At 70.4% G+C, this 115343-nt stretch carries 88 protein-coding genes, 2 pseudogenes and 1 riboswitch (2 of these 91 cut by a window edge); of the genes and pseudogenes, 60 read left to right on the top strand and 30 right to left on the bottom strand.

Annotated elements, in window-relative coordinates; all coding sequences use genetic code 11:
* A protein-coding gene (locus tag OG819_RS08860; RefSeq protein WP_168529730.1) for a GuaB3 family IMP dehydrogenase-related protein crosses the window boundary here: on the top strand, nucleotides 1-853 show its 3' portion. The gene continues 272 nt to the left of window position 1, outside the view; 853 of the gene's 1125 nt are visible here — the last part of the coding sequence; its start codon lies off the left edge, out of view; the stop codon is at nucleotides 851-853.
* Nucleotides 854-889: 36 nt separating this feature from the next.
* Here the strand turns inward: OG819_RS08860 and OG819_RS08855 are convergent.
* Nucleotides 890-2136 (bottom strand): annotated as a pseudogene (locus OG819_RS08855) (IS701 family transposase).
* A gap of 338 nt (nucleotides 2137-2474) precedes the next feature.
* Between OG819_RS08855 and OG819_RS08850 the strand changes: the two are divergent.
* Nucleotides 2475-2948, top strand: a complete 474-nt coding sequence (locus OG819_RS08850; RefSeq protein ID WP_266627647.1) for a hypothetical protein — start codon at nucleotides 2475-2477, stop codon at nucleotides 2946-2948.
* 102 nt (nucleotides 2949-3050) lie between these two features.
* Here OG819_RS08850 and OG819_RS08845 read toward each other — a convergent pair whose 3' ends face one another.
* Nucleotides 3051-4259, bottom strand: coding sequence for a nucleotide sugar dehydrogenase (locus OG819_RS08845; protein ID WP_266627649.1), 1209 nt, complete (start codon nucleotides 4257-4259; stop codon nucleotides 3051-3053).
* 261 nt (nucleotides 4260-4520) lie between these two features.
* On the opposite strand from OG819_RS08845, the gene OG819_RS08840 reads away from it, so the two are divergent.
* Complete coding sequence (locus OG819_RS08840; RefSeq protein WP_266648844.1) at nucleotides 4521-6227, top strand: glycerol-3-phosphate dehydrogenase/oxidase; 1707 nt, start codon at nucleotides 4521-4523, stop codon at nucleotides 6225-6227.
* Between the two features lie 138 nt (nucleotides 6228-6365).
* On the opposite strand, the gene OG819_RS08835 is transcribed toward OG819_RS08840, so the two are convergent.
* Nucleotides 6366-7529, bottom strand: coding sequence for a serine hydrolase domain-containing protein (locus tag OG819_RS08835; RefSeq protein ID WP_266648842.1), 1164 nt, complete (start codon nucleotides 7527-7529; stop codon nucleotides 6366-6368).
* 178 nt (nucleotides 7530-7707) lie between these two features.
* Between OG819_RS08835 and OG819_RS08830 the strand changes: the two genes are divergently transcribed.
* From OG819_RS08830 to OG819_RS08810, 5 genes are all read left to right on the top strand, one after another.
* A complete protein-coding gene (locus tag OG819_RS08830; RefSeq protein ID WP_266652638.1) occupies nucleotides 7708-10017 on the top strand; it encodes a protein kinase in 2310 nt (769 codons plus the stop codon).
* A 225-nt stretch (nucleotides 10018-10242) separates the two neighbouring features.
* Entirely contained in the window at nucleotides 10243-13101 is a 2859-nt protein-coding gene (locus OG819_RS08825; protein WP_266648841.1) for a protein kinase, read from the top strand.
* A gap of 253 nt (nucleotides 13102-13354) precedes the next feature.
* The gene (locus OG819_RS08820; RefSeq protein WP_266648840.1) at nucleotides 13355-15103 is read left to right on the top strand and encodes a serine/threonine-protein kinase; all 1749 of its coding nucleotides are present in this window, start codon (nucleotides 13355-13357) and stop codon (nucleotides 15101-15103) included.
* A gap of 119 nt (nucleotides 15104-15222) precedes the next feature.
* Nucleotides 15223-16902, top strand: a complete 1680-nt coding sequence (locus tag OG819_RS08815; protein WP_266648838.1) for a serine/threonine protein kinase — start codon at nucleotides 15223-15225, stop codon at nucleotides 16900-16902.
* Between the two features lie 102 nt (nucleotides 16903-17004).
* The gene (locus tag OG819_RS08810; RefSeq protein ID WP_266648837.1) at nucleotides 17005-18612 is read left to right on the top strand and encodes a serine/threonine-protein kinase; all 1608 of its coding nucleotides are present in this window, start codon (nucleotides 17005-17007) and stop codon (nucleotides 18610-18612) included.
* A 15-nt stretch (nucleotides 18613-18627) separates the two neighbouring features.
* Here OG819_RS08810 and OG819_RS08805 read toward each other — a convergent pair whose 3' ends face one another.
* The gene (locus tag OG819_RS08805) at nucleotides 18628-19464 is read right to left on the bottom strand and encodes a hypothetical protein (protein ID WP_266648835.1); all 837 of its coding nucleotides are present in this window, start codon (nucleotides 19462-19464) and stop codon (nucleotides 18628-18630) included.
* 145 nt (nucleotides 19465-19609) lie between these two features.
* Entirely contained in the window at nucleotides 19610-19834 is a 225-nt protein-coding gene (locus tag OG819_RS08800; RefSeq protein ID WP_266648833.1) for a hypothetical protein, read from the bottom strand.
* Between the two features lie 135 nt (nucleotides 19835-19969).
* Between OG819_RS08800 and OG819_RS08795 the strand changes: the two genes are divergently transcribed.
* Nucleotides 19970-21367 (top strand): IS1380 family transposase, encoded by a 1398-nt coding sequence (locus tag OG819_RS08795; protein ID WP_266624488.1) that lies wholly within the window; start codon nucleotides 19970-19972, stop codon nucleotides 21365-21367.
* 122 nt (nucleotides 21368-21489) lie between these two features.
* On the opposite strand, the gene OG819_RS08790 is transcribed toward OG819_RS08795, so the two are convergent.
* Together OG819_RS08790 and OG819_RS08785 are read right to left on the bottom strand one after the other, a co-directional pair.
* Nucleotides 21490-23301: a glycosyltransferase family 2 protein gene (locus tag OG819_RS08790; RefSeq protein ID WP_266648831.1), complete on the bottom strand. Its 1812-nt coding sequence runs from the start codon at nucleotides 23299-23301 to the stop codon at nucleotides 21490-21492.
* A gap of 147 nt (nucleotides 23302-23448) precedes the next feature.
* On the bottom strand, nucleotides 23449-25446 hold the full coding sequence (locus OG819_RS08785) for a glycosyltransferase family 2 protein (RefSeq protein WP_266648829.1): 1998 nt from the start codon (nucleotides 25444-25446) through the stop codon (nucleotides 23449-23451).
* 196 nt (nucleotides 25447-25642) lie between these two features.
* Between OG819_RS08785 and OG819_RS08780 the strand changes: the two genes are divergently transcribed.
* The 4 genes from OG819_RS08780 (at nucleotide 25643) to OG819_RS08770 (ending at nucleotide 27553) form a co-directional block, all read left to right on the top strand.
* Complete coding sequence (locus OG819_RS08780) at nucleotides 25643-25870, top strand: hypothetical protein (RefSeq protein WP_266648827.1); 228 nt, start codon at nucleotides 25643-25645, stop codon at nucleotides 25868-25870.
* Nucleotides 25864-26151, top strand: coding sequence for a hypothetical protein (locus tag OG819_RS59080; protein ID WP_353963242.1), 288 nt, complete (start codon nucleotides 25864-25866; stop codon nucleotides 26149-26151). Before OG819_RS08780 ends, OG819_RS59080 begins: the two co-directional genes overlap by 7 nt.
* A gap of 279 nt (nucleotides 26152-26430) precedes the next feature.
* A complete protein-coding gene (locus OG819_RS08775) occupies nucleotides 26431-26964 on the top strand; it encodes an Imm21 family immunity protein (protein ID WP_266648826.1) in 534 nt (177 codons plus the stop codon).
* A 259-nt stretch (nucleotides 26965-27223) separates the two neighbouring features.
* Nucleotides 27224-27553: a hypothetical protein gene (locus tag OG819_RS08770; RefSeq protein ID WP_266648825.1), complete on the top strand. Its 330-nt coding sequence runs from the start codon at nucleotides 27224-27226 to the stop codon at nucleotides 27551-27553.
* 177 nt (nucleotides 27554-27730) lie between these two features.
* Here the strand turns inward: OG819_RS08770 and OG819_RS08765 are convergent, their stop codons facing one another.
* Both OG819_RS08765 and OG819_RS08760 read right to left on the bottom strand, forming a co-directional pair.
* Nucleotides 27731-27904 carry a DUF397 domain-containing protein gene (locus OG819_RS08765; protein WP_266648823.1) on the bottom strand — a complete coding sequence of 58 codons (174 nt, stop codon included), beginning with the start codon at nucleotides 27902-27904 and terminating at the stop codon, nucleotides 27731-27733.
* Nucleotides 27905-27917: 13 nt separating this feature from the next.
* Nucleotides 27918-28769 carry a helix-turn-helix transcriptional regulator gene (locus tag OG819_RS08760; protein WP_266648821.1) on the bottom strand — a complete coding sequence of 284 codons (852 nt, stop codon included), beginning with the start codon at nucleotides 28767-28769 and terminating at the stop codon, nucleotides 27918-27920.
* Between the two features lie 224 nt (nucleotides 28770-28993).
* Here OG819_RS08760 and OG819_RS08755 point away from each other — a divergent pair, with 224 nt between their 5' ends.
* From OG819_RS08755 to OG819_RS08740, 4 genes are all read left to right on the top strand, one after another.
* The gene (locus OG819_RS08755) at nucleotides 28994-29473 is read left to right on the top strand and encodes an ATP-binding protein (protein ID WP_266648819.1); all 480 of its coding nucleotides are present in this window, start codon (nucleotides 28994-28996) and stop codon (nucleotides 29471-29473) included.
* A gap of 91 nt (nucleotides 29474-29564) precedes the next feature.
* Nucleotides 29565-30161 (top strand): Uma2 family endonuclease, encoded by a 597-nt coding sequence (locus OG819_RS08750; protein WP_266652636.1) that lies wholly within the window; start codon nucleotides 29565-29567, stop codon nucleotides 30159-30161.
* Between the two features lie 154 nt (nucleotides 30162-30315).
* Nucleotides 30316-31953, top strand: a complete 1638-nt coding sequence (locus OG819_RS08745; protein WP_266648817.1) for a succinic semialdehyde dehydrogenase — start codon at nucleotides 30316-30318, stop codon at nucleotides 31951-31953.
* A 64-nt stretch (nucleotides 31954-32017) separates the two neighbouring features.
* A complete protein-coding gene (locus OG819_RS08740; RefSeq protein ID WP_266648816.1) occupies nucleotides 32018-33823 on the top strand; it encodes a GMC family oxidoreductase in 1806 nt (601 codons plus the stop codon).
* 131 nt (nucleotides 33824-33954) lie between these two features.
* On the opposite strand, the gene OG819_RS08735 is transcribed toward OG819_RS08740, so the two are convergent.
* Complete coding sequence (locus OG819_RS08735; protein ID WP_266648814.1) at nucleotides 33955-34632, bottom strand: LAETG motif-containing sortase-dependent surface protein; 678 nt, start codon at nucleotides 34630-34632, stop codon at nucleotides 33955-33957.
* Nucleotides 34633-34636: 4 nt separating this feature from the next.
* Here OG819_RS08735 and OG819_RS08730 point away from each other — a divergent pair, with 4 nt between their 5' ends.
* The 3 genes from OG819_RS08730 to OG819_RS08725 all read left to right on the top strand — a co-directional run bounded on the left by OG819_RS08730 (nucleotide 34637) and on the right by OG819_RS08725 (nucleotide 39921).
* Nucleotides 34637-35083, top strand: a complete 447-nt coding sequence (locus OG819_RS08730; protein ID WP_266648812.1) for a hypothetical protein — start codon at nucleotides 34637-34639, stop codon at nucleotides 35081-35083.
* Between the two features lie 286 nt (nucleotides 35084-35369).
* On the top strand, nucleotides 35370-36461 hold the full coding sequence (locus OG819_RS58550) for a hypothetical protein (protein ID WP_323139335.1): 1092 nt from the start codon (nucleotides 35370-35372) through the stop codon (nucleotides 36459-36461).
* Nucleotides 36462-36465: 4 nt separating this feature from the next.
* The gene (locus OG819_RS08725; RefSeq protein WP_323139334.1) at nucleotides 36466-39921 is read left to right on the top strand and encodes a LamG-like jellyroll fold domain-containing protein; all 3456 of its coding nucleotides are present in this window, start codon (nucleotides 36466-36468) and stop codon (nucleotides 39919-39921) included.
* A gap of 119 nt (nucleotides 39922-40040) precedes the next feature.
* Here the strand turns inward: OG819_RS08725 and OG819_RS08720 are convergent, their stop codons facing one another.
* Nucleotides 40041-41501 (bottom strand): IS1380 family transposase, encoded by a 1461-nt coding sequence (locus OG819_RS08720; protein ID WP_266648810.1) that lies wholly within the window; start codon nucleotides 41499-41501, stop codon nucleotides 40041-40043.
* A 110-nt stretch (nucleotides 41502-41611) separates the two neighbouring features.
* Between OG819_RS08720 and OG819_RS08715 the strand changes: the two genes are divergently transcribed.
* The 4 genes from OG819_RS08715 to OG819_RS59075 all read left to right on the top strand — a co-directional run bounded on the left by OG819_RS08715 (nucleotide 41612) and on the right by OG819_RS59075 (nucleotide 49519).
* A complete protein-coding gene (locus OG819_RS08715) occupies nucleotides 41612-47671 on the top strand; it encodes a LamG-like jellyroll fold domain-containing protein (RefSeq protein ID WP_323139333.1) in 6060 nt (2019 codons plus the stop codon).
* Between the two features lie 63 nt (nucleotides 47672-47734).
* Nucleotides 47735-48355 carry an SMI1/KNR4 family protein gene (locus OG819_RS08710; RefSeq protein WP_266648808.1) on the top strand — a complete coding sequence of 207 codons (621 nt, stop codon included), beginning with the start codon at nucleotides 47735-47737 and terminating at the stop codon, nucleotides 48353-48355.
* Nucleotides 48356-48440: 85 nt separating this feature from the next.
* Nucleotides 48441-49121, top strand: coding sequence for a hypothetical protein (locus OG819_RS08705; protein WP_266648806.1), 681 nt, complete (start codon nucleotides 48441-48443; stop codon nucleotides 49119-49121).
* Nucleotides 49122-49207: 86 nt separating this feature from the next.
* A complete protein-coding gene (locus OG819_RS59075) occupies nucleotides 49208-49519 on the top strand; it encodes an NAD-binding protein (protein ID WP_353963253.1) in 312 nt (103 codons plus the stop codon).
* Here the strand turns inward: OG819_RS59075 and OG819_RS08700 are convergent.
* Entirely contained in the window at nucleotides 49509-49733 is a 225-nt protein-coding gene (locus OG819_RS08700) for a DUF397 domain-containing protein (protein ID WP_266648804.1), read from the bottom strand. The genes OG819_RS59075 and OG819_RS08700 overlap by 11 nt on opposite strands.
* Nucleotides 49675-50541 (bottom strand): helix-turn-helix transcriptional regulator, encoded by an 867-nt coding sequence (locus OG819_RS08695; RefSeq protein ID WP_266648802.1) that lies wholly within the window; start codon nucleotides 50539-50541, stop codon nucleotides 49675-49677. Before OG819_RS08695 ends, OG819_RS08700 begins: the two co-directional genes overlap by 59 nt.
* A gap of 103 nt (nucleotides 50542-50644) precedes the next feature.
* Between OG819_RS08695 and OG819_RS08690 the strand changes: the two genes are divergently transcribed.
* Together OG819_RS08690 and OG819_RS08685 are read left to right on the top strand one after the other, a co-directional pair.
* Nucleotides 50645-51160 carry an ATP-binding protein gene (locus tag OG819_RS08690; protein WP_266648800.1) on the top strand — a complete coding sequence of 172 codons (516 nt, stop codon included), beginning with the start codon at nucleotides 50645-50647 and terminating at the stop codon, nucleotides 51158-51160.
* Between the two features lie 185 nt (nucleotides 51161-51345).
* The gene (locus tag OG819_RS08685; RefSeq protein WP_266648798.1) at nucleotides 51346-52545 is read left to right on the top strand and encodes a hypothetical protein; all 1200 of its coding nucleotides are present in this window, start codon (nucleotides 51346-51348) and stop codon (nucleotides 52543-52545) included.
* 493 nt (nucleotides 52546-53038) lie between these two features.
* Here the strand turns inward: OG819_RS08685 and OG819_RS08680 are convergent, their stop codons facing one another.
* Nucleotides 53039-53356 (bottom strand): chorismate mutase, encoded by a 318-nt coding sequence (locus OG819_RS08680; protein WP_225900882.1) that lies wholly within the window; start codon nucleotides 53354-53356, stop codon nucleotides 53039-53041.
* A gap of 460 nt (nucleotides 53357-53816) precedes the next feature.
* Between OG819_RS08680 and guaA the strand changes: the two genes are divergently transcribed.
* On the top strand, nucleotides 53817-55397 hold the full coding sequence (gene guaA / locus OG819_RS08675; RefSeq protein WP_266437015.1) for a glutamine-hydrolyzing GMP synthase: 1581 nt from the start codon (nucleotides 53817-53819) through the stop codon (nucleotides 55395-55397).
* Between the two features lie 9 nt (nucleotides 55398-55406).
* On the opposite strand, the gene OG819_RS08670 is transcribed toward guaA, so the two are convergent.
* Complete coding sequence (locus tag OG819_RS08670; protein ID WP_266648795.1) at nucleotides 55407-55913, bottom strand: pyridoxamine 5'-phosphate oxidase family protein; 507 nt, start codon at nucleotides 55911-55913, stop codon at nucleotides 55407-55409.
* Nucleotides 55914-56124: 211 nt separating this feature from the next.
* On the opposite strand from OG819_RS08670, the gene OG819_RS08665 reads away from it, so the two are divergent.
* Complete coding sequence (locus OG819_RS08665) at nucleotides 56125-56919, top strand: class II aldolase/adducin family protein (RefSeq protein WP_266627688.1); 795 nt, start codon at nucleotides 56125-56127, stop codon at nucleotides 56917-56919.
* Nucleotides 56920-56948: 29 nt separating this feature from the next.
* Here the strand turns inward: OG819_RS08665 and OG819_RS08660 are convergent, their stop codons facing one another.
* Entirely contained in the window at nucleotides 56949-57857 is a 909-nt protein-coding gene (locus OG819_RS08660) for a DUF4429 domain-containing protein (RefSeq protein WP_266648793.1), read from the bottom strand.
* A gap of 162 nt (nucleotides 57858-58019) precedes the next feature.
* On the opposite strand from OG819_RS08660, the gene OG819_RS08655 reads away from it, so the two are divergent.
* Together OG819_RS08655 and OG819_RS08650 are read left to right on the top strand one after the other, a co-directional pair.
* A complete protein-coding gene (locus OG819_RS08655) occupies nucleotides 58020-59324 on the top strand; it encodes a hypothetical protein (RefSeq protein WP_266648792.1) in 1305 nt (434 codons plus the stop codon).
* 453 nt (nucleotides 59325-59777) lie between these two features.
* Nucleotides 59778-60314: a DoxX family protein gene (locus OG819_RS08650; protein ID WP_266627694.1), complete on the top strand. Its 537-nt coding sequence runs from the start codon at nucleotides 59778-59780 to the stop codon at nucleotides 60312-60314.
* 109 nt (nucleotides 60315-60423) lie between these two features.
* On the opposite strand, the gene OG819_RS08645 is transcribed toward OG819_RS08650, so the two are convergent.
* Together OG819_RS08645 and OG819_RS08640 are read right to left on the bottom strand one after the other, a co-directional pair.
* Nucleotides 60424-60648 carry a hypothetical protein gene (locus tag OG819_RS08645; RefSeq protein ID WP_266436998.1) on the bottom strand — a complete coding sequence of 75 codons (225 nt, stop codon included), beginning with the start codon at nucleotides 60646-60648 and terminating at the stop codon, nucleotides 60424-60426.
* The gene (locus tag OG819_RS08640) at nucleotides 60635-62101 is read right to left on the bottom strand and encodes a PspC domain-containing protein (protein WP_266648791.1); all 1467 of its coding nucleotides are present in this window, start codon (nucleotides 62099-62101) and stop codon (nucleotides 60635-60637) included. Before OG819_RS08640 ends, OG819_RS08645 begins: the two co-directional genes overlap by 14 nt.
* A 142-nt stretch (nucleotides 62102-62243) precedes the next feature.
* On the opposite strand from OG819_RS08640, the gene OG819_RS08635 reads away from it, so the two are divergent.
* Nucleotides 62244-63569: an ATP-binding protein gene (locus OG819_RS08635; RefSeq protein WP_266648789.1), complete on the top strand. Its 1326-nt coding sequence runs from the start codon at nucleotides 62244-62246 to the stop codon at nucleotides 63567-63569.
* Complete coding sequence (locus tag OG819_RS08630; RefSeq protein WP_266627700.1) at nucleotides 63566-64372, top strand: response regulator transcription factor; 807 nt, start codon at nucleotides 63566-63568, stop codon at nucleotides 64370-64372. Before OG819_RS08635 ends, OG819_RS08630 begins: the two co-directional genes overlap by 4 nt.
* Nucleotides 64373-64450: 78 nt before the next feature.
* Here the strand turns inward: OG819_RS08630 and OG819_RS08625 are convergent, their stop codons facing one another.
* Nucleotides 64451-65209 (bottom strand): hypothetical protein, encoded by a 759-nt coding sequence (locus OG819_RS08625; RefSeq protein ID WP_266648788.1) that lies wholly within the window; start codon nucleotides 65207-65209, stop codon nucleotides 64451-64453.
* Nucleotides 65210-65231: 22 nt separating this feature from the next.
* Nucleotides 65232-66323: a C40 family peptidase gene (locus tag OG819_RS08620; RefSeq protein ID WP_266648786.1), complete on the bottom strand. Its 1092-nt coding sequence runs from the start codon at nucleotides 66321-66323 to the stop codon at nucleotides 65232-65234.
* A gap of 412 nt (nucleotides 66324-66735) precedes the next feature.
* Here OG819_RS08620 and OG819_RS08615 point away from each other — a divergent pair, with 412 nt between their 5' ends.
* Complete coding sequence (locus tag OG819_RS08615; RefSeq protein WP_266436984.1) at nucleotides 66736-67089, top strand: hypothetical protein; 354 nt, start codon at nucleotides 66736-66738, stop codon at nucleotides 67087-67089.
* Here OG819_RS08615 and OG819_RS08610 read toward each other — a convergent pair.
* Complete coding sequence (locus OG819_RS08610) at nucleotides 67067-68050, bottom strand: tellurite resistance/C4-dicarboxylate transporter family protein (RefSeq protein WP_266627730.1); 984 nt, start codon at nucleotides 68048-68050, stop codon at nucleotides 67067-67069. The two genes, OG819_RS08615 and OG819_RS08610, sit on opposite strands and share 23 nt — an antisense overlap.
* Nucleotides 68051-68233: 183 nt before the next feature.
* Nucleotides 68234-69421, bottom strand: coding sequence for a C40 family peptidase (locus OG819_RS08605; protein ID WP_266648784.1), 1188 nt, complete (start codon nucleotides 69419-69421; stop codon nucleotides 68234-68236).
* A 7-nt stretch (nucleotides 69422-69428) separates the two neighbouring features.
* Nucleotides 69429-69601, bottom strand: a riboswitch (cyclic di-AMP (ydaO/yuaA leader).
* Between the two features lie 271 nt (nucleotides 69602-69872).
* On the opposite strand from OG819_RS08605, the gene pcrA reads away from it, so the two are divergent.
* Nucleotides 69873-72398, top strand: a complete 2526-nt coding sequence (gene pcrA / locus OG819_RS08600) for a DNA helicase PcrA (protein ID WP_266648781.1) — start codon at nucleotides 69873-69875, stop codon at nucleotides 72396-72398.
* A gap of 95 nt (nucleotides 72399-72493) precedes the next feature.
* Here the strand turns inward: pcrA and OG819_RS08595 are convergent, their stop codons facing one another.
* Entirely contained in the window at nucleotides 72494-74035 is a 1542-nt protein-coding gene (locus tag OG819_RS08595) for a M23 family metallopeptidase (RefSeq protein WP_266627735.1), read from the bottom strand.
* A 198-nt stretch (nucleotides 74036-74233) separates the two neighbouring features.
* Complete coding sequence (locus OG819_RS08590; protein ID WP_266648779.1) at nucleotides 74234-75106, bottom strand: alpha/beta fold hydrolase; 873 nt, start codon at nucleotides 75104-75106, stop codon at nucleotides 74234-74236.
* Nucleotides 75107-75561: 455 nt separating this feature from the next.
* On the opposite strand from OG819_RS08590, the gene OG819_RS08585 reads away from it, so the two are divergent.
* Nucleotides 75562-75978, top strand: a complete 417-nt coding sequence (locus tag OG819_RS08585; protein ID WP_266436968.1) for a cobalamin B12-binding domain-containing protein — start codon at nucleotides 75562-75564, stop codon at nucleotides 75976-75978.
* Nucleotides 75979-76079: 101 nt separating this feature from the next.
* Here the strand turns inward: OG819_RS08585 and OG819_RS08580 are convergent, their stop codons facing one another.
* Both OG819_RS08580 and OG819_RS08575 read right to left on the bottom strand, forming a co-directional pair.
* On the bottom strand, nucleotides 76080-77711 hold the full coding sequence (locus tag OG819_RS08580) for a DUF5691 domain-containing protein (protein ID WP_266648777.1): 1632 nt from the start codon (nucleotides 77709-77711) through the stop codon (nucleotides 76080-76082).
* Nucleotides 77712-77838: 127 nt separating this feature from the next.
* On the bottom strand, nucleotides 77839-79194 hold the full coding sequence (locus OG819_RS08575; protein ID WP_266627741.1) for an SWIM zinc finger family protein: 1356 nt from the start codon (nucleotides 79192-79194) through the stop codon (nucleotides 77839-77841).
* A 133-nt stretch (nucleotides 79195-79327) separates the two neighbouring features.
* On the opposite strand from OG819_RS08575, the gene OG819_RS08570 reads away from it, so the two are divergent.
* From OG819_RS08570 to sucD, 5 genes are all read left to right on the top strand, one after another.
* Entirely contained in the window at nucleotides 79328-80494 is a 1167-nt protein-coding gene (locus tag OG819_RS08570; RefSeq protein ID WP_266648775.1) for an AAA family ATPase, read from the top strand.
* Complete coding sequence (locus OG819_RS08565; protein ID WP_266648773.1) at nucleotides 80491-82833, top strand: DUF5682 family protein; 2343 nt, start codon at nucleotides 80491-80493, stop codon at nucleotides 82831-82833. The genes OG819_RS08570 and OG819_RS08565 overlap by 4 nt, the downstream gene beginning before the upstream one ends.
* The gene (locus OG819_RS08560) at nucleotides 82830-84065 is read left to right on the top strand and encodes a VWA domain-containing protein (RefSeq protein ID WP_266648771.1); all 1236 of its coding nucleotides are present in this window, start codon (nucleotides 82830-82832) and stop codon (nucleotides 84063-84065) included. Before OG819_RS08565 ends, OG819_RS08560 begins: the two co-directional genes overlap by 4 nt.
* A 713-nt stretch (nucleotides 84066-84778) precedes the next feature.
* A complete protein-coding gene (gene sucC / locus OG819_RS08555) occupies nucleotides 84779-85957 on the top strand; it encodes an ADP-forming succinate--CoA ligase subunit beta (protein WP_266627748.1) in 1179 nt (392 codons plus the stop codon).
* A gap of 21 nt (nucleotides 85958-85978) precedes the next feature.
* On the top strand, nucleotides 85979-86863 hold the full coding sequence (sucD, locus tag OG819_RS08550; RefSeq protein ID WP_060901445.1) for a succinate--CoA ligase subunit alpha: 885 nt from the start codon (nucleotides 85979-85981) through the stop codon (nucleotides 86861-86863).
* Between the two features lie 64 nt (nucleotides 86864-86927).
* Here sucD and OG819_RS08545 read toward each other — a convergent pair whose 3' ends face one another.
* A complete protein-coding gene (locus tag OG819_RS08545) occupies nucleotides 86928-88133 on the bottom strand; it encodes a helix-turn-helix domain-containing protein (RefSeq protein WP_266648770.1) in 1206 nt (401 codons plus the stop codon).
* 108 nt (nucleotides 88134-88241) lie between these two features.
* Here OG819_RS08545 and OG819_RS08540 point away from each other — a divergent pair, with 108 nt between their 5' ends.
* Nucleotides 88242-89810 (top strand): DUF6350 family protein, encoded by a 1569-nt coding sequence (locus OG819_RS08540; RefSeq protein ID WP_266648769.1) that lies wholly within the window; start codon nucleotides 88242-88244, stop codon nucleotides 89808-89810.
* A gap of 39 nt (nucleotides 89811-89849) precedes the next feature.
* On the opposite strand, the gene OG819_RS08535 is transcribed toward OG819_RS08540, so the two are convergent.
* Nucleotides 89850-90671, bottom strand: coding sequence for a hypothetical protein (locus OG819_RS08535; protein ID WP_266648768.1), 822 nt, complete (start codon nucleotides 90669-90671; stop codon nucleotides 89850-89852).
* 465 nt (nucleotides 90672-91136) lie between these two features.
* Here OG819_RS08535 and purN point away from each other — a divergent pair, with 465 nt between their 5' ends.
* Both purN and purH read left to right on the top strand, forming a co-directional pair.
* Nucleotides 91137-91757 carry a phosphoribosylglycinamide formyltransferase gene (purN, locus tag OG819_RS08530; RefSeq protein WP_266584986.1) on the top strand — a complete coding sequence of 207 codons (621 nt, stop codon included), beginning with the start codon at nucleotides 91137-91139 and terminating at the stop codon, nucleotides 91755-91757.
* Entirely contained in the window at nucleotides 91754-93343 is a 1590-nt protein-coding gene (purH, locus tag OG819_RS08525) for a bifunctional phosphoribosylaminoimidazolecarboxamide formyltransferase/IMP cyclohydrolase (protein WP_266627757.1), read from the top strand. Before purN ends, purH begins: the two co-directional genes overlap by 4 nt.
* A gap of 55 nt (nucleotides 93344-93398) precedes the next feature.
* Here purH and OG819_RS08520 read toward each other — a convergent pair whose 3' ends face one another.
* Nucleotides 93399-94544 (bottom strand): helix-turn-helix domain-containing protein, encoded by a 1146-nt coding sequence (locus tag OG819_RS08520; protein WP_266648767.1) that lies wholly within the window; start codon nucleotides 94542-94544, stop codon nucleotides 93399-93401.
* 224 nt (nucleotides 94545-94768) lie between these two features.
* Here OG819_RS08520 and OG819_RS08515 point away from each other — a divergent pair, with 224 nt between their 5' ends.
* Entirely contained in the window at nucleotides 94769-95197 is a 429-nt protein-coding gene (locus OG819_RS08515) for a peptidase inhibitor family I36 protein (RefSeq protein WP_266627761.1), read from the top strand.
* 243 nt (nucleotides 95198-95440) lie between these two features.
* Here the strand turns inward: OG819_RS08515 and OG819_RS08510 are convergent, their stop codons facing one another.
* Nucleotides 95441-96049 carry a proline-rich domain-containing protein gene (locus tag OG819_RS08510; protein WP_266648765.1) on the bottom strand — a complete coding sequence of 203 codons (609 nt, stop codon included), beginning with the start codon at nucleotides 96047-96049 and terminating at the stop codon, nucleotides 95441-95443.
* 280 nt (nucleotides 96050-96329) lie between these two features.
* Between OG819_RS08510 and OG819_RS08505 the strand changes: the two genes are divergently transcribed.
* The 16 genes and pseudogenes from OG819_RS08505 to OG819_RS08430 form a co-directional block, all read left to right on the top strand.
* Nucleotides 96330-97184, top strand: coding sequence for a bifunctional methylenetetrahydrofolate dehydrogenase/methenyltetrahydrofolate cyclohydrolase (locus tag OG819_RS08505; protein WP_266648763.1), 855 nt, complete (start codon nucleotides 96330-96332; stop codon nucleotides 97182-97184).
* A 358-nt stretch (nucleotides 97185-97542) separates the two neighbouring features.
* Nucleotides 97543-98016, top strand: a complete 474-nt coding sequence (locus OG819_RS08500; RefSeq protein WP_266634603.1) for a DUF3017 domain-containing protein — start codon at nucleotides 97543-97545, stop codon at nucleotides 98014-98016.
* 257 nt (nucleotides 98017-98273) lie between these two features.
* Entirely contained in the window at nucleotides 98274-98909 is a 636-nt protein-coding gene (locus OG819_RS08495; RefSeq protein ID WP_266648761.1) for a helix-turn-helix transcriptional regulator, read from the top strand.
* A 397-nt stretch (nucleotides 98910-99306) separates the two neighbouring features.
* Entirely contained in the window at nucleotides 99307-100587 is a 1281-nt protein-coding gene (locus OG819_RS08490; RefSeq protein WP_266648759.1) for an XRE family transcriptional regulator, read from the top strand.
* Nucleotides 100588-101206: 619 nt separating this feature from the next.
* Nucleotides 101207-102196 (top strand): malate dehydrogenase, encoded by a 990-nt coding sequence (locus OG819_RS08485; RefSeq protein WP_266584999.1) that lies wholly within the window; start codon nucleotides 101207-101209, stop codon nucleotides 102194-102196.
* A 253-nt stretch (nucleotides 102197-102449) separates the two neighbouring features.
* The gene (locus OG819_RS08480; protein ID WP_266648757.1) at nucleotides 102450-104168 is read left to right on the top strand and encodes a hypothetical protein; all 1719 of its coding nucleotides are present in this window, start codon (nucleotides 102450-102452) and stop codon (nucleotides 104166-104168) included.
* Nucleotides 104161-104523: a hypothetical protein gene (locus tag OG819_RS08475; protein ID WP_266436914.1), complete on the top strand. Its 363-nt coding sequence runs from the start codon at nucleotides 104161-104163 to the stop codon at nucleotides 104521-104523. Before OG819_RS08480 ends, OG819_RS08475 begins: the two co-directional genes overlap by 8 nt.
* Nucleotides 104524-104563: 40 nt before the next feature.
* A complete protein-coding gene (locus OG819_RS08470; protein ID WP_266648755.1) occupies nucleotides 104564-105496 on the top strand; it encodes a hypothetical protein in 933 nt (310 codons plus the stop codon).
* A 275-nt stretch (nucleotides 105497-105771) separates the two neighbouring features.
* Nucleotides 105772-107304: an aldehyde dehydrogenase family protein gene (locus OG819_RS08465; RefSeq protein ID WP_266648753.1), complete on the top strand. Its 1533-nt coding sequence runs from the start codon at nucleotides 105772-105774 to the stop codon at nucleotides 107302-107304.
* Between the two features lie 56 nt (nucleotides 107305-107360).
* Nucleotides 107361-108890 (top strand): GMC family oxidoreductase, encoded by a 1530-nt coding sequence (locus OG819_RS08460; RefSeq protein WP_266627777.1) that lies wholly within the window; start codon nucleotides 107361-107363, stop codon nucleotides 108888-108890.
* Nucleotides 108890-109999, top strand: a complete 1110-nt coding sequence (locus OG819_RS08455; RefSeq protein WP_266627778.1) for a glycine betaine/L-proline ABC transporter ATP-binding protein — start codon at nucleotides 108890-108892, stop codon at nucleotides 109997-109999. The genes OG819_RS08460 and OG819_RS08455 overlap by 1 nt, the downstream gene beginning before the upstream one ends.
* Entirely contained in the window at nucleotides 109999-111960 is a 1962-nt protein-coding gene (locus OG819_RS08450; protein ID WP_266627779.1) for a proline/glycine betaine ABC transporter permease, read from the top strand. The genes OG819_RS08455 and OG819_RS08450 overlap by 1 nt, the downstream gene beginning before the upstream one ends.
* Nucleotide 111961: 1 nt before the next feature.
* Nucleotides 111962-112918: an ABC transporter substrate-binding protein gene (locus OG819_RS08445; protein ID WP_266648747.1), complete on the top strand. Its 957-nt coding sequence runs from the start codon at nucleotides 111962-111964 to the stop codon at nucleotides 112916-112918.
* 201 nt (nucleotides 112919-113119) lie between these two features.
* A pseudogene (locus OG819_RS08440) lies at nucleotides 113120-113242 on the top strand (PLP-dependent aminotransferase family protein); the annotation flags it as partial.
* Nucleotides 113243-113501: 259 nt separating this feature from the next.
* Complete coding sequence (locus OG819_RS08435) at nucleotides 113502-114731, top strand: RNA-guided endonuclease TnpB family protein (RefSeq protein WP_266627782.1); 1230 nt, start codon at nucleotides 113502-113504, stop codon at nucleotides 114729-114731.
* A gap of 249 nt (nucleotides 114732-114980) precedes the next feature.
* Nucleotides 114981-115343 carry the 5' portion of a carboxymuconolactone decarboxylase family protein gene (locus OG819_RS08430; RefSeq protein WP_266648745.1) on the top strand. The gene runs 129 nt beyond the window's last position, so the window shows 363 of its 492 coding nt (coding positions 1-363); its start codon is at nucleotides 114981-114983; its stop codon lies off the right edge, out of view.

Below are 115343 nucleotides of genomic sequence, written 5' to 3'. Positions count from 1 at the left end.
GCTCGACGAGATCGCCGAGCTGGACGCGGACACCGCGACCCGCCGCCTCCAGGAGATCTACGCCGCTCCCATCAAGGAGGAGCTGATCGGGCAGCGCATCAAGGAGGTGCGCGACTCCGGCGTCGTCACCGCGGCCGCCCTGTCGCCGCAGCGCACGGCCCAGTTCTCCAAGGCCGTCGTCGACGCGGGCGTGGACATCTTCGTCATCCGCGGTACGACGGTCTCGGCGGAGCACGTCTCCGGTGCCGCCGAGCCGCTGAACCTGAAGCAGTTCATCTACGAGCTCGACGTCCCGGTGATCGTCGGCGGCTGCGCCACGTACACGGCGGCGCTGCACTTGATGCGCACGGGCGCGGCCGGTGTCCTGGTCGGCTTCGGCGGCGGCGCCGCGCACACCACGCGCAACGTGCTGGGCATCCAGGTCCCGATGGCGACCGCCGTCGCCGACGTGGCCGCGGCCCGCCGCGACTACATGGACGAGTCCGGCGGCCGCTATGTGCACGTGATCGCGGACGGCGGTGTCGGCTGGTCCGGCGACCTCCCCAAGGCGATCGCGTGCGGCGCCGACTCGGTGATGATGGGCTCTCCGCTGGCCCGCGCCACCGACGCGCCCGGCAAGGGCCATCACTGGGGCATGGAGGCGGTCAACGAGGAGCTGCCGCGCGGCAAGAAGGTCGACCTCGGCACCGTCGGCACCATCGAGGAGATCCTCACCGGGCCTTCGCACATCCCCGACGGTTCCATGAACATCTTCGGCGCCCTCCGCCGCGCCATGGCCACCACCGGCTACAGCGAGCTCAAGGAGTTCCAGCGCGTCGAGGTGACGGTCGCGGACTCCCAGCACAAGCGTTAGTACTGCAACCGCATCTGGAGAATGTGGCCTCGGCGTTTATAGTGGGAGCGGCGGGCTCGGGCTTGGCTGCGTCGTCGGAAGCGTGACCAGTGCAGATGGTGCTCGTTGCTGTGACAGTGGCGCGTGACGACGACGTGGCCCATCAACCGGCGGATCTCCGGGACGCTGAGGGGTATGAGGTCTTGCTCGTCGTCGAGAGTGCCCCTTTGTGGCTTCTGCGGCGCGGACGGCGGTCAGGTAGGCAAGGGCGGCCATGGCCAGGGTGATGTGGCGGTACCAGGCCCGGTAGAGCCGCACCTGGTAGTGGTCCAGACCGCACTCTCCCTTCGCGGTCTGGAAGCACTCCTCGACCGCCCACCTCGCGGCAGCTACTTTGACCAGGTCTTTCAGTCGGGAGGCGACCGGGCCGTAGCAGACGTAGTAGGCGATCTCGCTCGGGTCGCTGACGCTGCGTCGGGCCAGCACCCAGTGCCCGAAGCCGTTTTCCCAGGACGGGCGGATCGCGACACGCGCCCAGTCGTAGATCCGCTCACCGTGCGCGCCGGCCCCGCCGGAGATTCGTTTCCACCGCTGGCGGGGCAGCGCGGCGACCAACTGGTCCACCCGCGTGTCCGCCCCGTGCGTGGTGATCACAGTGTCGTTGACCTTCGTAGCCAGCACGTGCGCGACCCGACGTTCCTCCAGCCACACTCGCAGGTGCTTGACCTGCCCGTATGCCTCGTCAGCGGTGACCCACGCGAACGGGACACCCGCGTCGATGGCGCGTTGCAGCATCCACTTGAAGTGCTCGTTCTTGGTCGCGAAGGGGACCTCGTCGTCGATCCCGGCCGCGCGGCAGCGGTCACGGTCATCCGTCCAGGAGACGGGGATGTAGAGCTCGCGGTCGATCAACGCCCGCCCCTGGCGGAGGCGTAGGCCAGGAATGTTCCGATCTGGCTGTTCTCCGTGCGGCCGGCTGTGCCGGTGTACTGCCGCTGGACGCCGGCGGACTTGGTGCCCTTCTTCAGGAAGCCGGTGTCGTCGCCGATCAGCACCGCGTCCTTGGCGCCGATGGTCTCCACGACGAAGTCCCGGACATCGTCGCGGACCGCGTTCTCGTCCCAGTCGGAGTGGTTGAGCAGGCGCTGGACGCCGTCGGGGCGCAACTGCCCGACCTGCTCCGACAGCGTCCACCCGTTCTTCTTCTCAAGCGGCGCGAGCAACCCGTTCAGGTAGTCCGACGCCCGCTCGCGGGGCTCCGACCTGCCGAAACGGTGGGCGAACCGGGCATGGAACCCGGCTATCCCCTCGGACCACGACTCGACCTGCTCAACCGTCAACGATTCATCGCACAGTCGGAACAACGAGCCAACCCAGCACCTGTCACGGCAGATGCGGTTGCAGTATTAGCGCCGCCGACTGAGCCGAGGGGCTCGGTCCGGTTCCCGCCCGGTCCGAGCCCCCTCCGAGTGGCCTTCATGCTGAGACAAGCTCAAATGTTGATCAGATACATCGATTCGCTTATCTGTTGTGTCCCTGACATCGGTAGTCTTTGTCCTGCTGCTTGACCAGTAGCAGAACGAGGGGAAATCCGTTGCGATCGACCGGCTTTGCCGTATCCCGTGGCGCACGCGCTGCAGCCATGACCCTTGCCGTGCTCGCGGGCACCATGGGAATGACCGGCGAGGCCAGTGCTGCCTCGAAGACACCGTGCCGGAGCGCGAGGCTCCAGTTCAACCCGGCCTTTTGCGGCATCAAGAGCGTCAAGTATCACGGACTGGTGCAGGGCAAGAATTCCATTGCCATAGTGCAGGGACGAGGCCCCATGACGCTCACGCTGACCGCCATCGAAACCGTGAGCAACACGAAGAGCGCGACGATCACGGTGTCCGCGGAGCCCGTGTCCGCGGCCGTCGGCTTCGATGTCACGAAATCGCGTACGAAGAGCATGGCGGGCAGCTGGAATGTTCCCAGGGGCAAGTTCGGGACCTTGAAGGCGTACCCGCTCTACGAGGATTACTCCTTCAGCGTGTACAGCAAGATTACCGGCAAGGACGTGGGTAAGGGGACGGCTCGTAAGGCGATCGGTTACCGCTACGAGCACTCGGCCAGGTAATTCAGTTGCTCGTTCAAATGCTCGTTCAAACGGCCCGCCGGTTCAACCGGTGGGCCGTTTCGGCATGGTGGGATTCCCGCGTGGGGATCTCGCGGAGAACGCTCACAGCCGGTGCGCCGCCCCCGTGGGCGTGGCGCCCCGGGTGTCCAGCAGCAGTTGTGCTTTCACCGACAGTCCCTGCAGGTCGTACGTGCGGTGCTGCTGGAGCAGGATCGTGAGGTCGGCGTCGGCGGCGGCCTCGTAGAGGGAGTCCGCGCGCGGGACGGGACGGCCGAGCACGTTCCAGGCAGGGACGTGCGGGTCGTGGTAGCTGACGGTCGCGCCGAGCTCCATCAGACGCAGGGCGATCTCGCGGGCGGGCGAGTTCTGTTGGTCGGCGAGGTCGGGCTTGTAGGTGACGCCGAGGAGGAGCACGCGTGCGGCGCGGGCCGACTTCCCGTGCTCGTTGAGGAGCGTGGCGGCACGCTGGATGACGTACTGCGGCATGTGGCTGTTGACGTGCTGGGCCAGTTCGACCATCCGGAGGGTGCGGCCCGAGTGGCCCGTGAGGTCCTGGGCGATGCCGTGGCCGCCGACGCCCGGTCCCGGCCGGAACGCCTGGAATCCGAACGGCTTGGTCTCGGCGCAGCGGATGACGTCCCACAGGTCGACGTTCAGGTCGTGGCAGAGCACGGCCATCTCGTTGACCAGGGCGATGTTGACGTGCCGGTAGTTGGTTTCCAGGAGTTGCACGGTCTCCGCCTCGCGGGGGCCACGCGCGCGTACGACCTTGTCGGTGAGGCGCCCGTAGAAGGTGGCGGCCGACTCGGTGCAGGCGGGGGTGAGGCCGCCGATGACCTTGGGGGTGTTGGCGGGGGTGAAGTCGCGGTTGCCGGGATCGACGCGGCTGGGCGAGTACGCGAGGTGGAAGTCGCGCCCCGCGCGCAGGCCCGAGCCCTCTTCGAGGAGCGGGCGCAGGAAGTCCTCGGTGGTGCCGGGGTGGACCGGCGACTCCAGGATCACGGTGGTGTGCGGGCGCAGCCGTTCGGCCAGGGTGCGGGCGGCCGAGGCCACTTGGCCCAGGTCGGGGGCGCCGTCCGGGCCGGGTGGGGTCGGGGCACAGATGACGGCGGTGCGGACGCGGCCGAGCTCGGCGGGGTTGGTGGTCGGCCGGAAGCCCCCCGAGAGCATCCGGCGCAGTTCGGCGGGGGTGAGTGAGCCGCCTTCCGGCCCGGTTTTGTAGCCGAGCGTGGGGATGCCGGCGGCGACGGCGGCCTGGGCCAAGGGCAGGCCGAGATGTCCGAGTCCGATGACGGCGAGATCTGCGGGCATGGCGTGGGCCGTCCTTCCCAGTAACCGAAGCGGGACAGGTGCGCAAGTCCTGTGGACAGAACGGACGAGCGCAATGTCAGACTAGGAGTAAATATGACCGACTTGCGGTATTGGGCGGGCGAGTTTCCGGGAGTGTTGTCCACAGGCTGAGGACGCGTGGTGGCCGATGACGGACATCGCCGTCAGACTTTGGGACAGGGGGACGTGAGCCGGGCGTCGCCGGACAGGTGCGGCCAACGCGACAGACAGCGGGAGGCAGCGGTGAGGACAGCGAAACTGGGGCCGGCGGAGCGCGCCGAGTCCCTGGCGGGAATGGCCGAGCGTGAGCTGGATGTGCTGGTGGTGGGCGCGGGTGTGGTCGGCGCGGGGACGGCGCTCGACGCCGTGACGCGCGGCCTGTCCACGGGCCTGGTCGAGGCGCGCGACTGGGCGTCGGGCACCTCCAGCAGGTCCAGCAAGCTGATCCACGGCGGCCTGCGCTACCTCGAGATGCTCGACTTCGCCCTCGTGCGCGAGGCCCTGAAGGAGCGCGGGCTCCTGCTGGGGCGCCTAGCACCGCACCTGGTGAAGCCGGTGCCCTTCCTCTACCCGCTCCAGCACAAGGGCTGGGAGCGGATATACGCGGGGACGGGCGTCGCGCTGTACGACGCGATGTCGGTGACGAGCGGGTATGGACGCGGACTGCCCACCCACCGCCATCTGACGCGCCGCCACGCCCTGCTCATAGCGCCCGCCTTGAAGAAGGACGCGCTGGTCGGCGCGTTGCAGTACTACGACGCGCAGGTGGACGACGCCCGCTATGTGGCCACGTTGGTGCGCACGGCGGCGGCGTACGGCGCGAAGGTCGCCAACCGCGCCCGCGTGACCGCTTTCCTGCGCGAGGGTGAGCGCGTGGTCGGCGCCAGGGTGCAGGACGTCGAGGGCGGCGGGGAGTACGAGATCCGCGCCCGGCAGATCGTCAACGCCACGGGCGTGTGGACCGACGACACCCAGGCCATGGTGGGCGAGAGAGGCCAGTTCCACGTACGGGCCTCCAAGGGCATCCACCTGGTCGTGCCGAAGGACCGGATCAACGCCGCGACGGGTCTGATCCTGCGCACGGAGAAGTCCGTCCTCTTCGTGATCCCCTGGGGGCGGCACTGGATCGTCGGCACCACGGACACCGATTGGAACCTGGACAAGGCCCATCCCGCGGCATCCAGCGCTGACATCGACTATCTGCTGGAGCATGTGAACTCGGTGCTCTCGGTGCCCCTGACCCGTGACGACGTGGAGGGCGTGTACGCGGGACTGCGTCCGCTGCTCGCGGGCGAGTCGGACGCCACCAGCAAGCTCTCGCGCGAGCACACCGTGGCCCACCCGGTGCCGGGACTGGTGGTCGTGGCGGGCGGCAAGTACACGACCTACCGGGTGATGGCCAAGGACGCGGTCGACGAGGCGGTGCACGGCCTCGACCAGCGGGTCGCTGAATGCGTCACCGAGGACATCCCCCTGCTCGGGGCCGACGGATACCGGGCGCTGTGGAACGCGCGGGCGCGGATCGCGCAGCGCACCGGGCTCCATGTGGTCCGTGTGGAGCACCTGCTGAATCGGTTCGGTGTGCTGGCCGAGGAGATCCTCGAGCTCATCGCCGCCGACCCCGCGCTGGGCGAACCCCTTCCGGCCGCTGAGGACTACCTCAAGGCCGAGGTCGTCTACGCCGCCTCGCACGAGGGCGCCCGGCACCTGGACGACGTGCTCACCCGGCGCACCCGCATCTCCATCGAGACCTTCGACCGGGGTACGCGCAGTGCCCGCGAGGCCGCCGAGCTGATGGCGCCGGTCCTCGGCTGGGACAAGGACCAGATCGAGCGCGAGGTCGAGCACTACGAGAAGCGGGTGAAGGCGGAGCGGGAGTCGCAGCGTCAGCCCGACGATCTGACGGCGGACGCGGCGCGGCTGGGGGCGCCGGACATCGTGCCGCGCTGATCTGGGGCCGTGTGCCGCGCTCATCGGGCGTCGGGCGGGTGCCGGCCGGCTTCCGCTGTCGGCGGGGCCTGCCCGGTCCCGTGAATGCCACTCGAACGGGTGTAGTGGGCTGGGATCGTTGCTCGAAACCCGTCCGTTCTACTGGGTGCGGGGGCAGAACTCGGCGGCGAGCAGGGCGGGTTCGAGATCGGGGTCCTGGATCCCGTCCGTGTTCACCCGGAGGGTGAGGACACGACGCCCGTCGACGGTGGCCGCGGTGCGCACGTAGCTGCCGGAGATGTGGCCGTCGTGCCCCCACACCGTGGTGCCGCACGACAGTTTCACCGGATACAGCCCCATGCCGTACTGGCCGTGTGCGGTGCGGGTGTCGAGCATCTCGCGCAGTTGGCGGGGCGGGAGCAGGTCGCCCGCGAGCAGGGCCGCGTAGAAGCGGTTCAGGTCGGCGAGCGTGGTGACCAGCTCACCCGCCGCGCCGGCCACGCGCGGGTCGAGCGCGGTCACGTCGGAGCCGTCGGCGGAGTAGGCGCGGCCGTGCGGGGAGGGCAGCGAGGTGCGGGCGCCGGGGAAGGAGGTGCCCGTCAGACGAAGGGGGTTGATGATGCGGCGCTCGGCCTCGGTGGCGTACGAGTGGCCGGTGACCTGGCGGATGACCATGCCGAGCAGGATGAAGTTGGTGTTCGAGTAGGCGAAGTGGCCGCGGGCGGTCGGGGGGTGGGCGAGTGCGATGCGGACGGCCCGGAGCGGGGTGAGGGGGACGGCGCCCTTGGTGTCGTCGGTGAAGTCGTACAGACCGCTGGTGTGGGTGAGCAGGGAGCGGAGTGTCAGACGTCGGCCGTCGTTGCCCGCGCCGCGCACCAGCCCCGGGAGGTGAGCGTCCAGAGAGTCGGACAGGGACAGCCGGTGCTCGGCGGAGAGCTGCAGCACCACGGTCGCGATGAACGTCTTGGTGATGCTGCCCGCGCGGAAGTGGTCGCCGCGGGCGATGCCGTCACCGGCGCGTGCGAAGCGTGAGCCGGAGGCGTCACTGGCGAGCAGGGCGGCGGCGGGAACCTTGCCGCGGGTGACGAGGAGGGGGAGCAGACGGCGGAAGGCACGGGTGGCGTCCGTTGCCGGGGCGATGGGGGAGCGTGAGCCCGTCGGGGCCGCGGACCGGAGCGCGTGTTGGGCGGGGGACATGGCGGAGGGGGAAGGAGCGGCGGTCGGCAGCAGGCGCAGCAGACCGATCGGGGCCATGACCAGGACGGCCAGGGACACGGGTATGACCAGGAGTGTCCGAGGTGTCCGGCGCGCAGGCATCGGCATTCCTTCCTTGTTGCGGCACATCATGGGGGACGGACCTGTGCGCACGAGAGGGGGGTTCGCAGGTGAGGGGCGTGCCGGTTGCCGAGTGGTTGTCGGCCGAAGGGCCCCCTGGGCGCTGAGCGCTTGTCGGGTGAGGGACAATGAAGGCTCTGTCAGGGCGGGTTGCATGAGGGGACGCATGTCGGAGGCGGAGCGGGCGGGAGCATCCCGTCAGGACAAGAGCGAACGTCTCCTCGCCGGGCGGTACCGGCTGGGAGATGTTCTCGGCCGCGGCGGCATGGGCACGGTGTGGCGGGCCCAGGACGAAACGCTGGGCCGCACGGTCGCCGTCAAGGAGCTGCGGTTCCCGTCGAGCATCGACGAGGACGAGAAGCGGCGGCTGATCACACGCACCCTGCGTGAGGCCAAGGCGATCGCGCGGATTCGCAACAACGGCGCGGTGACGGTCTTCGACGTGGTCGACGAGGACAACCGGCCGTGGATCGTGATGGAGCTCGTCGAGGGCAAGTCCCTCGCCGAGGTCATCCGCGAGGACGGCGTGCTCACGCCGAAGCGCGCCGCCGAGGTCGGGATCGCGATACTCGACGTGCTGCGTTCCGCGCACCGCGAGGGCATCCTGCACCGCGATGTGAAGCCGTCGAACGTGCTGATCTCCACCGACGGCCGGGTCGTGCTGACCGACTTCGGTATCGCGCAGGTCGAGGGCGACCCGTCCATCACCTCGACGGGCATGCTCGTGGGCGCGCCCTCGTACATCTCGCCGGAGCGGGCGCGCGGGCACAAGCCCGGCCCCGCGGCCGACCTCTGGTCGCTGGGCGGGCTGCTGTACGCGTCGGTCGAGGGTGTGCCGCCCTACGACAAGGGTTCCGCGATCGCGACGCTCACCGCGGTGATGACCGAGCCGGTGGAGCAGCCGAAGAACGCGGGCCCGCTGGAGAGCGTGATTTACGGGCTGCTCGCGAAGGACCCCGAGCAGCGGCTCGACAACGAGCGCGCCCGGGCGATGCTCAGCGAGGTGGTCTGCGCCCCCGAGCCCAAGGAGACCGTGCCGGAGCCAGCGGATGCGACGAAGGTCGTGACGCTGCCGCCGGTGCCGGACGAGGGCGCGGGCAAGCAGAGTGCGGGCGGCTCGGGCGGTTCCGGGGCCAAGCGGGGCGAAGAGGCCGGGGAGCGGTTGCGCGGGGCGCTGCGTTCGGTGCGGAAGGTTGCCTCGGCCGCGGGTGCGGCCACGGCGGCGGCCACCGCGGCGGCGACGGCCCGTGCGAAGCCCGGTACCGCGGGCGGGACGGGCGGTGCGGGAAGCGCTGGCGGTACCGGGGCTTCCGGTTCGGTGGGAGTGGCGGGGGCGGCTCCGGTCGCTCCGGAGGATCCGGCGGCTCCCCCGGCTCCGCCGCGCGTGGACGTGTCAAAGCCCGCCGCGGCCCCGGGGAAGTCCGGGGCGGTCGCGCCCGGTCAGGGTGCCAAGGCGGCCGGGGGTTCCCCGAAGCCGGGCGTGCGTGACGGCGCGGCAGCGGGTTCGGGCTCCGGCTCCGTCGGCTCGAGGGGGGCCCTCGGCTCTGCGGGTTCGGGTGGCGCGGGCTCCACAGGTTCCGCGGGTTCCACCACCAGTACGGCCAAGCCTGCCTCCGGGTGGCCCGTGGCGCCCGAGCGGCCGCCGCGGCCCGTGCCGCGGGCGCCGCTCACCGATGTGGTGCCGCGGCGGACCCTGGTGATCATCGCGGTGGTCGTTGCGCTCGCCGTGATCGGGACCGTGCTGGCGCTGACTATCGGTGGCGGTGACGACAGCGGCTCGAAGAGCGGCAAGGGCAGCGACACCAAGGCCGCCGCGTCCAGCGGGGTGACCGCGGGTAGCGGCGGCAAGGGCGCGACCAGCGGCTCTCACACCGACAGCGGCGACAAGAAGGACGGTGGCACGGGGTCGGCGACGGACGGGAGTTCGGGCAGCACGCCGGACACCGACGCGTCCGGCGACGCCGCCGCCACGAACGGGACGAGCGGGACGAGCGGGACGGACGGGACCAGCGGCGACGGCAAGGAGCCGGGCTCCTCGGGCTCCACCGACGTGACGACGTACAAGGCCGGCCAGGGGTTCAAGATCGGGCTGCCCGAGGGGTGGAAGTACCAGTCGACGGACTCCGCGGGAGCCCGGTTCACCGGTCCCGACGGGCAGAAGCTCCTCGTCGGCTGGACGACCACGCCCAAGAGCGACCCCGTGGCGGACTGGACCAACCAGGAGCGGTCCATGGTGCGCCCGCAGTACAAGCGGGTGCACATAGAGAAGGTGAACTACCGCGGTTGGAACACGGCCGACTGGGAGTTCACCTACCAGGACGGTGGCACGAAGTACCGGTCGATCGACCGCGGGTTCGTCGTGAACGATCACCTCGGGTACGGGCTGATGTACACGGCGAAGGCCTCCGACTGGGACAGCCAGCTGCGCAAGGACACTTGGCAGACGCTGACGGCGACGTTCCAGCCGAAGTCGTGAGGCATGGGCCCGAACCCATCGCATGAGGCGCGTGCCCATGTCGTGAGGTTCGGGCCGGTTCGCCCGGGGTGTCTGTTGTAGGGGTCGGTCACGGGGCGATGACATCTCGCATCCCGACTTTGCGGGTTGCCTCCGGCACGTATCGTGAGTGGTTGCGGACCGTACGAAGCCGTAACGGGCCGCGAAGCGAACGGAATTGACCACCGGGCGGCCGGGGGAGGCATCGTGGACGACTATGCGGGACGGGTACTCGCCGACCGCTACCGCCTGCCGCTGCCGCCCTCCGACGAGTACGAACTCGCCGAGAGCCGGGCCTTCGACACCTACAGTGGGCAGGAAGTCCTCGTCCGGCAGGTGCCGTTGCCGGAGGTCGTCGAGGCGGAGATGCTCGACGCGGACGGGCTCCCCGAGGGGTTCGTCGCGCGGGACGGCGGGGCGCGGCGCGCCTCCGCACGGACCACACGCAGGCCCACCGAACCCGCGGTACGGCGGGCGATCGAGGCGGCGCAGGCCGCCGCGCAGATTCCCGACCACCCCCGGCTGGACCAGGTCTTCGACGTGTTCGCCGAAGGCGGGTCGTTGTGGATAGTGAGTGAGTTGGTGCCCGCGCGGCCGCTGGCCGCGCTGCTCGCCGAGAAGCCGCTGAGCCCCTATCGGGCGGCCGAGGTCGCCGCGGATGTCCTGACCGCGCTGCGGGTGCTGCACGCACACGGATGGGTGCACCGGAACATCACCGTGCGCACGGTGCTCGTCTGCGACGACGGCCGTGTGATGCTGACCGGCCTGGCGGCCGGCGCCGCGGAGGAGGCCCTGAGCGGGTACGACCCGGTGCCGGTACGGGACTTCGAGGGTCCCGGGGGTGAGACGGGCGCGGGCGCCGGCTCACCCCACGCGGGTGCCGGTGCGGATTCCCGAGCGGGTACGGGTACCGGCCCGGTTGTCGGCGTCCCGCGTGGTGCGGCTCGTACGTCCGGCGCCGCGCCCGGTGGAGTGGCCGGAGGTCCGCCCGGCGTGGGAGCCGGTGGTGTGTCCGGCACGGGTTCCGGAGCCTCGTTCGGCGCGGTGGTCGCCAGTGCGCAGGGGGCCGATGCCGAGGCCGCGCGGCGGGCCGCGATCGAGGCGCGGGCCGAGAACGCCACTCCCGTAGGAGAGCCGTCCGCCGACGGCGGGGCGGCCCTGGCGCGCAGGGCGCTGGAGGCCGGAGGCGACGCCCGGGCAGCCAGGGCCGGGGCCATCGCCGCGTACCGGGCCGGAGCGCGGGCCGCGGCCCGCGTGCACGAACAGCAGCGGGGTGGCCCGGCGGCACTGTCCGCGCCCCGTCCCGCCCCACCGGCCGACGGCTCCGCGCCGGGGGCCCAGGACTCCGGGCCGGGTGCGGAGCAGCGGCCCCAGACCCCGCCCCCCGGACAGATCGCAGACCCGTACGGTGTCGGTGTCGGGCGCCCCGGCGCGTGGCCCGGCACGCAGCCCCGCCCCGGAACCGGCAGTGGTACCGGCACCGGCCCTGGCGTCGACGGCCCCGGATTCGATGGTCCCGGTCTAGGCCCCGGCCCCGGCGGTGACGGCGGTCAGGGGCGCCCGGCGCTCCCCGGCCCCGCGGCCGGACACGGCGGCGGCCACCGTGGCACCCCGGTCCCCCACGGCACCCAGGGCCTCCAGAACCACGGCACCCCCGCCCTCGTGCCCGGACAGCAGTCCACCCCCGCCCCGACCCCCAACGGCCGTTGGGACGAGCTGGTCGCCGGTGCGCCCCCGCGGCGTGGTCCCGCCACCGCGCTCGCCGCGGAGCGGGCCCGGCAGGTGCGGATGGCCGTCGTCGGTCCGGTGACCGAGCGATGGGCGCCCGAGCAGGCGGGGCCGGTGCACGAGAACTGGCAGCTGGCGGCGCCGATCGGCCCTCAGACGGATCTGTGGGCGCTGGGCGCGCTGCTCTTCCGGGCCGTGCAGGGGCACGCGCCCTACCCGGAGGACAACACCGCGGAGCTGGTACAGCTGGTGTGCGCGGAGCCGCCCGCGTTCGCCGAGGAGTGCGGGCCGCTGCGGCCCGTCGTGGAGTCGCTGCTGCGTCAGGACCCCACAGAGCGGTTGGACTTCGAGGAGCTGAGCGGCTGGCTGCGCTCGCTCGTACGGTCCGCGCCGGAGCCGGAGGCGGGTGCGCACGTAGTCGCCGCGCCGCCCGTCGACCCCAGCCGGCTGCCGATCGTACGGCGCAGGGGCGAGCTCGTCCGCAGACGCCGGGCCGGACTGCCCGCGAACAGCGCGCACGCCCGCCACAAGCGCGCCAAACACGACCGGCCCGACCGGCAGGCGAGGCCGGCCAGGTCGACGGACTCGGCCAAGCCCCGCAAGCTGGGCCGGAACCTGCTTCTGCTGGTCCTGCTCCTGCTGGTCGCGGCGGTCGCGTACGCGATGGTCTTCATGCCGAAGAAGACCGACGCGAACAGCGACGCGAACGGCGAACGGACGGGCTCCGCGGGGCAGGTGAGCCCGGCACCCGGGAACACCGCGGGCACGGGGGCCGACGGCAGCGCCAGCAGCCGGCCGCGCCCCGACCAGACCTCTCCCGGCACGGACACGACCCCTTCGGGCGGCGCCGGTTCGACGACCTCGCAGTCCAACGACCCCACGGTCGCCCAGGGCTTCACCCTTCGCAAGGACTCCGAGGGCTTCCAGATCGCCGTGGCCAACGGCTGGAACCGCACGCCCAAGAACGGGCGCGGCCAGGTCGTCTACTCCCATGGCGACTTCGAGCTCATCGTCGTACCCGGACGGGACAGCACCGTCAAGTACGGCAGCGATCCGCTGACGTACCAGCGGGAGACCGAGAGCGAGCTGCAGCCGTTCCGCGACTCGACCTGGGCCACGTCCAGCGGGATGCGGCGGATCGACGTGGGCGGACGGACCATGGCCGAGGGCCAGTTCACCTGGCAGAACTCCGCCGGGCAGTCACTGTACGTCCGCAATCTCGTGATCGTCGTCGGCGGGCACTACCACGTGGTGCAGGTGCGTGGCCCGGAGGCCGAACGGGACGAGGTCACGAGGCTGTACGAGCAGGCGTCGGCGACGTACCAGGTCACCGGCTGAGCAAGTCCGGTACTCGGCCGGCGAATTTGCCCCGGTACCCGACCCTCGCAGCCGCCCCTCGTAGCCACGTCTCCTACCCGCTCCGCTGGCTCAATTCCGTACCGACGAATCGCTGAACGCCGAATAGTTCCCGCCCGTACCCGGAAGGGAGAACCGTCACAGTGCGGTCTCCGTACGACCCCGCTGGTTCCCTGCGTGGGGACCCCTCTTTAGTCTGACCCTGTCAAGACCATTGCGGGGCAACGTGAATCAGATGCAGGGCCTGCTCCTCGCGGGCCGCTACCGGCTCGTCGAATCCATCGGCAGTGGTGGCATGGGGCGGGTGTGGCGTGCGCACGACGAGGTGCTGCACCGCGCCGTCGCGGTCAAGGAGTTGACGGCCGCGCTGTACGTGACGGAGAGCGACCGGGCCGTGCTGCTGGCGCGCACCCACGCCGAGGCGCGGGCCGCCGCCCGGATCAACCACTCGGCCGTCGTCACCGTGCACGACGTCCTGGACCACGACAACCGGCCCTGGATCGTCATGGAGCTGGTCGAGGGCAACTCGCTGGCCGACGCGATCAAGGAGCAAGGGCGCATCGAACCGGCCGAGGCGGCGCGGATCGGGGTGTGGGTGCTGCGCGCCCTGCGCGCCGCGCACTCCGCGGGTGTACTGCACCGTGACGTGAAGCCCGGGAACGTACTGCTGTCCTCCGACCGACGGGTGTTGCTGACCGACTTCGGGATCGCGCAGGTCGAGGGCGACACGACCATCACGCGCACCGGAGAGATCGTCGGCTCGGTCGACTATCTGGCACCCGAGCGGGTGCGCGGCCACGACCCCGGTCCGTCCGCCGACCTGTGGGCGCTCGGCGCGACGCTGTACACGGCGGTGGAGGGGCGGTCGCCGTTCCGGCGGACCTCGCCGCTGACCACCATGCAGGCCGTGGTCGACGAGGAGCCCGCGCCGCCGCAGCACGCGGGTCCGCTCGGCCCCGTCATCACCGCGCTGCTCCACAAGGACCCCGCCGTACGGCCCGGTGCGGAGGAGGCCGAGCAGATGCTCGCCGAGGCCGCGGAGGGGCGCCGGCCGAGCGCGGCGCAGGCGTATGTGCCGACGCAGCAGCACGTGGATACGGGCACCATGGGGATGGGCGCGCAGCGGATGGCGCCCTACGGGACGGGGGCGCACGGCACGGCGCCCCATGGACCGGGGGCGCACGGACCGGGGGCGCACGAGACGGCGTCGCACGGGTCCGTGGCGCACGGATCGGGCGCGCACGGGGCGACGCCGACGCTTCACGCGCCGGTGCCCGGGGTCATGGGCGACGGCACCGGCACCCGGGGTGCGTCCGGGAGGCGGCGCCGCGGTCGTACGATCGCCCTCGCCGTCGTACTCACCACCCTGATCGGCGGTGGCGGCGCCGTGGCCATGAACTATCTGAACGGCGCGCGGACCGCGGACACGCACGACAGCGCCTCGTCCGGCACCGCGAAGCCCAGCACCACCAAGCCCGGGAGCACCCCGACCGCGACTTCGGGCACTCAGGAGCCGTCCGGCGCCGTACCGGACTCCTGGGTGCGGCGGGACGACGCCGAGGGCTTCACCATCTCCCTGCCCGACAAGACCTGGCAGCGGCAGGCCAACGGCAGCCAGGTCGACTACACGCCCGACGGCGGCGAGCACTTCGTCCGCATCGCCATCGACGACTCGCCGGACTTCCCCACTCCGTACGCACACCAGCAGGACCTGGAACAGCAGTTGACCAAGCTGGCCGACTACCGCAAGGTGCTTTTGCAGTCCAACACGTTCCGCGACTGCCCGGGCTCCCTGTGGGACTTCACCTGGACCGCGCTGCCGAATCAGACGCCGTTCCCGGGCAAGCGGCGGGCGATCGAGGAGACGTACCTCAGTCGCGAGGGTGTCGAGTACGCGATCTACATGTCCGCGCCGGCGGCGGACTGGGGCATCGCGCGCCAGCAGTTCGACGTGATATTGCGCGGCTGGCTCCCCAAGACGTGACGGGCCGGAGGAGCAGTACGGGCGTGAACTGGTCGCAACTGGTCTGACGAGGCCGGATAACAGCCATCGCGGGAGCAGGGACCCGGAGCGGATCCGTCCGGTGCGGCATGATGGGGCGCATGGGGACCGAGGGGGAGAACGTCCGCGTGATCGCCGGCCGTTACCGGCTGGAGGCCAGGATCGGGCGGGGCGGCATGGGCGTCGTGTGGCGCGCCACCGACCAACTGCTCGGCCGGCAGGTCGCGGTGAAGGAACTCGCCCTCGACGACTCGCTCTCCGACGACGAGGCCCGGATGCAGCGCGACCGCACCCTGCGCGAGGCCCGCGCGGTCGCCCAGCTGCACCACCCGCACATCATCGTCGTGCACGATGTGGTCGAGGAGGCCGAGCGGCCGTACATCGTCATGGAGTTGATCGACGGCGGCTCGCTCGCCGAACGGATCTCCGCCGGCGGTCCGGTCGACGCGCGCGAGGCTGCTCGGATCGGCCTGGCCCTCCTCGGCGCGCTGCGCCGCGCGCACGACGCGGGTGTCCTGCACCGCGACCTCAAGCCCGCCAACGTCCTGATGGAAGCCGGCACCGACCGTGTCGTGCTCACCGACTTCGGCATCGCCCAGGTCGCGGGCGCCACGACGCTCACCGAGAGCGGGTCGTTCGTCGGCTCGCCCGAGTACACCGCGCCCGAGCGGATGTCCGGGGTCAGGACGGGCCCCGAATCCGATCTGTGGTCGCTCGGCGCGCTGCTCTGCACGGTCCTGAGCGGCGAATCGCCCTTCCGTCGTGACTCGTTGGGCGGCATCCTGCACGCCGTCGTCATGGACGAGATCCGTCCGCCCGCGCAGGCCGCGCCCCTGCTGCCCGTCGTACGGGGGCTGCTGGAGCGCGATCCGGAGCGGCGGCTCGACGCGGTGGAGGCGGAGCGGCTGCTCAAGGCGTTCCTGGAGACGGGCCGTACGCCGCGGGCCGCGTCCGCCGGTTACACGCCCACCCAGCGGGACGTACCGAAGCGGAAGCCGCCCGTCCAGCAGACCGCGCACCCCTCCGCTCCGCCGGTTCCTCGTCCTGCCGCCACGCCCGGCCGTGCGCCGAAGCGCTCGGCGCGGACCATGCTCGTCGTCGCGGCGCTGGTCGCCGCCGCGGCCGGGGCGGGCGTGTCGGCGGTGCTGCTGGTGAACCACGGCGGGGGCGGCGGTGGGGGCGGTACGTCGACTCCGTCCGCCAGTTCGGCGCCGGGGACGTCCGTGAGCGCGTCGCACTCCCCGAGCGCGCCCGGAGCGCCGGGGTCCTCGGTCTCACCGAGCCCCGCCCCCACGGTCACCGTCACCCGGCGGCAGACGCCGACCGCCGCCTCCGGTACGGCGCCCTCGGGCTACCGGACGGTCCATGACCCGGACGGGTTCTCGCTCGCCGTGCCGGACGGCTTCACACGCGACCCGGAGGGCGAGCGGATCTTCTACATGTCGCCGGGCCAGACCTTCCGCCTCGGCATCAAGGTGACCGACCCCGAGGCGGGTGGTCCGCTCGGGGTGATGCGGCGAGCCGACGCCGACGGGCCGTCCACGAACCCGGGCTACCACGACGGCACCGTCACCTCGACCACGCACGACGGACAGCCCGCCGCGCTCTGGGAGTTCACCTGGAACGGGTTCGCCAAGGCGGAGGGCGCGCGGCACACGTACGACCTCTGCTGGGAGCGGGGCGGCCGGATGTACGACGTGTGGGTGTCGGCGCCGGTCGGCAAGGTGACGGAGGCGAAGGAGTACTTCGACGTGGCGCTGGACACCTTCGTGGCCTCGTAGGCGGGAGATAAACGGGAGATAAGGGGCGGCCGCGTCACGGGTCTGTGACCGGTGTGCGACGGGCCTGGCTGCCGGAGAGCGTGCCGCGATAGGGATGGACCCATGAGCAACAACGGGGGAGTCCCTTACGGGTCCGACGAGCCGACGAGTTTCGTTCTGCAACCGCCGACCCGGGTCGCCCCGGTGCCGACGGTCGAGTCCGCGCCCGCCCCTGACCCCGAGCCCGGCACCGGGAGGCTCATCGCGGGCCGCTACCGACTGCTCGGCAAGCTCGGGCACGGTGGGATGGGGACGGTCTGGCGGGCCAAGGACGAGACCGTGGACCGAGAGGTCGCCGTCAAGGAGCCGCGCGTCCCGGACCACCTTCCCGAGCGTGAACGCGCCAATGTCTTCGAGCGGATGCGCCGCGAGGCGCGCGCCGCGGCCCGGCTCGACCACCCGGCGGTGGTCAACGTCCATGACGTCGCGGTCGTGGACGGACAGCCCTGGATCGTCATGGAGCTGGTGCGGGGCCGCTCGCTGGGTGCCGCCCTCCAGGAGGGCACGATCGGGGTGCGTGAGGCGGCGCGTATCGGTCTGGAGGTGCTCGGCGCGCTGGAGGCCGCGCACGCGGCGGGCGTCCTGCACCGGGACGTCAAGCCCGACAACGTGCTGCTCGGCCCGCACGGCAGGGTCGTCCTCACCGACTTCGGCATCGCGCAGATCGAGGGCGAGACGAATCTGACGGCCACGGGCGGCTTCGTCGGGTCGCCCGAGTACATCGCTCCGGAGCGGGTGCTGGGCCAGCGTCCGGGCCCGGCCTCCGACCTCTGGTCGCTCGGTGTCGTCCTGTACGCGGTCACGGAGGGCGTGTCGCCCTTCCGCCGCAGCAACACGCCCGCGACGCTCCAGTCCGTCCTCAACTCCACCCCGGCGGCGCCCGCTTCGGCACGGGGGCCGCTGGCGGAGGCGATCAACGGACTGCTGGACAAGGACCCCTCCCGCCGCCCGGGCGCGGACCGGCTCCGCCGGCTGCTGGAGGAGGCCGCCGCGCCGCCCGTCCCGGAGCCGACGCAGGTGGTGCAGATCGCGGGTCCGGGCGGCAAGGGTCTGCGCGTGCGCCGTAAGCCCCTGTTCATCGGCCTCGGCGCGGCGGTCGTCGTGGCGGCGGTGGCGGCGTACCTGGTGCTCGCGAATCCCTTCGCGGGGCCGCTGCCCGACGACTGGAAGAAGCACCACGAGAACGACGTCGCCGCGACGCTGGCGGCGCCCGCGGGCTACCAGAGATCGACGCCGGACCGGACGTCGGACAAGGGGCACTGGGTCACGTACACCGACTGGAGCGGCAGCATCTGGATCGGCCTGACCCTGGTCAAGAAGTCCGAGGACACGAGCCATCGGATCAAGGACTCCTCGGCCGCCGAGATGTACGCCGACAACGACGACTTCAAGGACAGCGGCGCGTACGAGCTGAGCATGCCCAAGGCCCCGCGGACGGACCCGGAGGGCGCGGAGTACCACGGCAGGCAGGCCGCCGAGAACACCGTCGCCTACACGACCACCGACAGCCAGAACCCGCGCCCTCGCGAGGTGAAGATCTTCTACTACAAGTCGTCCAAGGGCGACATGTACAAGCTCACGGTCGGCTATCCGGGCAAGGGCGACTTCACGGCACGTGGCCGTGAAGTCGCCAGGACGGCGATCGCGAACCTGGACATCGACCAGTTGTAGAGGGGCGACGAGCGGTCAGGCGAGCTTGCCGGCCTGGGCCTTGATGAGCTCGGCGGGGATGCCGTACTCCTTGGGCTTCCCGTCGGCGAGGAACGCGGCCAGGTTCATCGAGTAGTACGTGGCCACCGTGCTGCCGTGACGCACCGCCTCGCCGTGCACGACGATCTTGTCACCGTCCGCGACGCCGGTCACGGCGAAGGCGACCGACTCGTCGCCGCTGCCCGAGGCCTTCTCGGCCTCGACCTTGGTGAACTTCTGGGCGTCGTCCTTCGCGCCCTTCGCCGTGGCCGTGAACCCGCCCGCGCAGCCCTTGACCGCGTCGGAGACCGAGGACATGGCCTTCTGGGCGCCGTCGCCCTCGTACGAGGAGAGCGAGACGATGGTGAGCGTCCCGCCCAGGGTGTCGGTGATCGAGTTCAGCGCGTCGTCGAGCTCCTCCTCCGTCATGTCCTCCATGCTCTTGGTGGAGGACGCGCTGGGCTTGGCCTCCAGCGGCGTGGCCATGGTGTTGACGTACGTGGTCGAGTCGCCCGGCGCGAAGCCGGTGAGGACATAGGCGAGCGGCGCGCACTTGTCGTCGACGACGGTGATCTCCTCCTTGGAGGAGGCGAACCGCTCGGACTGGTCGGCCGCCGCGAAGCGGTACCTGTCGAGGTCGCCCTTGCCGACGAGCCGCTTCTTCAACTCGGCGCCGCTCAGGGCCTTGACCGTGGTCGTCGCTCCCTTGCCGCCGGTCGCCTTGTCACCGGAGCCGGAGTCCGAACCGGAGTCGGAACAGCCTGTGGCCAGGGCGAGCGAGAGTGCCGACGCGACCACTGCGACGCCCGGGCGCGACAGCACGGATCTCTTCATTCTGGGGAAGTCCTTCGGTGTGCGGACATGACCGGCCGCGCTGGCAAGCGCGGCCGGTACCTGCCGTGTACATGAGGTGAAAGGACTACGTGGTAAAGGTCAAGGGAGCGTCAAGTCGGTAAAGTGCCGCCCGAGGCGGTGGGGGTCAGGACGTCAGCTTGCCGGTGACCGCCTTGATCAGATTCGTCCTCGCGACCTGCAGGGCGAAGCGATTCCCGGCACCGGGGACCGGCTTGGCGTACCAGGGCAGGCCCAGGCGGCGCCACTTGGCGGGGGCCAACTTCTTCGGGAGTGCCGGGAGGGGCAACGCCCACTCGCCGAGGCGTAGTTCGCCGCTCCACTCGCCGGTGGTGAGTTCGGTGGCCCTCACCCGCACGACTAAGCCTTGATCCACCGGCCGGCGTCTTGTGGATAGCGGCTAGAAAAACGAGGAAGTGCCTTGTGACCTGCGATGATGGGAGTTCTTCAGGCTTCCAGCACGCACGATCGGCAAGGCACTTCCGAGATGAAAGTTTCCCATACATCGGCGGCGGTCTCCGCTGCGTTCGATGACCCGAATCTGATCGCGTATGCCGGGCTGGTCCCGGTGATGCGCCTGGCCGAGCGGGGCGGTCTTTCGCGTCTGGTGGCCGAGAACGTGAAGCTGACCGGCGCGAGCAACAGCGCGGGGGCGGCGGCGGACGCCAAGGTCACCAGCATCGTCGCGGGCATGGCCGCAGGTGCGGACAGCATCGACGACCTGAACGTTCTGCGCCATGGTGCGATGACGGCCGTGTTCGCGGGCATTCGTGCCCCGTCCACGCTGGGCACGTTCCTGCGCTCGTTCACCCACGGTCACGCTCTCCAACTGCACGCCGTTCACCGCCGGTTCCTTGGCGCGCTGGCCGCGCATACCCCGCTGCTGCCCGGCGCCGACGCGATGGCATTCATTGATGTCGACTCCACCCATAAACGGGTCTACGGCCGGGCCAAACAGGGTGCCGAGTACGGCCGGTTCAAGGGCATCCGCACCCTCCACCCCCTGCTCGCCACCATCTGCACGCCCGGCTCCCGCCCGGTGATCGCCGGAGTCCGCATGCGCCGCGGCAAGGCAGCCGACTCCCGCGGCGCCCCGAAGTTCGTCAGCGAAGCCCTGGCCACCGCCCGGGAGGCCGGCTGCACCGGCACCCGCATCCTGCGCGCCGATTCGCAGTTCTACAACGCCGGTGTGATCGCCGCCTGCCGCCGGGCCGGAGCCCACTTCTCGATCACCACCGGCATGAACCCCTCCATCAAACGGGCCGTCCTCGCCATTCCCACCGAAGCATGGCAGCAGATCACCTACCCGACCGCGGTGCCAGACCCCGAGACCGGCGAACTCATTTCGGACGCCGAAGTCGCCGAGATGCCCGCCTACACCGCCTTCGCGAGCCGCAAGAAGAGCGAGCAAGTCACCGCCCGGCTGATCGTCCGCCGGGTCCGTGACCTCGCCAAACCCGCCGTCGTAGGTGAGCAGGGCGAACTGTTCCCCGTCTGGCGTTACCACCCGTTCTTCACCGACAACCCCGCCCCCACCCTCCAGGCCGAGCGGGAACACCGCCACCACGCGGTGGTCGAACAGGTCATCGCCGACAGCAAAGCCTCCGCACTGACCCACCTGCCTTCCGGACACTTCCACGCCAACGCCGCCTGGCTCACCCTGTGGGCCATGACCTACAACCTGCTGCGGGCCACCGGCGCGCTCACCTCCGCCTTCCACGCCAAGGCCACCACCGCCACTCTCCGTGCCCACCTGGTCCAGATTCCGGCCCGGATCGCCCGCTCCGCACGGCGTATCACCCTGCACCTGCCACACAACTGGCCCTGGCAGCACGCCTGGACACATCTTTTCGACACCGCCCACGACCCACCCGGACCCGCCTGACGACCCTGCCCACCCCGCCCGCCAAGGCCCAACCGGAACCGAACAACGTGGAAATGCTGGGCAGACCAGCGGGTGCCACCTGCCCGCCCACAATCACCGCCCCGAAACCGGCTCAGGATCAGTCAGAAGATCATTTTCAGACCACGTCGGTGGATCAAGGCTAAGGTGCCGTCACCGTGGACGGCGGTGAAGGAAGCGCTCCCACCGTGACCGTCGTCCAGGACCACGGCCAGCGCGCTCTCCGGGTACTCGGCGAGGGTGCACCGCCCGGCGATCTCCAGCTCGGTGGGCGCGCCGGTGGCCCAGCGGACGCCGTCCAACCGGAGGTGCGACCGCACGCCGTGCTTCTTCTCGCCGAGGTCGAGCGTGAAGTTGCCGTGCGGGTTGGTCGTGTAGAGGGTGACCGCCCGTATGCCGGCACCCGTGTCGACCACCCGTGTGCTCGCCTTGCCGGACACGTCGTCGGCGCGTCTGCTGCCGATGCGGACCTCGCGCGACACGCCCTGGGCGCCGACCGTGAGCGAGATGTCCCAGAGCCCGTCGTCGAGGGGCTTACCGTCGGCGGCGGTGGTGATGTCGACGACCGCCTCGAACCCGGCCAGGTCGTACGCGTACGCGCCCTCGTCCGCGTCGGCGCCGAGGCCCGGTGTCGCGGTGTGCGTGACGGGCAGCCGGAACTCCGTGCCGCTGTCGCGCTCGCGCAGGACGAGGCCGGTGGTGACGTCCCGCGTTTCCACACGGTGCAGATAGGCGTGACCGGCCAGGTGAAGCGCGGTGCCCCGCAGTTCGGCCCGGCTGACGTGATGGCGGATGCCCAGCTGGCCCGTGACGTCGTAGCAGGCGTCGGGGACGGCGCGGACGGGGTCGCGCAGGAAGGGGTAGCGGGCGTAGGCGCGGCCGCCGTCGAGGAGGACGGGGGTGGCCGCCTTGCCGTCGGCCAGCCCTTTCTCGAACTGCACCAGTTCAAGTACCTCGTCCAGCATCCCGTGCCGTACGAGGTGCAGTCGGACCCGGGCCATCGCCGAGAGCCGGTCGTTCATCCCCTCGTGCCACAGCGGGGCGATGATCTCGGCGATCTCGGCGAGGGACTTCAACTGCTGCGGGCGAGGTTCGTGTACCAGATGGCTGTCGAGCACATGGGGCACGTCGACGGTGAGGTGTCGGTGCGCCAAGTGGTCGCGGCCGGGGCCGGGCGGCACGTTTTCCAGGATCAGGTCGACCATGGCGGCGAGGAACCGCAGGCGGGGCTCCGAACCCTTGGTGCGGACAGTGATGTTGCCGCCGTCGTCCCGCAGGGTGCAGAACAGGCAATCGTAGTCGGCGATCACGGAGATCCCCGACGCGTGCAGGTACGCCAGGGCTGTGAACGGCTGGTCCTCGCCGACGGGCATGCCGGTGGGGAAACGCAGCGCGTGCCGTTCCAGCAGCTCGCGGCGGAACAGCTTAAGCGGGTTGAGGGCCCAGTAGACGCGGGAGCTGAAGACATCGGTTTTCGGCTGGTTGCTTCGGAACATCGACATGGGCAGGCCTCGTCCGCCGATACCGACCATCTTGCCGAGCACGATGTCGGTACCGTTTTCCTCCGCCATGGTGACCATGCGTTCCAGGGCCTCGGGTCCCAGATGGTCGTCGGCGTCGAGGAAGAACACGAACTTCCCGCGAGCGAGGTCGAGCCCGGCGTTGCGCGGCGCTGAGGGGCCACCCGAATTCTCCTGGTGGACGACTTGCAGGAGCCCCGGGAACTCGTCGGCGAGACGTTCGAGTTCCTTGGCCGTTCCGTCCGTCGAGCCGTCGTTGACCGCGATGATTTCCAACGCGTCCCGCCCGATGGTCTGTTCGGCCACGGAGGTGACGGAACGCGTCACATAGGGCATCGCGTTGTAGGCAGCGATAATCACCGAAACGGTGGGGCCGGCCATCTTCAGGATCTCCAAGTAGTCCGGGGTACCCCTTCTTTTCATCGACTCGGCGATTTCTCTCGACGTCGCCGAGTGCGTAAACGAAGGGGTCAGAAATGCTGGGAAGACATCATGATTCAGCCGTACTTTTACTGACGTTTCTCGCGAAGCCGGCCTTTTGCCTCAGGACTTGAGCTTGCCGGAGAGCGCCCTGACGAGATCCGTCTTCGCCACCCGCAGGGCGAACCCGTCACCGCTGCCGGACATGGGCTTCGCGTACCAGGGGGCGCCTCGACGCCGCCACTTGGCCGCCGCCAGATCCTTCGGAAGCCGGGGAAGGGGCACGGACCAGCCGGAGAGACGTAGTTCACCGCTCCAGAGGCCGGCCGGGAGGTCGGTGGCGGGCACGCGCGCGGTGAAGGTGTCGCCGTGTGCAGTACGTGTGACCGGGAAGTCGGCGGTCGCGCCCTTGTCGTTGCGGAGCACGAGGGTCAGCGGGCCGTCCGGGTAGGCACCCAACGTCCACCGACCGGTGATCAGCAGCTCGGTGGGGGTGCTGGCGTTCCAGCGGGCCGCCTTGAGCTTCAGGTGCGACACCACCCTGTGCTTCTTCTCGCCGAGGTCGAGCGTGAAGTTGCCATGCGGCTTGGTGGTGTACAGGGTGACGGCACGAACGCCTCGAGTGGTGTCCACGACACGGGTGTCCGGTGCGCCGGACACGTCCGTGGCACGCTTGCTGCCGATGCGGACCTCGCGCGAGAGTCCCTGGGCCCCGACGGTCAGGGAGATGTCCCACAGCCCGTCGCCGAGCGGCGCGCCGTCGGCCGCGGTGTCGATGCCGACGGCGGCCTCGAACCCTGCCATGTCGTACGTGTACCGGCCCTGGTCCTCGTGGGCGCCCAGCCCCGGGGTGGCGGTGTGTGTGACGGGGAGGCGGTACTCCGTCCCGCTGTCACGCTCGCGGAGCACGAGCTCGGTGGTCACGCCGTCGGTCGCCACGCGGTGGAGGTAGGCGTAGCCCGCCAGATGGAGGGTGGTGCCGCGCAGCTCGGCGCGGGAGACGTGGTGCCGGACGCCGACCTGGTCGGTGACGTCGTAGCACTCGTCGGGGACGGCGCGTACGGGGTCGCGGAAGAACGGGTACCGGGCGTAGGCGCGGCCCTTGTCGACGACGAGCGGCGTGGCCACCCCGGACTCGTTCAACTCGTCTTCGAAGCGGTCGAGTTCGAGGAGCTCATCGAGCATCTCGTGCCGTACGAAGTGCAGGCGCAGCCAGGCCATCGCCGAGAGTTCCTCGCGCAGGCCGTCGTGCAGCAGCGGAGCGATGATCTCGGCGAGGCGGGCAAGGGTCTTGCGCTGGCTCTCACGGGTCTCGAGCTTGAGATGCCAGTGGATGAGCGTCCGCACCTCCACCGTGAGGTGTCGGTGCGCCATACGGTCGCGGCCGGGGCCGGGCGGGACCTTGTCGGTGATCAGGTCGACCATGCGCGCGAGGTAGCGCAGCCGTGGCTCGGTGCCCGAGGTGCTCGTGGTGACGTTGCCGCCGTCGTCCCGCAGGACCCAGAAGATGCAGTCGTAGTCGGCGACCACGGAGATCCCGGACGCGTACAGATAGGCACTGGCCACGAACGGCTGGTCCTCGCCGGTGGACAGATCCGTCGGGAAGCGCAGCTCGTGCCGTTCCAGCAGCTCGCGGCGGAACAGCTTCATCGGGCTGAGAGTCCAGTAGACGCGGGAACTGAAGACGTCGGTCTTCGGCTCGTTGCGCCGGAACATCGATGTGGGTGCCCCTCTTCCGCCCACACCGACCATCTTGCCGAGTACGACGTCCGTGCCGTTCTTCTCGGCCATGGTGACCATGCGTTCCAGGGCCTCGGGTCCCAGATAGTCGTCGGCGTCGAGGAAGAACACGAACTCCCCGCGGGCCAGGTCGAGTCCGGCGTTGCGGGGCGCCGCGGGTCCGCCGGAATTCTCCTGGTGGACGACGCGCAACCACTGGGGATGGATGGCGGCCAGCCGATCGAGTTCGGCGCCGGTCCCGTCGGTCGAACCGTCGTCGACGACGATGACTTCGAGTTGCTCCTGGCCGATGCTTTGCTCGGCGACCGAGGAAAGGGTCCTCGTCACATAAGGCATCGCGTTGTAGGCAGCGATGATCACCGAAACGGTGGGCACGGCCATCGTCACGTTCTCCTGGCAGGACGGGGCACGCCTCGTTTAAGGCCGCGTTTGAAACCGCGGAAGCAAGGTCCATGTGCGCGGGAGAAGGTGCCGACAGACTTGTGAATGTACCGTGAGTCGCCAGTGCGTACAACATGAATGATCAGTGAAACCTAACCTCGGGGCGTGCTTCAGGTCACTGCCTGGTGGTTGATTTGTGCACCCTCTGATCCGCGGCGACTCCGGCCCGACCGCCGTCCACACCCAGAAGATCGAGAACGACGGCACCTCGTACGGCAGCGAGTGGACGCTGTACGACGGTCTGCTGCGCCCGCGCCAGCAGCAGACCGAGAGCGACGGCGGCGGCCGCAAACCGCGCCACGGCATCGATCTTCAAGGTTGCGGGCGCGGAGAAGTACCGGACCACGTACACCTACGGTGGTGACCGGATCACGGCGAACCCGCCGGCGGGGGAGCCGACCACCACGGTCGTGTCCGGCGCGCGAGGGCGGTCGACGACGCGGAGTACCCCCCGGGGGCGACGCTGTCACCACGTCGTACGGCTACACGCCCTCTGGCCAACTCTTGAAGGTGACGGACGACACCGGGAACGTCTGGTCTTACGCGTATGGCCAGTTGGGGCGCAAGAAGCACCGCAACTTGGTGGCACGCTCACTACTACGACAACAGTCCGGTGCAGGGGCAGGGGCTGTCTGCGGCCGGTGACCTGGCGGCTGAGGCGATCAACCCGGCGAAGACGCAGTTCTTGTCCACAACGCCTGCAAGCGCAGCGACCCTGAGCGGGTGTTCCCTTTCGGTGCCTATGTCGTCGATTCCATTCCTACGCGCAGTAAATCACGGGTGTTCACGGATGAAGAGCGTGACAAGATTGACTTCTGGGATTCAGGTTCGGATGTCATACTTGCGGAATACTTGCGGCTCTATCTGCAGTGCCGTCCGTGCGGCAGTCGACAGGCCGGTTGAAGAGTGTGATGAGAGGGCTCTATGAAGCAAGGGGTTGACGGGCGTCGGTGGCTGGAGACGGACGGTGGCCCTTTTCTCCTGGCTCCGGTTTCACTGCTTCCTTCGTGGACGGGATACGAAGGTGATTACGATCTCGTAATTGAGGCAACGGATGCGGGACACTCGGAGTGCTACGCACTGCCGGGGAGAAACGTGGTGATTCTCGGAGATGAACCACTTCGAACCACGATCATGGAGTCGCGGTCGCTGATCGTCCAGTGGATCTACTCGAATTCCGAGGACGACATCCGGGTGCATGCCGCTGAGCTCGATCTCGATTCCATCGCGTGGAGTGAAGGCCCGGTGCTGGAATGTGACGGGAGCTTCGCACTCATGGATGCGGCGATTCCAGGTGCTGAGGCGACCGCGGAAAGCGTGTTCGTGATCGAAGTCGAAGCAGGCAAGGTCCGCGTCGACAGCACGGAAGTGCCGCTTGCTCCGCACTGTGCAGCGAAGCTTCACCGTCTGGTGCTGGCGAGTTCAACACCACCAGCAAGGCCAAGATTCAGAAGATGATCAACAGGGCCTTGGGGGATGACACGACCGATGGGGCATATACCTGTTGTTTCCCGACCGCGATCGGAAAGACTGCGGCAGGGGAGGACCAGTTCAATATCCGGGTCGTCGTGTGCGACCGTAAGGTGATCAGTGCCTTCCCGTCTGACTGACGTAATTCTGTCGGCGGTTCGGCTCTGATTCTTGCGACTGATGGGGCAGGGCTTCTCAGGGGAGTTGCCGTGCCCCTATATTGACACCCATGCCTTACGATGGAGGCATGGGCGTCGATGTCATTCTTATGCAGATAAATCAAAAGGGGACGAGTCCGAAAAGGCGTCAAATGGCGGTCCTTGGAATTGTTCCGGACGCCTCGGATTCCTTCGCTCGGATGTGCGCAGAAAGTGAAACCCCGATGTTGCAAAGGGTGGACCCCTACGGGTCGCTGGTCCTGACAGCGCAGCAGATGGAGCAGTTCGTGCAAGAGGTCGGCCTGCTTCGGGGGCGGACGGCATCCATGCCGAACATTTCTCAGTTGGAGCAGATCAAGATTCTCGCGGAGAGATGCATGGGTGATTCGTCGCTGGAGTTGCACCTGGAAGGCGATTGACTGTGCGCACGCCTCGGGATCTTGCGGACTGCGTTGGCTGCCGTGGCCTGATGTGTCGGAGGTGCCGGCCACATCGATGGCGGTCGGGCCGAGGTGGCTATTGATGATGCGAAGAGCAGCCCCATCAGTGGGAGTATTGGTGGGGCTGTTTCGCGTTCAGGCAGGTCGTGTCCCGTCCTATGGCCGCAGGATGGCTATCAGGGCGCCGAGTTGGCCCGGGCCAGTAATGAGGACGACCTCGGGTTCGTCGCTTTCGCGGAGGAGGATCGTTCCGGCGGGGGTGGTGGCGAGATAGACGCAGGAGGAGGCCGCCTCGCTGTAGGTGGACTTCTGCCAATTGAGTTCGGTCATGGGGTGCCTCTCCTCAGGTGTCCTTGGCGATTCGGTGGATCAGGTCGCGGGATGCCGTCGGCTTGAGGGTCGCCCGCTCCATGCGGTCCAGGACCAGTCGGTATGTCTCCAACTTCCCAGCAGCATCCATGAGTTCACTGCCGTGGCTCGTGTCCAGCTGTGCGGTGTCGAGGGCGGTTACCGGGCCGTGGGCATAGTCCAGCCCATGGCCTGCCGTCGGGAACGAAGTCCCGTCAAAGGGGATGACCCGAAGGGTGACGTGCGGCTGATCGCTGGTTTCGACGAGGTGCCGGAGCTGGCCCCGGGTCACGCCACGGCCACCGAACTGCATGCGCAGGGCGGCCTCGTGAATGATCGCGGTGTATGGCACCGGATGGTCCCGGAAGAGGACGACTTGACGCTTGATGCGATGCGAGACGCGGTGCTCGATCTCATGCGGAGCCAGCGCCGGGACCGCTTCGCCGAAGAGGGCACGGGCGTGGTCCGGCGTCTGCAGCAGGCCGGGAATGTTGATGACCTGGGCGACTCGCAGCGCGGTGGCGTGGTGCTCCATCTCGGCCAGGTCCAGGTGGGGTGACGGCAGGACGTCGCGGTACTCCTCCCACCAGCCACGGGTGCGGTCGGCGCCCATGTCGGCGAGGGCGTCGACCAGCGGCTGGTCGGTGCAGCCGTAGATGCGAGCGAGGGTCCGGACTCGGTCGGCGCTCACGCCGAAGCGGTTGGCCTCGATATTGCTCATCTGACCCTGTGTCGTGCCCAGGGCGCGAGCTGCCTCCGCCGCGGTCATGCCCGCCCGCTCGCGCAGTCGGCGCAGTTCGATGCCGATGCGGAGGCGTCGCGCTGACGGCGCGCTCCTCGGTGCCATGTCCTCGCTCCGTTCCGTACACCTGGCGTAGTGGTCACTCACACGAGGTAAATGCCTGAAGGTTTTGCAGTGTCTAGCAAATCCTTCAGCAGTCGCAGTCTACGGTGAGTCTCAAGCCGTTCAACTGGCCCCGCCCGTAAGCCGGAAGCGCACCGCACGCGACATGCCACCGCCCGGCCGGACCCGTGGAGCGAACCCAAGTTCACCCACCGCAGGAGGCGTTCATGGTCACCGTATCCCCGCAGAAGTCCGATGCGTCCGCATCTTGGGCCTACGCCCTTCAGTTGCCGCATGATCCGCTCGCGCCGCGCATCGCCCGTGTCACCCTCAGAGCCGTACTCGCCGGACACGGCATGCCCCAATTCACCGACACCGCCGAACTGCTGACATCGGAACTCGTCACGAACGCCTACCGCCACTCCACCGGCCCCGCCACACTCCGCCTCCGTGCCCTCGGCGATACCCGCCTCCGCGTCAGCGTCTGGGACGCCGACCCCCACATCCCGCCTCCCTTCGACAAGGGTTCCGGTCCGCTCCACCCCGTCCACGCCGAGGCGGACGGCGGGCGCGGGTTGTTCCTCGTATGTCATTACGCGGACGCATGGGGCGGCTACCCGCTCGGCGACGACCTCTTCGGGCGGGGTGGGAAGCTGCTGTGGTGCGAGCTGGGACCGCGGGCCGACGAGCAGGCGGCCGCAGCGTGAGGGCCCACCGCTGCGAGCGGCGCAGTCCGCGCGGCGCTACCGTGGAGGCAGCGACACGCCCTGTAATCGGTGGAGGACCGCGGTGACCATCATGAGCGAGCGTCCGGCGGCCATAGACGCTCCTCCGGCCGGAGCCTTCGAGGACATGCTCCGGACCGTTGAGGAGCTGGACACACCTGACGGCTACAAGGCCGAACTCATCCGGGGGAAGATCGTCGTGTCGCCGTGGTCGAAGCTGCGTTACCTGCGTCCTATGCGGCGGCTGCGCGGCCAGGTGGAGGCTCACGCGCCTGAAGGGCATGTTGCGGAGACGTCACCGTTCCTATTCGTGTTTCCGCCTGCCGAGCGCGGCTTCGGTCCCGACCTCTTTGTCGCCGACGAATCCGCCTTCGAAGCCGAAGGCCGCCACGCCGACGGTGCCGCGCTCTCCCTCGTCGCGGAGCTGACCTCCGCATCCACCAAGGACGCCGACTGGCTCGACAAGCTGGACACGTACGGGCGCGTCGTCCCCGTGTATCTGGTGCTGGACATGCAGGTGGGGGAGATCACCGCGTTCTGGGATCCTTCCCCGAAGGGCTATCGGTCGCGGACCACGGTCACCTTCGGTACGTCCCTGCACGTTCCCCCGCCCTTCGACTTCGACCTCGACACCTCGGAGTTCGCGGCCGGAGCGGACGTGGAGAGCTGACCGACCCGGGCGGCCCCGAATCGAGACCGGCTGCCTGAACAACGCGCTGATCAGGGCATTTACTGCCAGTGCCCACTGGCGTGGTGTGTGCAGTCGGTGAAAGCGGGTTACCAACGGGTACCCAAAGCCCCCGCTCCGTCATACGCTGCGGCTCATGACGGACTCGCAGGCCTCGGAAATCACCGGCACGGACAAGTCGGAAACGACCGGCACCAACCCCCTCGCCCCCGCCCCCGTGGGCGCCCGCACCGCCGCCGACGTGGTCACGCCCGAGCTGGTCGCGCAGCTCACCAAGGGTGTCGTGGGCTCCGGACGGACCGCCAACCACACCCCGTTCACCGGCGAGAAGCTGGCCGACCTGCCCGAGTCCACCCCCGAGGACGTACAGGAGGCCTTCGAGCGGGCCCGTAAGGCGCAGGTCGCCTGGGGTGCTACGCCCGTACGGCAGCGCGCCGCGGTCCTCCTCCGCTTCCACGACCTGGTGCTCGCCCGCCAGGCCGAGGTGCTCGACCTCATCCAGCTGGAGACCGGCAAGGCCCGGCTGCACGCGCACGAGGAGGTGCAGGCCGTCGTCGTGGCCGCCCGCCACTACGGCAGGAAGGCTCCCGCCTACCTCCGCCCCAAGCGGCACGCCGGGGCCATGCCCACCCTCACCAAGGTCACCGAACTGCGCCACCCGCGCGGAGTCGTGGGCCAGATCGCGCCCTGGAACTACCCCCTCGAACTCTCCGTCGGCGACGCGCTCCCGGCCTTCGTCGCGGGCAACGCGGTCGTCATGAAGCCGGACACCGAGACCTGCCTCACCGCTCTGTGGGCGCGCGACCTGCTCGTCGAGGCCGGGCTGCCCGCCGAGGTGTTCCAGGTCGTCATCGGGGACGGGCCGGTCGTCGGGCCGGAAGTCGTCAAGCACGCCGACTACGTCTCCTTCACCGGATCCACGCGGACCGGTCGCGAGGTCGCCCAGGGCGCCGCCGCCCGGCTCGTCGGCGTCTCCCTCGAACTCGGCGGCAAGAACGCCATGGTGGTTCTCGATGACGCCGACATCGACAAGGCCGCCGCGGGCGCCGTCCGCGCCTGCTTCTCCTCCGCCGGTCAGCTCTGCATCTCCATCGAGCGGTTGTACGTCCACGAGTCCATCGCCGACACGTTTGCGGAGCGCTTCGCCGCCCGGACCAAGGCCATGCGGCTCGGCACCTCCCTCGCCTACGGCGCCGACATGGGCTCGCTGGTGGGGGAGCGGCAGCTGGAGACCGTGACCCGGCACGTCGAGGAGGCGGTCGCGAAGGGCGCCAAGGTCGTCGCCGGTGGCGTGGCCCGTCCCGACATCGGCCCCTACTTCTACGAGCCCACCATCCTCGACGGCGTGGAGGCCCCCATGGCCGTCTGCAACGAGGAGACCTTCGGGCCCGTCGTCTCGCTCTACCGCTTCAAAACGGACGACGAGGTCGTCGAACTCGCCAACTCCACGTCGTACGGCCTCAACTCGTCCGTCTGGACGAAGGACGGACGGCGCGGACGCGCGGTCGCGGCGCGGCTGCGCACCGGCACGGTGAACGTCAACGAGGGGTACGCGCCCGCGTACGGCAGCGTCCAGTCGCCGATGGGCGGCATGAAGGACTCCGGCCTCGGCCGCCGGCACGGCTCCGAGGGCATCCTCAAGTACACCGAGGCGCAGACCGTCGCCCAGCAGCGGCTGCTGCCGATGGCGCCCTCGCTCGGCATGGACGACGAGAAGTACGCGGAGTTCATGAGCCGCAGCCTGAGGGTGATGAAGGCGCTCCGGCTGCGCTAGCGCCCCGTAAGGGGCGCGGGGAACTGCGCGAGCAACCACGGACGACCCGCAGCGAGGAGAACACGTGCCACAGGAGAAGTCTGCCCAACCGCCGGTAGGCGACCCGTACGACTACGACGTCCTCGTCGTCGGCTCCGGCTTCGGTGGCTCGGTCACGGCCCTCAGGCTCACCGAAAAGGGCTACCGCGTAGGCGTGTTGGAAGCAGGCCGTCGCTTCACCCGCGACGCGCTGCCCAAGAACTCCTGGGACATCAAGAACTATCTGTGGGCGCCGGCGCTCGGCATGTACGGCATCCAGCGCATCCATCTGCTGGGCAACGTCATGGTGCTGGCGGGCGCCGGAGTCGGCGGCGGCTCCCTGAACTACGCCAACACCCTCTACGTACCGCCGAAGGCCTTCTTCGGCGACCCGCAGTGGAAGGACATCACCGACTGGCAGGCGGAGCTGAAGCCGTACTACGACCAGGCCCGCCGCATGCTCGGCGTGCGGCTCAACCCGACGATGACCCCCTCCGACGTCCATCTCAAGGCGGCCGCACAGCGGATGGGCGTCGGCGACACCTTCCACATGGCGCCGGTCGGCGTCTTCTTCGGCGACGGGCAGGACGCGGACGGCACGGCGAAGGCCGGGCCCGGCGGTGAGGTGGAGGACCCCTACTTCGGGGGCGCCGGACCCGCCCGCAAGGCGTGCACCGAGTGCGGCGAGTGCATGACCGGCTGCCGGCACGGCGCGAAGAACACCCTCAACGAGAACTACCTGTACCTGGCGGAGAAGGCGGGCGCGGTCGTGCACCCGATGACGACCGTCGTGTCCGTCACCGACGACTCGCAGGGCGGGTACGCCGTCGCCACCCTGCCCACCGACGAGAGGCGCAAGGGCGAAGGACGGACGTTCAAGGCGCGCAGGGTCGTCATCGCCGCGGGTACCTACGGCACGCAGACACTGCTGCACCGGATGAAGGCGGGTGGCCAACTGCCGTACCTCTCCCCGAGGCTGGGCGAGCTGACCCGCACCAACTCGGAGGCGCTGGTGGGCGCGCAGACCGACAACCGCCGCTACCGCAAGGCGCACGGCACGCCCAGGGCCGACTTCACCCGGGGTGTCGCCATCACGTCGTCGATCCACCCGGACGAGAACACCCACATCGAGCCCGTCCGCTACGGCAAGGGCTCGAACGCCATGGGCGGCCTGTCCATCCTCCAGGTCCCGTACGCGGAGGGTTCGTCGAGGGTGGCGGGATGGCTGGCGAACGCCGCGAAGCACCCCCTCCTCGTGCTCCGCTCGCTCTCCAACCGCCGCTGGTCCGAGCGGACCATCATCGGGTTGGTGATGCAGTCGCTGGACAACTCCCTGACGACGTATCTGAAGCCGAAGGGCGCGGGGAAGGGGCTGCTGACGGCCCGACAGGGGCACGGCGCGCCCAACCCCAAGCAGATCAGGGCCGCGTCCGAGGCCGCGTCGGCCGTCGCCGCGGAGATCAACGGCTTCGCGGGCAGCAACGTGGGCGAGCTGATGGGAACCCCGCTCACCGCGCACTTCCTGGGCGGCTGCCCGATCGGCGACTCCCGTGAGACCGGCGTGATCGACCCGTATCACCGGCTGTACGGCCACCCGGGCATCTCGGTCGTCGACGGTGCCGCGGTCTCCGCGAACCTCGGGGTGAACCCGTCGCTCACCATCACCGCCCAGGCCGAGCGGGCGATGTCGTACTGGCCCAACAAGGGCGAGGCGGACCCGCGTCCGGTGCCGGGAGCGGCCTACGAGCGGCTGAATCCGGTCGAGCCGCGCTCGCCCGCCGTCCCCGCGGACGCCTTCGGCGCGCTGAAGCTGCCGTTCCTGGGGATGCCGACGGTGCCGCCGAAGTCGTAGGCGGCACGCCGGGGCGGACGGCTCATGTGAACGCGGAGAAGGAAACGCGAAGAAGGACCTGTGCCCCCCTCCGAGCCCAGGTCCTTCTTCTCTTACGAGGCGTGATGCCTACGTGGTCTGCCGCCTACCGCTCAGGCGGTCGCGTCACCCGACTTGCGGCGACGCACCACGAACACCGCACCGGCACCGGCGACGACGGCGAGACCGCCGACGAGCGCGATGGTCGGCAGGGCGGAGGAGGAACCGGTCGCAGCGAGGCTGCCGGTGGCCGGGATCTCGGCGGCGCCACCCTGCGGCTGCTTGCCGCCGGACGGCTTGTCGCCCTTGCCGGGCTTGGCCTGGCCGGGGTTGTCGTTGCTGGTGCCGGGCTTGAGGACGGTGAGCTCGTAGAGCGCGAACGCGCTGTGGACGCAGTTCTGCTTCTGGTCCGCGTAGCCACCCAGTCCGAGGGCGTAGCCGTCTCCGGCGGGCGCCTTCGCGCCGATGTTGACGCGGAGCTTGATGGCGACGGTCTGCTTGGCATCCAGCGAGGTCTCGCCGAAGTAGAAGCCGTTGCCGACCTCGTCGGCGATGGACTCCCACGTCTGGGACTTGGGGTTGAAGTACTCGAGCTGGGCGTAGGTGCTCAGCCAGTCCTTCTCGTTGTCGCTGTCCGCGTAGTTGTCGACGGTGGCGAGCCACTGGACCTGACCGAGGCTCTGGTCGCTGTGGTTGGCGGCGGTCAGGGTGAAGTTGTGCCAGCCGCTGCCCGCGACGATCTTGCCGGGCAGGCCGGAGACGGCCAGCGACAGCTGCGAGGTCGGGTCCACATCGTTGTCGTCGACGGGGCAGTCCTTCGTCGGCCACGCCGACGGCTCAGCGGACTTCGTCGGCGTGGCCGACGTGGAGGGCTTGCCCGACTCGGTCGCGCTGGCGCTCGCACTGCCGCTCGGCGCCGGAGCGGACTCGGTCGCCGACGCCGACGCCGACGCGCTCGGCGCGGGAGCGGACTCGGTCGCCGACGCCGACGCGGACGCCGATGCGCTCGGAGCCTCGGACACCGACGTGCTCGGCGAAGGGCTCCCGTCCGTCGCGAACGCGGCCGGCGCCGAAAGCAGCGCCAGTGGGGCTATTGCTGCCGTCGCGGCCGCAACGGCCATGGCACGGCGAAGCTTCATGAAGACCTCGGAAAGTCCGGTGTACCGCGTTGTCGCGGTACTCGTATGGGATGAGGCCTCCGCGTGTGGGGCGCGGGTGTGGCCGTTGGTTCAGCAGGTGTGACCCGCGAAACCTGTGAACGGTTGTGCCTCCATTCACAGAATTCTTATGTGTGCTGCGTCACGCGCATGGTCGGTCACCTCTCGCGCCGAGTTGTTTCGCGTTCAGGTCGCATTCGCTCTGTTGGTTACGGATTGTCGCGTGACTGTCACCACATGGTGATCGCGAAACCTTGTGGACACCTTGTGCATCTTCAGTGAAATGCTTTAAAAGTTGTCCCATCTTGATCACTCGGGTGGGGGGATCTGTGTGTTCAGCACGTCCATTTGCGGTTGTTGTCGCGTTTTCCATGGCAGTGCTGGCCGGAACCGAGCAGGCCGCGCTGGCGGTTGACCAGTGGACCGGCGGTAGCTCGGCTGCAGACGCCCCTGATCAGCCGTGGGGATCCGCGTCCGGCCGCAAGCACACCGCATCGGCGGACGCGACGGACGCCACTGCGAAGGGCGGTCACGACGGCCCCCTGACCGGTCGTGGTGAACTGCCGGCCGACGACGCGAGCGGTGTCACCCAGTTGAACGGCACGAAGAAACTGCCTGAACCGGGCCCCGTCCAAAAGACCGAGGCACCAGACGCGGCGATCGTGCAGGGCTTCGACTCCAAGCGCAGCAAGGAGATCAACGGCAAGCGCAAGGAGCAGCAGCGTACGTTTCAGAACCTTGACGGCAGCTACACCACCCGCTTCTACACTGAGCCGGTCAACTTCCGTGCCAAGGACGGCAGCTGGAAGGCCATCGACACCACGTTGGTACGCCAGGACACCTCCGGCGCGCGGACGATGGGCGTGGACGAACCGGGCTGGGAGACCCACTCGACCGAGTCGTCCGTCGAGTTCGCGGGCAGCGCAGACGCCGATCCGGTGGTCCGGATGCAGGTCGGCGAGGGGCTGTCCGTCGGCTACGCCGTGGAAGATGCGAGCGCGTCTCCCGGGCAGGCCGACGGCAGCGTCCTCACGTACTCCGGCTTGCGCACCAGTTCTGACCTGGAGTTCATAGTCGGCGGCGAGTCGGTGAAGGAGACCCTCGTCCTCAAGGACAGGGACGCGCCAACCGAATGGCGCTTCCCCCTGGATCTCCAGGGACTGACCGCCGCCATCGACGAGCACGGCAACGTCGTCTTCACCGACGCGGACGGCAAGGAGCGCGCTTGGACTCCGGCGGGCTGGATGGAGGACTCGCACCGCGCCCAGGACTCCAACGAGGGCGCGATCTCCTCGGGTGTCACCTACAGCCTGGCCGAAGACGAGGGCCGTCAGGTCTTGGTGGTCAAGCTGGACAAGGACTGGCTGACCGCGCCCGAGCGCGTCTTCCCGGTCCGCGTCGACCCCTCGGTTAAATCTTTCGACTCCACCTCCGGCACGTACGTCGAGTCCCCGTACCTCTGACACTGTGCTGAAGACCGGTACGTACGACGGCGGCGACCACAAGGCCGCGGCCTTTCTCCGATTCAGCGGCGTGGAGAGCACGCTGAAGAACGCCTGGGTGGTCAACCCCAGCCTTGCTCTCTACAACACATGGTCGCAGTCGTGCACCGCGCGCCCGGTGACCGTGCATCCGATCACCTCGAACTGGTCGGAATCCACGACCACCAAGTACCCGGGCCCGGCGACCGGCGCGTCACTCGCGTCGAAGAGCTTCGCCCACGGCTGGAGGCCCGAGGGCACGGAAACCTGGTCGTGCGGCGCTGCCTGGGAGAGCATCAAGCTCGGCTCGGCCGGTCGCAAGCTGGTGAACGACTGGACGCACGGCGACAAGAAGAACTACGGCCTCGCGGTGAAGGCGTCCACCAGTGACTCCAAGGGTTGGAAGCAGTTCGGTTCCGACGACTACCCGAACGGCAAGCCGAGCCTGGACGTGACCTGGACGAAGTACGGCGCCACCTACAAGCTCGGCGACTTCACCGCCCCGGTGACCGCCACGAGCCAGGGCGTCGAGAAGGTCACCGTCACCAACCAGGGCCAGGAGACCTGGCCCGCGGGCGGTAACTACAAGTTGCGCTACAACCTGTTCGACTCCGCCGGCAAGGAGATCACCGACAGCTCGAAGATCGCCTGGACGTCGATGCCACAGGACGTCTCGCCCGGCGAGAGCGTGACACTGGACGCGAAAATCGCTGCGCTCACGCCTGCCACGTACACCGTGCAGTGGACCATGGACGACGTCGGCGTCAGTCGCTTCACCACCGCGGGTGTTCCGGGACCGGCCGTGAAGATCGCCTCGGTGAACATCCCGCCGCAGCTGACCGCTGAGTCCCCGGGCAGCGGAGTCACCGTCGACTCGCTGACACCGACCCTGTGGGCCAAGGGAACGGACGCGGACAACTATCCGAAGTCGACGCTCCAGTACACCTTCGAGGTCTGCGAGATCGAGGGCAACAACCTGCGCAAGAACTGCAAGAAGAGCGCTCGTGGCGCCGACCAGCAGTGGGCGGTGCCCTCCGGCTGGCTCTCCTGGGGCAAGTCCTATGCCTGGTACGCGTACGTCTACGACGGTGGCGCGACTTCGGCCCAGCCCGGCCCCGCGCTGCTGACCACGCAGGTGCCGCAGCCGACTGTCACCAGCCACCTCGGCGGCGCCGACGACGGCAAGGAGATCGGCACCCGGGCGGGCAACTATGTCACCGCCGCCACGGACGCGGCGATCTCCACCGTGGGTCCGGAGCTTTCGGTCACCCGCACCTACAACTCTCTCGACCCGCGCCGCGACAACGCCTTCGGCTCCGGCTGGTCCACCCGATGGGACATGCGTCTGCGCGAGGAGACGGATACCTCGACGGTGGTCGTGACGCTGGCGGACGGCTCCCAGGTCCGGTTCGGCAAGAACGCCGACGGCTCGTACGCCGGGCCGTCCAGCGGTTCGCTCACCCTGACCCGCGCGACGGACGGCTGGGTACTGAGGGAACGTTCCGGCGCCACGTACCGTTTCCTGCCGAGCGGCGTGCTGACCCGGATCGCGGACGTGGCGGGCCGGGGGCAGACCATCACGCACGAGACCGCGACCGGCGGCCCGGTGAAGAAGGTGACCGACGACCTGTCAGGCCGCTCACTGTCCTTCGGCTGGACCGGCGGACACGTCACGACGGTGACCACCAGCGCCATCGACACGAGCACACCCGGCCTGAGTTGGTCGTACACCTACGATGGCGACAACCTCACCAAGGTCTGCCCGCCGTCGTCCACCACCAAGTGCACGGTGTACGAGTCCGGCACCGGCTCGGTCTACCGCAGCGGCGTCCTGGACGCGGCCCCCACATCGTACTGGCGGCTGGACGAGAGCGAGGGCTCCGCGGCGGCCAGTGAAGCCGTCTCGGGCACCGGTCTGAACGAGGCCGTCTACCGGGACGTCCAGCTGGGCACCGACTCCGCGATCGCCGGTACGGCGGACACCTCGGCCGGGTTCGACGGCACGGACTCGGTCGTCGAACTGCCCGCGGACACGCTGAAGGCCGCGGCCTTCCCGACCGTCGAGCTGTGGTTCAAGACGAGTACGCCGTCCGGTGTCCTCCTGGGCTTCCAGGACACCCAGCTGGGCGACAAGCCCACCTCGTGGCGGCCGGTTCTGAACATCGACGGATCGGGCAAGCTCCGCGGCGAGTTCTATCTGACCAGTTCCTCCGGAGCGACCCCCATCGTGTCGTCGCGGACAGTGACGGACGGCACGTGGCATCACGCCGTCCTGTCCGCCGGTGCCACCGCACAGACCCTCTACCTGGACGGCGTCAAGGTCGGTTCGCTGGATGGCGCCCTCACCGAGCAGTCCGGCGACTACGCCTACCTCGGCGCCGGTTACGGAAGTTCCGGCTGGATGGGCCTGGCGAGCGGCGAGTACCACTTCAAGGGTCAGATGGACGAGGCGGCCGTCTACAGCCACCCGATGGACGCCGCCACGGTCGCCGAGCACTACGCGGCCCGTACCGCGATCGGCCAGATCAAGAAGGTCGTGCTGCCTTCGGGCCGGGTGCACGCGACCGCCGCGTACGACCCGTCCAGCGGGCGGCTGACACAGTACACAGACGAGAACGGCGGCACCTGGAAGGTCTCGGCGCCTTCGTACTCGACCGCGTCGTCCTCATACGCCAACACGATCCAGCGCAGCGGCCCTACCGGCTACTGGCGCCTGGGCGAACGCAGCGGGGCGGAAGTGACGAGCCCGCTCGGCGACGAGCTCGGCGGCAGCTACCTGGACGGAGCTCGCCCCGGAGGTCTCGGTATCTTCCGCGACGGTGATGACACCGCCGCCACATTCCATGGCGACGGAGCGATCGAGGTGCCTGCGGACTCCTTGGGGCAGGCTGCCGCGATGACAATCGAGCTCTGGTTCAAGACCACGGACCCGGGCGTTCTGGCGACCATGCAGAACGCCGAGTTCGGCGACACCCCCACGGGCTGGCGTCCCATGCTGCTCATCGACGCCGACGGCAAGGTGCGAGGAAAGTTCCAGCCCGACGCCTCGTCGATCCTGTCCAAGCAGACGGTCATCGATGGTGCGTGGCACCACGTCATACTCACCGGAAACGCCGATGCCCAGGCCCTGTACCTGGACGGAGAACTGCAAAGCATCGGTCAGACGGGTGTGGCCACGGGCCGGCATCCCCATGTCTTTATCGGTGGCGGCTACGCATCCCCGGGCTGGGATGACCAGAACGCTGGCTACCGCAACTTCACGGGCCAGATTGACGAGGTCGCTTTCTACGACCGTTCCCTCGTCTCCTGGGCAAAGCCTGTGGAATGGGCTGGTTGGGTTCCGGTGACTTCGTCCACCTCAGCACCGAGGACTCACTTTCAGGCGCGCAAGACACTGGCCTCGATTCTTCCGAGGGCTGGCGGCGGCAGTGTGAGCGGCTGACTGCCTGATATGTCCCGTGCCGTGTCGGGACTGGCCGTCGCGTGACGCTGCGGGGCGTCGGGTTCCACGGGCCCGAGGGTGGTGCGGTCCTCTCGTTGTTGTCGGGTGGTGGCCGGCCGTCAGGTGAGGGCCGGAAGCTGGTGAGCGCGCTGCCAGGCGGTGGCGAACGCTGCCCCCCAGGGCCAGGTGCGGTCGAGGTGCAGGGTGCGCCGGCGGGCGTGGGAGGTGAGCCGGGCGGGCAGGTGGTACAGCTTCCTGCGGATCGTCTCCGGTTCGGCGGCGGCGAGTGCGGGCTCGTCGTGCAGGAGGAGGAGCCGGGTCCAGGCGTCGAGGTCGGCGGCGAGCGTGGCGGCCAGCACCCAGGCCATGTTGAGCTGCCAGGACTTCGAGGGCAGCAGCCCGAGGCCGACCCGCTTGATCGCTTTGACACGGTCCTCGACCTCGGCGTGATCACGGTAGAGGGCGTCGACGAACCACACCTGCCCGGAGCCCGGGGCCCCGGAGAGCCCTTGGCGGGCGGGGATGTTCGTGGCGACGATCTGGTAGCGCCAGCCGGTGCGCTTCTCGAACGCGGTCAGCTTCTTCGTATCCCGCCGCGAGGGCTTGACCCGGCGCACGATCAGCCGCATCCCGGCCGGCCAGCCGGTCAGGTCACGGACCCCGGTCAGCTCGGCGACCTGGTAGGACACCCATTCCCCATCGGGTCCCTTGATCTCGTGGAGTTGGCCGTCCTGCCGCAGTGCGGCCGTCCACACGTTCTCGGGCAGCAGCGCGATGGCCCGCTCGTCCGTGGCGTTGATGGCCCAGCCGGTCACCCAGCGCACCCGGCGCCGGCTGGTGGTCAGACTCTGGAGATGGTCCAGGACCTCGTGGCTGAAGGCCGCGCCGTCGATCCGCACCAGCAGCTTCGACCACAGCGGGAGCGGGAGCTGCCGAAACGCCGAGGCCAGGACGCTCTTGTGGTCGGCGACATCGTTCGGTGGCGCGTTGCCGGGCCGCAGCAGCATGGCGACGCACTCACGGGTGTTGGCCACCCACGCCCCCAGCGGCATGTGACCGAAGGTCCCCTTGAAGGTGCCCGCCGCGCCTTCCTTGCGGCTGGTGCAGGTCACGATGGTCGCATCCAGGTCCAGGACGTACCAGCCGGTCAGCTCCCGGCCGCACACCGAGATCCAGGGGAAACCGCCGGGCCGCAGGGCGAGCAGCGTCCACACCACGCGGCGTATCGCGGCACGGGCGCGTTCCACCCTGGCCGCGACCGGGGCGTCGATCGCGGCCAGGGCGCGGCGCAGGGTGCTGTCCGAAACCGGGCGCGGGAACACCGCACGCCAGTGGTACTGGAGTTGCTCGGCCTCCAGGACGTTCGTCGCGCCGAGCACGATCGCACAGGCCAGCTGGACCAGCGCCATGCCCCGGTCCCGCCAGCCCGGCCCGGTGCCCTTCGGCAACGCCGCACTCAGCGCGGCGGCCAGGCCGACGCGGTCGGCGACCTTCCGCAGCAGCACCACGCCCGCGTGGCCGATCAGGTTCTTGCCGTCGGCCCGCACGGCAAGCCGGTGATCCCATTCGGTAACCTGCACCTGTTGGGTGCCTCTTCTCCGCGACGTTCTTGATCTCAGCAGTCAGATCATCGCAGGTGGGAGGCACCCTTCTTCTGCCGGGACGTCAGATCACTTTCATAGCTGAATACATGAGGCTGGTGACTGGCAGCGGCAGCCAGTACCGCGGGGTCGCTGTCTCCGATGCTCCGTCGGCCTATTGGAGGCTCGACGAAGAGCAGGGATCGACATTCGCCAGCCAGGTCGGCGGCCCGGAGCAGGCGGCGACCTACCACGCCGGCGGATCCTCGACTCTTGGCACGTCAGGCGTCTTCGGACCGGCGGACAACGAAGCCCTGACCCTTGCGGGCACGGGAAATGCGGAGATGTCCGGCGACACTCTTGCCGGCGCCACTGACCTCTCGGTCGAGATGTGGTTCCGCACGTCCACCCCGTCCGCTGTCCTGATGGGCTTCCAGAACGCGCCCATCGGCCAGACGCCGACGTCCTGGCGGCCGGTCCTGAACATTGACGGCTCGGGCAAGCTGCGCGGCGAGTTCTACCTCTCCGGAGTCTCCGGCGCCACACCGATCGTGTCGGCTCAGACGGTGACGGACGACGAGTGGCACCACGTGGTCCTGTCCGGCGCCGCCACCACGCAGACCCTCTACCTGGACGGCGTCAAGGTCGGTTCGCTGGACGGCACCATCGTTGACCAGTCCCGCGACTACGCCTACATCGGCGGCGGCTACGGCAGCTCCGGCTGGATGGGTCTGGCCTCTGGCACCTACTACTTGAAGGGCGATGTCGACGAGGTCGCCCTCTACCGGAAGGCGCTCACTGCCGACCAGGTCTCCGCCCATTACCGCTCGCAGGCCGAGGCCGCAGACTCCGGCCTGACGACCACAGTGACGGTCACCGACCCGAAGCAGAAGACCAGCAGCACCAGTTACGACGCCCTGCACGGCCAGCGTGTGGTCTCGCGCACCGACACGACCGGTGCGGTCACGAGCTACGCCTACGACACGGCCGGCAACCTGCACACGGTCACCGACCCCAACGGCCACGCCACGGTCACCGGGCACGACGCGCGCGGCAACACCGTTTCCGCCACGACCTGCCGGGACGCGGACTCGTGCTGGACGAGCTTCAGTTCCTACTACCTCAACGCGAGCGACCCCCTCGACCCGCGCAACGACAAGCCGCTGACCTACCGCGATGAGCGCTCGACCGACTACAAGGACAACCGCTACCGCACCTCCCTCACCTACAACACCCTGGGGCTGCCCCTGACCACGGTCCGCCCGGACACCACCACCGCCTCCACCACGTACACCGCGGGCACCGAAGCCGCGGTCGGCGGCGGCACGGTCCCGGCCGGCCTGGTACTGACCCAGACCACACCGGGCGGTGCAAAGACGTCATACCGCTACTACGCGAACGGCGACCTGGCCGAGGTCACCTCCCCGTCCGGGCTGGTCACGACGTACACGTACGACGGTCTGGGCCGGAAGACCTCCGAGAAGCAGGTCTCCGACACTTTCCCGGCCGGTGTGAGCACCAGCTATGGCTATGACGCGGCCTCGCACGTGGTCACCGAGACCGGTGCCGGGGTGAAGAACGAGGTCAACGGGACCACGCACACGGCCCAGATCACACGCGGCTACGACGAGGACGGCAACCTGCTGTCGGAGTCGACGAAGGACACCACCGGCGCCGATACGGAGCGTGGCACCGCCTACCACTACGACGCGCACGGCCTGAACGACTCCGTCACCGACGCCGAACAGAACACCACCCTGCTCGAGCACGACGAGCTGGGCCGCGTGGACGGTATGACTGATGCCGCGGGCACGCACTTCACGTACACGTACACGGCGCGCGGCGAGCACGCGTCGACGGTCCTGCACGACTGGACGGGCGATCCGTCCGGCACGACCCGTGACCTGACGGTGGTCTCCAACGCCTACGACCCGGCCGGCCGCCTGGCGTCCACGACGGACGCGATGGGTGCGACGACCTCGTACACCTACTACGACGACGGCCTCGCGGCCACCACCACCGCCCAGCAGGTCACCCAGACCGACGGCAGTCGGCACGGCATCGTGCTGGAGGCCGACACCTATGACCCGGCAGGCAACCTGACCAAGCAGGTCACCGGCGGCGGCGCGACCACGCGGACGTTCGCCGTGGACGCCCTGGGCCGCACGCTCACCAGCGTTCTGGACCCGACCGGCCTGAACCGGGCCACCACCTACGCCTACGACGGCGACGACCGTGTCAAGGAGCAGACGCAGACCATCGCCGGGAGCAAGAAGCTCACCACGAGCTCCGAGTACGACGCGGCGGGCAATGTCATCAAGCAGACCGTCACCGACGGCACCAGCGCCCACATCTCCACCGGCACCTACGACGACCGCGGCCTGCCGCTGACCACCGTCACCCCGCGCGGCAATGTCTCCGGCGCCGACCCGGCCGCGTACACCACCACCTACCGCTACGACGCGCTGGGCCGCCTGGTCCAGCAGACCGCCCCGGCCGTCCAGACCGAGGAGAACGGCGCCACGGCCACCACCGTCAAGCCGACGACCCTGACCGGCTACAACACCTTCGGTGAGGCGACCGACGCGAAGGATGCCCGCGGCAAGGTGGCCCGCACTGAGGTCGACCGGCTCGGCCGAACCACCGCCGTGACCCAGCCCGATTACACCCCGCCGGGCTCCACCACCGCGCTGACGGCGACCACCCGGACCACCTACAACTCCCTCGGCCAGCCGCTGACGGTCACCGATCCGCTCGGACGCCTCACGCGCTACGGCTACGACCAGTTCGGCCAGGTGACCAGCGAAACGGACCCGGCAGCCGATGCCGCCTCGGCCGTGGCAGCGTTGCAGACCGACCCAGACCTGCTGACCTCCACGAGCGCGGACGGCGGTGGAGTCACCCGCTATACCTGGACCCCGACAGGTCTCCAGCTCTCCAGCACCGGCCCGACGGGCGCCCGCACCGAGGCCACGTACGACGAACTGGGCCGGCAGCTGACCGCGACCACCGTTGAACGCTTCCCGAGCGCGGCAAACCTGATCAGTCGCTACACCTGGGACGACGCGGGCAACCAGACCGCGTCGACGACCCCGGGCGGCATCACCACCACCGGCACCTACAACCCGGCGGGCGAGGCTAGGACGGTCACCGGCCCGGCTGGCACGACGAAGGCCGACTACGACGGCCTCGGCCGACAGACGGACACCACGGACGCCACCAACCGCCGCACGACCACCACATACGACGCCCTCGGTGACGTCACCGCGACCACCGACTACGGCACGGGCACGACCGCGCTGCGCACGGCGGCCGCCGAGTTCGACGTGGAAGGCAACCGCACGGCCGTGGTCTCCGCCGAGACCAAGGCCCGTACGACCTACGCGTACGACGCGCTGAGCCGGCAGACCACGCAGGTCGAGCCGGTCTCCGCGACGGCGTCGATCACGACGACGTTCGGCTACGACGCGGCGGGCAACCGCACCCGGGTAACCGACGGACGCGGCAACAAGACCGTCTACACCTTCAACAGCTGGAGCCTGCCCGAGTCCACGATCGAACCGTCCACGACCGCACACCCGAACGCGGCCGACCGCACCTGGACGACCGTTTACGACAAGGCCGGACAGGACGTCACGGAACTACTCCCGGGCGGAGTGAAGCGCGAGCGCGCCTACGACGGCCTCGGCCGCCTGGTCCACGAGACCGGAACGGGCGCGGAGAAGACCACCACCGACCGGACCCTGGCGTATGACCTGGCGGGCCGCCTCACCGCGGTCGGCACGGCCGACGGCCTGACCCGCAACACCTACACCTACACCTACAACGATCGCGGCCAGCTCCTGAGTGCCGACGGCCCGGGCGGCGCCGCCGCCTACGCCTACAACGCCGACGGCAGCATGACGCTGCGCACCACGACGGCCGGCACCACCAACTACGGCTACGACAGCGCGGGCCGTATCGACTGGGTCTGGGACTCCATCACCAACAACGACATCTGGTACGACTTCGACGCCGCGGGCCGACCGCGACTGGAGCAGTACGCCAGCAAGCCGGCCGGCTCCACGGCCTACACGGTCGCCGCGAAGCGCGCATACGGCTACGACGACCTGGGCCGCCTCAACACCGACACGGTCACGTCGGCGGACGGCACGACCACGACCGCCTCGACGACGTACGGCTACGACCTGGACGACAACCTGACGTCCAAGAAGACGACGGGCACGGCGGGCGCCGGCACCAACGCCTACGGCTACGACTACGCGAACCGCATGACGTCGTGGACGAAGGACGGCACGACGACCGGCTACGAGTGGGACGCCTCCGGCAACCGCACCAAGGCCGGCTCCACCACGGCGACCTTCGACGCCCGCAACCGTCAGCTGACCGACGGCACGACGGCGTACGCGTATACCGCCCGCGGCACCCTGGCGTCGACCACCACCGGTACCAGCACCCGTGCGCTGACATTCGACGCCTTCGAACGCAAGATCACCGACGGCGCCACGACCTACACCTACGACTCCCTCGACCGCGTCCAGACCCGCGGCTCGACGACCTTCACCTACGACGGAGGCTCCAACAACCTCGCCGGCGACGGCACCAGCACCTACAACCGCACCCCCGAGGGCTCCCTGCTCTCCCTGTCCACCGGCACCACCAAGCAGTGGGCCCTCACAGACCAGCACACTGACCTGGTAGCCGGCCTGACGGCCGACGGCACGTCGGTCAGCGGCTCGACGACGTACGACCCGTTCGGTAAGGAAACGGCAACGGGCGGCACTACGCCGGCGGTCGGATACCAGTCGGGCTGGACGGATCCGGCTTCCGGCGACGTCAACATGGCGGCCCGCTGGTACCAGCCGGGCACCGGCTCCTTCGCCTCGCGAGACACCTGGCAGCTCGACCCGGCGCCTTCGGCCCAGGTCAACCGATACACATACGCCAACGGCGGGCCGCTCAATGGCACCGACCCCTCGGGGCACTGCCTGGAGGACGCCTGCGTGATCGAGGGAACCCTGGTCGTCGCCGGTCTGTCGGTCCTGGCTGGATATGCCTCACAGCAGCTCAGCCACATGAGCTTCTCCTTCGGCGACTCGGGTCCGCTGACGACCGGCCACTACAGCCACCCAACCAGCCACGCTCTCTCACAGTCCTACACGGGCGGCCTGGCAGGCGCTCTCCAAGCCCAGGCCGACAACTTCGCCTACGGGGGCGGTAGCTCCGCACTCGTCTACACCGGCACTGGTACGTACTCCTACAGCGGTAGCACCACCACGGTCGTCCGGCATCGTGTCGTCGCTCCGCCCAAGCCGCCCATCGACCAGAACACCAACAACGGCAAACACCCCAGGCCCGCCCCCACCCGCCCGGCACCCGAGCCGGACTGGGGAGGCAAGGGCAGCGGCGGTCTGACGCCGGACGATGTGGTCAAGATGGTCGTCGGCGTGGCGAAGATGTTGGACCTGGCGGACAACAAGCAGTACACGCCGGATCCACTGGAGGCCTACGAGACGGCTCCAGGCGGCAGCAGTGGCTCGGACACCGGGACCCGCGACGACCAGGACTGCCGCCGCGGCGGTGAGGGCTGGAAGGAGTACGGCGATCTGGACAGCGCGAACGGCGACCGTGCCACTGGCGTGGAGGCCTGCCTGGACAGCACTTATCTCAAGGCCCACCCCGGATCGAAGACCGACCCGGACAAGGTGACTCCCGCCGGATACCAGTGGGCCCGGAAGTACGCGGGTTACCTCGGCAACCGGCCGCCTGGGCAGTGGGTCAACGCCTGCCACATCCTGGGCAAGGACCTGGGCGGTGACGGCCTGAAGCCGGAGAACCTCTCCACCTGCTCCTGGTCGGCGAACGCCAACCGCATCTCCCCGAACGACCCCGGCATCGCCGAGCATATGTTCTATTACGAGAAGCAGGTGAAGCAGGCGATCGGTCAGGGACAGGTCGTGCACTACCAGGTGACGCCGGTCTATATGGGGCCGAGGACCGTTCCGGTTGCCTACGAGATAGAGGCGAGCGGCACCCTCAACGGCAAGCCCGGGCTGTCGCTGGATGACGTTGTGCCGAACATGATGTACAGCAACAGGTTCAAGAACTGGTCGAATATCGGCACGGTCAGCCATCAGGGCAAGCCCGTGCCCACCGGGGCTACACCGTAGGAATGCGACGAACCGCCGCATGACAGACCGCCGCATTATGGACCGCAGGACAAGGAACGCACGGTGAACGACGCGCTGGGACAGCTGAGAGAGGTCGTCTCCCTCCTTCACGAGGGGGGCGTGGCCGGGGACGCGGTCGACTGGCAGGCCGCGGCCGCCGAATTGGGTGTGGAGTCGTTTCCGAGTGACTACCGGGAGTTCGTCGCGGCCTTCGGCGCGGGATCGTTCGAAGACACCATCTTCGTGTCGATTCCGCGACCGGGGAACTCCGCTGCACCGCTGACGGTGGGGCGGCTACCGGACGATGTCCTGGAAGCCGAGTCCATGAGCGACTGGCAGGACTCCGGCGCCCGTTCCCGGTACGCCTTGGCGGACATGCTCGTCTGGGGGCAGACGAACGGTGCTGACGCACTGTGCTGGGTCACCTCGGACCCGGACCCGGAGCGCTGGCCGGTGGCAGTGTGGGCACGTCAGGACGGGGGGTGGGCCGTTCACGAATGCGGGATGGCGGAGTTTGTCCTGCGCGTCCTGCGTTCCGACTTCGACGAGTGCCCCCTCAGCGTCACCACGCTGTGGGGCCGGGGCACCGCACGTTTCCTGAACTTCAGGGACGAGGAACGGATCCTCGACGAGGGCGTGGATCCCTGGACCGGCGAGTCCATGGACCCCTTCGCGGACTTGTGAGTCGGGCCCGGGGCTGAGGGGCGGAGCGGGTGACGCGTGGGGGAGCGGACGACGAGGAGCAGGGCATGGCGAGGCGCTGGCGGGGGTGGGGGCGGGATCGGCGGCACTGCTGTGGGCGGTCGTGGGGTGCGGTCACCCGGCCGGGCTCGCGACGACGCACGCGAACGCCGCACTGCGCGATACACCCCTGAATGAGGGCGGCACGGCTGCGTTGAGCATGTGCGGTAAGCAGAATCGGCACCACTTCTCCGGCCCCCGCCCGCCGAAGGACTCGGCAACACCCCAGATGGTCGTCAGGAACTACGGCTACGTCAGCTCGGGAGCGTCCGATCCGGGACAGCTCACAATCCACCTGTCCATTGCCGCCGGAGGCAAGCAGCCGCTTACCCTCGGCAGGCCTTTGGGGGCGGAGGGGCCGAGCGTGGAGATCCAGGGCCGCGACGGCGTGGAGGTCGCCGCCTACGGTCTTCCGGTGAAGATCACCTCCGGCTCCGCCGACGGGCGACCGACGGCCGGCCCCACGCCCTTGGACTTTGTCGTTGTCGTTCCACCTGCCGCGGCGTGTCCCGGCCACAGACTGAGCGAGACGAAGGCGAACAGCAATCGATCCGGTGAGGTCTTTTCGGCCCTCACGGTGGCAGTCAGTGACCCGTCCATCGCCCGCCACCGAGCCGCCCACGGCATCGACGCCTCCAGTGACCTTCTGATCGCCTCCTGGCCCCCGGACCTGAACGCGGCGGCCGACGGCGCGGGCTCCTTCGGGTGAGCCGGCGATTTCACAAGTGAGCCCCTCCAACGAGTGCACCTCACGCGGAAGATGGACCGAGCCCGTCGCTCGGCGGACCAGCCGGTCTGGACAAGCGGGACGCCTACCTCTACCGGGACGAGACGCGGGTGGCCTTCACACTCCAACTCGTCGGCAAGGACCTGGACTTTATCCTGGCCCTCGCCGAGCGGGTCGGTGCGCCGATGCGGCAGGCCGAGACGAACCGTGCGCTGGTGCGCGACGCGGGCCAAGCAGGCCACGCCGAACGGGACTTGAGCGCGATGGCGGGTCGAGTGGGCAGGGTCCGAGGTGGTGCCTCCAGTCTCCGGGCCCCGCCCACTCATCTGGTTCCGGAGACCGCCGTTGGGACGCCCTCCGCCAACTGCCTCAGCGCATAAGCCCGTTCGCCGCCCCCCGCACAAACACCTCGAACGCCCCGGGGCTCACCGTGAAGGCAGGACCCTCGGGCTGCTTGGAGTCGCGGACGGCGACGGCCTGGGGGAGGTCGGCGACCTCGACGCAGTCGCCGCCTGTGTCGCCGCTGTAGCTGGACTTACGCCACTGGACGCGGGCCCGAATCGGAGTCGGCGTCGGAGTCTGGGCGGTGCTCATAGCGCTCCTTCATCACTCGGGCGATGAGTTCCATCGAGTCCGCCGGGGACAGCGCGGAGGCTCGTAGGAGATCGTAACGAAGTGAACGGGCCCTGACCTCCTTCGGGTTGATGGTGGCCCAGCCGTCCTCGTACCCCTCCATGTACGCCACGCTCGCCTGGTCGTCGAAGGAGTAGATGTTGAACGACCCCATCAGCCCGGTGTGTGCTCCGGCCGAGTACGGCAGGATCTGGATCTGCACCTCGTCCACGTCCGCGTACTCCAACAGGCGCGCCAGTTGTCCCCGCATGGTCGTGGGCCCGCCGATCTCCTGGTAGAGCACCCCCTCGCCGAACACCGCCCAGAACACCGGCGGTTCCTCGCGGCGCAGGATCTCCTGGCGGGCGATGCGGGCCTCCACGCTCGTGTCGAGATCGCGCGTGCTCATCACGCCGAGCACGGCCCCCGCGTACGCCGGGGTCTGGAGCAGGCCGTGCACCAACTGCGCCTGGAACACGTGGATTCCCTTCGCGGTCGCCTCCATCCGCGCCACCCGCTGGAACCAGCCCGGCAGTCGGCTGCGCTGCGCCAGGATCCAGGCCCGCACCAGTGCGCCCTTGCCGTCCACGGCCGTGTCGAGGCGGGGCACGTGCTCGTCCTTGGGGACTCTCGCGGCCGTCTCGATCTGGCCGATCATCGAACCGGTGAGGAACACTCTCTTGCCGACCTGCTCCAGCGTCAGTCCGGCTTCCTCTCTCAGGCGGCGCAGCTCCGCGCCGAAGTAGTGGAGCGGAGAGGCCCCGGGGTCGAGGGACTTGATGTTGGCCATGGCAGCTCCTTTGCTGTCGCCAACGGTCGCATCGTCCGTGACGGAGTGGAAAGTTGTGTTCACTCCATGGCGGAGCGTAATCGCCGCAGTCCAGCCTTGTCCCATGAACGACGAATCGAACCGGCAGGTGGGCGGGCGGCTGGACGGACAGTCGGTGAACGGCGGGAACGACGTAAACGGCGGCAATGACGTAAACGGCATGAGCGGCGTGGAGTGCATGGACGGTCCGGCCGGTGGCCACTACCGGATCGTCCTCACGGTGGGCGACCACAGCCCCCGCCATGTGCGCCGCACCGTCCGGGCGCTGTTTCGCGCATGGGAGTTGCCCGGCGTCGCCGACACCGCCGAACTGGTCGTCACCGAACTCCTGTCGAACGTGTACCGCCACGTACCGGACCGCCGCTGCGTCACCGTGCTGGCGCGGACGGACGACGGCGACGGCGTGTGGCTGGCTGTACGCGACCGCGCGGCCGGGCCGTTACCGAGGGTGCGGTGTGCCGTTCCGACGGACGAGTCGGGGCGGGGGCTCGCGCTGGTCGAGGCGGTCGCCGACAAGTGGGGTGTGGAGTCGGCACCGGGTGGGGGCAAGACCGTCTGGTGCGAACTGCGTTGTCTCTGAACGTATCTGAGGGGTGGCCATGTTCCGGGAACGTTGGGCGGGGCGGCTCCGGGAATTCCCATGTGGGACGGGTCATATCCGCGTTCGACTTGTGAACTCCCTGTCGCACGGCTTAGAACTGTCCCTCGCTTGACTGTCGAGTAAGCCGATCAGCAGGTCGATCATGGGGGAGAGGCGCGAGCGCCGTGGCCGAGAAGCCGTCCAAGGAGCCGTCCGAGGAGCCCGAGTCGTCCATACCGGACGACGTATGGGAGCGGTTTGTGCAGGACAGCGAGCGGGACATCCGATTGTCCGGGGCGCCCAAGGAGCCGTCCGCGCGCGCCCGCATGGTGACTGAGCGGCTGAGGCAGGAGGAGGCGCGGGGTGCTCAGCCGGAGGGCTGGCGGACAGGCCCCGCGTGGCGGGAGATGGACGGGCGCGCGTCCCGTCGGCGCCGGCTGTGGGCGATCCTCGGCGTGCCCGTCGCGATCGCCGTGGCGCTGGTGGCGGTCAAGCCCTCGCTGTTGCCGGGCGACCCCTTCGGCACGTCGTCCGGTACGCCGTCAGGGGGTGCGTCCGCCGCCGCGCTGCCCGCCGAGACCGCGCCTCCGACCGCCGTTCCCTCCAGCGCCGCGCCCGACACGCCCACCCTCGACAGGCCGTTCGCCGGATCGCCCGCCGAGCGCTGGGCCGACGGTGCCGCCGCCATCGTCGTACCGAAGGCGACGCCGGTCGGTACGTTCACGAGCGCGCAGGTGGCCGCGGCCCTGAAGCAGGCGAAGACCCTGCTCGTCGGCGCGAACCTGAACCCGGGGACCCTGCGGGGCGAGCGCCCCGAGAGCGTGCTCGCGCTCCTCGACCCGAAGCAGCCCCGCATGCTGGACGACGTGAACAGCTGGCTGCGCGCGCCGGGGAAGAAGCACGATCCGCTGTTGCTCTTCAGCCGGTTCGACCCGGCCGAGGTGCGGCCGGCCGGGGATGTGGTCAAGGTCCGGGGCCGGACGACGTTCAAGGCGGGCGCACACGCGTCCGTCGCCATCCACATGGACTACACCTTCGTCTACCCCCTGATCCAGGCGGACCAGGCATCGAAGGCGTCGGGGGCGACGGAGACGTCCGGGGCGTCGACCGAAGTGGCCCGCACCATCGTGCGCCGCGTCCTCGACCTCGAACTCCTCGACCCGCGGAAGTACCAGGCCACTCCCGGCAAGCTGTCGATCACCCGGTACGACCAGGACCTCGGCAACACCTCCTGCGACGTCTACGACGGTTTCCTGCACCCCCAGTTCGTCTCGGCCGCCCCCACCGGCGCGCCTCCGACGGGGCCCACGACCGACCCGTACGACCGAAGCCGGGACATCCGGCACTCCGGCACGGAGACGTGCGGCACGGTGTCCCGCACCTGACGGGATCCGACGGGCGTGCGAAGGGCCCCGCGGGACGGAGACCGCGGGGCCCTTCTTCGCCAGCACCGACGTCAGGGCAGCGCCGGTGCTTGGGGAGCGGCGCCGGGGGGTGCGCCGCGGGTCTCGGTACGAACATGGGGGTACGGGACTGGGACCGTGGAGCGGAGCGGATCCCAGAGCCTGGGGGTGTGCTCGGGCCGTCGAACAGATTTCGTCGATCAGATTCCGTCGGACGGCCCCGGGCGTCCCCGGAGCCGACCGTTCTCTTGAGTGACCGGGCTGCTGTCCCCTGCCGTCCGGTCACACCCCTGGGACGAGGTCCCACGACGTACGGCACGATCCGTACGTCTCATCGCCCCAGTGGAGCCACGCGTGGTTCTTTCGGGCCCGCCCCTGGCTGGCACGGACACCGGGACCAACGAAGTCCGCGGCGCCCCGGTCACGCGCCGTACGGGTGAGAGGGCATGCGTACGTGCGTACGTCGCGTACGGGGTCAGACGCGGCCGCGGCACAGCTCCAGCAGCGTCATGGCGAGCGAGGTGCCGGGCTTGCCGAGCGCGTCCCTGAAGTGGGCGAGGATCTCCATCTCGCGCGAGAGGTTCACCCGGCGGCCACCGGACTCGATCCGGGCCTCCTGGATCACCTTCGACACGGCCATCCGTTCCTGGACGAGGCCGATGATCCGGTCGTCGAGGGCGTCGATGCGTTCGCGGGCGCCGGTGATCACGTCTGCGGCCTCGTCGGTACGGGCGCCGGTCTTGTCGAGTACGTCGGCCATGGTGGGCTCCTCTTGGGATGAGGTGCCCCGGATCGGCAGGACCCGGAAACGACAGAAGCCCCGGGCCTTGTCGGCCCGGGGCGCCTGGGAAGTCGCTTGTCAGTTGCTCAAGCAGCACGACCATGGCAGCCGGTGGGCCGGTTGCCATAGGTAAACAGGAAGGTCGCCTGCGTGAGCATGCAAGCAGTATGCCCACAGGGCCGTGCCACGTCCAAGCGGGTTCGGATACTGAGACTCGGACCCAAGTGCGGGCGGACGGGGCTTCGCCCCGCATTCCCCGCGCCCCTTGAGGGCGCTGGCGTGCGTCTTTCAGCCTGTCCGGCGTTTGAGGACGAGACCGTTCAGGCCGATCGGGGGTTTGGGGGCGGAGCCCCCGAGTCGGGAGGGGTCGGGTAGGGGTGGCGGGGGCGGAGAACCCGGTGCAGGCATGCTCGCGTGGACCCCCGGTAGACTCGATACCCCACACCCCCTGCTCACCGCCGGAAGGCAAACCGTGCCAGAAGCGTCCCCCGCCGCCCCCGACACCGTCCTGGTCGTCGACTTCGGTGCGCAGTACGCCCAGCTCATCGCCCGCCGCGTCCGCGAGGCCCGGGTCTACAGCGAGATCGTGCCGAGCACCATGCCGGTCCAGGAGATGCTCGCCAAGAACCCGGCGGCGATCATCCTCTCCGGAGGCCCCTCGTCGGTGTACGCCGAGGGCGCCCCCCGCCTCGACCGAGCGATCTTCGAGTCCGGCGTCCCCGTCTTCGGCATGTGCTACGGCTTCCAGCTGATGGCGACGACCCTCGGCGGCACGGTCGACAACACCGGCGCCCGCGAGTACGGCCGTACGCCCCTGCACGTCTCCAAGTCCGGATCGACCCTCTTCGAAGGCACCCCGGACGAGCAGTCGGTGTGGATGTCGCACGGCGACGCGTGCAGCGCCGCCCCCGAGGGCTTCACGGTCACGGCGTCCACGGACGTCGTCCCGGTCGCGGCCTTCGAGAACGACGAGAAGAAGCTGTACGGCGTCCAGCACCACCCCGAGGTCATGCACTCCACGCACGGCCAGCAGGTGCTCGAGCACTTCCTGTACCGCGGCGCGGGCCTCACGCCGAACTGGACGACCGGCAACGTCATCGACGAGCAGGTCGCCCTCATCCGCGAGCAGGTCGGCGACAAGCGCGCCATCTGCGGCCTCTCCGGCGGTGTGGACTCCGCCGTCGCCGCCGCTCTCGTACAGAAGGCCATCGGCTCCCAACTGACCTGCGTGTACGTCGACCACGGCCTGATGCGCAAGGGCGAGACCGAGCAGGTCGAGAAGGACTTCGTGGCCGCGACCGGCGTGCAGCTGAAGGTCGTGGACGCGCAGGAGCGGTTCCTCACCGCGCTCAAGGGTGTCTCGGACCCCGAGGAGAAGCGGAAGATCATCGGCCGGGAGTTCATCCGGGTCTTCGAGCAGGCCCAGGCGGAGATCATCGCCGAGGCCGCGGAGGGCGAGGACGTCGCGTTCCTCGTCCAGGGCACGCTCTACCCGGACGTGGTCGAGTCCGGTGGCGGCACCGGCACGGCCAACATCAAGTCCCACCACAACGTGGGCGGCCTCCCCGAGGACCTCGAGTTCGAGCTCGTCGAGCCGCTGCGCAAGCTGTTCAAGGACGAGGTCCGGATGGTCGGGCAGGAGCTCGGTCTCCCCGACGAGATCGTCCAGCGCCAGCCCTTCCCGGGCCCGGGCCTCGGCATCCGGATCGTCGGCGAGGTCACCAAGGAGCGCCTGGACCTGCTCCGCGAGGCCGACGCCATCGCCCGCGAGGAGCTCACGGCGGCCGGCCTGGACCGTGACATCTGGCAGTGCCCGGTGGTCCTGCTCGCGGACGTCCGCAGCGTGGGTGTCCAGGGCGACGGCCGCACGTACGGTCACCCGATCGTGCTGCGCCCCGTCTCCTCCGAGGACGCGATGACCGCCGACTGGTCGCGCCTCCCGTACGAGGTCCTCGCCAAGATCTCGACCCGCATCACCAACGAGGTCGCGGACGTCAACCGAGTCGTCCTCGACGTCACGAGCAAGCCCCCGGGCACGATCGAGTGGGAGTAGTCCCACCCCTCAGGTCCGCCTGAGAGTCCGCACCGGCTCTCCGGGCGTCCAGACCTGGACGACGAGATACGTGTCGTCCTCGACGTAGGTCCATGCGACCTCCGTCAGCTCGGTGCGGAAGAGGTGGAACGGCTCCGGCGGTTCCACCTCTTTCACGTACGCGGCCTTGACCGCCCCGTCGTCGACCTCGACGGCCCGTCCACTGATCCGGACGTCCCCGCCCCCCATCGCCGTGCCCGGACCCGGGTTCGCCTGGAGCGCGAAGCGCGGGTCGCGGCGCAGGTCGAGCGCCTTGAGCGAGTCCGGCATCATGCCGAGCCACAGTTCGCCGCGCAGGAAACGCACCTCCAGCCCGGTGGTCCGGGGCGAACCGTCCTTGCGGAGGGTCGCGAGGACGTGGTGCGTGAAGGCCCCGAAACGCTCTTCGACCGAGCGGGCGAGTGAGGGTTCGGCGGCGGCGAAGGTGCCCCAGCGGGCGGGGTTCGCATGTTCGGCAGGGCTCTTGGTAGCGCTCATACGGTGAGTGTGGCGCCAATACCCGACACCTTCTGTCGGGTATTGGTGGGTGATTGGCGGGTGAACGACGGGCGTTCGACGGGCGCCCTCGAACGGTGGCCCCGGCAGTCTCGTAACGGTTGCGCACTCTCTTCACCGAACGGCTCTGTTCTCCTGCGCCTACCAGAGGTAACTTCCGCTCCGTATCGAACACGCCAGTGCTGGAGGACCTATGCAAGGGCCCACTCCGCCCCTGCCCCTGCCCACCGACCAGCTGCGGTTCGCCATGCCGCCGATGCACGAGTCGTTGGACGACGAGCGACGCCACCGCAAAGAGCGGCTGGCCGGAGCGCTGCGGATCTTCGGGCGGCTCGGCTTCGAGGACGGGGTCTCCGGGCACATCACCGCGCGCGACCCGGAGTACAGCGACTGCTTCTGGGTGAACCCCTTCGGGATGCCCTTCAAGCACGTCACCGTGAGCGACCTGGTCATGGCCAACCAGGACGGGCAGGTGATCGAGGGCCGCTACCACGTGAACCAGGCGGCGTTCACCGTGCACGCCCAGGTCCACGCCGCCCGCCCCGATGTCGTCGCCGTCGCGCACTGCCACTCCGTGTACGGCCGCGCCCTGTCCGCCCTCGGTGACCTGCTCGACCCGATCAGCCAGGAGAGCTGCGCCTTCTACGAGGACATCGCGCTGTACGACTCGTACACCGGTGTCGCCGTGGACACCGAGGAGGGTCGCCGCATCGCCTCCGCGCTCGGCACCCGCAAGGCACTGGTGCTGCGCAACCACGGGCTGCTGACCGTGGGCGACTCGGTGGACGCGGCGGCCTGGTGGTTCCTGTCGATGGAACGCTCCAGCCAGGTCCAGCTGACCGCACGGGCCGCGGGCCGCCCCGTCCTCATCGACCACAAGCAGGCGGTCGCGACCCGGGAGCAGCTCGGCGGCGACCTGGTGGCGTGGATCAACTACCAGCCGCTGTGGCAGGACATCAGCCGCAGCGAGCCGGACCTTCTCAGCTGAATCCCGGAACGCCTCGGCCCGGACAGGCCCTAGAAACCCCGCAGTACCGCCGCCTTGGTCGCCGCGAACTCCTCGTCCGTGAGGACGCCGTCGCGGTGCAGCTCGCCCAGCTCCCGCAGCCGGCGCAGCAGTACGTCGTGGTGGTCGGCCTGCGGCGGTACGGGCGCCGGCACCGGTCCCGCCGCGGAGGCGGTGAGTTGCGGGGGCCGGTCGACGTGCTCGCCCGCCCGGAGGGACGGATGCGGCAGCCGGGCGGTCACCGCGGCGGCGACGAGTGCGGTGAGCAGATCGCGGCGGGCGCTGCCCCACAGGTCGAGGGCGAACGGATCCTTCTCCGGCGGCAGTTTGGAGAACACGGTCTCGCGCGTCACGAACCGCAGAAACCCGTCCTCGTACCCGGAGTTGGGCAGCCACTCCACCTGCACCAGGTCCCCGACGGCGATGATCCGCGGCCCCGTCGCCCGTTTGACCCGGTCCGAGGTGTCCGCCCAGTCGATCCGCACCTGCGCGCCGTCGAAGGAGACCGTGCCGTCGCTGGACCGGACGGACACGGGCACGGGCGGCCCCGCGAGGAGGAAGGCCTTCGCCGGTTCCTTGGGGATCTGGTCCAGGAGCAGGGCGTGCCGGATCTCCTCGGCGACGTACTCGGCGACCCCGGTACGGTCGATGTCGACCGTCAGCCGGTACGGGTCCGCCGCGTCGGGGAGCCGCCCGCCGGTCGCCTGGAGCAGCGGATCGGCGCCCTCACGGAGCCTGAGGCGCAGTCTGCCGCGCTTGCGTTCGGGCTCGTAGACGATGCCTGAAACCGCCTCCAGGGGAACCGTGATCTCTCCGTACGTCTGCCGGAACAGCGGCACGGAGCGGTGGAGTCCCGGCGTGATCCTGACCGTGCTGCCGTCGAAGGCCCAGGTCCCGTCGCGCTGGATGATCTCGGCCATGGGGAAATTCTCGCAGCCGGGTCAACACGGGGTCCGGTGCTTCACCCGCGCTGACCGGACCTGCCCGACGCGAGCGCTGTTGCGTGCGGCACAATGCCCTGTCATCGCAAGGCAGTTGTAGCTTGCGAGGCAGCTCTCGGCGCGGGGAAGGCGGCAGCGGGCGTGGCGGTGCAGGAGGCGAGACACGGCGCGGAGCGCGGTGGCGGGCTCGGTGCGGGACAGGGGGCGGCGCACACGGGCGGCTGCGCCTGCGGGGACTGTCCGCACGGGGCGCGCGAGGGGCACCGGCGCGCCGTCGCCGCGTTCCTGGCCAAGCGCGACGAACTGGCGTCCGGACAGGGGCTGCCCGCCGCCGTCGCGCACTCGGCGTCCGCGTCCCGGCAGTGGGTCTCCGACGAACTCACCCAGTCCGCCGACCTGGTCGCCGAGCGCGGGCGTGTCGACGGCGAGGCATGGCTGGGACGGCTGTGGCGACGTACGGCGTACGCGGTGTGGGGCGCCGTCCTGACGCTGCTCCTCGTCCAGGCCCTCACGGCGATCGGCGCGGGCTGGACGGCGGCGCGCACGGCAGGCCTGCTCGCCGCCCTCGTGGTGGCCGGCGGGCTGACGGGCGCGGGCTATCTGCACCGGGCGCGGGGCGGGGCCCTCGCCCCGGTCATCGGCGAGGACAACCGCCTCTCCACCTCGCGGGCCATGGCCGCCGGCTGGGTCCTGTTCGTCGTCTACGCCGTGCTCGTCCTGGTGGGCCAGCTGGCGGCGGCCTCCGCCCACGGCAAACGCGACGACCTGATCGCCGGCCTCGAACTCGCCCGCGGCGCCGGTGTGGTGACCGTTGTCGCCGTCGTCTGCGCGATCGCGGTCCTGGTACGCCGGATCGTGGGCCTGCGGGTCCTCGGGCAACGCCTGCAGAAGGTACGCGCTGACCGGCCGCGCGCCGCCGACCTCCTCACGGACGACTCGGGCCGGGGCAGCTTCGCCGACATCCAGTACGTCGCCGTCGGCGCCGTCGCCCTGGTCTTCGCGGCGGTACGGCTGGCCCGGCGTCCGGAGCAACTCCCCGACCTCCCCTGGGGTCTCGCGCTCCTGGTCCTCGTCTCGGCGGCCACCTACCTCGCCGGGAAGTACGCCGAGGGCGGCCGCCCCGTCATCCTCTCCGTCGTCCGCTCCCGTGAGGCCGGCGACCTCGACGCGCCGATCCGCACGGGCGACGACATCGAGATCCGGGGCGCCGGATTCGTCCCGCCCGGCGCCCAGAGCGCGGACCGTCTGTCCCGCATGGTCGTCCGCATCGGCGCGGTGCATGTCCATGTCCCCCTGGTGCCGGTCCCCGGTGGCTTCAGCAACCCCACGGACGCGGTCCTGACCGTCCCGGTGCCGGTGGACGTGGAACCGGGCCGGGTGGAGGTCCAGGTGGTGACGGCGGCCGGGGTGGAAACAAACCGCTGCCTGATCGAGGTAACGGACTGAGCCCCGTAGCTACGGGTGGGTGGTCGCGGGTGGTTGAGGGAGCACACCGGAGTCGTTCGGCTGCGGGGGGTGGGGGCTGGTCGCGCAGTTCCCCGCGCCCCCAAAAGCCTTGAGCCGCCCGGCGTTCGAAGGCGCGCCCCCCACGTTCCGACCCCCGCCCTCCACTCGCCCCGGCCCGCACCGTCCAGCCCCGTCCGACGCTTGAGGACTAGGATGAGGAAGAGGGCCGATGCCCCATCAACCCTGGCCCGCACCTTCCAGCCCGTCCGGCGTTCAAGGACGAGGCCGGTCAGGCCGATCGGGGGTCTGGGGGTGTAGCCCCCAGATACGGATGGGACGGGTAGGGGCGGCGGGGGCGAAAAATGTGGCCCCGAGCGTTGAGCTGGAACCCACTCTCGTACGTATGGTTTGTTGAGGGGTCAACGGCACGCGGGCGAGAGGCGGCGGAGAGCGATGACTCACGGTATGCGGTCGGACACCCAAACCCCCCATCTCGACGGCGGCGGACGAAACTGGCGGGACACCGCCACCCGTTACGCCTTGTTGCCCCTACGGGTCTTCCTGGGCGTCACCTTCATCTACGCCGGCATCGACAAACTCACGGACAGCGCCTTCCTTTCAGCCTCGGGCTCCGGCTCGGTCGGCGACCTGATGCGCAACGTGCGCGACTCATCCGCGATCCCGGCCCTCGTCGACCTCGCCCTGAAGAGCCCCGTGGGCTTCGGCTACGCCATCGCCTTCGGCGAACTGGCCGTCGGCATCGGCACTCTGATCGGCCTACTGGCCCGCCTCGCGGCGCTCGGCGGCGCGCTCATCTCGCTCAGCCTGTGGCTGACGGTGAGCTGGGCCTCCGACCCGTACTACTACGGCAACGACCTTGCCTACCTGATGGCCTGGCTGCCCCTGGTCCTCGCGGGCGCATCGGTCTTCTCCGTCGACGCGGCCTTGCGCGCGAGGCGCGGGCAGCGGTCCGGAGACCTCAGCTACTAGGCATCGCAGGTCAGGTCAGGTCAGCGCATCACACGTCGGTAGGTGCGGGGCGTAGGTCGCCCCGCACCTACCAACGGTCCGTTTATGCCCGGTTACCCAAACACTCCCGCTACCCGGACACCCCGGCCCCCCGCCGCCTCAACCGTCGCCGACGTATGCCATGGGTCAGGAACGCCACCGCGCCCGCGAGGCAGAGCCCACCCGTGACGACGGGGATGATCGCGAACCACGGTGTGTCCCACCAACCGCCCGCGTCGCCCGCGTAGGTGAGGCCCGCGGCGGTGAGGAAGAGACCGGCGACCAGCTTTCCCGGCTGGAACTCATGACGTGGCACGGATCACCTCCGCCTGTCCCACGCCGACCTGGAGGTTCAGGTCGAGCGTGCCGCCGTCCTTGCCGCCGGTCGGAGCCGGCAGGGTCACCTGCTTGTGCTTGCCCGGTTCCACGTCCACGTCCTTCTTGCCGTCGCCCGGCAACTGGATGTCCCCGACGCCCACGTCGATGTTCAGCTTCAAGGTCGCGTCCTTGGGGACGATCACCTTCAGCCGGCCCGCGCCCACCTCAGCGGTCGTCGTCACCGTCTGCCCCTTGGCGAGGCCGATGTGGGTGAGGTCGAGGGTGCCCACACCTGTGCCGAGGTCGAATCTCTGTGGTACGGCGGCAGCGTTCTGGGGAGTCCAATCGACCCGCATCCAGTGGGTGCTGATGTCCTTCGGCATGGCCACGGAGCCGGCTAGCAGCGCCGCCGTGATCACTGCGAGGAAGACCGACCCCGCGCCCGTACGCCCCACGAACGCGCTGAGTGCGATGCCCAGACCGAAAACGACGAGCGCGTAGGACAGACCGGTCTGCAGGCTGGTGGCGAGCGGATGGTCGTTCCATGTCAGGCCCGTGCCGAGCCCCCCTGCGACCAGCGCGAGCAGGAAGACCCAGCCGCCGATCCAGCGTGGGCCGCGCGGCTGCGGCTCACGGGCCGCGCGGAGGTCGCGTATGTCCGGCCGGGGCGTGCCGCGGGCGATGGTGAGCGCCGCCGCGACATCCCGGTCCCGGGCGTCCATCGGGCCCCACAGATAGCCCGTGCCGCCCACGTGCGAGCCGTCCTTGACGATCGGGTCGCGCCACCAGGAGGGGTAGGAGACGGGGACGGGCGGGGCCTGGGCCTCCGGCGGGGCGTCCGCCACGGCCTGGGCGGCGAGCGGGTCCGGGTCGGGGGCGCCGCGCTGCTGCGACCAGTACCCCGCGCCCGCGAGCAGCAGGGAGAGGACGACGGCGAACGTCAGCACGCTCGCGTTGTTCAGCATCGACAGGAACACGCCGCAGCCGACCAGGGCGAACAGCACGGCAGCCAGCGCGTGGCCGTCGACGCGACCGGTGAGGAGCTTGCGGACCTCGTTCTCCTCCTCGTCGTCGTACGGAACGAACAGCCAGACGAAGCCATAGAAGATGAGACCGATGCCCCCCGTCGCGGAGAGCACCGCGAGCACGATCCGGAAGATCACCGGGTCCATGTCGCAATGCCGCCCCAGCCCGGCGCACACCCCGCCCAGCAGCTTCTGCCGCCGGTCGCGCCGGAACCTGCGCGGGCCCTCCGGTGCGGGCCGCTCCCCGTGCGTGCGCGGTTCCTCACCTGTCGCGCCTGGCGCTCCCGCACCCTCCGCGGCTCCCGTGGCTCCCGTGGCGGTGCCCGCGGCGGGCGGCGCGGCGTCCCGCGGCCCGGCGCCCGATGACGGGGCGCCCGGGCCGGGGCCGGGATCCGGCTCCGCTGCCGCGTGCTGCTGATCTGTCATGTGTCCATGGTGACGGGCGCGAAGGCCCGACGGCAGTCGGGATGACCCTGGCCGAACCCTGATATCGGCCCTGACGGAGGCGGGGGGAGCCGTTCGAGCACCGGTCCGCCGAAGATCAGGGGAGTCTCGGGGGTCGACCCTGATGCTCCCGCCTTCCGGCCGTGTGAACATCGATGGCATGCCGGAAGCCGCAGCAGTGCCCCTCGACGACCCGCGACCCCCGCGCAAGCTCTACCGCAGCAGCGACGGACGCTGGCTCGGGGGCGTGGCGCGAGGGCTCGCCGGGCATCTCGGGCTGCCCGTGATCTGGGTGCGGCTGGTGTTCGCCGGCCTGTTCATGGCGGACGGCCTCGGGGCGCTGCTCTATGCCGCCTTCTGGTTCTTCGTGCCGCTCGGCGTCGGCGGCGTCGACTCGGGGCGCACCCCGGCCTTCACCACCGAGACCGCCTCCGACGGTCGCCGCAGACTCGTGGCCCGCAAGCCGGACCGGGGCCAGATCGTCGCCCTGCTCCTCATGGTCGTCGTGGCCATGGTCTTCGTCGGCAATGTGAATCTCGGCGGTGGGGCGAGGGCCTATCTCTGGCCGACCGTTCTCGTCGGCGCGGGCGTTGCCCTGGTCTGGCGCCAGGCGGACAACGCGCGCCGGGCCCGTTGGGTGGAGGTCGGCCGTCGTCGTCGTACGCTCACGCTGCTGCGCTCCGCGGCCGGTGTCCTGCTCGTCACCGCGGGCGTCTCCGGGATATTCGTGCTCCAGGGCTCGGCAGCCCATCTCGGTTCCGTTCTCCAGGCGGCACTCGCGGTCCTGGTCGGCACAGCGCTCCTCGCCGGCCCCTATCTCGTGCGCATGACCCAGGACCTCTCCGAGGAGCGCCTGATGCGTATCCGCGCCCAGGAGCGGGCCGAGGTCGCCGCCCATGTCCACGACTCGGTGCTGCACACCCTGACCCTGATCCAGCGCAACGCGGAGAACGCGAACGAGGTGCGACGGCTCGCCCGAGCTCAGGAGCGCGACCTGCGCGCCTGGCTCTACAAACCGGAGGGCACCGGCAAGGACGAGGCGGACGAGCCCGCGACCCTGGCCGAGGCGGTCCGGCGCAACGCGGCCGAGGTGGAGGACAAGCACGGTGTCCCCATCGAGGTCGTCGTCGTGGGCGACTGCCCGCTCGACGAGGGCCTGACCGCACAGATGCAGGCCGCGCGGGAAGCGATGGTGAACGCCGCCAAGTACGGTGGCGAGGGCGGCGCCGTACAGGTCTACGCCGAAGTCGAGGGCAGGACGGTCTTCGTGTCCGTCCGCGACCGTGGTCCCGGCTTCGACCTCGAGGGGATACCCGCCGACCGCATGGGCGTTAGAGAATCGATCATCGGCCGCATGGAGCGCAACGGCGGCACGGCGCGACTGCGCGCGGTGCCGGACGGCGGCACGGAGGTCGAGCTGGAGATGGAAAGGGCGGAGAAGACGTCATGAGCGACGCGAACGGACCGACCGGGCAGACCCCGGCATCGAACGGGCCGGAGGACGCCTCCGTGAGTACGGCCGGGGCCGAGTCGGCCACGGGGCCGGCCACCGAGCCTGTCGCCGGTGCGGGCGCGGCCTCTGCCGGGGGAGGACGTCGTGTGCGGGTCGTGCTCGTCGACGACCACCGCATGTTCCGTACGGGAGTGCAGGCCGAGATCGGAGAGACCGAGCGGACCGGCGTCGAGGTGGTCGGCGAGGCCGCGGACGTCGACCAGGCGGTCACGGTCATCACGGCCACCCGGCCCGAGGTCGTCCTGCTCGACGTCCATCTGCCGGGCGGCGGCGGTGTCGAAGTGCTGCGCCGCTGTGCCCCGTTGATGTCCGACGCCCAGCAGCCGGTCCGTTTCCTCGCGCTCTCCGTGTCCGACGCCGCGGAGGACGTCATCGGTGTGATCCGCGGCGGCGCCCGAGGATATGTCACCAAGACCATCACCGGCACGGACCTGGTGGACTCCATCTTCCGAGTCCAGGACGGCGACGCGGTCTTCTCGCCCCGCCTGGCGGGATTCGTCCTGGACGCGTTCGCCTCCACCGACGCCCCGCCCGTCGACGAGGACCTCGACCGCCTCACCCAGCGCGAGCGCGAGGTCCTGCGCCTCATCGCCCGCGGTTACGCCTACAAGGAGATCGCCAAGCAGCTGTTCATCTCGGTGAAGACCGTCGAGTCGCACGTCTCGGCGGTCCTGCGCAAGCTCCAGCTCTCCAACCGGCACGAGCTGACCCGATGGGCGACGGCTCGCCGGCTGGTCTAGCCGATCGCGTCGCACGCGTTCACGTCCTCGCGCCCGCGCTGGATGACGTCCGCTGAACCCGCCGGAGGCGACCGGTGCCTACCGGTGTTCCGCGTCGGGCGCCGGGCCCAGTATCCGTAGCGCCCAGCGGTAGTGGCGTACGGCCTTCACGATGCCGATGAGGCCGGTCAGCCACAGGATCAGGCCGATACCCATGCCCTGGACGACATCGCTGTACAGGGCATGGCCGGGCTCGGCCCGCGCGGCCGCCGCGAAGGACGTCCAGGCGCCGATCGCGCAGACGCCGAGCGAGGAGAGCAGCCAGAAGAGGCTGAGGCCGGGGGAGCGGAGCCGGGAGTCGGTCGCGGGGTGCCGGTCCAATGCGGACCAGGCGTCGAGCAGTCGGTGTATGTGATGGTCCCGGCGGACGGAGAGGGCGACGGCGACGACGGTCGGGGCGAGCGCGGCCAGGCCCAGCAGGGCGAAGAGCGGGCCCAGGACGAAACCGGTGGGGTCGCGCTGCTCGAGCTGTCGCAGCGGCAGCACCAGCAGGGCCCAGCCGACGATCGCCGCGAGCGCGAGCAGCCAGAGCAGCAGCACCCGGTGCACCCCGAGGCTGCGCCTGCGCAGCTCCTCCAGCGCCCGACCCCGGTCGGCCAGTAGCGCGGCGCGGTCCGGCCAGGTCCTGATGTGCGCGGGCGGCGGCGGAGGCGGCAGCAGGGAGCCGGGCATCAGAACCTCTCGGACGACGGAGCGGCGCCGGAACGACGGCGGAGCGATGAGGGAACGGCGGCGGAACGACGAGGGAAACAGCGTCCGCGTCGACGCTACCGTGATCCACTTCTCCGTCCGCACCACACCGCGGTCACTCCCGTGTCTTTCACGCCACTCGGGTGGCCCCCGCGAACGGCATCTCGTCGACCGGCGCCAGGCGTACGGGCGCCGACGGGTTCGGGGCGTGGATCATCTGGCCGTTTCCCACGTAGATGCCCACATGACTGATTCCCGAGTAGAAGAACACCAGGTCACCGGGGAGGAGTTCGGACCGTGAGATCCGGCGTCCGGCGTTGATCTGGGCGTACGTCGTGCGTGGCAGCGAGATGCCCGCGGCGCGGTAGGCGGCCTGGGCCAGGCCCGAGCAGTCGAAGGCGTCGGGCCCGGTGGCGCCCCAGACGTAGGGGCTGCCGAGCTTCCCGTAGGCGTACGCGACGGCCTCCGCCGCACGGGAGTTGGGGGCCGCGACGGAGCCGGGCGACGACACCGGGCCGAGGTCCCGCGGAGCGGACCGCGACGCGCGCTGCCCGGCGCTTCCCGTGCTTCCGGCGCCCCTGGCCGCTCCCGGGTCCCCGAGCTGTGCGCGCTGCTCGTCGGTGAGCCGCGACAGCAGTTGCCGCGCCGCGTCCAGCTTTCCGTTGATCGTCTTCTTGGCGCTCTTCAGCTCCGTCTGGCGCGACTTGAGCGAGGCCAGCTCGACATGCGCGGCTCCGCGCAGCTGCTCGATCTCCCGCAGCTGCTTGCGCACCCGGGCCACGGCCTCCGCCTGCCTGCTGCCGGCCCGCTCGGCGAACGCGGCCCCTTCCAGATACTGGTCGGGGTTGTCGGAGAGCGCGAGTTGCAGGGCGGGGTCCAGGCCCCCGCTGCGGTACTGGGCGGCGGCGATCGAACCCAGTGCGTCGCGCGCCGTGTTGAGCCGGTCCTCCTTGCGCGCCGCCTCGTCGCGCAGCGCGTTCAGCCGCTGCTCGGCCTTGTGGGCCTTGTCCTTCGCGCCGTCGTACTTCTGGGTGGCGACCTCGGCCTCCTCGTACAACTTGTCCACCTTGGCCTTCACCTGTGCCGGCGACAGCTGCGGGTCCGCGTGCCCCGTCCCGTCGAAGCCCGTTGCCGTGGCCGCGCCCGCGAGGGCGATGGTCACGGCTGTGCGGGCCGTGTTTCCACCGAGCGAGCGCTGTCTGGGCTTTCGGTGCGCTGCCACGAGGGCCCACATCCTTCCCGGGGACTTGCGTACGACCGCCGGGGACGAGCGCGGTCAGCGGGGGACACGTCCGGCGGCGGCCCCCACAGGGGGAGCGGGCCGCCGCCGGACCTTTCTCGGCGGTGGTGTCCGGCTGCCGCCCCTGGCCAGGGCGGCGGTGGGGAGCCGGTCACCTGGTGGAGGACGCTAAACCTGAGAGTGACGCCCCGGAGACGCTATGTACGGAACTGGCGCCACTGGATCGCGGAGTGACCGCATGTGACCGTGATCCCGGCCCGGCGCCGTCGACTTCACGCGGTGTGATGACCGATGGGGCGGTTCCGGGACAGTCGGTGGTTCCCAGGTGGTACGGGTCTACAGGGGGAGGGCCGGTGACAAGTGGGGTCAGGGTCGCCGATTAGGCTCCGGCTCCATGGACGTACTCATCCATTTCTTCGTCGGCCTGCACATCATCGGCATCGCGGCGCTGCTCGGCGGTTTCCTCACCCAGATGAAGGCGATGGGCCAGGGCACGGCCCGGTTCGTCCCCGGCATGCTGCACGGCGCGCTGACCATGCTGGTCACCGGCGTGATCCTGGTCGGCCTCAACCAGGCCGACGATCAGCACGTCAACACCATCAAGATCGGCGTCAAGCTCGCCCTGCTGATCGTGATCCTCGGCCTCGTCTATGTGAAGCGGGACGAGGAGAAGGTCGACAAGAGCCAGTTCGGCGTGGTGGGGCTGCTCACCATGGCGAACATCTTCATCGCGGTTCTGTGGACGTGATCGCGGCCGTGGCGGCGACGTAGTACCGGACCGTCCCCGCGGCGACCACCAGCCACGCCGCCACCGCGATCCACAGCATCACCTGCCCGGGCGTCCTGAGCCCCGGGACGTCCATGGCGGTGCCCACGGACAGTGTGGTCGCCGCCGTCATCCCCAACGGGAACACGGTCGACCAGCGGCGCACGTCGAAGCGCAGCCGCGGCCAGACGACTTCGGCGGCCAGCAGGACGACGTACCAGGCCAGGTCGAGCACCAGCAGCGCCACGGTCACGGCACGCAGCACGCTCCTGTCGTCGAAGTTCCACAGGTACAGGTTCGCGCTGTCCGCGGAGATCAGCTTCGCCCCGGCCAGCGCCGACACGGACAGCGCACCGCCGACGATCCAGTGGTCCCCGGCCCCGGTGATCACCTGCCGCCATTCGAAACGGGCCAGCGCGAACCCGTAGAGGACCAGCCCGAGCCAGAACAACGCCAGCGCCGCGTGCGCGAGCCAGGCCGTCGACTCGGCCGCGGCGATCGTGGCCGCCGTCACGGCGAGCGACTCTGTGGCCACACAGCCGAGGAACACGGTCCCCGGCATACGCCCCCGCCACTGCCGTGTGACCCGCACGAGCAGCCCCGGCCACAGCACCGTGGCCAGCGCCAGCAGCGCCTCGGCCACGGTCTGCCGGCCCGCCACCGAGAACCGGGTTCCGAGCACGGCGGTCGCGGCGACGGCGGTCAGCGAACCGGGCGTCCCCGCCTCCGCGAGCCACCTCTCCCGCTCCCACAGCAGTCGTAAGGTGAAGGACACGGCCAGTCCCAGCCAGACGGCGCAGGCCACCGCGAAGGCGATGCGGGACAGCACCTCGTACCCCGTGAGATGCAGGGCGACCGACACGATGCCGGTCGCCATCACGACGGCCCCGGCCGCCGGCGGACGCTGCGCCCACCAGGCGCGGAAGGGGGAGGTGCGAGACATGGGCCGATGCTAAGGAGCCGTGCCGGTGCCGACGGCGGGCCACGCGCGCGTGGGCCTCAAAAACACCTGCACGCGCGCGTAGGGCTCGAAAAACAGCCACACGCGCGCGTGCACCCGGAGAAATCGGCTCAGGATCCGCTCAGGATCAGCTCGGGCAATGCTCAGGAACAGCTCGGGAAACGCTCAGGCCGGCCGCACCACGCTGTGGATGATCGACTCGCCGCCGTAGAAGATCGACTCCTCGCGGACGTACGCACCCGGCTTGGGAGCGTGGATCATCATGCCGTTGCCGATGTAGAGGCCGACGTGGCTGATGTCGTCGTAGAAGAAGACGAGGTCACCGGGCTTGATGTCGGAGAGCGGGACCGTCGTGCCCGCGTTGACCTGGTCCCAGGTGGTACGCGGGAGATCGACGCCGGCGGCCTTCCAGGCGGCCTGGGTGAGGCCGGAGCAGTCGTAGGAGCCGGGCCCGGTCGCGCCCCAGACGTACGGCTTGCCGATCTGGGCGCGGGCGAAGGCGAGGGCCTTGTCGGCCTTGGCGGTGTACGAGGAGTCGGTGGCCGAACTCCCGGAGGTGCCGGTGGAACCAGTGGTCCCGGAGGTGCCGGTGGTCCCGGAGCCGGTCTGCTGCTGGGCGGCCGCCTCCTGGGCCTTCTTCTCCGCCGCGGCCTGCTGCTGGGCCAGCTCCGCCGCCTTGCGGTCGGCCGCTTCCTGCTTCTTCTTCTCGATCGCGGCGAGCCGCGCCTTCTCCTCGGCGGTCAGCTTCGAGAGCAGGTCGCGCGCCTCGGCGAGTTTGCGCTGGACGTCGGCCTTGGACGTCTTCAGCGCGCTTTGCGTCGTGGTGAGCGTCTGCAGGCTCTCTGAGGCCTCCGCGCGCTTCTTGGTGGTGGCGGCCTGCTCGGTGACGTAGTCGTCGACGGCCGCCTTCTGGCGGGTGGTCAGACGGTCCATCAGCTGGGTCTGGTCGAAGTAGTCCTGCGGATTGTCGGCCAGCAGGAGGCTCGCGGTGTCGGGGGCCGCGGCGCCGGTGCGGTACTGCGCCGCGGCGAACGAGCCCAGCTCCTCGCGCGCGGTGTTGAGCTTTTCGGTGCGCTGGGCCACGTCGTCGAGGAGAGAGGCGACGCGCTTGCGCTGCTGGGCCGTCTTCTCCCTGGTCGCGTTGTACTTCTCGGTCGCCGTCTCGGCCTGGTGGTAGAGGTCGTCGACCTTCTTCTCGACCTCTTCGACGCTCGGCTTGGAATCGGCCGAGGGCGCGGCGTTCGCCGTCTGGGAGAGCAGGGCCACGGAGGTGAGGGCCGCCGTGGCGAGGACGGGAGTCCGTATACCCGCTATGCGTGTACCTGTAGGACTCGACTTGCGATGCGACGCCAAGAGAGGCGACTCCTTCCGTCTTCCGCCTACCGAGTTAGCTGTCGGGTTCGGGCGGGTGCTTCCGGAAGGTTTGCCCTACGGTCCTTGCCCCAGAGGACAGTTGGACCGATTCACCCCAAGGTCGGTGGGTCCCCGGCTCCGGCTGCCACATGGGCGCACCGGACTCGGCGGAGGCCGCGCGGCCCGGCGACGTTCGCCGGTTGGGTCGAGCGGCCTGCCCGGCACGGTAGCCAACTCATAAGTGTTCTGTGAAGTTTGATGTGCGATATGCCCGATACATTTTCGTGACCTTGATCTCGGGGGTCATTGATCGTTGCTGACCGTATTGGATCGATCCTGAACGGTGACGGCGCCCCGTGCGGGAAAGAGATCATGCGCCGTCACGGAAAAACCGGTCGGGTTTCCGGGGTGGCCGCGGCTTGTCAGTGAGGCCGCCTAGACTCGGAGAGCGATGAGCAGCCTCTTTGATGACAGCTTTCTGGCGGACCTCCAGCCTTCCGGGGCCCACGAGGAAGAGCCCCCGCCGCCGCCCGAGGACGGGGCGCCGGAGCCGCTTCCGGACGACCTGTTCGGCGGCCGCTTCGACGCGCCCGCGAGCCGGGACACGTACTACCGCGACGGCGCGCACCGCCCCGCCGTGGATCCGGCGGCCCTGCTGGACGGGCTGAACGAGAACCAGCGCGCGGCCGTGGTGCACTCCGGCTCCCCGCTGCTCATCGTGGCCGGCGCGGGCTCCGGCAAGACGCGGGTGCTCACGCACCGCATCGCCCATCTTCTGGGCGAGCGCGATGTCCACCCCGGCCAGATCCTCGCGATCACCTTCACGAACAAGGCCGCGGGCGAGATGAAGGAGCGTGTCGAGCAGCTCGTCGGCCCGCGCGCGAACGCGATGTGGGTGATGACCTTCCACAGTGCGTGTGTGCGGATCCTGCGCCGCGAGAGCAAGCAGCTCGGCTTCACCTCCTCGTTCTCGATCTACGACGCCGCCGACAGTAAGCGGCTGATGGCGCTCGTCTGCCGTGACCTGGATCTCGATCCCAAGCGCTTCCCGCCCAAGTCCTTCAGCGCCAAGATCTCGAACCTGAAGAACGAGCTGATCGACGAGGAGGACTTCGCCGCCCAGGCAGCCGACGGCTTCGAGAAGACCCTCGCCCAGGCCTACGCGATGTACCAGTCGCGGCTGCGCGAGGCCAACGCGCTCGACTTCGACGACCTGATCATGACCACGGTCAACCTGTTGCGCGCCTTCCCGGACGTCGCCGAGCACTACCGGCGCCGCTTCCGTCACGTCCTGGTCGACGAGTACCAGGACACGAACCACGCGCAGTACGCCCTGGTCAGGGAGCTCGTCGGCCCGGCCGCCGGTGACCGGCCCGAGGACGTATCGCCCGCCGCGGGCGACCTCGAGCCCGCCGAGCTGTGCGTCGTGGGCGACGCCGACCAGTCGATCTATGCCTTCCGTGGCGCGACCATCCGCAACATCCTCCAGTTCGAGGAGGACTACCCGGACGCGACGACGATCCTGCTGGAGCAGAACTACCGCTCCACCCAGACGATCCTGTCCGCCGCCAACGCGGTCATCGAGCGCAACGAGTCCCGCCGCCCCAAGAACCTGTGGACCAACGCGGGTGCCGGTTCGAACATCACCGGTTATGTCGCCGACACCGAGCACGACGAGGCCCAGTTCGTCGCCGACGAGATAGACCGTCTCACCGACGCGGGCGAGGCCAGGGCGGGCGACGTCGCGGTCTTCTACCGGACGAACGCCCAGTCCCGTGTCTTCGAAGAGATCTTCATCCGCGTCGGCCTGCCCTACAAGGTCGTCGGCGGCGTCCGCTTCTACGAGCGCAAGGAGGTCCGGGACGTCCTCGCGTACCTCAGGGTCCTGGCCAACCCCGAGGACTCGGTCCCGCTGCGCCGCATTCTGAACGTTCCCAAGCGCGGCATCGGCGACCGCGCCGAGGCCATGATCGACGCGCTCTCGCAGCGCGAGAAGATCAGCTTCGCGCAGGCGCTGCGCCGCGTCGACGAGGCGTACGGGATGGCGGCGCGGTCGACGAACGCCGTGAAGCGGTTCAACACGCTCATGGAGGACCTCCGCACGATCGTCGAGTCCGGCGCGGGCCCGGCGACCGTCCTGGAGGCGGTCCTCGAGCGCACCGGCTACCTCGCCGAGCTGCAGGCCTCGACCGATCCGCAGGACGAGACCCGTATCGAGAACCTTCAGGAACTCGCCGCTGTGGCCCTGGAGTTCGAGCAGGAGACGGGCGAGGGCGAAGGTGAAGGCACGGGGGCGGCCGCTGGTGCGGCTGCGGCGTCGGGTGAGCTCTCCGCGTTCCTGGAGCGGGTCGCGCTCGTCGCCGACTCCGACCAGATCCCGGACGAGGAGGACGGCAACGGCGTCATCACCCTGATGACCCTCCATACGGCCAAGGGCCTGGAGTTCCCCGTCGTCTTCCTCACCGGCATGGAGGACGGCGTCTTTCCGCACATGCGCGCGCTGGGACAGGTCAAGGAACTGGAGGAGGAGCGGCGCCTCGCGTACGTCGGCATCACGCGCGCGCGGGAGCGGCTGTACCTCACCCGCTCGTCCATGCGCAGTGCCTGGGGCCAGCCCTCGTACAACCCGCCGTCCCGCTTCCTGGAGGAGATCCCGGAGACGCACCTGGAGTGGAAGCGCACCGGTGCGACCGCTCCCGTGTCCTCGGGGCCCGTCTCCGGTGTGGCCGCCTCGCTGTCGTCCTCGCGTTCGCGGTCCGCGGCGTCCGGTGCCTCCGGCTTCGCGACGCGCCGCGGGATCTCCGAGAAGCCGGTGGTCTCGCTGGCGGTCGGCGACCGGGTCACCCACGACCAGTTCGGGCTGGGCACCGTGGTCGGCGTGAAGGGGACGGGTGCGAACGCGGAGGCGACGGTCGACTTCGGCGAGGCGAAGCCGAAGCGGTTGCTGCTGCGGTACGCGCCGGTGGAGAAGCTGTAGTCCTACGGGGCGGCAGCGGGGAGCCCGGCGACGGCGTTCGGTCACGTCGTCGGGCGAGGGACCGGTGGGTTACGTCGGGTCCGAGGCCTCGTGGGTTACGTCGGGTCCAGGCCGTGGCTGCGCAGCCACGGCAGCGGGTCGATCGCCGAACCGCCCGCGGGGCGGACCTCGAAGTGCAGGTGCGGACCGGTCGAGTTGCCGGAGTTCCCGGAGAACGCGATCTGCTCACCGGCCTTCACGACCGTCCCCGACGGCACCTTGTAGCTGGAGAGGTGGCAGTACCAGGTCTCCGTGCCGTCCATCGCGGTGACGATCGCCATGTTCCCGTACGCGCTGTTCCACTGCGTCCGTACGGTGCCGTCCGTCGCGGCCATCACCGGCGTGCCGTACGACACCGGGAAGTCGATGCCCGTGTGCACGGACATCCAGTTGATGCCGGCCTGGCCGAAGTAGGCGCTGAGGCCCTTCTGCGTGACCGGAAGCACGAATTTTGGCCGTAGCCGCTCCTTGCGGGCCGCCTCCGCCGCCGCCTTCTGCTTCTCGGCGGCCTGCTGAGCTTTGAGGTCGATACGTTCCTGCGTCCGGCTGGCCCGGTCGGCGAAGTCGTCCGCGCCCGCCGAGAGGCTCTGGAGCTGGGTGTCCAGTTTGTTGTTGGCGGCCGACGGCTTCACCGCGGTCCCGTCGGACGCGCTGAGGGTCGTGTTGTCCTTGCTGTCGCTCCCGCCGATGGTGCCCACGGAGGCGGCGGCGATCCCCGCGACGCCCATCACACAGGCCGAGGGCACGGCGACGGTCAGCAAGGCGGAACGCTTCGCCGGGGTGCGCCGCCGGGAACGCGACGCGGACCGGTTCGCGGCACGGGGGGCCGGAATGACCTCTTCCATGTCCTCGAGCAGCGGCGCGTCCTGCGCGTCACCGGCGTCCTCGAACTCGCCCTCCGCAGCGCCGACTTCCTCGTACGACACCTGCTCGAAGGCCGAGGTCGCCTGCTGGTCGTCGACGTCGGACTCGGGCGCCTGCTGATGCTCGTAGGCCTCGGCGGCGATCTGCTGCTCGTACGACTCGGCCTGCTGGTGCTGCTCGTACCCGTCGTACGCATCGTGTTCGCCCGCGGTGTTCCACTGCGTGGCGTCGTACGAGCCCGTCTCCTGGGTGTGCGCGGTCCACTGCTGGGTCTGGCCGGTCTGTTCGGCCTGGAGCCAGGCGGCCGCGTCCCATTGGCCGGTGGCTTCGGGGCCCGGGTGCTGCGCGGGGATGTCGGCGAGCTGCTGGTAACCGCTCGCCCAGGCGGCCGTGTCGTAGGCGCCGGTGTCGTACGCGGCCTGGTGCTGTGCGGCGTACGGGTCGTAGTGCGGCGTCTGATGGCTGCCGGTGTTCCACTGCGTGGCGTCGTACGAACCCGTGCCGTCGCCGCCCGACATGTCGCCGAAGAGGGGGTCGGCCGCGAAGGTCGACGTCTGGAAACCAGTGGTCTCGAAGCTTCCGGTCGCATATGTACCGGTGGAGGTGTAGCCGTCGTACGTGGTGAGGTCGCCGTACTGGGTTTCCTGGCCACCGTACGACCCATAGGGCGCCTCGGCGGCATCGGAGGCCGGAGCCGGGGGCGTTACGGTCCCCGACGGGTGACGGTCGTTCACCAACTTCTCTTTCGCCTCGACAACAGGGGCTGGCAGAGCAGTGCGGCGACTGTACCCGGCGGTACGCGGGCGCGACAATCTTCGGCAGGTTTCCTCCACTCGGGAAACGGGCATTCGGCCGTGTTTCGGGGGAGGGCGGGCACGGCTTTGGCCTGGCGTTCGATTGTCGTTCGATGTCGGGGGCGCTCCGTGGAGGCATTACGCCACTGTCAGACCCCCGGTTTCGGCGGCGGGCGCGGCGGTGGGACGGGCCCGCGTCTCCTCGAAGTCGAGTGCCTGCCGTATTCCGGCGGCGACCGCGGGATGGACCGGCAGGGCGAGATGTCCGATACCGCTCACTTGGACGCTCTGTGCGAGCAGGTCCGGGTGATCGATGGAGGCGGTCTCCAGCGGGTCCATCAGATGGTCGAGGTCGCTCCAGAAGCTCACGAACTGCGTACGGCAGTCCGGCGCCGGCTTGCGCAGCTCCTCGATCACCTTGGAGCCCGGTCGCATCTGACGGACGATCGGGTGCGCGTTCATCAGCGGAACGACCTTCGTGCCCGCGTGCGGAGTGCCGAGCGTGACAAGGGTGCGGACGCGCAGGTCCCCGCCGAGGCGCTGGACGTAGTAGCGGGCTATCAGTCCGCCGAGGCTGTGGCCCACTATGTCCACCTGATCATGCCCGGTGCGCTCGCAGATGTCCTCTATGTGCCGCCCGAGCAGCTCCGCGGCGGTGCGGATGTCGTTCGTCAGCGGCGAGTAGTTGAGCGACTCGATGTGCTGCCTGCCGTGCTGGGTGAGGTTGCGGCGCAGCAGCACGAAGACCGAACGGTTGTCGATGAAGCCGTGCAGCAGCACGACCGGCGGCTTGGTCCCGGTGGGCAGCCGGGGCGCGTCGGGCGGTGGGAGCGCGGGGGCGCCGCGGCGCTCCTGGGTGATGCCGGACGGATAGAGGAGGAGGTGCCCGGCGAGGATGGCGATCTCCAGGGCCGTCGCCTTCAACAGGGCCACCGAGAGTCCGGTCAGTCTGCTGGGCAGCAGACGCTGACGCAGCGGGAGAAAGGGCAACTGGGCCCCGGTGACCTTCATGGCCGACCTCCAGTCGGCACGCGGCGGGACCGCTCTGTCCCCCGTGTGCCCTCGTGGAAAGCCGCGGTGGTGGTGCCGGTGGCGATGGCGTGGGCGGTGGCCGACGGTGCGTCCGTGGCGCGTGGTGCGCCGGTGACGCGACGGGATTCCCTGCCGTCGTGCTCCCGCCGGTGCGCCGCACCGCCGCCGCGCGTCCCTGGCGCGACGGTGGTACCGCCACCTGCTGGCGGCTTTCCTTGCGCAGGCTCCAGTCGCGGTCCGCGCGTCGCAGATCCCTGCGGCGCGTGTGCCGCAGAGTCGCGGAGCGGTGCGCGGCGAATGTGTCCCACCGTGTGATTTCCCCCTCGCTCTTCAGCGGGAAACTGCGGTTTGCACGGATCTGACGATAACGTTCGTTCACTTCCCCGGCCGGTGCGGCGCGGGGCGGTCGATGTAGTCCGTTCATGGAGGCAGTGATGGGTGTGGCAGCCGGTCCGATCCGCGTGGTGGTGGCCAAGCCGGGGCTCGACGGCCACGATCGCGGGGCAAAGGTGATCGCGCGGGCGCTGCGCGACGCCGGTATGGAGGTCATCTACACCGGGCTTCACCAGACCCCGGAGCAGATCGTCGACACCGCGATCCAGGAGGACGCCGACGCGATCGGCCTGTCGATCCTCTCCGGCGCCCACAACACGCTGTTCGCCGCCGTCATCGATCTCCTCAAGGAGCGCGACGCGGAGGACATCAAGGTCTTCGGCGGCGGGATCATCCCCGAGGCGGACATCGCGCCGCTCAAGGAGAAAGGCGTCGCCGAGATCTTCACGCCGGGCGCGACGACCGCGTCGATCGTGGAGTGGGTACGGGCGAACGTGCGCCAGCCGACGGGCGCGTAGCGCCTCTCCGACGGGGGAGCGGTCCCCAAGGCCCGTGGGGCGGCTGCGGGTGGGTGGGGCCTGGTCGCGCGGTTCCCCGCGCCCCTCAAGGGGCGCTCCTGTCAGCGCGGGCCCGCACCATCCAGCTCCGAGGACATCACCGCGCGCAGACGCAGTGTGGTGACGAGGCGCTGGAAAGCCTCCGCCCAGTAGCCACCCGCGCCGGGCGCCGCGTTCTCCGGCTCGTCGGCCACCGCCGTGAGTCCCTCCAGCCGACCCGCCTCCGCAGGATCCAGACACCGCTCGGCCAGCCCCATCACGCCACTGAAACTCCACGGATAACTCCCCGCGTCCCGCGCGATATTGAGCGCGTCGACCACCGCCCGTCCCAGGGGCCCCGCCCACGGCACCGCACAGACCCCGAGCAGCTGGAACGCCTCGGACAACCCGTGCGTGGCGATGAACCCCGCCACCCACTCGGCCCGCTCGGCGGCGCCCAACGTGGCGAGCAGCTTCGACCGCTCCGCCAGCGACACCGCCCCCGGCCCGCCGGCCTCCGGAGCCGACGGCGCGCCGAGGAGCGCCCGGGACCACCCCGGGGCCCGCTGCCGTACCGCTGCCCGGCACCACGCGGCATGCAGCTCGCCCTGCCAGTCGTCCGCCACCGGAAGCGCCACGATCTCCTCCGGCGTACGTCCGCCGAGCCGCCGCGACCAGGTCCCGAGCGACGCTGATTCGACCAACTGTCCAAGCCACCATGACCGTTCCCCTCGTCCCGCCGGAGCCTTCGGTACAACACCGTCGCGCTCCATGCTCGCGTCGCACTCGTGCGGCGCCTCGACGACGATCGAGGGCGCGCCCCGCGTACGGTCGACGGCCACGCACGAACCGGCCCGCGCCGCCATCCGCGCGGCGAGCGCCGAACCGGGCAGCGCGGACAGCAGCTCCGCCGCGGTGGCCCGGACGTTGCGGCTCCGGTCGGCGAGCGCCCGCTCCAGGAACGGTTCGTCCGCCGCGCACAGCCCGGAGCGCAGGGAGTCGAGGAACATCAACCGGTCCTCGGCCCGCTCGGTCGCCCAGGTGGTGGCGAGCAGCTCGCGCGCGGCCGTGGGGTCCTGGGCCCGTATCGACGTGAGCAGCGCGACGCGCTCGGCGAAGAGGCCCTCCTGCCAGAGCTGTTGCGCGCGACCGGGGTCCTCGGGGCCGGGCAGCGCGGTGCCGCCGCCGGGCAGCGAACGCAGTGCGAAGCGCCAGTCCGGATTCAGCCGGGCGAGCCACAGGGCACGCGGCCCGGCGAAGGCCAGGGCCGCAGGCCGCAGGTCCGTACGGCCCCGGGCCGCGTCGAGGAGCGCGGGCAGTGCTTCCGGGGGCGGTGCGAAACCCCGCGCGTTCGCCAGCGCGAGCCACTGCGGCAGCAGCTCCATGAGGTCGGGTGCCGTGCCTCTGCGGCCGCCGCCTCCCGCGCCGGGCCGGTCCGCCAGCAGCGTCACGAGTCGGCGCGCCGCGGCGGGCGGGAGGGCGGGGCGTGGGTCGGGTGCGGCGGGCTCGGGCCGGGCGGCCGCCCGAGCGGCCCGCACCCCGGCCCGCCGCCGCAGGGTCTCCACGGCTGCCGCGTCCAGCAGGGCCACCGGTGCCGCACGCCCGGCGACCCAGGCCGGAGGGGGGCGCCGCTCGGTCCCGAGCAGGGCCGTCGTGACGAGCTCCTCCCAGGAACCCCCGACGGGCGCGCCCGCGGCAGCGGAGGTCGTGTTCATGAGCGTCCTTTCCGAGGAGAGGTGGAGCCGGAGGCCGTGCCGGAGGTGCGGGTGGTTTCAGTGGTGCGGGTGGTGGCGGTGGTTCCAGCGGTGTGAATGGTGCGAATGGTGCGAGTGGTGCCGGTGGTCAGCACAGCGACACCGGCTCTCCGTCGCCCTCCGGCCAGGCCGTCAGGGGAGTGAAGCCGCGGTGGCCGCACTCTCCGAAGACCGTGACGGGCGCGCCGCCGGAGAGGGCGGCGAGGCGCCACAGGCCGGGACGGGAGAGAGGGGAAGGGGCGATCGGGAGTCCGAAGTCGCCGTCGGCGTCCGCGAGTTGCCAGGTGTCACCGTCGGGGGTGGGTATCACCCGGGCCAGCGTGACCGGGTGGAAGTCGAGCCAGGGGTCGGCCCGCAGGGCTTCGCCGAAGCGGGCCGCGGCCTCGGGAGTGGTCAGCCCCGGTGGACGGATGCGCGTGGGGGCGGGTGGCGTGAACCGCTCGCCCAGAGCCACCCGGAGCTGTCCGGCGCCCGGGTAGGCGGTCACCTCCGCCTCGAAGGCCAGTCCCACCGGCAGCGTCAGCTCCGGCGCACGGCCGGCGGCCCCATAGGAGAGGAGCAGCGCGGTGCGGTCGGTCTGCGCGCCGTACAGCCAGATCCTGCGGGTCGTGAGCCGGGTGTCCGCCGTGTCGTACTGGGCGAGCACCAGCCAGCGGTCACGCACCGGCGGCCCGTCCGCCGAACCGGGCAGCCCCACCCGCGAGCGAACCGTCGCCGCCAGGTCGTCCGGAAGCCGCTCACGGCGCAGCCAGCCCTGGTCGAGGAGGTGGAGCAGCGCGCACTCCTCCAGCAGCCGCACCGGCCAGCCGGGTCCGGAGGAGGGAATCGCCCCCAATTCCCTGACCCGCGCGGCCAGTCCGGGCGCCTGCGCGTCGACCATGCGAGCCGCCGTCTCCTCCCACATCCCGTAGCCCGCCCGCTCGGCCGACGCGAGGCCGCCCCGCAGCAGATCCGCCAACCGCTGCTCCAGCTCCGCCGCCCCCGCGGTGATCCGCTCGGCCCGCCGCTCCGCCCTGCGCCGCGCCGCCTCGGGATCGCCCGGTGACGCCGTCCCAGATGCCCCGCCCGTCGTCCCCTTCTCCGCCGCTCGCTCGCGTCTCCCCTCTATCCACCGCTCCGCCCAGTCCGGCGCCCGCCCCCGCGACACCGAACCGTCCTCGCCCGCCCAGAGCAGCAGCAGTCCCAACGCGTGCTTGCACGGGAACTTCCGACTCGGACAACTGCACGTGTACGCGGGCCCGGTGGAGTCCGCGATGTCGATGACCGTCTGATAAGGCCTGCTGCCACTTCCCCTGCACAGTCCCCATACCGTCCCCTCGTCAGAACTGCCTGCCTCCGACCACGGCCCGGCCGCGCCGAGCTTGCTGCCCGCCGTACGTGACGCGACATCAGGCGCCAGTGCCAGCACCTGATCCGCCGTCCAGCGCACCCCCTGCTGAGTCATGTCATCGAAGGTAGGTCCCGCCACTGACAATCGGCCTTCGCGAGCGTATTTGCGCAGGTCAGAGCGCATTGTCAGTGGCGTGGTGCACGGTGGAACCAGATCCGAACCGGCCGAGCTGGAGGGGGAGCGAGCCATGTCCGTGCCCGTTGAGTCCGCTGAACCGACGACCGTCCGTCCGCCCGTGAGCGAGGGCATGGGCGAGGGCGTGAGCGAGAGTGCGGGCGAGGCACTGCGGCCACATGCCGAGCACGCCTTCGCGGCCGAACTCACCGCGCTGGCCGCGCAGGACGACCGGCCGCGCCCCGCCCGCTGGCGGCTGTCGCCATGGGCGGTGGCGACCTATCTGCTGGGCGGCACGCTGCCGGACGGCACGGTGATCACACCGAAGTACGTGGGACCGCGGCGCATCGTCGAGGTCGCCGTCACCACGCTCGCCACCGACCGCGCGCTGCTCCTGCTCGGCGTGCCCGGTACGGCCAAGACCTGGGTGTCCGAGCACCTGGCCGCGGCGGTCAGCGGCGACTCGACCTTGCTGGTGCAGGGCACGGCCGGCACACCGGAGGAGGCGATCCGCTACGGCTGGAACTACGCGCAGCTGCTCGCGCACGGCCCCAGCCGGGACGCGCTCGTGCCGAGCCCGGTCATGCGGGCCATGGCCGAGGGCATGACGGCCCGCGTCGAGGAGTTGACCCGCATCCCGGCGGACGTGCAGGACACGTTGATTACGATCTTGTCGGAAAAGGTCCTGCCGATGCCGGAGTTGGGCCAGGAGGTGCAGGCCGTCCGCGGCTTCAACGTGATCGCCACCGCCAACGACCGCGACCGCGGGGTGAACGAGCTGTCCAGCGCCCTGCGCCGCCGCTTCAACACGGTGGTGCTGCCCCTGCCGGAGAGCGCGGACGCCGAGGTCGACATCGTCTCGCGGCGTGTCGACCAGATCGGCCGCTCGCTCGACCTGCCCGCCGTACCCGAGGGCATCGACGAGATCCGCCGTGTCGTCACCGTCTTCCGCGAGCTGCGCGACGGGGTCACGGCCGACGGGCGGACGAAGCTGAAGTCGCCCAGCGGCACACTGTCCACCGCCGAGGCGATCTCCGTCGTCACGGGCGGCCTCGCTCTGGCGGCCCACTTCGGCGACGGTGTCCTGCGCGCGTCCGACGTGGCGGCCGGCATCCTCGGCGCCGTCGTCCGCGATCCGGCCGCCGACCGAGTCATCTGGCAGGAGTACCTGGAGGCGGTCGTCCGCGAGCGGGACGGCTGGAAGGACTTCTACCGGGCCTGCCGGGAGGTGAGCGCATGACGACCTCCACGGCGGGGCCGTTGCTGCTGGGGGTGCGGCATCACGGCCCGGGGTCGGCCCGCGCCGTGCGGGCCGCACTGGAGGCGGCGACGCCCGAGGTCGTACTGATCGAGGGACCCCCGGAGGCGGACGCGCTCATCCCGCTCGCCGCCGAGAAGGACATGCGTCCTCCCGTCGCGCTCCTCGCCCATGTCGTGGACGAGCCCGGCCGCTCCGCCTTCTGGCCGCTGGCCGAGTTCTCCCCCGAGTGGGTGGCGATCCGGTGGGCCCTGGAGCACGGAGTCCCGGCCCGCTTCATCGACCTCCCGGCGACCCACACGCTGGCGTGGGGGAAGGAAGAGGACAAGGAGGCAGGTGCATCCGACCGTCCCGTCGGCGCGGATGCGCGGATCGACCCCGTGGCCGTACTCGCGGAGACGGCGGGTTACGACGATCCCGAGCGCTGGTGGGAGGACGTGGTCGAGCACCGGGGCGGGGCCGGGAGCGGGACCGGGACCGAGGCCGACCCGTTCGCGCCGTTCACCGCGCTCGAGGAGGCGATGGGGGCGTTGCGGGAGGTCTACGGGGTCGGGGGACACGACCGGGACCTGGTGCGCGAGGCGTACATGCGGCTCCAGGTGCGGGCGGCGCAGCGGGAGTTCGGGGACGGGGCGGCCGTGGTGTGCGGGGCCTGGCACGTGCCGGCGCTGCGGCGAAGGACCACGGTGGCCGCCGATCGGGCGCTGCTCAAGGGGCTGCCCAAGGCCAAGGTCGACATGACGTGGGTGCCGTGGACGCACCGACGGCTGTCGCGGGTCAGTGGGTACGGCGCGGGCATCGACTCGCCGGGTTGGTACGGGCATCTGTTCGCCGCCCCGGACCGTCCCGTCGAGCGCTGGATGACGAAGGTGGCGCGGCTGCTGCGCGACGATGACCGCATGGTGTCGTCCGCGCACGTCATCGAGGCGGTACGACTGGCCGACACCCTCGCCGCGATGCGAGGTCGCCCGCTGCCCGGGCTGACCGAGACCACCGATGCCGTACGGGCCGTGATGTGCGAGGGCTCGGACGTGCCGCTGGGGCTCGTGCACGACCGGCTCGTGGTCGGCGCTGTGCTGGGCGAGGTGCCTCAGGCCGCCCCCGCGGTGCCGTTGCAGCGCGACCTCGCGCGTGTGCAGAAGCGGCTGCGGCTCAAACCAGAGCCGCTGGAGCGGGAGTTGGAGCTGGATCTGCGGGGCGAGACCGACGCCGGGCGGAGCAGACTCCTGCACCGGCTGCGGCTGCTCGGCATCGCCTGGGGCGAACCCACCGCCTCGCGCGGCAGCACCGGCACCTTCCGGGAGACCTGGCGGCTGCGCTGGGAGCCGGAGCTGTATGTGCGGGTCGCCGAGGCCGGGGTCTGGGGTACGACGGTGCTGTCGGCGGCGACCGGCAAGGCCGAGGCCGACGCCGTCGCCGCGCACGCCCTGGCCGACGTCACGGCGCTGGCCGAGCGCTGTCTGCTCGCCGAACTCCCTGACGCGCTGCCCGTGGTGATGCGGGTCCTCGCCGACCGGGCGGCGCTGGACGCGGATGTCGGCCACCTCGCCCAGGCCCTGCCCGCGCTCGTCCGCTCCCTGCGGTACGGCGATGTGCGCGGCACGGACACACACGCCCTCACGGACGTCGCCGTGGGCCTCGCCGAGCGGATCTTCGTCGGGCTGCCACCGGCCTGCGCGGCCCTGGACGCCGAGGCCGCCGAGCACATGCGACGCCATGTGGACGCGGTGCACGGCGCGGTGGGCTTGTTGGGGGAACCGGGCGCGGTGTCCTCCGGAGGGATACGCGAGCGCTGGCACTCCGTACTCCGGGTGCTGAGCGGACGGGACACCGTGCCGGGGGTGATCCGTGGGCGGGCGGTACGACTGCTACTGGACGACGGGGAGTTGGAGCAGGACGAGGCCGCGCGGCTCATGGGGCTCGTGCTGTCGCCGGGTACGGAGCCGGGGGACGCGGCCGCGTGGGTCGAGGGGTTCGTCGGCGGTGGCTCCGGGGGCGGGATGCTGCTCGTGCACGACGAGCGGCTGCTCGCTCTGGTGGACGCGTGGCTGACCGGGGTGCCGGCGGAGGCGTTCACCGATGTGCTGCCGCTGCTGCGGCGCACGTTCTCGGCGTACGAGGCCGGGGTGCGCAGAACGCTGGGCGAGCTGGTCCGGCGCGGCCCGGGGGCGCGGGGGAGCGCCGAGGTCGCCGCCTCCGGCATACCCGGGTTCGCTCCCGACCTCGACCCCGAGCGCGCCGACGCGGTCCTGCCGGTGCTGAGCCTGCTGCTGGGGCTGGACGAGTCCTACGACGACGACTTTGCGGGGGTGGCCCGATGACAGCGACACCTGGGGAAGCGACCGGATCGACCGGATCGACCGGAACCAAGGACACCACCAACGCCACCGACACCACCAACGCCACTGAGATCACCGACGAGCGGTTGCGGCGGTGGCGGCTCGTGCTCGGGGGCGAGGAGGCGGACGGCACCGGATGCGTGCTCGCGGGGCAGGACGCGGCGATGGACGGGGCGCTCACCGCGTTGTACGGGAAGGACGGCCAGGGGCGGTCGGGGCGGGACCGTTCGGCGGGGCTCGGGGCGTCGGCGCCGTCCGTCGCGCGCTGGCTCGGTGACATCCGGACGTACTTCCCCTCGTCCGTCGTGCAGGTGATGCAGCGGGACGCCATCGACCGGCTCGGGCTGTCCACCCTGCTCCTTGAGCCCGAGATGCTGGAGGCGGTAGAGGCCGATGTGCACCTGGTCGGCACGCTGCTCTCCCTCAACAAGGTCATGCCGGAGACGACGAAGGAAACGGCACGGGCCGTCGTGCGCAAGGTGGTCGAGGATCTGGAGAAGCGGCTCGCCAGCCGTACCCGGGCCACCCTCACCGGCGCCCTCGACCGCAGTACGCGCGTCAGCAGACCCCGTCACCAGGACATCGACTGGAACCGCACGATCGCGGCGAACCTGAAGCACTACCTGCCCGAGTACCGCACGATCGTGCCCGAGCGGCTGATCGGCTACGGGCGTGCTGCGCAGTCCGTGAAGAAGGAGGTCATCCTCTGTATCGACCAGTCGGGATCGATGGCGGCGTCCGTCGTCTACGCGTCCGTGTTCGGTGCCGTCCTCGCGTCGATGCGGTCCATCGCCACCCGGCTCGTCGTCTTCGACACGGCCGTCGTCGACCTGACCGACCAGCTCGATGACCCGGTCGACGTCCTCTTCGGCACCCAGTTGGGCGGCGGTACGGACATCAACAGGGCACTCGCGTACTGCCAGTCGCAGATCACCCGGCCCGCCGACACGGTGGTCGTGCTCATCAGTGACCTCTACGAAGGGGGCATACGCGACGAGATGCTCAAGCGGGTCGCGGCGATGAAGGCGTCGGGGGTGCAGTTCGTGACGCTGCTGGCGCTGTCCGACGAAGGGGCGCCCGCGTACGACCGCGAGCATGCGGCGGCGCTCGCGGCGCTGGACGCACCGGCGTTCGCCTGTACGCCCGACCTGTTTCCCGAGGTGATGGCGGCGGCGATCGAGAAGCGCCCGCTCCCGATACCGGACACCGCGTGAGGAGATGCGAGGAGACGTGAGGAGAGGTGCGGGGAGCGGGCGCAGGCGGCGGACGGGAGTGTCATGCCCTCGTCGCACCCGGCCGTGCGGCGTGGGGACGCTGGGCCCGTCGTTCCCGCGTACTACGGGCCCGCCCGCGTCGGTGCGGACGTCGACGGTGTCGCCGTGCGCGGCGAGCACCGGGACGTGGCGCAGGGACCCCCCGATATCGAACTGACGTTTAGACGCGGAACGGCTCTGCTCCGCCGTTCGGACCTGCTCCGGTCGGTCGTGGCGGGTGCCGGAGGCAGTGCCACCTGTTTGGCCTATGGCGTGGCCGAGTCCGCTGCCGACCGACCGACTCCGCGGGGCCACGGCCCCGGACGGCCGAAATCCATCGGCCGTGTCCGACCGAAACCCGCGGATGGGGAGGGTGGTCCCCATGGGGGTGGGGACCGCCCTCCCTGGGCCCCTTGGGGGCTGTTCGAGGGGCCTCACCAGGCAAACCCCAGCCTGGTGAGGCCCTGTGAAGGCCAAATCTGTGACAGGTATCACCGCTCAGGTGTGACCTGCGATTTAGGGACCCACGTCCTGCGGCGATAACCTGCGAGACGGACATGCCGCGCGCTCGGACACCGTGTGCGCCACCCTTGTGACAGCGGACGTCACGTTGCCCTTCGCGGCACGCCCACGCATCCAACGAACCGCGAGATCACTGATAGGGACGGACGCGCGTGGACCTGTTCGAGTACCAGGCGAGGGACCTCTTCGCCAAGCACGGTGTACCGGTGCTGGCCGGTGAAGTCATTGACACGCCTGAGGCAGCCCGCGAGGCGACCGAGCGTCTTGGCGGCAAGTCCGTCGTCAAGGCTCAGGTGAAGGTCGGTGGCCGCGGGAAAGCCGGCGGCGTCAAGCTCGCCGCCACCCCGGACGAGGCCGTCGCCCGCGCGACGGACATCCTCGGCATGGACATCAAGGGCCACACGGTCCACAAGGCGATGATCGCCGAGACCGCGCCCGAGATCGCCGAGGAGTACTACGTCTCGTACCTCCTCGACCGCACCAACCGCACCTTCCTCGCCATGGCGTCCGTCCAGGGCGGCGTGGAGATCGAGGTCGTCGCGGAGGAGAACCCCGAGGCCCTCGCGAAGGTCCCGGTCGACGCCAACGAGGGCGTCTCGATCGAGAAGGCCCGCGAGATCGTCGCCCAGGCGAAGTTCCCGGCCGAGGTCGCGGAGCAGGTCGCCGAGATCCTGGTGACGCTGTGGGACACCTTCATCAAGGAGGACGCCCTCCTTGTCGAGGTGAACCCGCTCGCCAAGGTCGCCGACGGCCGCGTCATCGCGCTCGACGGCAAGGTGTCGCTGGACGAGAACGCCGAGTTCCGTCAGCCGGACCACGAGGCGCTCGTCGACCACGCGGCGGCCAACCCGCTCGAGGCCGCCGCCAAGGCCAAGAACCTCAACTACGTCAAGCTCGACGGCGAGGTCGGCATCATCGGCAACGGCGCGGGTCTCGTCATGAGCACCCTGGACGTCGTCGCGTACGCCGGTGAGAACCACGGTGGCGTCAAGCCCGCCAACTTCCTCGACATCGGTGGCGGCGCCTCCGCCGCGGTGATGGCGAACGGCCTGGAGATCATCCTCGGCGACCCGGACGTCAAGTCCGTCTTCGTCAATGTCTTCGGTGGCATCACCGCCTGTGACGAGGTCGCCAACGGCATCGTCCAGGCGCTCCAGCTGCTCAAGGACAAGGGCGAGGAAGTCACCAAGCCGCTGGTCGTGCGTCTGGACGGCAACAACGCCGAGCTGGGTCGCAAGATCCTGTCGGACGCCAACCACCCGCTGGTCCAGCGTGTGGACACCATGGACGGCGCGGCCGACAAGGCCGCCGAGCTCGCGGCTGCGAAGTAAGGGACGAGGGAAACAACCGCCATGGCTATCTTCCTCAACAAGGACAGCAAGGTCATCGTCCAGGGCATGACCGGTGCCACGGGCATGAAGCACACCAAGCTCATGCTGGCCGACGGCACGAACATCGTCGGTGGCGTGAACCCGCGCAAGGCGGGCACGTCCGTCGACATCGACGGCACCGAGATCCCGGTCTTCGGCACGGTCGCCGAGGCCATGGAGAAGACGGGCGCCAACGTGTCCGTCCTCTTCGTGCCGCCGGCGTTCGCCAAGGCCGCCGTCGTCGAGGCGATCGACGCGGAGATCCCCCTCGCGGTCGTCATCACCGAGGGCATCGCCGTCCACGACTCCGCCGCCTTCTGGGCGTACGCGAAGTCGAAGGGCAACAAGACCCGCATCATCGGCCCGAACTGCCCCGGTCTCATCACCCCGGGCCAGTCGAACGCCGGCATCATCCCGGGCGACATCACGAAGCCGGGCCGCATCGGCCTGGTCTCCAAGTCCGGCACGCTGACGTACCAGATGATGTACGAGCTCCGTGACATCGGCTTCTCGTCCGCCGTCGGCATCGGTGGCGACCCGGTCATCGGCACGACGCACATCGACGCGCTCGCCGCGTTCGAGGCCGACCCCGACACCGACCTGATCGTGATGATCGGCGAGATCGGTGGCGACGCCGAGGAGCGTGCGGCGGACTTCATCGCGAAGAACGTGACGAAGCCGGTCGTCGGTTACGTCGCCGGCTTCACCGCGCCCGAGGGCAAGACCATGGGCCACGCCGGCGCCATCGTCTCCGGCTCCTCCGGCACGGCCGCCGCGAAGAAGGAGGCCCTCGAGGCCGCCGGCGTCAAGGTCGGCAAGACGCCGACCGAGACGGCGAAGCTGGCCCGCGAGATCCTCGCCGGCTGACCTTCACCAAGCCGAACGGGCTCGCATCCCCCCACGGGGGTGCGAGCCCGTCGTCGTACCCGGCTCAGCCCGGCTCCGGAACCAGCCGCTGCGGACCGCTGACCGTCTCACTCTTGAGCTTGGCGCGCAGTGCCAGCTCCTCCGCGGACAGCGGCCCTGGCGCGACCCGGGGTGGTACTCCTTGCACCGTGGCGCCGGGCGCCAGCGGCGGCTCGTAGTGGTCCGGGGCCGTGCGCAGCGTCAGCGTCGTGACGCCGATGAGGACGACCGTGAAGGCGATGGCGGCGCGGGTCCAGTGCCGGGCCCGCTGCTCCCCGCCCCAGCGGACCATGGTGGGTCTCGCGGGGCGCAGCCGCTGCGTGGAGGCGACCTGGGCGAGCCGCCGGTGCAACTCCTCCGGTACCGCCAGTTCCGGCAGCCGCGCGGCCACGGCCTCTCGCGCGCGCAGCAGCCGGTTGGCCGCCGCGGGCGTGCTCGCCTCCGTCTCGGCCGCGGTCTCCGGCAGATCGAGACCGACCCCGTCGTAGAGCAGCAGGGTCCGCCGGTACACGGGCGGCAGCGTCAGGAGTACGTCGAGCAGCGCGCGGTCCGCGGGGGCGGTGGGCGGCGGCTCCGGGTTGCGGTGCCGGGGGCGCAGCCGGTGCCAGGGCGAGAGCGCGAACTCGTACGCCGTCGCCCGCACCCACCCCGCCGGATCCCGGTCCAGGGCCACCTCGGGCCAGCGGTGCCAGGCCAGCTGGAAGGCCCGCTCCACCGACTCGCGCGCCAGCTCGCGCCGCCCGGTGAGCAGATAGGTCTGCCGTGCGAGGGCGGGGGCGCAGAACGCGTAGAGGGCGTCGAAGGCCTGATCGGGTGTCAGGGGGGCCGAAAGGGGTTCGAGCGCGGGTTGGAGCTCGGGTCGGAGTGCGGGTCGGAGCTCGGGGTCGCGTTCGGGTTCGGGGGCGATTTCGGAGGTGGGCGGAGTTTCGGGGGGCGGCTCAGGGGCGGGTTCGGCGCGGTCGGGAGACGCCTGTACGGGGCCCGTGGCGGCGCCGACCAAAGCGGGAGCCGAGTTCTCCTGATGGGCGGTCATCTCAGTGCCCGTCAGCAGCCGTACGTACGCCTCCCGTTTGTGGCCGCGCGGCGTCGTACGGCCGTTCTCCCACGAGCGCACCGTCGCACGGGTGACGCCCACCGCGGCCGCGACGTCGTCCTGGCTCAGCGACTTGGCCTCGCGCAGGCGGCGGCGCTCCTTGGGTGAGGGCAGCGGGGTCGCAGGGGTGCGTGTCATGTCGGACCCCACAGGGTGCCCCTTAGTACGAAAAAGTACATAGCTGCATATTGAGCGACACATCCAAGCTTCGCCTGTTACGACGAGAAAGCGCGTGTCGTTGGGAGCATGGCGGATATGACCCAAATGACCGACCGCAGGCTGTCGTTGTCGCCCCTGCTCACCCGGATGCGCCACCGATCACCCGGACTGGGCGCCAGCCTCCTGGGTGGCGCCCTCGCGGCGGGGCTCGGACTCGGCTCGTTCGCCGTCCTCGTCATGATGCTGTGGATCAGCTCGCCCTATCCGGACAGCGGAATGGGCGGAGCGCTGCACGTGGCCGCCGCGTTGTGGCTGCTCGCGCACGGTGTGGAGCTGATCCGCACCGAAACCCTGTCGGACCTGCCCATGCCGGTGGGCGTGACACCACTGCTGCTGGTCGTCCTGCCCGTGTGGCTGCTGTACCGGGCGGCGCGCGGTGTGGCGGACGCCGAGGCCGAGGCGGAGCCGGGCACGGTGTGGACCGGGGTCGTGGCGGGCTATCTGACGGTCGGACTGGCGGCCGCGCTGTACTGCTCGGGCGGGGAGTTGCGGCCTTCGTGGATGTGGACCGCCGGGTGCCTGCCGTTGCTCGCCGGGAGTGCGGCGGGGGTGGGGGTGTGGGTGACGTACGGCCGCGCCGGTTTCCCCGCGCCCGCGAGGGTCCGGCGGTTGCTCGCCGGGCTGCCCGCCTGGGTGCGTCGTTGCTCGCCCGAACTCCTCGGGGCTTCGGCGCGGGCGGCGGGAGGCGGGGCCGCGGTGCTCGTCGGGGGTGGGTCGCTGTTGGTGGCGGTGTCGCTGGTGTGGCACGGAGATGCCGCCCGGGACTCGTTCGCGCAGCTCACCGAGGTCTGGTCGGGACGGTTCGCGGTACTGCTGCTCTGCCTGGCGCTCGTGCCGAACGCGGCGGTGTGGGGGGCCGCGTACGGGCTGGGGCCCGGGGTCGTCCTGGGGGCAGGGCATGTCGCCGGGCCGTTGTCCGCGGCGGGGCCGGAGCCGTTGCTTCCGGCGTTTCCGCTGCTCGCGGCGGTGCCGGTGCCGGGGGCGGGGGCGGCGTGGAGCGAGGCGGGGGTGGTCCTGCCGGTGGCGGCGGGGGTGACGGTGGCGTGGTTCCTGGTGACCGCGGGGGAGCCGGGGGAGTCGGGGGAGGGGCGTGAGGTCTGGTCGCGGGGGCGCGTCGTGGTGGGGGTCGGGTTCGCGGCCGTGTTGTGCGGGGTGGTGATGGCGGTGCTCGCCGAGGTGGCGGGTGGGCCGTTGGGGGTGGCGGCGTTGGCCCGCTTCGGGCCGGTGTGGTGGCAGGTGGGGGGTGCGGTGGTTGGTTGGACGGTGGGGGTGGGGGTTCCGGTGGGGGTGGGGTTGCGGGAGTGGAGGCTTTGGCGGCGAGGTGGGGTTTCGTGGCCGGGGTGGTTGTCGTGGTTCTCGTGGGGGTTGTGGGGGGCGGGCCGGTCGTGGCTCTCGTGGGGGTCGGCGGGGCGGTCGCGTGGAGACGGAGGTCAGGTGGAGCCGACTCCGACGGTGGTGGGGGCTCCGGCCCCGCGCCCGGCTCGGGCTCCCGATCCGGATCCGAGCCTGGAGCCGTACGACCTCTTGCCCTCCGATGCGGCTCTGGAGGCGTTGTCCTTGCCGGAGCTGCCGGAGCTGCCTGAACGGGGCGAGTGAGGGGGCCCGGGGTTCCTCGCCCCCGCCGCCCCCAACTGGTCAGCCGCGCGTTCCCAGGAGGCCCCTCAGGTCCTTCGGGAGGAGGTCGTTGCAGGACTGTTTGGCCGCGTTGGTGAGGGCGTCGTTCGTACAGGAGTAGTAGTCGCTGTACACGAGCTGCGCGGTGAAGGTCGCGGCGACCATGAGGATGGCCAGGGACGCGGTGACGAGGCCGCTCACCGCGGCGGTCGTCTGGGGGCGGTTGTTCTGGTCGGGAGCCGGGGTGTCCGGGTCCTGTGCGCGGGGCTTGGCGCGCAGGGCGCTGCCGCCCCAGTACAGGGCGAGCGCGCCGAGCAGCAGGGCTACGTACGGCCAGCTGAACAGGGCGAAGAAGAACGCCCACATTCCGGAGAGGAGCGCGAAGCGCGCGCGGCGCTGGGCCGGGTCCGTCGGGTCCCAGCGCATTCCGGCGCCCGGACCGCCGCCGGGACCTTCCGGGCCGCCCTGACCCCGCGGAGTCCCGGGGCGGTCGCCGAAACCGCCGCCGGACGAACGCCCCGGCTGCCGGTCGCTCCACTGGCTGCCCCAGGGGGACTGTCCGGGGTCGGATCCGGAACCGTCCTTCTCGTTCGGGTTCTGGCCGGACGCGGGACGTCGAGGTTGCCAGGGGCGGTCCGGCGTCCCCTCCGGCGGCGGAGCGAACGGGTTGTCGTCGGAGCCGGAGCCGGAGCCCGTGCCCGTGCCGGATTCTGTGTCAGGGCCGCGTCCGTCCGCGGAACCGTTCCCACCCGCGGGCGTGTCCCCGCTCTCCCGCGGCGGGGTAGGCGAAGGGCGCCGCTCGCGCAGCAGGAGCGGAGGGAGTCGGAGACTGCGGTCCGGCATCAGGTGTGCGTCTTCCCCTTGGTGGTTCTGGCGGGCGGCGTGTCCACACGGCGTCGTGCTCGCGACGCGCGCCCCGAGCGTCCTGCCCGGGGCTCGCGCCCCAGGCGTTCGTTTTCAGGATCAGGACCCGGGGTTCGCACCCCGGGCACCGCTCCGCGGAGTCCGTGCTCCGGGTCTTCCGCCCGAGGTCAGCGCCCCGGACGTTCGCCCCCAGGGCTCGTACCCCGAACGTTCTACCCGCCCCAGGTCAACGTCCCACGCGCACGGGGCGTTCCCCGTGCTGAACGGTGTTCCCGGGCGGATCCACCGCAGACGCTACCTTCCGGCCACGCCCCCGTCCCGTGGGGGCCGCCCGGTGTGCCGGTATCGTTGCTGACGGTCGGCCGGTTTGTAGACTTCCCTGTATCCAGGGGCGCGAAGCATTCGTACGACCGTACAAACGCTCCCCCGAGAAAGGGCCCCGTCGTGGCCAAGACCAAGCGCCTCGTCGTGCTGGTCTCCGGATCAGGCACGAATCTGCAGGCACTGCTCGACGGCATCGCCGCGGGCGGGCCGGAGGCCTACGGGGCCGAGATCGTGGCCGTGGGCGCCGACCGCGACGGCATCGAAGGGCTGGCCCGGGCCGAGCGGGCCGGGATCCCGACCTTCGTCCGCCGCGTCAAGGACTACGACACCCGGGACGAGTGGGACCGCGCTCTCGCCGAGGCCGTCTTCGCCCACGAACCCGACCTCGTCGTCTCCGCGGGGTTCATGAAGATCGTGGGGAAGGAATTCCTCGCCCGGTTCGGCGGACGGTTCGTCAACACGCATCCCGCCCTGTTGCCCAGTTTCCCGGGGGCCCACGGCGTACGCGACGCGCTCGCGTACGGCGCGAGGGTCACCGGCTGCACCGTCCACTTCGTCGACGACGGCGTCGACACCGGACCGATCATCGCTCAGGGCGTGGTCGAGGTCCGGGACGAGGACGACGAGAGCGCTCTGCACGAGCGCATCAAGGAAGTCGAGCGAAGGCTGCTCGTCGATGTCGTGGGGCGGCTCGCCCGCAACGGCTATCGCATTGAGGGACGAAAGGTAGTTATCCAGTGACCGCCGACAGCACAGTCACGGCCGAGAGCACCGAGGGCACCAAGCGGGTCATCCGGCGCGCGCTCGTCAGCGTCTACGACAAGACCGGGCTCGAAGAGCTTGCCCGCGGGCTCCACGAGGCCGGTGTCGAGCTCGTCTCCACCGGCTCCACCGCCGCCAAGATCGCCGCGGCCGGGGTCCCCGTCGTCAAGGTCGAGGACCTGACCGGCTTCCCGGAATGCCTCGACGGCCGCGTCAAGACCCTGCACCCCAAGGTCCACGCCGGCATCCTCGCCGACCTGCGTCTGCCCGACCACCAGCGGCAGCTGGAAGAGCTGGGCGTCAAGCCGTTCGACCTCGTCGTCGTCAACCTGTACCCCTTCCGTGAGACCGTCGCCTCGGGCGCGACGCCCGACGAGTGCGTCGAGCAGATCGACATCGGCGGGCCTTCGATGGTCCGTGCCGCCGCGAAGAACCACCCGTCCGTGGCCGTCGTGACCAGCCCCGTCCGTTACGGCGACGTCCTCGCCGCCGTCAAGAGGGGTGGCTTCGACCTCACCACCCGCAAGCGGCTCGCGGCCGAGGCCTTCCAGCACACGGCCGCGTACGACGTCGCCGTCGCCTCCTGGTTCGCCTCCGAGTACGCCCCCGTCGACGCCTCCGGGTTCCCCGACTTCCTGGGCGCCACCTGGGAGCGCGCGCACACCCTGCGCTACGGCGAGAACCCGCACCAGCCCGCCGCCCTCTACACCTCGGGCGCCGGCGGTCTCGCCGAGGCCGAGCAGCTGCACGGCAAGGAGATGTCGTACAACAACTACACGGACACGGACGCCGCGCGCCGTGCCGCGTACGACCACGAGGACCCCTGCGTCGCGATCATCAAGCACGCCAACCCGTGCGGCATCGCGATCGCCTCGAACGTCGCCGAGGCGCACCGCAAGGCGCACGCCTGTGACCCGCTGTCCGCGTTCGGCGGTGTGATCGCGGTCAACCGGCCGGTGACGAAGGAGATGGCGGAGCAGGTCGCCGAGATCTTCACCGAGGTCATCGTGGCGCCCGAGTACGAGGACGGCGCCCTCGAAGCCCTCACCAAGAAGAAGAACATCCGGGTGCTGCGCGCCCACCGGGCGCCCGCGAACCCGGCCGAGCTCAAGCCGATCGACGGCGGCGCGCTGCTCCAGGTCACCGACCGCCTCCAGGCCGACGGCGACAACCCGGCGAGTTGGACCCTGGCGACCGGTGACGCCCTGAACGAGGGCGAGCTCGACGAGCTGGCCTTCGCCTGGCGGGCCTGCCGCGCGGTGAAGTCCAACGCGATCCTGCTCGCCAAGGACGGTGCCTCGGTCGGCGTCGGCATGGGCCAGGTCAACCGCGTCGACTCCGCGAAGCTCGCGGTCGAGCGTGCGGGCGCCGAGCGGGCCCGCGGGTCGTACGCCGCCTCGGACGCGTTCTTCCCGTTCCCCGACGGTCTGGAGATCCTCGCCGAGGCGGGCGTCAGGGCCGTGGTCCAGCCCGGCGGTTCGGTCCGTGACGAACTGGTGGTCGAGGCCGCGAAGAAGGCGGGCGTCACCATGTACTTCACGGGGACGCGGCACTTCTTCCACTGATCCGCGGCAAGTCGATGCGTGGGCGGCGGTCCACCGGGGCTCCGGTGGACCGCCGCTAGCGTGTGGGTGCGGTGGTGGTCGCGCCCTTGACCGCGCGTGCGCAGTTCGGCCAGTCGTGGAAGTCGCGCTTCTTGCTCCAGAGGCGCTCGGCCGCCCTGATGTTCCACTCCGGGTCCAGCGCCTGACGCGGGGTACCGCCCAGTTCACGCAGCCGCAGGTCGGAGATCTGGAACAGACCCCAGTTACGGGTGCCGTTGGTGTTGGGCAGGATGTGCAGCGGGTCGAGGAACGACTGACAGTCCGCGATGGCGACCGCGGCGTCGGGTGCCTCGGTGAAGACCGCGCGGATGTGCTGCCGCACCTTCGCCGGCGACCAGACGTTCATGCGTACGTTCGAGGTGTAGAGCGCCTTCTTGGTGGCGTCCCCGACGACTCCGTTGGGCTGGAGGCCGGTGAACACCTGGAAGGCGGTGACCCGGCGCAGCGTCTGCGGTCCGAAGTCCGAGTCGACGTCGATGTCCGCGCCCTTGGCGTGCAGCAGCCGTTGTACCTCCCCCACGCACGCGTCGTGCTGGCCCATGGCCACCACGGGCTGACAGGCGGCCGAGAAGAGCAGACGGCCGTCCGCCACGGATCCGCTGCCGCTGCCGGACGACGGGTGATCGGTCGTCAGGGCCCAGGCGGAGACACCGAGTGTCAGGGCCACGGCGCCGATCACGACGACACGGGACCGGCCCCGACGGAACTGGTCAAGACGGAACCGACCCTGACGGACCTGCTGAACGGGCCCGACCTCCACGGTCTCCGATTCCTCGGCCCCCGATTCCCCGACCGCTGATTCCCCGACCGCTGATTCCTCGCCCCTTGGCTCCTCGGCACCGTTGCCGTCGTCGTCGGCCACGGGATCGACGACCTCGACAAGGCCCGCGTCGGCCTCCGTCCCCGCCTCCGTCCGGGCGGCGTCGGCCAGGGCCCACTGCCGGTGCAGCGTCCGTAGCTCGTCCGGGGTCGCGCCGCAGGCGGTGGCGAACCGGTGCACGCTTCCGTAGTCCTGGGGCACCGAAGTGCCGCGGCAGTAGCGGTGCAGGGTGGATCCGGCCGTGCCGGTCTTCTTGGCGAGGGCCTCGTAACTCAGACCGGACCGGTTCTTCAGCGAACGCAACAATGCGGCGAACCGTTCGGTTTCCGGGCACGCGGGCATCGCTGTTCCCCCCTGGCACATACGGCACGTTGGTCAGACGTTCCAATGGCTGGCCAGAGTAGCCGTCCCACGGCCGTCCCAGGGGTTAGAGAACACGCCAAGTAGCGGGCGTCCGGCCGTCCCGGCGTCCCATCCCGTCGGGTCTCCTTGCCCGGCCGGGACCCGCGTTGCCACCTTCTGGCTGTCCGACCACCAGCAGCCGCATCGCAAGGAGAAACAGACCCATGAACCTTTCCGTACGTCGTCCGCGCCGCCTCTCCCCGCTGCTCGCGACCCTCGCCGTCGGCGCGGCGGCCGCCACCACGCTGGCCCTGCCCGCCTCCGCGTCGGCGGCACCCGCCTCGGCCGCCGCCGTGGACTGCGCGTCGGGCGACGTCTGCTTCTGGACCGGTTTCAACTTCACCGGCAGCAAGTGCTCGTGGAGCGTCGCCGACCCCGACTGGCAGAGCGGCGCCATCAAGTGTTCCTGGGCCGCCACGACGAACGTGAAGTCGGTGTGGAACGCCGGCACCGGGTCGTACAGCGGCGTGGCTTTCTACGCGAGCACCAACTACAACGACCGGATCGGCTGCACCCGGCAGCAGCAGGGCGGCAACCTCGCCGGTACGTACAAGGTGCGGTCGCACCAGTGGATCACCGGTAACTGCGGCTGAGTCCTGGTGCACGTGCGCGGCGGTGGCTTCCGGCTCCTCGGGGGAAGGCCGGAAGCCACCGCCGTATCCCTTGGTCGACGGTAGACAGACGCACCGGGGCCGTGTCCCCCCCTTGCGCGGGGTGTGACACGGCCCTCGGAGTGAATGGCGGAAAGTCGCCGTCGTCGCTGGGACGTCGGCCTCGCAGCCGGCATGGCGGTCGGCCTCGAACCGGGCCTCGCGACGGCTGTGCCGCTGGTGGCCTCAGGCCGCGTACTTCGGGCGGTTGAACCAGGCGGCGCCGTCCGCCTTGCCGACGAACACCGCGATGAGGATGGCGAGCACGGTGTGCACCAGGCCGACGACGATGAACGGGTAGATACCGAGGACCGCGGTGAGGATGCCGAACACGAGCGCGGCGACGCGGACGCCGCTGCCGCCGTTCGCGCACTTGACGCCGAGCCAGATCGCGAAGACACCCCAGGCCAGGACCGCGATCGCGACGCCCCACAGGGCGCCGGCCGAGTAGTCCGCGAGCTGCTGGAACTGGACGTTGTCCTTGAGGTCCGCGTTGTTCTTCGCGGCGGAGACGGCGAGCGCCGAGATCGCGATCAGGACGGCGCCGATCACCTGGAAACCGGCGATGACGAACAGCATCACGCGCGCGGCCTTGACCGTGCCGGGCATCTCCATCGGGCCACCGGGGTAGCCGCCGTACGCCTGCTGGCCGAGCGGCGGGGCCTGCGGGTAGCCGTAACCGGGCTGCTGAGGGGCGCCCTGGGGGTAGCCGTAGCCGGGCTGGCCCTGGGACGGGTAGCCGGCCGGCTGGCCCTGCGGGGGACCGTAGGGGTTGTTCGGGTCGCCGAAACTCATGGCGGGTGTTCCTCCGTTGCCTGGTGCGGGGACGCGCGGCAAGGTGCGGAGGAGAGTTCTACAGAGCGGTCCGTCCCCCCGGTACTGTCCGCGGCACTGTGATGTTCATCGTTCTCAATGCCTTACTAATTTGTCCAGGGTCCTTCCGGTTGTGTTGTGCAGGTGTTGTGTAAGCGCAACATCGCTGATCACAGCTGATCGCGGCCGATCGAAGCTGATTGCGGGGCGGAAGGGGCGCCCGGATTGGAACCGGGAGCGGGTCATCCGCGAGGATGGGGACATGACCGCCCAGATTCTCGATGGCAAGGCCACCGCAGCCGCGATCAAGTCCGATCTGACCGCCCGCGTGGCGGCCCTCAAGGAGAAGGGCGTCACGCCCGGCCTGGGGACCGTCCTGGTCGGCGACGACCCCGGCAGCCAGAAGTACGTCGCGGGCAAGCACCGCGACTGCGCCCAGGTCGGCATCGCCTCCATCCAGCGTGAACTGCCCGCGACCGCCACGCAGGAGGAGATCGAGGCGGTGGTGCGCGAACTCAACGAGGACCCCACCTGCACCGGCTACATCGTCCAGCTCCCGCTCCCCAAGGGCATCGACGAGAACCGCATCCTGGAACTGATGGACCCGGACAAGGACGCCGACGGCCTGCACCCGATGAACCTCGGGCGGCTGGTCCTCAACGAGCCGGCGCCGCTGCCCTGTACCCCCAACGGCGTACTCACCCTGCTGCGCCGCTACGGCGTGGAGATCAAGGGCGCCGAGGTCGTGGTCGTCGGCCGCGGGGTGACCATCGGGCGGCCCATGCCGCTGCTGCTGACGCGGCGCAGCGAGAACGCCACGGTCACCCAGTGCCACACCGGCACCCGTGATCTCTCCGCGCACCTGAAGCGCGCCGACATCATCGTCGCCGCGGCGGGCTCCGCCCACCTCATCCGCGCCGAGGACGTGAAGCCGGGCGCCGCCGTCCTCGACGTGGGTGTCTCGCGCAGCGCCGAGGGCAAGATCGTCGGAGACGTCCACCCGGACGTCTCCGAGGTCGCCGCGTGGATCTCCCCGAACCCCGGCGGAGTGGGCCCGATGACCCGCGCCCAGCTGCTCGTCAACGTGGTGGAAGCGGCGGAGCGCAGTGTCGGCTGACGGCGGGCCCGAGGACACCGCGGCCCGCGACATCGACATCGACACCGACGCGGAGTCGGCCGTACGGGAGGCCGCGCCCGCGAACGGCGGGTCGGCCGCGCGCGGGACGGGGTCCGCGAAGGGCGACTCCGTCGCGCCGAAGACTGAGGCCGTAGGAGCCGCGAACGGTGCGGCGGGTGCGCGCAGGGCGCGGGCTGTGAAGGATGAGTCCGTCGTGCGGGAGGCGGGATCCGTGAACGGTGCGGCCGGTTCGCGGAAGGCGGAGGCCGTGACAGCTGAGGCCGGTTCACGGAAGCCGGGATCCGTGCAGGGTGAGGCCGGTTCGCGGAAGGTGGGGGCCGTGAACGGGGTGGCGGGTGTGCCGGAGGCGGAGGCGGAGGGGGCCACGGGTGAGCCGAGCGCGCTCGACGCCGTGAGCGCGCCCGACGCCGAGGGGAAGCCGCGCCGCACCACGCGGCGCTTCCCCCTGTTCACGCGGGACACCGCGCGGCCCGAGGGCGGCGGCCGGGCGGCGGGCGGCGACGCCCCGGCCCCGGCCCGGCAGTGGCCCATTCTCGCCGTCCTGTCGGCCGTCGGACTCGGTCTGCTGCTGACCGCCCTCGACGTGTTCCGGCTCGGCACGATCCTGATCGGCGCCGCGCTGCTGGCCGGTGCCGTGATGCGCTGGATGCTGCCCGACGTGGGCATGCTCGCGGTCCGCTCCCGCTTCACGGACATGCTCACGTACGGCGTGCTGGGCGTCGCCATCGTGCTGCTCTCGCTGATGGCACAGCCCAACCCGTGGCTGGTCATCCCGTTCCTGGACGACACGCTGCATTTCACGGTCCGCTGAGACCTCCGCGCATGGCGCGGCCCGTCCCCTCCCCCGAGTAAGGACGGGCCGCGGCCGGGCGGCAGGACCGCCCGGGTCAACCCTTCTGTACAGGCACCGCCTGTTCAACAGCCGGCAGTTCCCTGTGGCACGGAAGTGACCATTCCGCCACGGTGTGCGCTCCGCGTGACGGGAACCGTCCACCGCCCGGCTTCGTCAATCGCTCACGAGGGACGACACGGGAGCGACTGGGAAGCCCCGCGGGAGGTGGGTGAGCGATGGGTGCCTGGCAGCCGCTGCCGGAGGAGCTTCCGGCGGAGGTACGGCACTTCGTCGAGCAGTTGCGGCTGCTCAAGGACCGCACCGGGATGAGCCTGGTCGCGCTGGGCACACGTACCGCGTACAGCAAGTCCTCCTGGCAGCGCTACCTCAACGCGAGCCAGCCGCCGCCCCGGCAGGCGGTCGTCGCCCTGTGCCGGGTCGCGGGTCTCGCGGGCGAGGAGACCGAACGCTTCGGAGTGCGCTGGGAACTGGCGGTGCGGGCCTGGCCGCGCGAGCCCGCGCCGCCCGTACGGGTACCGGCGGGCGGCCCCGTCCCCTGCCCCGGCGGCGAATCCGCCCCCGGCGCCGAAGTCTCCCTCCCCGCCGCGCACGCCGCCCCCGCCGCGCACGCCGCCCCCGCCGCGCACGCCGCCCCCGCCGCGCACGCCGCCCCCGCCGCGCACGCCGCCCCCGCCGCGCACGGCCGTGACGGCTACGAGGAGGACCCCACGCTTCCGTGGTGGGACCTGCTCGACGAGGAGTCGTCCCGGGAGCCCGCCGCGCCCCGTACGCCCCGCCTCCTCCTCTACGCGGCCCTGCTGGCCGTCGTCATCCTCCTCGCCGCCGTCGTGGGCGCCGTCACCCTCGGGTGAGCTGAGCGTTCTCGTGACGGGTGAGGTCGCACCTGTGTTCCCGTTGTGTCGATGTCTTGACAAGTTCGAGGATTTACCCTGATCCATCCCAACAACCCGGTTAGCGTGGCCAATCGGGACGGTACCGGACGTCCTGTCGCGGAGGACGAGGGTCCGGTCGGCGGGTACGACGTCGATGGGACAATGGACCGCGGCCCGCGGGGCGTGCAACGGTGCTTGCCCCGGCCCGAATGCTCCCGTGCGCCCCCATCCCGGGAACTGAGATCCTGACCGATCGCATCCCTGTGGGTAGCCAGAACGGGGACCAACGGGACTGGCGGGGACTCGGCGGAGGGCGCCGAACACACGGGGGAACAGTCAGGCACGTACGGGGGGAAAGAAGCAGGGGGGAGCAGTAATGCCTCGTTGGAGGGACTTGCCGGATGAACTCGATCCGCAGGTCAGGGAGTTCGCCAGCCAGCTGCGCCGGCTGGTCGACCGGAGCGGGCTGAGCATCGCCGCGGTGGCCGACCGTACGGGCTACAGCAAGACGTCCTGGGAGCGGTACCTCAACGGTCGGCTCCTCGCGCCCAAGGGCGCGATCGTCGCCCTGGCCGAGGTGACCGGGACCAATCCCATCCATCTGACGACCATGTGGGAGCTGGCCGAGCGTGCGTGGAGCCGCTCGGAGATGCGCCACGACATGACCATGGAAGCGATCCGGATCTCCCAGGCGCGCGCCGCGCTCGGGGAGTTCGGGGCGCCCCCGGCGAAGGGGAGCAACGGCAAGCAGGCCCGCAAGGGCGGCAGCGCGACCGCGACGCCCGGGATCACACCGGGGATCGCCGGACCCGCGGGGGTGTCGCCGACGGTTCCGCCGCAGCCGTCCGCCACGGAGGTGGAGGACTCGTCGTACGGCTCTTCGTCGTCGCTCGGGGGTGGGGCGCGCGAGGGTGCCGGGTACGGCGGGTCCGGTTCGGGCGGGTCTTCGTCCGGTGGGGGCTCGCGTGGCGGGGGCTGGGGGGTCGTCGCCACGCCGTCCGGTGACGCGGGGCGGTACGGTCCGGCGACTCCGGCGACTCCGGCGGGGGCGGTGGGTCCGGGCGGCTCCGTGGGGGCCGGCGGACCTGTCGGCGCGGCTGGGCCCGCCAGTGTCGGTCCCGGCGGGCCGGGCGCGCCCGCGGGGGGTTCGGGGGACGGGGCGGCGCGGCGCAAGCGGCGGGTGACGATGTTCCTCGCGGGGGTGGTGGGTGCGCTCGTGGTGATAGCCGTGGCCGTCTACCTCACCGGGGGCGGCGACGACAAGAAGACGCAGAGCGCGCCCAAGACGCCCTCGACGTCCGCCGCGGTCAATCCCGATCTGCCGGCCGGAGTGAAGTGCAGTGGCGCCGACTGCACGGGCAAGGACCCGGAGAACATGGGGTGCGGCGGGCAACTGGCGACGACCAGCACCAGCATCACCGTCGGTACCACCCTCGTCGAGGTGCGCTACAGCAAGACCTGCGCCGCGGCCTGGGCTCGTATCACCCAGGCCGTGATCGGTGACTCGGTGCAGGTGACGGCGGGGACCGCGGCCAAGCAGACGGGCACCGTCGACAACGCCACCGATGCGTACACCCCGATGGTCGCCGTCAAGGATGCCGCGGAGGCGAAGGCGTGCGTCACGTTGAAGTCGGGCCAGAAGGGCTGCACGACGTGAAGTAGCGGGGAGGGGGCGTAACGGGGGGCTTGGCTGGGGCGGGGTGGGCATACGCGGCATGGTTCCTCGCCCCCGCCGCCCCTACCCGTCCCATCCCCAGGGGCTCCGCCCCTTCGACCCCGCCAGGGGCGTTGCGCCCCCTGGACCCCCGCATCGGCCTGAACGGCCTCGTCCTCAAGCGCCGGACGGGCTGGAAACGCGGGCCGCGATGGAGGCTTTTAGGGGCGCGGGGAACTGCGCGAGCAACCCCCGCTCACCCGCAGTCGAAGAACCCACCCACGAACCCACCCACCAAAACCGAATCCCAGGAATGTTCCGGCGTCGTTGGGGCAGGCGCACCGTACCCCCACGGGATCCGGCCCCGGCCGGTCACCCCGACGGCGGCCGTCGGGTCGTTCTCTCCCGGACCCGCGGCCGCCCCGTCGGAGGTCTGTGGGCTGGGCCACACGGGACCCGGCCGTCCGCGATCCCGGATGCGCGATAGCCTGACGGCGGATCTCTCTTGACGCCGAGAGATCGATCATCGGTTCCTTTGATCGATCATTGCGGTGGACGCAGGGGACGATCCTGCACCCCGGGGCAGGGACGCCCCACCGCCTGCTGTCATACGGAGAACGCCATGACCCGCACTCCCGTGAACGTCACCGTCACCGGCGCGGCCGGCCAGATCGGTTACGCCCTGCTCTTCCGCATCGCCTCCGGCCAGCTGCTCGGCGCGGACGTGCCGGTCAAGCTGCGCCTCCTGGAGATCACGCCGGCGCTGAAGGCCGCCGAGGGCACCGCGATGGAGCTCGACGACTGCGCCTTCCCGCTGCTGGCGGGGATCGACATCACGGACGACCCGAACGTAGCCTTCGACGGCACGAACGTCGCGCTGCTCGTCGGCGCCCGCCCCCGTACCAAGGGCATGGAGCGCGGTGACCTGCTCTCCGCCAACGGTGGCATCTTCAAGCCGCAGGGCAAGGCCATCAACGACCACGCCGCGGACGACATCAAGGTCCTCGTCGTCGGCAACCCGGCCAACACCAACGCCCTCATCGCCCAGGCCGCCGCCCCGGACGTACCGGCGGAGCGTTTCACCGCGATGACCCGTCTGGATCACAACCGCGCGCTGACCCAGCTCGCGAAGAAGACGGGCAGCACGGTCGCGGACATCAAGCGCCTCACCATCTGGGGCAACCACTCCGCCACCCAGTACCCGGACATCTTCCACGCCACGGTCGCGGGCAAGAACGCCGCCGAGGTCGTGAACGACGAGAAGTGGCTCGCCGAGGACTTCATCCCGACCGTCGCCAAGCGCGGTGCCGCGATCATCGAGGCCCGTGGCGCGTCCTCCGCCGCCTCCGCCGCGAACGCCGCCATCGACCACGTGTACACCTGGGTCAACGGCACCGCCGACGGTGACTGGACCTCCATGGGTATCCCGTCGGACGGTTCCTACGGCGTGCCCGAGGGGATCATCTCCTCCTTCCCCGTCACCACCAAGGACGGCCAGTACGAGATCGTCCAGGGGCTGGACATCAACGAGTTCTCCCGCGCCCGTATCGACGCCTCCGTCAAGGAGCTCGAGGAGGAGCGCGACGCGGTCCGCGGTCTCGGTCTCATCTGATCCGGATCGGATCTGGCGTATCCGACTCACCTGAGTCACTTGCAACTCATCGGCCCCGTCCGGGATGTGTCCCGGGCGGGGCCGACGCATGCGTACAGAAAGTACGCATCGAACGTAGGTGCTTTCTCGCTGTATGCGGGGGCGCACGGGGAGTAACTCTCGCTATCGTCGTGACGTACGGTCCGCCAGGGGAGCGCAGGGCTGCTCAAGAGAGCTGGGGCGCGGCCGGGGGAGACACACGGGGGTGGTCCCAGTGACGGAATCGGAGAGACGGTACGCGCACAGCGAGGCGACACGGCTGTTGTGTGCCGGAGTGCATCTGGACACCGTGTTCCGGGCGCGGGTCATCGACGAACTCATAGGGCACGAGGAGCGACCCGCGGCACCGTCCCTTGGTGTCGACGTGGTGGCCGTGCTCGCGCACGCGCTGCGGGCGCGCCGCAGGGAGGCCCTGACCGGGCTCGGGCTGCTGGCCATCTGGATCGTGTTCTTCCTGGTGGAGATGGTCCGGGCGGCCACCAGCGTCTCGGCCACCAGCGTCACGGACTCCGGGGTTCAGGGCTTCGCGGGCCTGTTCGGCGCCGTAGCGGTGTTCTTCTACGCCGCCGTCTGCTTTCTGCTGTGGTCCGCGCGGGCCGCGTCCGGGTGGGGCACGAGCATGTACGCCGCGAGCCGGGACGAGTCCGCCCGGCTGCGTCTGCCGCGCAGGGCGACCGCCTGGGGGCTCACCTTCATGGCGCGGGCCGCGGAGATCGGCTACTGGGTGTACGCCTTCACCCAGTTGCTGCACGACCCCTTTCTGGTGATCTTCCCGCTTCTGCTCACCTTCGTGATCGGCGCCCACCGCTCCCAGGTGGCCGCGGTCATGAGCGTCGAACTCTCCCGGGACGCCTTCGCCCGTACGGCCGTGGCACTGCCCATGGGCAGTGAGCGTCAGCTCCGGGTCGCGCGGGCCGTCACCTGGGAGCAGCACGCGTCCGTGGCGCTCTACGACGCCCACCGGCCGTTCGTCGGCGCGGGAAAGCCGTACGAGCCCTGGTCGTTCGCGATGGAGATCACCCCCGCCAAGAAGCCGTTCGACGGCCTGAACGGCAAGCTGCCCGAGCAGACCGGCGACGGTTCGGCGAACGGGCACCGCGCTCCGGTGCAGTTGACGAACCGGCAGATCCTCGACCTGGTCGTACCGAAGCTGGAGGCGCTGCGGGAGTCCGCCGCGCGCACCAGCCGGGACCGGCTCAAGGACCTGGAGGTGGAGGAGTTCGTCTACCTGCCGTACGGCGTGGGGCGGCACCAGGGTGTGTACGAGCCGGCGTCGGCCCGGCTGCACCTGGACGGGGCGGTCGACGAGGGCGGCGAGGCGCGCCGTCACTTCCTGCGCATCAGGGTCGGCGCCTGGGACGAGCAGGTGGTGGTCTCGGTACTGGTCCGCGTCCACACGCAGGGCGGGATGCTGGTCCTGGAGGTCGTACCGCACGTGCTGGGGCCGATCTTCGAGGAGTACCGGCGCGTGGACTTCATCGCGGCCTCCGAGGAGGGCGCGACGGCGCGCGAGGTGCTGCGCACGGTGCTGTCCGCCCCGGCGACGGGCGTGCTGGCGGGGTTCTCCATGGTGCGCACCCTCGTCCAGTGCCTGCGCACCTGGCTGGCCAGGCCCGAACAGGCCCCGCCGGACGCCCCGTTGGTGTCCGTGCGGGAGATGGGCAGCACCGACCGGCTGTCGCTGTTCCAGGAGATGGACGTCAGCCGTTACATCAAGACGGTCGAGGACCGCATCGCGAGCGGGGTGCGCGAGGCGCTGCGGCGCAGCGGCTGCGAGACGGGCAGCTTCGAGCAGAACATCTTCAACGTGGCCGCGGGCGGCCAGTTCATCGGTCAGATGAGCGGCGGCACCGCGGTGGGCCGGATCAGCAAGAGCGCCGTGTCCATGGGCAGCGGGGGCGCGTCGTACAACGAGGGGAGCAGAGATGACTGAGGGCTCGGGCGGGCGGGTCGACCGGATCACGCGCAGTGCGGTGAACTTCGGCGACCACGGCACCGCGAACTATCACGAGGCGCCGCCCGCGGCCGCCGCCGACGAGACGACCGAGGCGCTCCTGGAGGCCGTCCGCACGTTGCGCGATCATCTGCGGCTGCTCACGGAGACCGACGACACGACCGGCCTCGACGGCGAACTGGCCGTGGTGCAGGGAGAGATCGAGAGAACGGGCCAGGCGGACCCGGCGCGGCTCGGCCGGCTGCGGATGCGCCTGGAGACCGCCGCCGCGGCCGTGGCGGGGCTGGCGTCGACGGCGGCCGTGGTGCAGGTGATCGCGCAGCTGGCCGGATAGCGGCGGCGCGGGATCGGTCGAGTGGGAACGGGGTGACGAGGTGGCGCAACGGTGGGACGCGGACCGCCAGCGGTGGGTCGACGACGACGGTGCCGGCGGACAGGGCGGAAGCGGGGCCGGCGGTGGCGGGGCGCCGCCGGACGCGGAGCAGCAGTGGTGGGCGTCGGCGACGACCCAGGCGGGGCCGCCGCGCCCGCCCGAGACGCCGCTGCCGCCACCGTCGTGGTCCGGGCCCGGCGGGACTCCCGGCGGCGGCCGGACCCCGGGCCCCACGGACTCGCGTCGGCTGCTGCTGGTGATCGTGGCCGTCGCCGTCCTCGCGGGCGGTGTCGGAGGCGCGGTGTGGGCGCTGACCAGGGACGACTCGTCCGGGCACGCCGGCGCTGACCCGACGGGCCCGGCGGTGACGGTCACGGCCACCCAGAGCGTTCCTTCCTCTGACACTGGGTACACCTCCGGGAGCCCGGACACCTACGCCGGGCCGGGCGAGTCCAGCGACCCGGCGACGGGGCCCACCACCCCGGACCCGTCGCCCGGCTACAGCAGGTCGGTGGATCCGGTCGGCTACACGGTGGACGTGCCGGACGGCTGGGTGCGCGAGGAGGTCCAGGGCAAGCTGGCGCCGGTCGTCACGTACACGGCCCCCGGCGGCAGCAGCCGGCTCATGCTGTTCGAGGTCAAGGAGAGCTCCCTGGCCGAGTCGTCGTCCCAGGCCGAGGAGATCTCGCAGAAGCTCCCGGGGTACCGGCTCATCGAGCGGCAGAGCGGCTTCGACTGGACGCAGGTCACCTACCGCTACGACAGCCCGCAGAAGGGCGCCACGCACGTGGTCGACCACCGTTTCCGGGCCGCCGACGGCACGCTCTACGCGATCAACGCGAGCGGCCCCGAGGGCGTGGACATGACCGGCCCGCTCGCCACGGCCCTGAACTCCTTCTGCCCCACCGACACGAACTGCGCGAGCGGCACCTAGGTGTGTTGAGCTGCAGGGCCTTCCGCGTTGTGCTCCGCGAGGAGCCGACGAGTTCCGTCACCTCCGGGGTGCCGATCACTCTCGGCGTACGCTTTGCCGTTTTCACCGTTTTCGGTGCATTTCTTCCGTTTTTTCAGTGACGCCGCGCACTTTGGGTCACTGGTCGTGCATGCATTCCGGGGTGAGGGGCAGGCGCTCCCGGTCCCCGAGAGTGACACGCGTGTGACGCGCGGGCACTCAGGGGCACGGAACAGGAACGGAAGGCAACACCGACCATGGCCGGACACCAGGCGCACCAGGCTCAGCAGCAGGAACAACAGACCATTCACGCGGGCGGAGAGTGGCGGGAGGCCGTCTCCCGTGCCACCCGCGAGATTCTCGATCCCGCGGATGCCAAGCCGTTCGCCGTGGTCGCGGAGGGTGACGGGCGCGACGCGGACGCGGCCGTCGCCGCCGCCCGCCTTGCCTTCGACACGGGGGAGTGGCCCCGCACCCCCGTCGCCGAGCGCGCCGCGCTGCTGCGCCGCGTCGCCGACCTCCTCGTCCGCGACCGCGAGGAGCTGGGACTCCTGGAGAGCCGCGACGCGGGCAAGACCCTCGAAGAGGGACGGGTCGACATCGACTGTGTCGCGGACGCCTTCCGGTACTTCGCCGACCTCGTCGTCGGGGAGGGTGGCGGGAGGGTCGTCGACGCCGGGTCCGACGACATCCACAGCGTCGTCGTGCACGAGCCCGTCGGTGTCTGCGCGCTGATCACCCCCTGGAACTATCCACTTCTGCAGGCCAGTTGGAAGATCGCGCCCGCCCTCGCCGCCGGGAACACCTTCGTGGTCAAGCCGAGCGAGATCACCCCGCTGACGACGATCGCGCTGATACGGCTGCTCGCCGAGGCCGGACTTCCCGCCGGGGCGGCCAACCTGGTGACCGGCCCGGGGCACACGGTGGGCGCCCGCCTCGCCGAGCACCCCGACGTCGACCTCGTCTCCTTCACCGGCGGCCTGGTCAGCGGTACGAAGGTGGCGCGGGCCGCCGCGGAGAGCGTCAAGAAGGTCGCCCTGGAACTCGGCGGCAAGAACCCCAACGTCGTCTTCGCCGACGCCTGCGCCACGGACGATGACTTCGACACCGCCGTCGACCAGGCCCTCAACGCCGCCTTCATCCACAGCGGCCAGGTCTGCTCGGCCGGATCGCGGCTCATCGTCGAGGAGTCCGTGCGCGAGCGCTTCGTCGCCGAACTCGCCCGCAGGGCGAGCGGGATCAGGCTCGGCCGCGGCACCGAGGACGGCGTCGAGTGCGGCCCCCTCGTGTCGGCGGGGCAGCGCGAGAAGACCGAGGCGTACGTCGCCTCCGCGCTCGCGGAGGGCGCGGTGCTGCGCGCGGGCGGCCGACGCCCCGAGCCGTCCGCCGAACGGCCCGCCACCGGGTACTTCTACGAGCCGACCGTGCTCGACCAGTGCCACCGGGAGATGAAGGTGGTCCGCGAGGAGGTCTTCGGGCCCGTACTGACCGTGGAGACCTTCCGCACGGAGGACGAGGCCGTCGCGCTCGCCAACGACACCGAGTACGGGCTCGCGGGCGCCGTCTGGACCACCGACGCGGGCCGCGCCCGCCGCGTCGCCGGCCGGCTGCGGCACGGCACCGTCTGGATCAACGACTTCCATCCCTATCTCCCGCAGGCGGAGTGGGGCGGCTTCGGGAAGAGCGGCGTGGGGCGCGAACTGGGCCCGGCGGGCCTCGCCGAGTACCGCGAGAGCAAGCACGTCTACCAGAACCTGGCGCCGAAGCCGGTCCGCTGGTTCGCGGGCTGACCCACCTGGTTGGCGGGCTGACCCACCCTCCTTCGACACCCTGGAGTAGCACCCCCATGTCCCAGACCCCCCATGAGTACGACTACGTCGTCATCGGCGGCGGCACCGCAGGATCCGTCATCGCCTCCCGTCTCACCGAGAACGCCGACGTCACGGTCGCCGTCATCGAGGGCGGCCCCAGTGACGTCGGCCGCGAGGACGTCCTCACCCTGCGCCGCTGGATGGGCCTGCTCGGCGGCGAGCTGGACTACGACTACCCGACCACCGTGCAGCCGCGCGGCAACTCGCACATCCGGCACAGCCGGGCCCGCGTCCTCGGTGGCTGTTCGTCGCACAACACGCTGATCGCGTTCAAGCCGCTGCCGTCCGACTGGGACGAGTGGGAGGCGGCGGGCGCCAAGGGCTGGGGCGCGGTGCCGATGGAGGCGTACTTCGCGCGGCTCCTCAACAACATCGTCCCGGTGGACGAGAAGGACCGCAACGCCATCGCCCGCGACTTCGTCGCCGCCGCGCAGGCCGCGCTGGGGGTGCCCCGCGTCGAGGGCTTCAACAAGAAGCCCTTCGACGAGGGCACCGGCTTCTTCGACCTCGCCTACCACCCCGAGAACAACAAACGCTCCAGCGCGTCGGTCGCGTATCTGCACCCGGTGATGGACGAACGGCCCAACCTCACGCTGCTGCTGGAGACCTGGGCGTACCGGCTGGAGCTGGAGGGGGCGCGCGCCACGGGCGTGCACGTCCGCGCCAAGGACGGCACGGAGAGCCTCGTACGGGCCCGGCGCGAGGTCCTGCTGTGCGCGGGCGCGGTCGACTCGCCGCGGCTGCTGCTGCACTCCGGGATCGGGCCCGCCCGTGACCTGGAGGAGCTCGGCATACCCGTCGCCCTCGACCTGCCCGGCGTCGGCGAGAACCTGCTCGACCACCCCGAGTCGGTGATCGTCTGGGAGACCGACGGGCCGATCCCGGAGAACTCGGCGATGGACTCCGACGCGGGCCTGTTCGTGCGCCGGGACCCCGAACACGCGGGCCCCGACCTGATGTTCCACTTCTACCAGATCCCGTTCACGGACAACCCGGAGCGGCTGGGCTACGAGCGTCCGGCGCACGGCGTCTCCATGACCCCCAACATCCCCAAGCCGCGCAGCCGCGGCCGCCTCTACCTGACCAGCTCCGATCCCTCGGTCAAGCCCGCCCTCGACTTCCGCTACTTCACGGACGAGGACGACTACGACGGCCGCACCCTCGTCGACGGCATCCGCATCGCGCGCCGCATCGCCCGCACCGAACCGCTCGCCGGCTGGCTCAAGCGCGAGGTGTGCCCCGGCCCCGAGGTCACCGACGACGAGGAGCTGAGCGCGTACGCCCGTCAGGTCGCGCACACCGTGTACCACCCGGCGGGCACCTGCCGTATGGGCGCCACGGACGATCAACTGGCCGTGGTCGACCCCGAGCTGAGGGTGCGCGGCCTCGACGGTCTGCGGATCGCCGACGCGTCCGTCTTCCCGACGATGCCCGCCGTGAACCCGATGATCGGGGTCCTCATGGTCGGGGAGAAATGCGCCGAGCTGATCGGGGGCGGTGCGTGATGGGTACTGATTCCGTCTTCTCCGTCGACGGCCTGTGGAAGGTGTTCGGACCGAAGGCCGAGCGCGTTCCCGCCGATCCCGAACTCGCCGCCCTCACCCCCGCCGAACTCCGCTCCCGCACCGGCTGTACGGCCGCCGTCCGGGACGTGAGCTTCGACGTCCGCAAGGGCGAGGTCTTCGTCGTCATGGGGCTGTCCGGCTCCGGCAAGTCCACGCTGGTCCGCTGCCTCACCCGGCTGATCGAGCCGACCGCGGGCGCGATCGTCATCGACGGCGAGGACGTACGCGCCATGGACCGCAACCGGCTGCGGGAACTGCGCCGCCACCGCGCCGCGATGGTCTTCCAGCACTTCGGCCTGCTCCCGCACCGCTCGGTGCTCGACAACGTGGCGTACGGCCTGGAGATCCAGGGCGTCGGCAAGGCGGAACGCCGCGAGAAGGCCTCCGAGGTCGTCGCCAAGGTCGGCCTGGAGGGCATGGAACAGCGCAGGCCCGGCCAGCTGTCCGGTGGCCAGCAGCAGCGCGTCGGGCTCGCCCGCGCGCTCGCCGTCGACCCCGAAGTCCTGCTCTTCGACGAGCCGTTCAGCGCGCTCGACCCGCTGATCCGGCGCGACATGCAGGAAGAGGTCATCCGGCTGCACCGCGACGAGGGCCGCACGATGGTCTTCATCACGCACGACCTCACCGAGGCGCTGCGTCTTGGCGACCGCATCGCGCTCATGCGCGACGGCGGCGTCGTCCAACTGGGCACCCCTGAGGAGATCGTCGGCTCGCCCGCCGACGACTACGTCCGCGAGTTCGTCCGGGACGTACCGCGTGAACAGGTCATGACCGTCCGTACGGCCATGCGGGCCGCGTCCGCCGGGGAGGCCGGCCGGGGCCCGGCGCTCGCACCCGACGCGACCGTCTCCGAGGCCATCGAGGCGGTGGCCCGCTCGGGCGACCCCGCCCGCGTGATGGACCAGGGACGCTGCGTCGGCGTCGTGGACTCCGCGGTGCTGCTCGGCGTGGTGGCCGGCGCGGACACACCCGCCGGAGCGCACACACCCGCCGGAGCGGACACGACAGCCGTCGGGGCGCCGGACGGCCCCCGTGGGGAGGCCGCCTGATGGCCACCGTCACCGCGACCGTCGGTCACTCCGGCGTCGCCGCGCTGCTCAAGAACCTCGGCAGACACCGGGCCGTCGGCAAGCTGCTGCTGCTCGCCGTCGCGGCAGCCGTGATCGTCCCGGTCCTCGACTCCCACTGGGCGAGCGGCACCTGGCCGGGCGCCCTGACCGTCGACCTCTCCGCACCCCTCGGCCGAGCCAGCGAGTGGATCATCGACAACCGGGACAGCCACCCTCTGTTCCTGTACTTCTTCGGGTACGTCAGCAACGCCGTCGTCCTCTCCGTGCGCGCCGTATACGTGGTGCTGCTCGCGGCGGGCTGGGCCGGGGTGACGGCCCTCGCGGCACTCGTCGCCTGGCGCACGGCGGGCGTACGGCTCGCGCTCGGCACGGCCGCCGCGTTCCTCGCCTGCGGACTGCTCGGCATGTGGGTGCCGACCATGCAGACCCTCGCGCTCATGGTGGTCGCCGTCCTCGCGTCCGTCCTGCTGGGCACGCTGCTCGGCCTCGCGGCCGGGCTGTCCGACCGTACCTATCGCGCGCTGCGTCCCGTCCTCGACACCATGCAGGTGCTGCCGGCGTTCGCGTACCTCCTGCCCGTCGTCCTCGTCTTCGGCATCGGCGTGCCCGCCGCCGTCCTCGCCACCGTCGTGTACGCCGCCCCGCCCATGGCCCGTCTCACCGCGCTCGGCCTGCGCGACGCCGACGCCGGGGTGATGGAGGCCGTCACCTCGCTCGGCGCCACCGCCCGCCAGCGCCTGCTGACCGCCCGCCTCCCGCTGGCCCGCAAGGAACTCCTCCTCGGCCTCAACCAGACGATCATGATGGCCCTGTCCATGGCGGTCATCGCCTCCGTGATCGGCGCGGGCGGCCTCGGCGACCGCGTCTACCAGGCCCTGGCCTCCGTCGACGTGGGCGCCGCACTTGCCGCGGGTATCCCGATCGTGCTGCTCGCGGTCGTCCTGGACCGGGTCACGGGCGCGGCAGGGGAGCGCCTGGGCTCGGACTCCGGGGCGACGGCACCGCGCCGCTGGGTGTACGCCGCCGCCGCGGCCCTCGTCGTGGCGCTGGCCGGACGCCTCACCGGCCGGCTCGACTGGCCCGTCTCCTGGACCCTCCACATCGCCGAGCCCGTGAACCGCGTCGTCGACTGGATGACCAACCACCTCTACTCCGGCGTCCCCTACATCGGCGGCACCGCCGACTGGGCGGGCCACTTCACCACCTGGGTCCTGGACCCCCTCCGGGACGGCCTCCAGTGGCTGCCCTGGTGGTCGGTCCTGCTGATCGTCGCCGCCCTCGCCTGGCTGATCGGCACCTGGCGCACCGCCCTCACCGCGGTCCTCGCGATGGCCGCGATCGGGGTGCTCGGTGTGTGGAAGCCGTCCCTGGACACGCTGTCACAGGTCCTCGCGGCGGTCGCCGTCACCCTCGTGCTCGGCTTCGCGACCGGCATCGCGGCGGCGCGCAGCGAGCGCGTCGAGCGGCTGCTGCGGCCGGTGCTTGACGTCTTCCAGACCATGCCGCAGTTCGTCTACCTGATCCCGGTGGTGGCGCTGTTCGGCGTAGGCCGCGCGCCCGCCGTGGCCGCCGCGGTCGTCTACGCGCTCCCCGCCGTCGTCCGCATCACCACCCAGGGCCTGCGCGCCGTCGACCCGGCCGCGCTGGAGGCGGCCCGCTCGCTCGGCGCCACCGGCGCCCAGCAACTGCGTCAGGTCCAGCTGCCGCTGGCCCGCCGGTCGCTGCTCCTCGCCGTGAACCAGGGCGTCGTGCTCGTCCTCGCCGTCGTCATCATCGGCGGACTGGTCGGCGGTGGCGCGCTCGGATACGACGTCGTGTTCGGCCTCGCGCAGGGCGACCTGGCGACCGGTCTTGTGGCCGGCGCGGCGATCGTCTGTCTCGGCCTGATGCTCGACCGGGTGACCCAGCCGACCGCACGGACCACGAAGAAGGGAGCGTGACATGCGCCTTCGCACGACTTCGGTGATGGCCGGTGCGGCCGCGCTGCTGACGCTGACCGGTTGCGGCGCCGTCGACATGACCAAGCAGGCCTCGCCCTTCGCGAACGCGCGGGGCTCCAAGAGCATGACCCTCTCCGTCCAGTCCTGGGTGGGCGCGCAGGCCAACGTGGCCGTCGCGCAGTACCTGCTGGAGCACGAGCTCGGCTATCGCGTGGACACCGTCCAGGTCGACGAGGTCCCCGCGTGGGACGCGCTCAGCCAGGGTCGGGTCGACGCCATCCTGGAGGACTGGGGCCACCCCGACCAGGAGAAGCGGTACGTCGAGGACAAGAAGACGATCGCGCCCGGCGGGGACCTGGGCGTCACCGGGCACATCGGCTGGTACGTCCCGACGTACTTCGCCAAGCAGCACCCCGACGTGACCGACTGGAAGAACCTCGACAAGTACGCCGGCCTCATGCGCACCGCGGAGAGCGGCGGCAAGGGCCAGCTCATGGACGGCTCGCCCTCCTACGTCACCAACGACAAGGCCCTGGTGACCAACCTGAAGCTGAACTACCAGGTGGTGTTCGCCGGTTCGGAGGCCGCGCAGATCACCCAGATGAAGCAGTTCGCCAAGGAGAAGAAGCCCTTCCTCACCTACTGGTACTCACCCCAGTGGCTCTTCAAGAAGGTCCCCATGACGGAGGTGAAGCTGCCCGCGTACAAGGAGGGCTGCGACGCCGACGCGGCCAAGGTGGCCTGCGCCTACCCGCACACACCGCTCCAGAAGTACCTGAACGCCGACTTCGCGAAGAGCGGCGGCAAGGCGGCCGCCTTCCTGAAGAAGTTCCAGTGGACCACCGAGGACCAGAACGAGGTCTCCCTGATGATCGCGAACGACAAGCTGTCGGCGCAGGAGGCGGCGAAGAAGTGGGTCGACAGCCACGCGTCGACATGGCACGCGTGGCTGCCGTGACCCCGGCTGTCTTGGGTGCGCGGCGATCTCCCGCGGCGCCTCGGCCGCGCGGCGCTGGAGGCCTGACCCGAAGGTGATCCGGGTGGTTCCTCGTTCACCGAGCTCGGTCATCCGCTCGGTGAACGAGGAGCCGTCGGGCCGGGAGAACACATTGATCGACCTCCGGATCCCCGTCCGCAGCAGCGGGAGTACGTTGATGCGGTTCGGGCGGCAGGCATCGCGGCGGGCCTGCATGTGGTGCTGCGACTCCCACCCGGAACCGAGCAGCCGACGTGGTGGGCGGCCGCCTGGCAGGCCCTCGCCGCACATGGGCTGGACCACTACTGGGATTCATCCGCAGTGCACCGGCCTTCAGGACTCTGCTGAGGAATGCGTGATTCGAGCGGGGCTGGGTCGTTGGTCGTCCATGCAGAGTCCTTCAGACCGGTGGTGAAGCGGATCACGTGATGACGGTGCGGAACGCCGCAGAAACGTCCTCCCACGGAGCCGGGAACGCTCCACCCAAGCTGGCGAATCGTTGCGGCAGATCCGGATTCGACCGATCGGGCACAGGGGGTCGGCGGTGGGTGTTAGCGTCCGGATCATGCAGCTTCGGTATGCTTTCCGTCTCGACCCGGGTCCGGGCCAGCGTGCCGCGCTGGCGCGGGCATTCGGGTGTGCGCGGGTGGTGTACAACGACGCTGTCGCCGCCCGCGAACAGGCCAGGCGGGAGGGCACCCCGTACCCGGGAGCGGCCGTACTGTCGAAGACGCTGATCACTCAGGCGAAGACCAGGCCGGAGCGGGCTTGGCTGGGTGAGGTTTCGGCGGTGGTGTTACAGCAATCGCTGCGGGACGTGGAGAGCGCGTACACCAACTTCTTCGCCTCCCTGAAGGGTGGCGGGAAGGGAGCGCGGGTGGGGGCACCGCGCTTCAAGTCCAAGCGGGATGCCCGGCAGGCGATCCGGTTCACCGCCAACGCCCGCTGGAAGATCAGCGAGGCGGGGCGGTTGCTTCTGCCGAAGATCGGTGAGGTGAAGGTGCGCTGGTCACGCAACCTTCCTTCGATCCCGTCGAGTGTGACGGTGATCCGGGACGCAGCGGGGCGATTCTTCGCCTCCTTCGTGATCGAGACCGACCCGGACGCTGACCTGGCGCGGATGCCCGACGCCGACGGCCTGCCGAGCGTGGGGATCGACCTGGGCCTGACTCATTTCGCTGTCCTTTCGGACGGGACGAAGATCGACAGTCCTCGGTTTCTGCGCCGGGCGGAGAAGAAACTGAAGAAAGCCCAGCGGGAGCTGTCCCGCAAGCAGGAGGGATCGAAGAACCGGGAGAAGGCCCGCCGGAAGGTCGCCCGCGCGCATGCGCAGGTGGCCGATGCCCGCCATGAGTTCCACCATCAGCTCTCCACCCGCGTGATCCGCGAAAACCAAGCGGTCGCGGTGGAGGACCTGGCGGTGAACGGCCTCGCGCGCACCCGGCTCGGCAAGTCCGTCCACGACGCAGGATGGGCGGCATTCGTGGCCATGCTGGAGTACAAGGCCGCCCGGTACGGGCGCGTCTTCGTCAAGGTCGGGCGCTTCGAACCGACCAGCCAGACATGCTCAAACTGCGGCATCAAGAACGGGCCCAAGCCCCTGCACGTACGGGAATGGACGTGTAGCGCATGCGGCACTGCTCACGACCGGGACCACAACGCCGCGAAGAACGTCAAACAGGCCGCCGGACTGGCGGTGACAGCCTGTCAAGCGCAGGTAAGACCGGGACCCGTTCCGGCGCAGCGCGATGAAGCAGGAAGCCACGGAATCCGCACCGGAGCCCGTGCCGCATAGCGGCACAGCACCCCGGACCGGAAGGCCAGAATCTCCCTGCTTCAGCAAGGAGAGCAAGTCAACGCCACCCGGAGTCGACCGACCGCCGAGCGGTCCGACGTGATCGTGGTGGGGTGCGGGATACCGCTGGACCACGGGTTGTCGGGGCACTGGACGCACTGTGCGGGGCACTGCCTTTCGATGGAACTTCCCGCAGTATTTTCCACAACGAGAGAGTCGACGGCCCTTTTCATGGAATAGAGTCGCCTCATGAGTAATAGTGAAGCCCTGTCCCGTGTGGCCCTGAAGAAGATTACCCCCGAGGTGTCCGGCGCCATGGGCGCCCTGCACGGAGCCGCCGTTTCCGCGGCCCAGGACGCCAAGGTCGAACCGGAACTCCTGGAGCTGATCAGGATTCGCGCCTCGCAGCTCAACGGTTGCGCGTTCTGCCTCGACATGCACACCAAGGACGCCCGCGCCGGGGGCGAGACCGAGCAGCGGGTCTACGCGCTGAGCGCCTGGCGGGAGACCCCGTTCTTCACCGAACGGGAGCGTGCCGCACTGGCGTTGACCGAGGCCGTGACGCTGGTCCACGACGGACGCGTGCCGGACGAGGTCTATGCCGCGGCGACG

Origin of the sequence: Streptomyces sp. NBC_01549, assembly GCF_026339955.1 — a bacterium.
Lineage (GTDB): Bacteria > Actinomycetota > Actinomycetes > Streptomycetales > Streptomycetaceae > Streptomyces.
This window is presented reverse-complemented; position numbering and strand designations above follow the sequence as displayed.

What these genes read in the sequence shown, in the direction of transcription:
- OG819_RS08485 (WP_266584999.1), top strand. Translation starts at nt 101,207, where the DNA reads ATGACCCGCACTCCCGTGAACGTCACCGTCACCGGCGCGGCCGGCCAG.
- OG819_RS08650 (WP_266627694.1), top strand. Translation starts at nt 59,778, where the DNA reads ATGACTCACGGTATGCGGTCGGACACCCAAACCCCCCATCTCGACGGC.
- OG819_RS08815 (WP_266648838.1), top strand. Translation starts at nt 15,223, where the DNA reads ATGGGGACCGAGGGGGAGAACGTCCGCGTGATCGCCGGCCGTTACCGG.
- OG819_RS08660 (WP_266648793.1), bottom strand. Translation starts at nt 57,857, where the DNA reads ATGGCCGAGATCATCCAGCGCGACGGGACCTGGGCCTTCGACGGCAGC.
- OG819_RS08545 (WP_266648770.1), bottom strand. Translation starts at nt 88,133, where the DNA reads ATGACACGCACCCCTGCGACCCCGCTGCCCTCACCCAAGGAGCGCCGC.
- OG819_RS08765 (WP_266648823.1), bottom strand. Translation starts at nt 27,904, where the DNA reads ATGACCGAACTCAATTGGCAGAAGTCCACCTACAGCGAGGCGGCCTCC.
- OG819_RS08445 (WP_266648747.1), top strand. Translation starts at nt 111,962, where the DNA reads ATGCGCCTTCGCACGACTTCGGTGATGGCCGGTGCGGCCGCGCTGCTG.
- OG819_RS08835 (WP_266648842.1), bottom strand. Translation starts at nt 7,529, where the DNA reads ATGCCGATGCCTGCGCGCCGGACACCTCGGACACTCCTGGTCATACCC.
- OG819_RS08495 (WP_266648761.1), top strand. Translation starts at nt 98,274, where the DNA reads ATGGGTGCCTGGCAGCCGCTGCCGGAGGAGCTTCCGGCGGAGGTACGG.
- OG819_RS08585 (WP_266436968.1), top strand. Translation starts at nt 75,562, where the DNA reads ATGGGTGTGGCAGCCGGTCCGATCCGCGTGGTGGTGGCCAAGCCGGGG.
- OG819_RS08745 (WP_266648817.1), top strand. Translation starts at nt 30,316, where the DNA reads ATGACGGACTCGCAGGCCTCGGAAATCACCGGCACGGACAAGTCGGAA.
- OG819_RS08575 (WP_266627741.1), bottom strand. Translation starts at nt 79,194, where the DNA reads ATGACTCAGCAGGGGGTGCGCTGGACGGCGGATCAGGTGCTGGCACTG.
- OG819_RS08775 (WP_266648826.1), top strand. Translation starts at nt 26,431, where the DNA reads ATGAAGCAAGGGGTTGACGGGCGTCGGTGGCTGGAGACGGACGGTGGC.
- OG819_RS08560 (WP_266648771.1), top strand. Translation starts at nt 82,830, where the DNA reads ATGACAGCGACACCTGGGGAAGCGACCGGATCGACCGGATCGACCGGA.
- OG819_RS08785 (WP_266648829.1), bottom strand. Translation starts at nt 25,446, where the DNA reads ATGGCCGTGCCCACCGTTTCGGTGATCATCGCTGCCTACAACGCGATG.
- OG819_RS08770 (WP_266648825.1), top strand. Translation starts at nt 27,224, where the DNA reads ATGGGCGTCGATGTCATTCTTATGCAGATAAATCAAAAGGGGACGAGT.
- OG819_RS08755 (WP_266648819.1), top strand. Translation starts at nt 28,994, where the DNA reads ATGGTCACCGTATCCCCGCAGAAGTCCGATGCGTCCGCATCTTGGGCC.
- OG819_RS08640 (WP_266648791.1), bottom strand. Translation starts at nt 62,101, where the DNA reads ATGACAGATCAGCAGCACGCGGCAGCGGAGCCGGATCCCGGCCCCGGC.
- OG819_RS08750 (WP_266652636.1), top strand. Translation starts at nt 29,565, where the DNA reads ATGAGCGAGCGTCCGGCGGCCATAGACGCTCCTCCGGCCGGAGCCTTC.
- OG819_RS08450 (WP_266627779.1), top strand. Translation starts at nt 109,999, where the DNA reads ATGGCCACCGTCACCGCGACCGTCGGTCACTCCGGCGTCGCCGCGCTG.
- OG819_RS08475 (WP_266436914.1), top strand. Translation starts at nt 104,161, where the DNA reads ATGACTGAGGGCTCGGGCGGGCGGGTCGACCGGATCACGCGCAGTGCG.
- OG819_RS08845 (WP_266627649.1), bottom strand. Translation starts at nt 4,259, where the DNA reads ATGCCCGCAGATCTCGCCGTCATCGGACTCGGACATCTCGGCCTGCCC.
- OG819_RS08700 (WP_266648804.1), bottom strand. Translation starts at nt 49,733, where the DNA reads ATGAGCACCGCCCAGACTCCGACGCCGACTCCGATTCGGGCCCGCGTC.
- OG819_RS08590 (WP_266648779.1), bottom strand. Translation starts at nt 75,106, where the DNA reads ATGAAGGTCACCGGGGCCCAGTTGCCCTTTCTCCCGCTGCGTCAGCGT.
- OG819_RS08565 (WP_266648773.1), top strand. Translation starts at nt 80,491, where the DNA reads ATGACGACCTCCACGGCGGGGCCGTTGCTGCTGGGGGTGCGGCATCAC.
- OG819_RS08615 (WP_266436984.1), top strand. Translation starts at nt 66,736, where the DNA reads ATGGACGTACTCATCCATTTCTTCGTCGGCCTGCACATCATCGGCATC.
- OG819_RS08465 (WP_266648753.1), top strand. Translation starts at nt 105,772, where the DNA reads ATGGCCGGACACCAGGCGCACCAGGCTCAGCAGCAGGAACAACAGACC.
- OG819_RS08715 (WP_323139333.1), top strand. Translation starts at nt 41,612, where the DNA reads ATGAGGCTGGTGACTGGCAGCGGCAGCCAGTACCGCGGGGTCGCTGTC.
- OG819_RS08540 (WP_266648769.1), top strand. Translation starts at nt 88,242, where the DNA reads ATGGCGGATATGACCCAAATGACCGACCGCAGGCTGTCGTTGTCGCCC.
- OG819_RS08515 (WP_266627761.1), top strand. Translation starts at nt 94,769, where the DNA reads ATGAACCTTTCCGTACGTCGTCCGCGCCGCCTCTCCCCGCTGCTCGCG.
- OG819_RS08695 (WP_266648802.1), bottom strand. Translation starts at nt 50,541, where the DNA reads ATGGCCAACATCAAGTCCCTCGACCCCGGGGCCTCTCCGCTCCACTAC.
- OG819_RS08830 (WP_266652638.1), top strand. Translation starts at nt 7,708, where the DNA reads ATGTCGGAGGCGGAGCGGGCGGGAGCATCCCGTCAGGACAAGAGCGAA.
- OG819_RS08460 (WP_266627777.1), top strand. Translation starts at nt 107,361, where the DNA reads ATGTCCCAGACCCCCCATGAGTACGACTACGTCGTCATCGGCGGCGGC.
- OG819_RS08850 (WP_266627647.1), top strand. Translation starts at nt 2,475, where the DNA reads ATGACCCTTGCCGTGCTCGCGGGCACCATGGGAATGACCGGCGAGGCC.
- OG819_RS08670 (WP_266648795.1), bottom strand. Translation starts at nt 55,913, where the DNA reads ATGAGCGCTACCAAGAGCCCTGCCGAACATGCGAACCCCGCCCGCTGG.
- OG819_RS08455 (WP_266627778.1), top strand. Translation starts at nt 108,890, where the DNA reads ATGGGTACTGATTCCGTCTTCTCCGTCGACGGCCTGTGGAAGGTGTTC.
- OG819_RS08490 (WP_266648759.1), top strand. Translation starts at nt 99,307, where the DNA reads ATGCCTCGTTGGAGGGACTTGCCGGATGAACTCGATCCGCAGGTCAGG.
- OG819_RS08435 (WP_266627782.1), top strand. Translation starts at nt 113,502, where the DNA reads ATGCAGCTTCGGTATGCTTTCCGTCTCGACCCGGGTCCGGGCCAGCGT.
- OG819_RS08630 (WP_266627700.1), top strand. Translation starts at nt 63,566, where the DNA reads ATGAGCGACGCGAACGGACCGACCGGGCAGACCCCGGCATCGAACGGG.
- OG819_RS08795 (WP_266624488.1), top strand. Translation starts at nt 19,970, where the DNA reads ATGAAAGTTTCCCATACATCGGCGGCGGTCTCCGCTGCGTTCGATGAC.
- OG819_RS08610 (WP_266627730.1), bottom strand. Translation starts at nt 68,050, where the DNA reads ATGTCTCGCACCTCCCCCTTCCGCGCCTGGTGGGCGCAGCGTCCGCCG.
- OG819_RS08690 (WP_266648800.1), top strand. Translation starts at nt 50,645, where the DNA reads ATGAACGACGAATCGAACCGGCAGGTGGGCGGGCGGCTGGACGGACAG.
- OG819_RS08570 (WP_266648775.1), top strand. Translation starts at nt 79,328, where the DNA reads ATGTCCGTGCCCGTTGAGTCCGCTGAACCGACGACCGTCCGTCCGCCC.
- OG819_RS08820 (WP_266648840.1), top strand. Translation starts at nt 13,355, where the DNA reads ATGCAGGGCCTGCTCCTCGCGGGCCGCTACCGGCTCGTCGAATCCATC.
- OG819_RS08760 (WP_266648821.1), bottom strand. Translation starts at nt 28,769, where the DNA reads ATGGCACCGAGGAGCGCGCCGTCAGCGCGACGCCTCCGCATCGGCATC.
- OG819_RS08805 (WP_266648835.1), bottom strand. Translation starts at nt 19,464, where the DNA reads ATGAAGAGATCCGTGCTGTCGCGCCCGGGCGTCGCAGTGGTCGCGTCG.
- pcrA (WP_266648781.1), top strand. Translation starts at nt 69,873, where the DNA reads ATGAGCAGCCTCTTTGATGACAGCTTTCTGGCGGACCTCCAGCCTTCC.
- OG819_RS08510 (WP_266648765.1), bottom strand. Translation starts at nt 96,049, where the DNA reads ATGAGTTTCGGCGACCCGAACAACCCCTACGGTCCCCCGCAGGGCCAG.
- OG819_RS08505 (WP_266648763.1), top strand. Translation starts at nt 96,330, where the DNA reads ATGACCGCCCAGATTCTCGATGGCAAGGCCACCGCAGCCGCGATCAAG.
- OG819_RS08580 (WP_266648777.1), bottom strand. Translation starts at nt 77,711, where the DNA reads ATGAACACGACCTCCGCTGCCGCGGGCGCGCCCGTCGGGGGTTCCTGG.
- sucD (WP_060901445.1), top strand. Translation starts at nt 85,979, where the DNA reads ATGGCTATCTTCCTCAACAAGGACAGCAAGGTCATCGTCCAGGGCATG.
- OG819_RS08635 (WP_266648789.1), top strand. Translation starts at nt 62,244, where the DNA reads ATGCTCCCGCCTTCCGGCCGTGTGAACATCGATGGCATGCCGGAAGCC.
- OG819_RS08810 (WP_266648837.1), top strand. Translation starts at nt 17,005, where the DNA reads ATGAGCAACAACGGGGGAGTCCCTTACGGGTCCGACGAGCCGACGAGT.
- OG819_RS08520 (WP_266648767.1), bottom strand. Translation starts at nt 94,544, where the DNA reads ATGCCCGCGTGCCCGGAAACCGAACGGTTCGCCGCATTGTTGCGTTCG.
- OG819_RS58550 (WP_323139335.1), top strand. Translation starts at nt 35,370, where the DNA reads ATGGCAGTGCTGGCCGGAACCGAGCAGGCCGCGCTGGCGGTTGACCAG.
- OG819_RS08665 (WP_266627688.1), top strand. Translation starts at nt 56,125, where the DNA reads ATGCAAGGGCCCACTCCGCCCCTGCCCCTGCCCACCGACCAGCTGCGG.
- OG819_RS08535 (WP_266648768.1), bottom strand. Translation starts at nt 90,671, where the DNA reads ATGCCGGACCGCAGTCTCCGACTCCCTCCGCTCCTGCTGCGCGAGCGG.